Annotated in this window: 108 protein-coding genes, 1 tRNA gene and 1 riboswitch (2 of these 110 only partly in view); of the genes, 70 read left to right on the forward strand and 39 right to left on the reverse strand. The window is 68.1% G+C overall.

Annotated features, from left to right (window positions below; all coding sequences use genetic code 11):
- The 4 genes from ACWMMN_RS03720 to ACWMMN_RS03735 form a co-directional block, all read left to right on the forward strand.
- Positions 1-2,657 carry the 3' portion of an SDR family NAD(P)-dependent oxidoreductase gene (locus tag ACWMMN_RS03720; protein ID WP_486422985.1) on the forward strand. The gene continues 4,978 nt to the left of window position 1, outside the view, so 2,657 of the gene's 7,635 nt are visible here — the last part of the coding sequence; its start codon lies beyond the left edge, outside the window; the stop codon is at positions 2,655-2,657.
- Positions 2,654-3,571, forward strand: a complete 918-nt coding sequence (locus ACWMMN_RS03725) for a UDP-3-O-acyl N-acetylglycosamine deacetylase (protein ID WP_340623823.1) — start codon at positions 2,654-2,656, stop codon at positions 3,569-3,571. The genes ACWMMN_RS03720 and ACWMMN_RS03725 overlap by 4 nt, the downstream gene beginning before the upstream one ends.
- A gap of 64 nt (positions 3,572-3,635) precedes the next feature.
- A complete protein-coding gene (locus tag ACWMMN_RS03730; RefSeq protein WP_059235946.1) occupies positions 3,636-4,964 on the forward strand; it encodes an aminotransferase class I/II-fold pyridoxal phosphate-dependent enzyme in 1,329 nt (442 codons plus the stop codon).
- Positions 4,961-5,635, forward strand: a complete 675-nt coding sequence (locus ACWMMN_RS03735) for a GNAT family protein (RefSeq protein ID WP_059235944.1) — start codon at positions 4,961-4,963, stop codon at positions 5,633-5,635. The genes ACWMMN_RS03730 and ACWMMN_RS03735 overlap by 4 nt, the downstream gene beginning before the upstream one ends.
- Positions 5,636-5,659: 24 nt before the next feature.
- Here ACWMMN_RS03735 and ACWMMN_RS03740 read toward each other — a convergent pair whose 3' ends face one another.
- The gene (locus ACWMMN_RS03740; protein ID WP_059236892.1) at positions 5,660-6,493 is read right to left on the reverse strand and encodes a class II glutamine amidotransferase; all 834 of its coding nucleotides are present in this window, start codon (positions 6,491-6,493) and stop codon (positions 5,660-5,662) included.
- Positions 6,494-6,649: 156 nt separating this feature from the next.
- Positions 6,650-6,979, reverse strand: a complete 330-nt coding sequence (locus ACWMMN_RS03745; protein WP_043189451.1) for a carboxymuconolactone decarboxylase family protein — start codon at positions 6,977-6,979, stop codon at positions 6,650-6,652.
- A gap of 130 nt (positions 6,980-7,109) precedes the next feature.
- On the opposite strand from ACWMMN_RS03745, the gene ACWMMN_RS03750 reads away from it, so the two are divergent.
- From ACWMMN_RS03750 to ACWMMN_RS03795, 10 genes are all read left to right on the forward strand, one after another.
- Positions 7,110-8,057: a cupin domain-containing protein gene (locus ACWMMN_RS03750; RefSeq protein ID WP_059235942.1), complete on the forward strand. Its 948-nt coding sequence runs from the start codon at positions 7,110-7,112 to the stop codon at positions 8,055-8,057.
- A gap of 103 nt (positions 8,058-8,160) precedes the next feature.
- Positions 8,161-8,604 (forward strand): inner membrane protein YiaA, encoded by a 444-nt coding sequence (gene yiaA, locus ACWMMN_RS03755; protein ID WP_059235940.1) that lies wholly within the window; start codon positions 8,161-8,163, stop codon positions 8,602-8,604.
- 138 nt (positions 8,605-8,742) lie between these two features.
- Complete coding sequence (locus ACWMMN_RS03760; RefSeq protein ID WP_486422986.1) at positions 8,743-9,807, forward strand: glycosyltransferase family 2 protein; 1,065 nt, start codon at positions 8,743-8,745, stop codon at positions 9,805-9,807.
- Positions 9,808-9,873: 66 nt separating this feature from the next.
- On the forward strand, positions 9,874-10,890 hold the full coding sequence (locus ACWMMN_RS03765) for a hypothetical protein (protein ID WP_486422987.1): 1,017 nt from the start codon (positions 9,874-9,876) through the stop codon (positions 10,888-10,890).
- Positions 10,887-11,636 carry a ferritin-like domain-containing protein gene (locus tag ACWMMN_RS03770; RefSeq protein ID WP_226196939.1) on the forward strand — a complete coding sequence of 250 codons (750 nt, stop codon included), beginning with the start codon at positions 10,887-10,889 and terminating at the stop codon, positions 11,634-11,636. Before ACWMMN_RS03765 ends, ACWMMN_RS03770 begins: the two co-directional genes overlap by 4 nt.
- Positions 11,633-12,790, forward strand: a complete 1,158-nt coding sequence (locus tag ACWMMN_RS03775; RefSeq protein WP_486422988.1) for a glycosyltransferase family protein — start codon at positions 11,633-11,635, stop codon at positions 12,788-12,790. Before ACWMMN_RS03770 ends, ACWMMN_RS03775 begins: the two co-directional genes overlap by 4 nt.
- Before the next feature lie 44 nt (positions 12,791-12,834).
- Positions 12,835-13,404 (forward strand): phosphatase PAP2 family protein, encoded by a 570-nt coding sequence (locus ACWMMN_RS03780; RefSeq protein WP_486422989.1) that lies wholly within the window; start codon positions 12,835-12,837, stop codon positions 13,402-13,404.
- Entirely contained in the window at positions 13,401-14,348 is a 948-nt protein-coding gene (locus tag ACWMMN_RS03785) for a fatty acid desaturase family protein (protein ID WP_486422990.1), read from the forward strand. The genes ACWMMN_RS03780 and ACWMMN_RS03785 overlap by 4 nt, the downstream gene beginning before the upstream one ends.
- Before the next feature lie 43 nt (positions 14,349-14,391).
- Positions 14,392-15,546 carry a beta-propeller fold lactonase family protein gene (locus tag ACWMMN_RS03790; protein WP_174993242.1) on the forward strand — a complete coding sequence of 385 codons (1,155 nt, stop codon included), beginning with the start codon at positions 14,392-14,394 and terminating at the stop codon, positions 15,544-15,546.
- Between the two features lie 77 nt (positions 15,547-15,623).
- Positions 15,624-17,948 (forward strand): NHL repeat-containing protein, encoded by a 2,325-nt coding sequence (locus tag ACWMMN_RS03795; protein WP_486422991.1) that lies wholly within the window; start codon positions 15,624-15,626, stop codon positions 17,946-17,948.
- A gap of 208 nt (positions 17,949-18,156) precedes the next feature.
- Here ACWMMN_RS03795 and ACWMMN_RS03800 read toward each other — a convergent pair.
- The 9 genes from ACWMMN_RS03800 to ACWMMN_RS03840 form a co-directional block, all read right to left on the reverse strand.
- A tRNA-Lys gene (locus ACWMMN_RS03800) sits at positions 18,157-18,233 on the reverse strand.
- A 110-nt stretch (positions 18,234-18,343) separates the two neighbouring features.
- Positions 18,344-19,093, reverse strand: coding sequence for a tol-pal system protein YbgF (ybgF, locus tag ACWMMN_RS03805; RefSeq protein ID WP_059235926.1), 750 nt, complete (start codon positions 19,091-19,093; stop codon positions 18,344-18,346).
- A 19-nt stretch (positions 19,094-19,112) separates the two neighbouring features.
- Positions 19,113-19,625, reverse strand: coding sequence for a peptidoglycan-associated lipoprotein Pal (gene pal, locus ACWMMN_RS03810; protein ID WP_011351072.1), 513 nt, complete (start codon positions 19,623-19,625; stop codon positions 19,113-19,115).
- Between the two features lie 17 nt (positions 19,626-19,642).
- The gene (gene tolB / locus ACWMMN_RS03815) at positions 19,643-20,938 is read right to left on the reverse strand and encodes a Tol-Pal system beta propeller repeat protein TolB (RefSeq protein WP_059235924.1); all 1,296 of its coding nucleotides are present in this window, start codon (positions 20,936-20,938) and stop codon (positions 19,643-19,645) included.
- Between the two features lie 108 nt (positions 20,939-21,046).
- Positions 21,047-22,096 (reverse strand): cell envelope integrity protein TolA, encoded by a 1,050-nt coding sequence (gene tolA, locus ACWMMN_RS03820; protein WP_059235922.1) that lies wholly within the window; start codon positions 22,094-22,096, stop codon positions 21,047-21,049.
- A complete protein-coding gene (tolR, locus tag ACWMMN_RS03825) occupies positions 22,093-22,542 on the reverse strand; it encodes a protein TolR (protein WP_059235921.1) in 450 nt (149 codons plus the stop codon). Before tolR ends, tolA begins: the two co-directional genes overlap by 4 nt.
- Before the next feature lie 10 nt (positions 22,543-22,552).
- Positions 22,553-23,230: a protein TolQ gene (gene tolQ / locus ACWMMN_RS03830; protein ID WP_021157170.1), complete on the reverse strand. Its 678-nt coding sequence runs from the start codon at positions 23,228-23,230 to the stop codon at positions 22,553-22,555.
- A 130-nt stretch (positions 23,231-23,360) separates the two neighbouring features.
- The gene (ybgC, locus tag ACWMMN_RS03835) at positions 23,361-23,846 is read right to left on the reverse strand and encodes a tol-pal system-associated acyl-CoA thioesterase (RefSeq protein ID WP_059235919.1); all 486 of its coding nucleotides are present in this window, start codon (positions 23,844-23,846) and stop codon (positions 23,361-23,363) included.
- A 99-nt stretch (positions 23,847-23,945) separates the two neighbouring features.
- Positions 23,946-24,692: an SDR family NAD(P)-dependent oxidoreductase gene (locus tag ACWMMN_RS03840; RefSeq protein WP_256085612.1), complete on the reverse strand. Its 747-nt coding sequence runs from the start codon at positions 24,690-24,692 to the stop codon at positions 23,946-23,948.
- Positions 24,693-24,872: 180 nt separating this feature from the next.
- Positions 24,873-24,973: riboswitch (ZMP/ZTP riboswitch) on the forward strand.
- Positions 24,974-25,110: 137 nt separating this feature from the next.
- Between ACWMMN_RS03840 and glyA the strand changes: the two genes are divergently transcribed.
- From glyA to ACWMMN_RS03875, 7 genes are all read left to right on the forward strand, one after another.
- On the forward strand, positions 25,111-26,358 hold the full coding sequence (gene glyA / locus ACWMMN_RS03845) for a serine hydroxymethyltransferase (protein WP_059235915.1): 1,248 nt from the start codon (positions 25,111-25,113) through the stop codon (positions 26,356-26,358).
- Positions 26,359-26,364: 6 nt separating this feature from the next.
- Positions 26,365-26,844, forward strand: a complete 480-nt coding sequence (gene nrdR / locus ACWMMN_RS03850; protein WP_059235913.1) for a transcriptional regulator NrdR — start codon at positions 26,365-26,367, stop codon at positions 26,842-26,844.
- A 153-nt stretch (positions 26,845-26,997) separates the two neighbouring features.
- A complete protein-coding gene (locus ACWMMN_RS03855) occupies positions 26,998-27,561 on the forward strand; it encodes a GspH/FimT family pseudopilin (protein ID WP_059235911.1) in 564 nt (187 codons plus the stop codon).
- A gap of 5 nt (positions 27,562-27,566) precedes the next feature.
- A complete protein-coding gene (locus ACWMMN_RS03860; protein ID WP_081051914.1) occupies positions 27,567-27,968 on the forward strand; it encodes a hypothetical protein in 402 nt (133 codons plus the stop codon).
- Positions 27,958-28,791, forward strand: coding sequence for a PilW family protein (locus ACWMMN_RS03865; protein WP_340623831.1), 834 nt, complete (start codon positions 27,958-27,960; stop codon positions 28,789-28,791). Before ACWMMN_RS03860 ends, ACWMMN_RS03865 begins: the two co-directional genes overlap by 11 nt.
- 140 nt (positions 28,792-28,931) lie before the next feature.
- A complete protein-coding gene (locus ACWMMN_RS03870; RefSeq protein ID WP_081051873.1) occupies positions 28,932-29,459 on the forward strand; it encodes a pilus assembly protein in 528 nt (175 codons plus the stop codon).
- Positions 29,456-29,902: a type IV pilin protein gene (locus ACWMMN_RS03875; protein ID WP_342703684.1), complete on the forward strand. Its 447-nt coding sequence runs from the start codon at positions 29,456-29,458 to the stop codon at positions 29,900-29,902. The genes ACWMMN_RS03870 and ACWMMN_RS03875 overlap by 4 nt, the downstream gene beginning before the upstream one ends.
- 54 nt (positions 29,903-29,956) lie before the next feature.
- Here the strand turns inward: ACWMMN_RS03875 and ACWMMN_RS03880 are convergent, their stop codons facing one another.
- The 3 genes from ACWMMN_RS03880 to ACWMMN_RS03890 form a co-directional block, all read right to left on the reverse strand.
- A complete protein-coding gene (locus ACWMMN_RS03880) occupies positions 29,957-30,400 on the reverse strand; it encodes a DUF3318 domain-containing protein (protein ID WP_059235905.1) in 444 nt (147 codons plus the stop codon).
- 43 nt (positions 30,401-30,443) lie between these two features.
- Positions 30,444-30,833: a phage holin family protein gene (locus ACWMMN_RS03885; RefSeq protein WP_059235903.1), complete on the reverse strand. Its 390-nt coding sequence runs from the start codon at positions 30,831-30,833 to the stop codon at positions 30,444-30,446.
- A 122-nt stretch (positions 30,834-30,955) separates the two neighbouring features.
- Positions 30,956-31,258, reverse strand: coding sequence for an ElaB/YgaM/YqjD family protein (locus tag ACWMMN_RS03890; protein ID WP_006494044.1), 303 nt, complete (start codon positions 31,256-31,258; stop codon positions 30,956-30,958).
- A 318-nt stretch (positions 31,259-31,576) separates the two neighbouring features.
- Between ACWMMN_RS03890 and ACWMMN_RS03895 the strand changes: the two genes are divergently transcribed.
- A complete protein-coding gene (locus tag ACWMMN_RS03895) occupies positions 31,577-32,215 on the forward strand; it encodes a peroxiredoxin (protein WP_034187217.1) in 639 nt (212 codons plus the stop codon).
- Between the two features lie 122 nt (positions 32,216-32,337).
- On the opposite strand, the gene ACWMMN_RS03900 is transcribed toward ACWMMN_RS03895, so the two are convergent.
- Positions 32,338-33,525 (reverse strand): acyl-CoA dehydrogenase, encoded by a 1,188-nt coding sequence (locus ACWMMN_RS03900; RefSeq protein ID WP_059235901.1) that lies wholly within the window; start codon positions 33,523-33,525, stop codon positions 32,338-32,340.
- A gap of 115 nt (positions 33,526-33,640) precedes the next feature.
- Between ACWMMN_RS03900 and ACWMMN_RS03905 the strand changes: the two genes are divergently transcribed.
- Positions 33,641-34,432 (forward strand): IclR family transcriptional regulator, encoded by a 792-nt coding sequence (locus tag ACWMMN_RS03905; RefSeq protein ID WP_059235899.1) that lies wholly within the window; start codon positions 33,641-33,643, stop codon positions 34,430-34,432.
- 148 nt (positions 34,433-34,580) lie between these two features.
- Positions 34,581-34,991, forward strand: a complete 411-nt coding sequence (locus ACWMMN_RS03910; protein WP_256085617.1) for a GFA family protein — start codon at positions 34,581-34,583, stop codon at positions 34,989-34,991.
- Positions 34,992-35,123: 132 nt separating this feature from the next.
- Here the strand turns inward: ACWMMN_RS03910 and ACWMMN_RS03915 are convergent, their stop codons facing one another.
- Positions 35,124-35,927, reverse strand: coding sequence for an EAL domain-containing protein (locus tag ACWMMN_RS03915; protein ID WP_059235895.1), 804 nt, complete (start codon positions 35,925-35,927; stop codon positions 35,124-35,126).
- A gap of 352 nt (positions 35,928-36,279) precedes the next feature.
- Here ACWMMN_RS03915 and ACWMMN_RS03920 point away from each other — a divergent pair, with 352 nt between their 5' ends.
- Genes ACWMMN_RS03920 through fahA form a run of 5 tightly spaced genes read left to right on the forward strand, consistent with a single transcriptional unit; the run spans position 36,280 to position 42,208 of the window.
- Complete coding sequence (locus tag ACWMMN_RS03920) at positions 36,280-37,941, forward strand: FAD-dependent oxidoreductase (protein WP_256085618.1); 1,662 nt, start codon at positions 36,280-36,282, stop codon at positions 37,939-37,941.
- A 27-nt stretch (positions 37,942-37,968) separates the two neighbouring features.
- The gene (locus tag ACWMMN_RS03925) at positions 37,969-38,199 is read left to right on the forward strand and encodes a DUF2783 domain-containing protein (protein WP_486422992.1); all 231 of its coding nucleotides are present in this window, start codon (positions 37,969-37,971) and stop codon (positions 38,197-38,199) included.
- Positions 38,196-39,557: an MFS transporter gene (locus ACWMMN_RS03930; protein WP_340623834.1), complete on the forward strand. Its 1,362-nt coding sequence runs from the start codon at positions 38,196-38,198 to the stop codon at positions 39,555-39,557. Before ACWMMN_RS03925 ends, ACWMMN_RS03930 begins: the two co-directional genes overlap by 4 nt.
- 15 nt (positions 39,558-39,572) lie before the next feature.
- Positions 39,573-40,907 (forward strand): homogentisate 1,2-dioxygenase, encoded by a 1,335-nt coding sequence (hmgA, locus tag ACWMMN_RS03935; RefSeq protein ID WP_340623835.1) that lies wholly within the window; start codon positions 39,573-39,575, stop codon positions 40,905-40,907.
- Positions 40,904-42,208, forward strand: a complete 1,305-nt coding sequence (gene fahA / locus ACWMMN_RS03940) for a fumarylacetoacetase (RefSeq protein WP_486422993.1) — start codon at positions 40,904-40,906, stop codon at positions 42,206-42,208. Before hmgA ends, fahA begins: the two co-directional genes overlap by 4 nt.
- Before the next feature lie 95 nt (positions 42,209-42,303).
- Here fahA and ACWMMN_RS03945 read toward each other — a convergent pair whose 3' ends face one another.
- From ACWMMN_RS03945 to ACWMMN_RS03965, 5 genes are all read right to left on the reverse strand, one after another.
- Entirely contained in the window at positions 42,304-43,464 is a 1,161-nt protein-coding gene (locus ACWMMN_RS03945; RefSeq protein WP_059235881.1) for an MFS transporter, read from the reverse strand.
- A 93-nt stretch (positions 43,465-43,557) separates the two neighbouring features.
- A complete protein-coding gene (locus ACWMMN_RS03950; RefSeq protein ID WP_059235879.1) occupies positions 43,558-44,727 on the reverse strand; it encodes an MFS transporter in 1,170 nt (389 codons plus the stop codon).
- A gap of 242 nt (positions 44,728-44,969) precedes the next feature.
- Positions 44,970-45,719: a 5,6-dimethylbenzimidazole synthase gene (gene bluB / locus ACWMMN_RS03955; protein ID WP_059235877.1), complete on the reverse strand. Its 750-nt coding sequence runs from the start codon at positions 45,717-45,719 to the stop codon at positions 44,970-44,972.
- A 172-nt stretch (positions 45,720-45,891) separates the two neighbouring features.
- On the reverse strand, positions 45,892-46,890 hold the full coding sequence (locus ACWMMN_RS03960; RefSeq protein ID WP_059235876.1) for a 2-hydroxyacid dehydrogenase: 999 nt from the start codon (positions 46,888-46,890) through the stop codon (positions 45,892-45,894).
- Positions 46,891-46,920: 30 nt separating this feature from the next.
- Complete coding sequence (locus ACWMMN_RS03965; RefSeq protein WP_059235873.1) at positions 46,921-47,904, reverse strand: LysR family transcriptional regulator; 984 nt, start codon at positions 47,902-47,904, stop codon at positions 46,921-46,923.
- A 750-nt stretch (positions 47,905-48,654) separates the two neighbouring features.
- On the opposite strand from ACWMMN_RS03965, the gene ACWMMN_RS03970 reads away from it, so the two are divergent.
- Positions 48,655-49,866, forward strand: coding sequence for a pyridoxal-phosphate-dependent aminotransferase family protein (locus tag ACWMMN_RS03970; protein WP_059235871.1), 1,212 nt, complete (start codon positions 48,655-48,657; stop codon positions 49,864-49,866).
- 27 nt (positions 49,867-49,893) lie between these two features.
- On the opposite strand, the gene ACWMMN_RS03975 is transcribed toward ACWMMN_RS03970, so the two are convergent.
- Positions 49,894-50,829 carry an AraC family transcriptional regulator gene (locus tag ACWMMN_RS03975; RefSeq protein WP_256085622.1) on the reverse strand — a complete coding sequence of 312 codons (936 nt, stop codon included), beginning with the start codon at positions 50,827-50,829 and terminating at the stop codon, positions 49,894-49,896.
- A 134-nt stretch (positions 50,830-50,963) separates the two neighbouring features.
- On the opposite strand from ACWMMN_RS03975, the gene ACWMMN_RS03980 reads away from it, so the two are divergent.
- Positions 50,964-51,854, forward strand: coding sequence for a DMT family transporter (locus tag ACWMMN_RS03980; RefSeq protein ID WP_059235867.1), 891 nt, complete (start codon positions 50,964-50,966; stop codon positions 51,852-51,854).
- A 118-nt stretch (positions 51,855-51,972) separates the two neighbouring features.
- On the opposite strand, the gene ACWMMN_RS03985 is transcribed toward ACWMMN_RS03980, so the two are convergent.
- Positions 51,973-53,187: an MFS transporter gene (locus ACWMMN_RS03985; RefSeq protein ID WP_059235865.1), complete on the reverse strand. Its 1,215-nt coding sequence runs from the start codon at positions 53,185-53,187 to the stop codon at positions 51,973-51,975.
- A gap of 338 nt (positions 53,188-53,525) precedes the next feature.
- On the opposite strand from ACWMMN_RS03985, the gene xdhA reads away from it, so the two are divergent.
- The 4 genes from xdhA (at position 53,526) to ACWMMN_RS04005 (ending at position 58,563) form a co-directional block, all read left to right on the forward strand.
- Positions 53,526-55,070, forward strand: coding sequence for a xanthine dehydrogenase small subunit (xdhA, locus tag ACWMMN_RS03990; protein ID WP_486422994.1), 1,545 nt, complete (start codon positions 53,526-53,528; stop codon positions 55,068-55,070).
- Positions 55,071-55,088: 18 nt separating this feature from the next.
- Complete coding sequence (gene xdhB, locus ACWMMN_RS03995; protein ID WP_059235862.1) at positions 55,089-57,449, forward strand: xanthine dehydrogenase molybdopterin binding subunit; 2,361 nt, start codon at positions 55,089-55,091, stop codon at positions 57,447-57,449.
- A gap of 1 nt (position 57,450) precedes the next feature.
- Positions 57,451-58,068 carry a xanthine dehydrogenase accessory protein XdhC gene (gene xdhC / locus ACWMMN_RS04000; protein ID WP_486422995.1) on the forward strand — a complete coding sequence of 206 codons (618 nt, stop codon included), beginning with the start codon at positions 57,451-57,453 and terminating at the stop codon, positions 58,066-58,068.
- 93 nt (positions 58,069-58,161) lie between these two features.
- The gene (locus tag ACWMMN_RS04005; RefSeq protein WP_486422996.1) at positions 58,162-58,563 is read left to right on the forward strand and encodes a polyketide cyclase; all 402 of its coding nucleotides are present in this window, start codon (positions 58,162-58,164) and stop codon (positions 58,561-58,563) included.
- Between the two features lie 11 nt (positions 58,564-58,574).
- Here ACWMMN_RS04005 and ACWMMN_RS04010 read toward each other — a convergent pair whose 3' ends face one another.
- From ACWMMN_RS04010 to ACWMMN_RS04020, 3 genes are all read right to left on the reverse strand, one after another.
- On the reverse strand, positions 58,575-59,522 hold the full coding sequence (locus tag ACWMMN_RS04010; RefSeq protein WP_059235856.1) for a LysR family transcriptional regulator: 948 nt from the start codon (positions 59,520-59,522) through the stop codon (positions 58,575-58,577).
- Positions 59,523-59,591: 69 nt separating this feature from the next.
- Complete coding sequence (locus ACWMMN_RS04015; protein ID WP_059235855.1) at positions 59,592-60,230, reverse strand: DsbA family protein; 639 nt, start codon at positions 60,228-60,230, stop codon at positions 59,592-59,594.
- A 94-nt stretch (positions 60,231-60,324) separates the two neighbouring features.
- Complete coding sequence (locus ACWMMN_RS04020) at positions 60,325-61,770, reverse strand: TAXI family TRAP transporter solute-binding subunit (protein ID WP_256085625.1); 1,446 nt, start codon at positions 61,768-61,770, stop codon at positions 60,325-60,327.
- A gap of 440 nt (positions 61,771-62,210) precedes the next feature.
- Here ACWMMN_RS04020 and ACWMMN_RS04025 point away from each other — a divergent pair, with 440 nt between their 5' ends.
- The 5 genes from ACWMMN_RS04025 to ACWMMN_RS04045 all read left to right on the forward strand — a co-directional run bounded on the left by ACWMMN_RS04025 (position 62,211) and on the right by ACWMMN_RS04045 (position 68,512).
- Positions 62,211-62,576: a BON domain-containing protein gene (locus ACWMMN_RS04025; RefSeq protein WP_059235851.1), complete on the forward strand. Its 366-nt coding sequence runs from the start codon at positions 62,211-62,213 to the stop codon at positions 62,574-62,576.
- Between the two features lie 138 nt (positions 62,577-62,714).
- Complete coding sequence (locus tag ACWMMN_RS04030; protein WP_486422997.1) at positions 62,715-64,805, forward strand: D-(-)-3-hydroxybutyrate oligomer hydrolase; 2,091 nt, start codon at positions 62,715-62,717, stop codon at positions 64,803-64,805.
- A 615-nt stretch (positions 64,806-65,420) separates the two neighbouring features.
- A complete protein-coding gene (locus ACWMMN_RS04035) occupies positions 65,421-67,256 on the forward strand; it encodes a S10 family peptidase (protein ID WP_059235847.1) in 1,836 nt (611 codons plus the stop codon).
- Positions 67,257-67,517: 261 nt separating this feature from the next.
- Complete coding sequence (locus ACWMMN_RS04040) at positions 67,518-68,075, forward strand: nucleotidyltransferase domain-containing protein (protein WP_059236884.1); 558 nt, start codon at positions 67,518-67,520, stop codon at positions 68,073-68,075.
- On the forward strand, positions 68,075-68,512 hold the full coding sequence (locus tag ACWMMN_RS04045; protein ID WP_486422998.1) for a hypothetical protein: 438 nt from the start codon (positions 68,075-68,077) through the stop codon (positions 68,510-68,512). Before ACWMMN_RS04040 ends, ACWMMN_RS04045 begins: the two co-directional genes overlap by 1 nt.
- Positions 68,513-68,626: 114 nt before the next feature.
- Here ACWMMN_RS04045 and ACWMMN_RS04050 read toward each other — a convergent pair whose 3' ends face one another.
- The 5 genes from ACWMMN_RS04050 to ACWMMN_RS04070 form a co-directional block, all read right to left on the reverse strand.
- Positions 68,627-69,415 carry a sulfite exporter TauE/SafE family protein gene (locus ACWMMN_RS04050; RefSeq protein ID WP_059236882.1) on the reverse strand — a complete coding sequence of 263 codons (789 nt, stop codon included), beginning with the start codon at positions 69,413-69,415 and terminating at the stop codon, positions 68,627-68,629.
- Positions 69,416-69,717: 302 nt separating this feature from the next.
- Entirely contained in the window at positions 69,718-71,157 is a 1,440-nt protein-coding gene (locus ACWMMN_RS04055) for a DHA2 family efflux MFS transporter permease subunit (RefSeq protein ID WP_340623845.1), read from the reverse strand.
- 136 nt (positions 71,158-71,293) lie between these two features.
- The gene (locus ACWMMN_RS04060; protein WP_059235841.1) at positions 71,294-72,025 is read right to left on the reverse strand and encodes a DsbA family oxidoreductase; all 732 of its coding nucleotides are present in this window, start codon (positions 72,023-72,025) and stop codon (positions 71,294-71,296) included.
- A 182-nt stretch (positions 72,026-72,207) separates the two neighbouring features.
- Positions 72,208-73,002 (reverse strand): helix-turn-helix transcriptional regulator, encoded by a 795-nt coding sequence (locus tag ACWMMN_RS04065; protein WP_275054989.1) that lies wholly within the window; start codon positions 73,000-73,002, stop codon positions 72,208-72,210.
- Entirely contained in the window at positions 72,999-73,961 is a 963-nt protein-coding gene (locus ACWMMN_RS04070; protein ID WP_486422999.1) for an ornithine cyclodeaminase family protein, read from the reverse strand. Before ACWMMN_RS04070 ends, ACWMMN_RS04065 begins: the two co-directional genes overlap by 4 nt.
- Positions 73,962-74,340: 379 nt before the next feature.
- On the opposite strand from ACWMMN_RS04070, the gene ACWMMN_RS04075 reads away from it, so the two are divergent.
- The 10 genes from ACWMMN_RS04075 to ACWMMN_RS04120 all read left to right on the forward strand — a co-directional run bounded on the left by ACWMMN_RS04075 (position 74,341) and on the right by ACWMMN_RS04120 (position 83,562).
- A complete protein-coding gene (locus ACWMMN_RS04075) occupies positions 74,341-75,120 on the forward strand; it encodes an ABC transporter substrate-binding protein (RefSeq protein ID WP_486423000.1) in 780 nt (259 codons plus the stop codon).
- Positions 75,121-75,187: 67 nt separating this feature from the next.
- Complete coding sequence (locus tag ACWMMN_RS04080) at positions 75,188-76,432, forward strand: NAD(P)/FAD-dependent oxidoreductase (protein WP_059235833.1); 1,245 nt, start codon at positions 75,188-75,190, stop codon at positions 76,430-76,432.
- Entirely contained in the window at positions 76,429-76,671 is a 243-nt protein-coding gene (locus tag ACWMMN_RS04085) for a hypothetical protein (RefSeq protein ID WP_486423001.1), read from the forward strand. The genes ACWMMN_RS04080 and ACWMMN_RS04085 overlap by 4 nt, the downstream gene beginning before the upstream one ends.
- A gap of 286 nt (positions 76,672-76,957) precedes the next feature.
- Positions 76,958-79,951, forward strand: coding sequence for a beta strand repeat-containing protein (locus ACWMMN_RS04090; protein WP_486423002.1), 2,994 nt, complete (start codon positions 76,958-76,960; stop codon positions 79,949-79,951).
- A gap of 300 nt (positions 79,952-80,251) precedes the next feature.
- On the forward strand, positions 80,252-80,611 hold the full coding sequence (locus ACWMMN_RS04095) for a COG4315 family predicted lipoprotein (protein WP_256085630.1): 360 nt from the start codon (positions 80,252-80,254) through the stop codon (positions 80,609-80,611).
- Positions 80,612-80,638: 27 nt separating this feature from the next.
- Positions 80,639-81,154, forward strand: a complete 516-nt coding sequence (locus tag ACWMMN_RS04100) for a sigma-70 family RNA polymerase sigma factor (protein ID WP_486423003.1) — start codon at positions 80,639-80,641, stop codon at positions 81,152-81,154.
- Positions 81,151-81,933: an anti-sigma factor family protein gene (locus tag ACWMMN_RS04105; RefSeq protein WP_486423004.1), complete on the forward strand. Its 783-nt coding sequence runs from the start codon at positions 81,151-81,153 to the stop codon at positions 81,931-81,933. Before ACWMMN_RS04100 ends, ACWMMN_RS04105 begins: the two co-directional genes overlap by 4 nt.
- 26 nt (positions 81,934-81,959) lie before the next feature.
- Entirely contained in the window at positions 81,960-82,373 is a 414-nt protein-coding gene (locus ACWMMN_RS04110; protein ID WP_059236880.1) for a cupredoxin domain-containing protein, read from the forward strand.
- The gene (locus ACWMMN_RS04115; protein ID WP_486423005.1) at positions 82,370-83,002 is read left to right on the forward strand and encodes a LolA family protein; all 633 of its coding nucleotides are present in this window, start codon (positions 82,370-82,372) and stop codon (positions 83,000-83,002) included. Before ACWMMN_RS04110 ends, ACWMMN_RS04115 begins: the two co-directional genes overlap by 4 nt.
- 44 nt (positions 83,003-83,046) lie before the next feature.
- On the forward strand, positions 83,047-83,562 hold the full coding sequence (locus ACWMMN_RS04120) for an SRPBCC family protein (RefSeq protein WP_059235822.1): 516 nt from the start codon (positions 83,047-83,049) through the stop codon (positions 83,560-83,562).
- Between the two features lie 16 nt (positions 83,563-83,578).
- Here ACWMMN_RS04120 and ACWMMN_RS04125 read toward each other — a convergent pair whose 3' ends face one another.
- The 6 genes from ACWMMN_RS04125 to ACWMMN_RS04150 all read right to left on the reverse strand — a co-directional run bounded on the left by ACWMMN_RS04125 (position 83,579) and on the right by ACWMMN_RS04150 (position 91,351).
- A complete protein-coding gene (locus ACWMMN_RS04125; protein ID WP_486423006.1) occupies positions 83,579-84,628 on the reverse strand; it encodes an ABC transporter ATP-binding protein in 1,050 nt (349 codons plus the stop codon).
- Positions 84,629-84,656: 28 nt separating this feature from the next.
- Positions 84,657-86,255 carry an ABC transporter permease gene (locus ACWMMN_RS04130; protein WP_486423007.1) on the reverse strand — a complete coding sequence of 533 codons (1,599 nt, stop codon included), beginning with the start codon at positions 86,253-86,255 and terminating at the stop codon, positions 84,657-84,659.
- 2 nt (positions 86,256-86,257) lie between these two features.
- Positions 86,258-87,292, reverse strand: a complete 1,035-nt coding sequence (locus tag ACWMMN_RS04135) for an iron ABC transporter substrate-binding protein (protein WP_059235816.1) — start codon at positions 87,290-87,292, stop codon at positions 86,258-86,260.
- Between the two features lie 62 nt (positions 87,293-87,354).
- Entirely contained in the window at positions 87,355-88,662 is a 1,308-nt protein-coding gene (gene efeB, locus ACWMMN_RS04140; RefSeq protein WP_486423008.1) for an iron uptake transporter deferrochelatase/peroxidase subunit, read from the reverse strand.
- A gap of 11 nt (positions 88,663-88,673) precedes the next feature.
- Positions 88,674-89,807 (reverse strand): hypothetical protein, encoded by a 1,134-nt coding sequence (locus ACWMMN_RS04145; RefSeq protein WP_340623855.1) that lies wholly within the window; start codon positions 89,805-89,807, stop codon positions 88,674-88,676.
- Positions 89,804-91,351, reverse strand: coding sequence for a carbohydrate porin (locus ACWMMN_RS04150; RefSeq protein ID WP_486423009.1), 1,548 nt, complete (start codon positions 91,349-91,351; stop codon positions 89,804-89,806). Before ACWMMN_RS04150 ends, ACWMMN_RS04145 begins: the two co-directional genes overlap by 4 nt.
- 680 nt (positions 91,352-92,031) lie before the next feature.
- Between ACWMMN_RS04150 and ACWMMN_RS04155 the strand changes: the two genes are divergently transcribed.
- Complete coding sequence (locus tag ACWMMN_RS04155; protein WP_059235800.1) at positions 92,032-92,325, forward strand: co-chaperone GroES; 294 nt, start codon at positions 92,032-92,034, stop codon at positions 92,323-92,325.
- 46 nt (positions 92,326-92,371) lie between these two features.
- A complete protein-coding gene (gene groL / locus ACWMMN_RS04160; protein WP_011351137.1) occupies positions 92,372-94,012 on the forward strand; it encodes a chaperonin GroEL in 1,641 nt (546 codons plus the stop codon).
- 183 nt (positions 94,013-94,195) lie between these two features.
- Here the strand turns inward: groL and ACWMMN_RS04165 are convergent, their stop codons facing one another.
- Entirely contained in the window at positions 94,196-95,062 is an 867-nt protein-coding gene (locus tag ACWMMN_RS04165; protein WP_059235797.1) for a hydroxymethylpyrimidine/phosphomethylpyrimidine kinase, read from the reverse strand.
- 253 nt (positions 95,063-95,315) lie between these two features.
- Here ACWMMN_RS04165 and ACWMMN_RS04170 point away from each other — a divergent pair, with 253 nt between their 5' ends.
- The 8 genes from ACWMMN_RS04170 to ACWMMN_RS04205 all read left to right on the forward strand — a co-directional run bounded on the left by ACWMMN_RS04170 (position 95,316) and on the right by ACWMMN_RS04205 (position 101,919).
- Positions 95,316-95,486, forward strand: coding sequence for a rubredoxin (locus ACWMMN_RS04170; RefSeq protein ID WP_004186709.1), 171 nt, complete (start codon positions 95,316-95,318; stop codon positions 95,484-95,486).
- Positions 95,487-95,590: 104 nt separating this feature from the next.
- Positions 95,591-96,892: a hypothetical protein gene (locus ACWMMN_RS04175; RefSeq protein ID WP_059235796.1), complete on the forward strand. Its 1,302-nt coding sequence runs from the start codon at positions 95,591-95,593 to the stop codon at positions 96,890-96,892.
- 182 nt (positions 96,893-97,074) lie between these two features.
- On the forward strand, positions 97,075-97,653 hold the full coding sequence (locus ACWMMN_RS04180; protein WP_006491354.1) for a YqgE/AlgH family protein: 579 nt from the start codon (positions 97,075-97,077) through the stop codon (positions 97,651-97,653).
- The gene (ruvX, locus tag ACWMMN_RS04185; protein ID WP_011351144.1) at positions 97,650-98,099 is read left to right on the forward strand and encodes a Holliday junction resolvase RuvX; all 450 of its coding nucleotides are present in this window, start codon (positions 97,650-97,652) and stop codon (positions 98,097-98,099) included. The genes ACWMMN_RS04180 and ruvX overlap by 4 nt, the downstream gene beginning before the upstream one ends.
- The gene (gene pyrR / locus ACWMMN_RS04190; protein WP_486423010.1) at positions 98,086-98,598 is read left to right on the forward strand and encodes a bifunctional pyr operon transcriptional regulator/uracil phosphoribosyltransferase PyrR; all 513 of its coding nucleotides are present in this window, start codon (positions 98,086-98,088) and stop codon (positions 98,596-98,598) included. Before ruvX ends, pyrR begins: the two co-directional genes overlap by 14 nt.
- A gap of 73 nt (positions 98,599-98,671) precedes the next feature.
- Entirely contained in the window at positions 98,672-99,703 is a 1,032-nt protein-coding gene (locus tag ACWMMN_RS04195) for an aspartate carbamoyltransferase catalytic subunit (protein WP_006476735.1), read from the forward strand.
- A 52-nt stretch (positions 99,704-99,755) separates the two neighbouring features.
- Positions 99,756-101,042 carry a dihydroorotase gene (locus ACWMMN_RS04200; RefSeq protein ID WP_059235789.1) on the forward strand — a complete coding sequence of 429 codons (1,287 nt, stop codon included), beginning with the start codon at positions 99,756-99,758 and terminating at the stop codon, positions 101,040-101,042.
- Between the two features lie 19 nt (positions 101,043-101,061).
- Positions 101,062-101,919 carry a lysophospholipid acyltransferase family protein gene (locus ACWMMN_RS04205; RefSeq protein ID WP_059235787.1) on the forward strand — a complete coding sequence of 286 codons (858 nt, stop codon included), beginning with the start codon at positions 101,062-101,064 and terminating at the stop codon, positions 101,917-101,919.
- A gap of 32 nt (positions 101,920-101,951) precedes the next feature.
- On the opposite strand, the gene ACWMMN_RS04210 is transcribed toward ACWMMN_RS04205, so the two are convergent.
- Positions 101,952-102,791 carry a symmetrical bis(5'-nucleosyl)-tetraphosphatase gene (locus ACWMMN_RS04210; protein ID WP_059235785.1) on the reverse strand — a complete coding sequence of 280 codons (840 nt, stop codon included), beginning with the start codon at positions 102,789-102,791 and terminating at the stop codon, positions 101,952-101,954.
- 343 nt (positions 102,792-103,134) lie between these two features.
- Between ACWMMN_RS04210 and rfbB the strand changes: the two genes are divergently transcribed.
- The 10 genes from rfbB to ACWMMN_RS04260 form a co-directional block, all read left to right on the forward strand.
- Positions 103,135-104,196, forward strand: coding sequence for a dTDP-glucose 4,6-dehydratase (gene rfbB / locus ACWMMN_RS04215; RefSeq protein ID WP_059235783.1), 1,062 nt, complete (start codon positions 103,135-103,137; stop codon positions 104,194-104,196).
- 11 nt (positions 104,197-104,207) lie between these two features.
- Positions 104,208-105,101, forward strand: a complete 894-nt coding sequence (gene rfbA / locus ACWMMN_RS04220) for a glucose-1-phosphate thymidylyltransferase RfbA (protein ID WP_174994372.1) — start codon at positions 104,208-104,210, stop codon at positions 105,099-105,101.
- Positions 105,086-105,634: a dTDP-4-dehydrorhamnose 3,5-epimerase gene (rfbC, locus tag ACWMMN_RS04225; RefSeq protein WP_059235779.1), complete on the forward strand. Its 549-nt coding sequence runs from the start codon at positions 105,086-105,088 to the stop codon at positions 105,632-105,634. The genes rfbA and rfbC overlap by 16 nt, the downstream gene beginning before the upstream one ends.
- Complete coding sequence (rfbD, locus tag ACWMMN_RS04230; protein WP_059235777.1) at positions 105,631-106,527, forward strand: dTDP-4-dehydrorhamnose reductase; 897 nt, start codon at positions 105,631-105,633, stop codon at positions 106,525-106,527. The genes rfbC and rfbD overlap by 4 nt, the downstream gene beginning before the upstream one ends.
- A 76-nt stretch (positions 106,528-106,603) precedes the next feature.
- Complete coding sequence (locus tag ACWMMN_RS04235) at positions 106,604-107,410, forward strand: ABC transporter permease (protein WP_059235775.1); 807 nt, start codon at positions 106,604-106,606, stop codon at positions 107,408-107,410.
- Positions 107,400-108,713 (forward strand): ABC transporter ATP-binding protein, encoded by a 1,314-nt coding sequence (locus ACWMMN_RS04240; protein ID WP_059235773.1) that lies wholly within the window; start codon positions 107,400-107,402, stop codon positions 108,711-108,713. Before ACWMMN_RS04235 ends, ACWMMN_RS04240 begins: the two co-directional genes overlap by 11 nt.
- Before the next feature lie 77 nt (positions 108,714-108,790).
- Positions 108,791-109,936, forward strand: a complete 1,146-nt coding sequence (locus ACWMMN_RS04245) for a DegT/DnrJ/EryC1/StrS family aminotransferase (protein WP_059235771.1) — start codon at positions 108,791-108,793, stop codon at positions 109,934-109,936.
- Positions 109,872-111,227 carry a glycosyltransferase gene (locus ACWMMN_RS04250; protein ID WP_486423011.1) on the forward strand — a complete coding sequence of 452 codons (1,356 nt, stop codon included), beginning with the start codon at positions 109,872-109,874 and terminating at the stop codon, positions 111,225-111,227. Before ACWMMN_RS04245 ends, ACWMMN_RS04250 begins: the two co-directional genes overlap by 65 nt.
- A gap of 35 nt (positions 111,228-111,262) precedes the next feature.
- Positions 111,263-112,627 (forward strand): glycosyltransferase family 4 protein, encoded by a 1,365-nt coding sequence (locus ACWMMN_RS04255; RefSeq protein WP_059235767.1) that lies wholly within the window; start codon positions 111,263-111,265, stop codon positions 112,625-112,627.
- 55 nt (positions 112,628-112,682) lie between these two features.
- A protein-coding gene (locus ACWMMN_RS04260; RefSeq protein ID WP_486423012.1) for a glycosyltransferase family 2 protein crosses the window boundary here: on the forward strand, positions 112,683-112,797 show its beginning. It continues 1,790 nt past the right edge of the window; only the first 115 of its 1,905 coding nucleotides appear in the window; it begins with the start codon at positions 112,683-112,685; its stop codon lies beyond the right edge, outside the window.

Genomic DNA, 112,797 nt, shown 5'->3' on the forward strand with positions numbered 1-112,797 from the left:
ACCTGATGGCCGCGCTGCGTCATGGCGTGATCGCGCTGGCGGCGCTGGTCCGCGCGCTCGGCGCACAGCCGAACGCGGCCACGCGGCTGACCGTCGTCACGCGCGGCGGTGCGCCGTTCGCCGGGACCGCGAATGCGCACCCGGAGCACGCGACGCTGTGGGGCCTCGGTCGCGTGCTGGCGAACGAGCATCCCGAACTCGCGTGCCGCCTGATCGACGTCGAACGCGCGGCGGACGGGATTCCCGATACGCTGATTCGCGAGCTGACCGGCGCGGCGGTCGAGGAAGAAGTGATTCTGACCGCACACGGCCGCCTGGTGCCGCGCATGCTGACGGCCGCGCAGGCTGCGGCGCGCAACGACGGCGCGATCGCACGCGCGGCCGTGCTCGCGTTTGACGCACCGGGCTCGTTGCGCAACCTCGAATGGTTTGCGTTGCCGGACAGCGCGCTGGGCGAGGACGAGGTGGAAATCGAGCCGGTTGCCACCGGCCTGAATTTCCGCGACGTGATGTATGCGATGGGGCTCCTGTCCGATGAGGCGGTCGAGACCGGCTTCGCGGGCGCGACGATCGGCATGGAACTGTCGGGCCGCGTCGTGCGAACGGGGCGCGCGGTGACGGAATTCGCACCGGGCGATGCCGTCCTCGGCTTTGCGCCGGCGTCGTTCGCGTCGCGCGTCAGGACGCGCGCGCAGGCGATTGCGCCGAAACCCGAGCGCCTGTCGTTCGAGGAAGCGGCGACCGTGCCGACCACGTTCTTCACCGCGTACTACGCGCTCGTCGAACTCGCGCGGCTGCGCCGCGGCGAGCGCGTACTCGTGCATGGCGGCGCGGGCGGCGTCGGCATCGCCGCGATCCAGCTCGCGCGCCACTTCGGCGCGGAGGTGTTCGCGACGGCCGGCAGCGACGAGAAGCGCGAGTTCGTGCGCCTGCTCGGCGCCGATCACGTGCTCGATTCGCGCAGCCTGGCGTTCGCGGACGAGATCCGCGCGATGACGGGTGGCCAGGGCATCGACATCGTGCTGAATTCGCTCGCCGGCGAAGCGATGGTGCGCAGCATCGATACGCTGCGTCCGTTCGGCCGTTTCCTCGAACTCGGCAAGCGCGATTTCTACGAAAACAGCCATATCGGGCTGCGGCCGTTCCGCAACAACATCAGCTATTTCGGCATCGATGCCGACCAGTTGATGGGCGCATTGCCGGAGCTGACCGCGCGCCTGTTCGGCGAAGTGATGGCACTGTTCGCGGCAGGCGCGCTGCATCCGCTACCGTATCGCGCGTTCCCCGCCGAGCGTGCCGAGGATGCGTTCCGCTACATGCAGCAGGCGCGCCAGATCGGCAAGGTGCTCGTGACCTATCCGTCCGGCACGCCGGCGCCGACGCGCGGCGTCGCGCGCGCGGGTTCGCTCGCGCTCGATCCGCATGGCGTGTACCTGGTGGTCGGCGGCACGGGCGGCCTGGGCTTCGCGAGCGCGCGCTGGATGGTCGAGCACGGTGCACGCCGGCTGACGCTGGCGAGCCGCACAGGCGAGCTCGCCGCCGCCGCGCGCGAGGAAGTCGCGCACTGGCGCGACACGCTCGGCGTCACCGTCGACGTCGTGTCGTGCGACGTCACCGATGCCGCGGCGGTCGATGCGATGATTGCCGCGATCGTCCGGCGCGATCTTCCGCTGAAGGGCGTACTGCATTCAGCGATGTCGATCGACGACGGCCTCGTGCGCAATCTCGACGACGCGCGCATGGCCGCGGTGCTCGCGCCGAAGGTGGCCGGCGCGTGGAACCTGCATCGCGCGACGCGCGGGCTGCCGCTCGACCTGTTCGTCGTCTATTCGTCGGCGACGACCTATCTCGGCAATCCGGGGCAATCGAACTACGTCGCGGCCAACAGCTTCCTCGAGGCGCTGGTCGAACATCGCCGCGCGGCAGGATTGCCGGGCACGTTCATGGCCTGGGGGCCGCTCGAGGACGTCGGCTTCCTCGCGCGCCACGCCGATACGCGCGAAGCGTTGCAGTCGCGGATCGGCGGTGCATCGATCACGTCCGGCGAGGCGATGGCCGCGCTCGAGCGCGCGCTGGTCGCGGGTACGGCCGGCGAAGCCGTGGTGCGGCTCGACTGGCACGCGGTTGCGCGCGGGATGCCGGCCGCGAAGGCGCGCCGCTACTCGCTGCTGCAATCGCAAGCGAAGGGCGGCGATGCGCGCGACGGCGGCATGCAGTTGCGCGAAGAGGTGCTCGCGTTGCCGCGCGACGAAGCGATTGCGCTGGTTGCGCGCACGCTGCAGGCGCAGATCGCGCGGATTCTGCACATGACGCCGGATCGCATCGCGCTCGACAAGTCGGTGCTCGACATGGGCATGGATTCGCTGATGGGGATGGAGCTCGGCCTCGCGGTCGAGGAGGCGTTCGAGGTCAAGCTGTCGGTGATGGCGATCGCGGAAGGGGCGTCGGTGACGACGCTGGCCGGGCGCATCGTCGATTCGATCGGCGCGTCGGCCGATGCGGGCGCCGATGCCGCGCCGGCGACCGACGCCGCGCACGAGGCCGTCGCGGCGCTCGCCGCGAAGCATGCGATCGACGGTGAAGCGCGCGCGATGCTCGATACGCGGCCGGCGCCCGTCGCGGGCCACGCGACGCCGACGCTGGAGGTTGCCCGGTGAGCGCGCCGACCGGCTGGGCGACGCGTCAGGGCACGCTGGCACGCCCGCTGACGATCGACGGGCACGGGTTGCACACGGGGCGCCGGGTGAGCGTGCGGATCCTGCCCGCACGGCCGCAAGACGGCATGACGGGCATCGCGTTCCGTCGCATCGAGCACGGGCGCGCGCTCGCGACGCTGCCGGTCGATCCCGCGCTGCGGCGCGCGCAGCCGCTCTGCACGATGCTGCGCAATGCCGACGGCGTCGGCGTTCGCACGGTCGAGCATCTGCTCGCGTCGCTGCTCGCGTGCGAGATCGATCACGCGATCGTCGAGCTCGATGCGGAAGAAGTGCCGATTCTCGACGGCAGCGCAACGCCATGGGTGGACGCGATCCGCGCGTGCGGCCGCGTCGCGCTCGACGCGCCGAAACGTTTCATCCGCGTGCTGCGACCCGTCGTCGTCACGGACGGCGACGGCGACCAGCGGCGCGAAATGCGGATCGAGCCGGCGCCGCGCTACGAGCTGAGCGTGCGCAACGACCTGCGCGGCTTCGGCGACATGCACTGGGACGGCGCGCTGACGCCGGCCGCATTCGCGACCGAAATCGCGCCGTCGCGCTCGTACGGGCGCGTGAAGTGGGCCGTGCCGGCAATCGTCGCCGGCTATCTGCGCGGCGTGCCGATCCTGCGCGGCGCGCGGCCGTCATGCACCGCGTCCATCGTCGGCAATCGCGTGCTGGGCGGAATGCGGCTGCCGGAGGAGTTCGTCCGGCACCGCGTGCTCGACCTGGTCGGCGATCTCGCGCTGGCGGGGGCGCCGCTGCTGGCGCGCGTGAGCGCGCTGCGGCCGAGCCACGAGATGAATTTCCGGCTGGTCGATGCGCTGCTGGCCGCGCCCGATGCGTGGCAGTGGGCCGAGTTTTCCGACGCGTGACACCATGCTTTTTCAAAATGCGCGGCGTAACATAGCGTCTTTTCGAGATACAGCGAAGGAAGCAATGGCACTGGGAGAGCATCTTCGCCAGCAACTGGCGGCGAAAGCCCTGAAACGGCAACTGGAGCGCGCGACCGATGCCGCAGCGGCGCCCGGCGTGCCCGGCACGCCGGCATCACAGACCGTGTCCGCACGCAGCCGCTTCGAATCGATGCCGCAGTATCAGCAGGTCCGGATCATGCGCGAGATGGGCGAGAAACTGCGGGTCGACTCGCCGTTTTTCCGTGTGCACGACGGCGTTGCCGGTGCGACGACGCAGATCGGCGGACGCGAATACCTGAACTTCGCGAACTACAACTACCTCGGCCTCGCCGGCGACCCGGCGGTGTCCGCGCGTGCGAAGGCCGCGATCGACCGCTACGGCACGTCGGCATCGGCGAGCCGGATGGTCGCGGGCGAACGCCCGGTGCAGCGCGACCTCGAGCGCGCGCTGGCCGCGTTCTACGAAACCGACGACTGCGTCGCGTTCGTGAGCGGCCATGCGACGAACGTGACCGTGATCGGCGCGCTGTTCGGCCCGGGCGATCTGATCGTTCACGATGCGCTCGCGCACAACAGCATCGTGCAGGGTGCGCAACTGAGCGGCGCGAAGCGGCTGAGCTTCGCGCACAACGACTGGCAGGCGCTCGACGAGCTGCTGTCGCGCGTACGCCGCGAATACCGGCACGTGCTGATCGCGATCGAGGGGCTGTACAGCATGGACGGCGATTTCCCCGACCTGCAGCGCTTCGTCGACGTGAAGACGCGCCACGGCGCGTTCCTGCTGGTCGACGAGGCCCATTCGCTCGGCGTGCTCGGCGCGACCGGCAAGGGCATCCGCGAGCATTGCGGCGTCGCGCCCGACCAGGTCGACATGTGGATGGGCACGATGAGCAAGACGCTGGCCGGCTGCGGCGGTTTCATCGCCGGCTGCCAGCCGCTCGTCGACATGCTGCGCCACCTGGCGCCGGGTTTCCTGTACAGCGTCGGGCTCGCACCGACGCTCGCCGAAGCGTCGCTGGCCGCGCTCGAACGCCTGCAGGCCGAGCCGGCGCGCGTCGCGCAACTGCAGGCGCGCGGGCGGCAGTTCCTGACCGAGGCGCGGGCCGCCGGGCTGAATACGGGCACGAGTGCCGGGTATGCGGTCGTGCCGGTGATCACCGGGAGTTCGCTGAAAGCCGCGCAGTGGGCGAATGCGATGTTCGACGAAGGGATCAACGTGCAGCCGATCTTCTATCCGGCCGTCGAGGAAAAGGCCGCGCGCCTGCGCTTCTTCATCTGCTCGACGCACGAGCCGGAGCAGATCAGCCGGACCGTTGCCGTGTTGTCGCGGCTTGCGGGACGCGCCGCATGACGCAGGCCGCCGCGTTCGCACAAGCGGTCGCGCGCACCGGCGAACCCGCACGGTTTCGCGCGGCGGATGCGGATGATGCGGCCGCGTGCGGGCCGCTCGTGTTTGTGTCCGGCGTGGGCGAATTCGGCTTCTTTCTCGGCGAGAGCGATGCGCGCTGCATCGCTTTCCTGCAACAGGCGTTCCGTTCGCGCTACGGACGCTTTTCGTGGCGCCGGCATCGCGTCGCCGTTGCCGGCGACGGCGCCGTGCTCGCGGTGATGGCGATTCACGACGGGCAGCGGACGATGTTCGACGACCTGCATGTCGTGTGGGCGCTCGCGCGCTTCTTCGGCGTGCGCCGCACCATCGGCCAGTTGCTGCGCGGGCTGATCCTCGAAACGGAGCTCCCGGCGCCGAAGCGTTCGCAGATCCTCGTCGCGCATTGCGCGACGGACGAGCGCCTGCGCGGCACGGGCGTCTTCAGCGCGCTGTTTCGCGATGCGCTGGACACCGGCGCATTGCCGGCCGACGGCAGCCGCGACGTCGTGCTCGACGTGCTGACCCGCAACGTGCGCGCCCGCACGCTGTACGAACGCCTCGGGTTCGTCGCGCTGCCACGGCCGCGCGCCCGTTCGCGCCGGCTGCCCGCCGGGCTCGATTCGATCCGGATGCGCTTGTCGCGCCACGCCTGACGGCGCGCGCGGCGCCGGCCGCCGCTACTTGTGTCGCGGTGCGAACGGCTGCTGCTGCACGTCCGCGCCGTGCGCGACGATCGCCATCCCTTCCGGTACTTCCTCCCACGCGCCGCGCAGGTCGACGAGCGGTTCGGATACGACCATGAACGCGTCGTCGCCGGCCTCGGCGATGCGCGGGTTATGCGGATACAGCTCGTGCAGGTGCTTGAACGACGTGCTGTGGAACAGCGAGCGCGATTGCCGTTCGCTCGAATAGCGCACCGCGACGATCCGTTCGCCGTCGGTCGCGCAGATCGTCATGTTGAGCGGATCGGCGACGCGATGCCGCGCGGCGGTTTCCTCGACCACGCCGACCATCCGCTCGAGCGCCGGCAGCGGCGTCTGCTCGAGGCCGTACGTCAGGGCGAGGCGGAACATCAGCTCGGAGTCGGTCGAGCCTTCGAGTGTCGGGAACAGCGCGGGATCGACCTTCAGCGTCAGGTCGCGGCGCAGCTTGTGGAAGTCGCGGATCAGCCCGTTGTGCGCGAACAGCCAGCGGCCGTGGCGGAACGGATGGCAGTTGGTTTCCTGTACGGGCGTGTCGGTCGCCGCACGAATGTGCGCGATGAACATCCGCGAGCGGATCGCACGCGCGGCTTCGCGCAGGTTGCGGTCGTTCCATGCGGGATGCACGGAGCGGTAGCGGAACGGGAGTTCGTCGGGATGGCCGTACCAGCCGATGCCGAAGCCGTCGCCGTTGGTGGTCGTGGCGCCCAGCTCCGAATGCAGGCTCTGGTCGATCAGCGAATGCTTCGCACGGAACAGCACGGTTTCCAGATGGATCGGATTACCGGTATAGGCGAGCCAGCGGCACATGGAGCGCTCCTTCGCGACGGTTCGTTCGCGCATGGTAGCCGACTTCGCGGTGCAGGCGCGCCCGGGTGAGGTGGCCGCAATCGTCAGACATGGCGGCCGGTGCGCGCGATGCGCAACGCAGCGGCGCGGCGCGCAGGCCGTGCCGCTGCCGTCGGCTCAGTCGCCGAGCGCGTCCATCACGCGCGCCGAATAGACGAGCGCCGCGCCCGCATTCAGCGCAATCGCGACGCCGAGCGCCTCCGCCACTTCCTCCTTGGTCGCACCATGCTTGGCGGCTTCGGCCGTATGCACGGCAATACAGCCGTCGCAGCGCGTCGTGACGGCCACGGCAAGCGCGATCAGCTCGCGCGTCTTCGCATCGAGATGGCCGGTCTTGGCGCCGGCGCCGGACAGCGCCTTGTAGCCGGCCAGCGTATCGGGCGACAGCTTGGCGATTTCACCGATGCGCGTCGAGAGTTCCTTCCGGTATTCGTTCCAGTTCAGCATGATGCGTCCTTTTCGAGAAGAGGTGAGGAGGGCGGCGGGCGCCGCGATCTCGGGCGATGCAGACCTATTCTGATCGCTCGCGCTGAGGGTTTCGATACGCTAGAGTGTCAATTTTTAGCGCAATCGTCTCATGGACGCGTTGAGTCAACTGCTGTCGCTGGGCCGCAGCCACGTCGAGCTCGACGTGCGCTGCCTGCTCGACGGGCCGTTCGCGATGCCGCACGACCCGCTGCCGCCCGGCGAGGCGGCGTTTCACCTGGTGCTGACCGGCACGTGCCGGCTGCGCACCGCCGACGGGCGCACGCTGCAGCTCGCCGAAGGCGATTTCGTGCTGCTGCCAGCGGGCGTTGCGCACGACCTGCTCGACACCGGGAGCGGCCGGTCGCAGCCGGCCGCGCCGCTGCGCGATTCGGGCGCCGGCGACGGCGCGGTACTGCCGGTCAAGTCGAATCTCGATCCGGCCGGGCCGGGCGGCGCGAGCGTCGACCTGCTGTGCGGGCGGTTCGTCTATGCGCGCGGCGCCGGCGAACTGCTGATGCGCACGCTGCCTCAGGTGCTGCACGTCGGATTGCGCGAAGCGTCCGGGTTCGCGCCGCTGCAGCTGCTGACGAGCGTGCTGCGTATCGAGGCATCGAATGTGCAGCCGGGTGCCGGAGCAATCGTGAACGCGCTCGGGCAGGCGCTGCTCGCATACGCGCTGCGTGCGTATGGCCGAGGCGCGCGCGTGCCGTCCGGCTGGCTCGCGCTCGCGGCCGATGCGCGGCTCGGTCCGTCGGTCCAGGCCGTGCTGCAGGCGCCGGAACAGCCGTGGACGGTCGAATCGCTCGGCGCGGCGGCGGCGATGTCGCGTGCGACCTATGCGCGGCATTTCCGCGAGAAGGCCGGGATGAGCGTCGGCGCGTTCGTCGCGCAGATCCGGATGATGCATGCGTGTGCGCTGTTGCAGGACACGCAGCGCGGGCAGGCGGAAATCGGGCAGGCGGTCGGCTATCAGTCCGAAGCCGCATTCGGCAAGGCGTTTCGCGCGGTGCTCGGCACGACGCCGGGGCGCTGGCGGCGTGCGCGGCGCGAAGCGTAAGACTGCAAGCACGGCCGTCTTGGCGCGTGCCAAAGCTGCTACCATGCGCCAAACGCAGTTCAACGATAACGATTTCGAACAAGAAGAAAGAGAGGGCAAAGCAATGAACCAGACCACCATCCAGCAGCCGTCGTTCGCGTTCGTGGCCGCATCGTGGGCCGCGCTGCTCGCCGGTTTCGCCGCATTCCTGATCGGGCTCTGGAACGCCGGCATGCAGCTCAACGAGAAGGGTTACTACTTCACCGTGCTGGTGTTCGGCCTCTATGCGGCGATCTCGCTGCAGAAGAGCGTGCGCGACCGCGCGGAAGGCATTCCCGTCACCGGCATCTATTACGGCCTCAGCTGGATCGCGCTGCTGCTGTCGATCGCGCTGCTGGTCGTCGGCCTCTTCAACGCGACGCTGCAACTGAGCGAAAAGGGCTTTTACGCGATGTCGTTCGTGCTCGCGCTGTTCGGCTCGGTGGCCGTGCAGAAGAACACGCGCGATCTGCAGAACGCGAAGCCGCGCTTCACCGACGCCGATTCCGCGCCGTCCGTTCAGGAGTGACGGCACGCGCAACGGGCGCCCGCCGCGGCCGCCTGTTGCGCCATGACGCGTGCGGTGCCCCGCACTCGCCGGCGCGCCGCAGCCCACCGTCCTTTCGTTTCATCCATGCCGTCGCGCATGACGATGGAGATATTCCGGATGCCGAACTTCAATGAACCCGCACCGCGCACGCGCGCGGCCGCCCGCGCCGTGGCGGCGCATGCGGCGCTCGTGCTCGAGACGAACAACCTGCGCGGCGGCGCGGGCCTCGTGCAGGCCGTCGACAGCCTGAAGCGCCTCGTGTCGGCGCTGTCGAAGCAGACCGTGCCGCCGGCGGCGCTTGCGCAATGGATCATCACGCACGACGGGCTGCCGGCCGATGCCTGCGCGGACATCGCCGCACTGGCCGGCCGCCCGATCGACTTCGTCGAGATCGGCGCGAGCACCGGTTACTACGATGCGAAGAACGACGGCTTCGATCGCGTCGACGCTTCGCGCTGCGACGTCGTCGTATTCGGCGATGCCGATTGCCGGCCGGCCGACGACTGGCTCGAACACCTGCTGGCGCCGTTCGCACGCGACACGGGTGACGCGCCCGTCGCGGTGGCGGGGCGGACCAGTTATGCACCCAACGTGCTCGGCATCGCGCTGACGTCGATCGATTTCATGTACTTCCCGAGCCCGCTGCGCGACGGTGCCACGCGCAATTTCTACGCGAACAACGTCGCGTTCCGGCGCGACGTGTTTGCGCGATTCCGCTACGAGCCGCTCGACGGCGTCTATCGCGCGCATTGCCAGGTGATGGGGCTGCGGATGCAGGCGGCCGGCGTGGCCGTCGAGTTCGCGCCGACCGCGCACACCGAGCATCGGCTGCCGGACACGCATCGCGAATCGCTGAAGCTGCGCTGGATGCGCGGCGAAGACAGCGTCGGGCTGACTCCGTACCTCGTGAATGCTTATCTGCCGCGCCAATGGCAGTGGCTCGGCCGCAGCGGCCCGCTCGGCCCGTTCTGCGTGATGGCGATGCGGCTCGGCTACAGCCTGCGCGCGCTCAATCGCCAGCAGTTGCCGCAACTGGGCGCGATCCGCTATCTCGCGGCCGTCGGCGTCACGATCGCCGCATCCGCCGTCGATACGCTCGGCGCGCTGGCGCGCGGCTTCGGGCTCGCGGGACGTGCGTCGGCCCGGCGCGATCTCGACGCGTTGTCCTATCACCGCCACTGAAGCGACGCCGCCCCTCGCGGCGGCGCCACGCGACTTCGACATCCCGACTCCCTTCCGACGACGACCATGCCCTCACGCGCCACCCGTATCGCCAGCCTCGCCCTGTTTGCCGCCAGCGCCGGCGCCCATGCCGCGCCGGTCGATCATGCGGGGCGCGGGATCTACCACTTCGCGTCGCAGAGCGGCTGCCCGTTCGCGACCGCGGCCGCGGCGGACTGCAATCGCGTCGCGCTCGATGCGCCCGACGTTCACGCGAGCATCGATACCGGTGCGCACACGATCGTTTTCTCGAGCGATGCGGCGCGCCGCACGAAGGACGTGCTCGGCGACGTGCTGCTGCAAGGCACGGGTGTCGATGCCGACGGCCGGCGCGTGCCGTTGAGCGTGCACGTGCTGCTGCGTCGCGACGGCGCGAAATGGGACCGCGACGTGTACGTCCATGCGCCCGTGCACGGCAAGTTCACCGATGTACGGATCGATCCGTACCGCGTGCGCGTGAAGGACGGTGACGGCGAGCGCGACGTGCTCGCGCCGGACGAAACGCTTGCGCTGTTCGCGCATCCGTCGCTTGCGTCGCGGCTTGCGCGGCATCTCGTGAAGGTGAGCGCGACCGATCCGAAGCAGCCGTCCGCGAACGACATCACGATCGCACTCGGTGTCGGCGGCCTGACGAAGCCGGTCGCACGCGCGAGCTTCACGTCGAACGCGCCGCACGATGCCGACGTCGATCGCGCGCTCGCGTCCGGCACGTGGTCGGTCCGCTTCGATGCGCTGAGCAATCACATCCCGGTGTGGGTTGCGCAGCGCGAGCTGTTCCTGTTCGGCCTCGACGGCAGCGCACTCCTGAAGGACGTGCGCGAGCGCGGCTTCCGGAAGAACGACCGGATCGAATTCGGCGCGCGCGACGGCAACGGCTATCTGCGCGTGAATGGCCGAGAGGAAGCATTCGCGGGCGCGGCCGCCTCCGCGCATGCATTCATGCAGGAAAGCTTCGTCGGCCTGATCCTCGGCTGGCGTCGCGATCCGGCGGCCGCAGCGGCAGCCGCGGCGAAGTCTGCATCCGCGCGGAACGAGCCGGCATGACCGCGACAGGCGAATTGCCCGCAGCGTCGCAGGCGCCGCACGGCGAGCGCCTCGGCTGTCTCGACGCGCCGGTGCCGCGCGGCGCGGCGCGGGTGCGCGCGTATCTCGTCGATCGCATCAAGCGGGCGGCGATCCGGCAACTTCATCGCAGCACGCATGGCGAGCGCTGGATGCTGCGCATGTACCTGATCGGCGAAGAAGCGACTGAGTGCGCGTTGCACGACGACTGGACCGGACAGCCGCCGGACTGGCTCGCGCCACGCATCGAGCAGCATCTCGCGGACGAGCGCCGTCACGCGGCGGCGTTTGCCGATGCGCTGCGCCAACGCGGTGTCGAGGCTCCGGCCGGCCCGCACGAACCCGACTGGCTGAGCCGGCGCAAGATCATGCGATGGCGCCGGCTCGCGCAGCGCTACGCGCCGCATTTCGCGCAAGGTGTGCTCGTGCCGGCGTATGCGACCGGACTGTGCGCGGAACAGATGGCGATGCGCGTGCTCGCGCGCCACTGCGCGACGATCGGCGACGCGCATCCGCTGTATCCGTTGCTCGCGCGCGTACTCGCCGACGAGACGCGCCACGTCCGGCTCTGCTCGGACACGCTGCGCCGTCTCGTCGAGCCGTCCGAGGCCGCCTCGCTCGCCGCGTTGCTGGGCGAGATCCGCGCGATCGACGCCGGTTTCGGCGTGACGGGCGCGCTGGCGATGTATGCGGCCGGCTGGGCGCAGTCGCTGCGTCCGCGCACATGATGCCGCGCATCGTCTATCTCGCGACGGCCGACGCGCGCGGCCACCTGATGCGTGCGCAACTGCTCGTGCATGCGTTGCGTGCGGCCGGCGCGCAGGTCGACGTGCTGACGACGTCGGATGCCGGTCGGGCATTCCTGGCCGCGTTCGACCTTGACGCGGCCGTGCTGTCCCGGCACTACGCGGTGCAGTTCGACGAGCGGCAGAACATGCTGCGCGACGCGACCGATCGCAATGTCGCGCACTACGTGTTCAGGCCGACGCGCATGCTGCGCGACATCGTGCGGCTGCGTGCGATCGTGCGCGATGCGGATCTCGTGATCAACGACTCGTTTCATCCGGCGCTGCTGTTCATGGGCGCGGTGCCGGGCTGGCGGCGTCGCGTCGTCCACGTGTATGGCGGCAGCCTGCGCCGCGCGTTGACCGCGAATTTCGATGCTCGGCTGCCGCGCGTGCTGGCGCGCGCGTTCGCGCGAATCGTCGACTGGCAGATCGATTCGGCGCTGGGCTGTATCGAGCACGATTTCGCGTACGACGACGCCGACGATGCGCAGCGATCGCGTCTGCACTGCCGGTTGCCGACGCCGGTGCCGGTCGTCGCCGAGTTGCCGCTGCCGGAACCGGCTGCCGCGGCCGTTTATCTGAATCCGCACTTCCGTGACGTCGCGCTTGCCGATGCGTTGTCGGCCGGCATGCACGACGCGGGGCTCGCCGCGCACCGTGTGGGCGAGGGCTATGCAGGGCACGACGGCTGGACCGGCGTCGACGCCGACTGGCCGACGCGCGCCGCGCATGCGCCGCTGATCGTGTCGGCGCCCGGCATGGCCGCGCTGTCGATCGCGCGCGTGTATCGCCGGCCGATCCTGCTCGTGCAGACCGATCAACCCGAACAGGCGAGCAATGCCGCGCGTGCGGCGCAGCTGCAACTCGCGCATCGCGTCGTCACCTGGCGCGGCGATGCGGCGGCATTTCGGCAAGCGGTCGGACAGGCCGCAAGCGAGCTGATGCGCGATCCCGGTAGTCCGGCCGGCACGCTCGCGGGCCGCGAGCATGCGCGTGCGCGGGTGGATGCGTGGACGTCGCGCATCCTCGCGTTGCGTCCGCATGCGCGGGCGGCGGACGCGGGACCCCGATGCGAGGCGCCGGCGCCGCGATGAATACAGGGTTGCTTCGTGACGATCGCCGGCCCGATGTCCGGCAGATGCTGGCCACGATGGCCGGCATGGCAGCGGGCCTCGCGATCTTCTTTTTGCTGGAGCGCGGCGTCATGCCCCGCTATGTGCTGGCCACGGCGCTCGATGTGCGGATTCCGTTCATCGCGTGGTCGTGGTTCGTCTACGTCGCGTTCTTTCCGTTCGTGATCGTGCTTGCCGCGTATGCGCGCCCGTCTGCCTTCGCCGCGTTCAAGGAGGCCGTGCTGATCGCGTTCGTGCTCGGTGTCGTCTGCTTCCTGCTGGTGCCGGAAGCCGTGCCGCGGCCCGACGTCGCGGAGATCGGCAATGCGTTCGTGCGCCATCGCGTCGCGCGCATGTGGCAGCTCGATCTCGCGGCCAACGGGTTCCCGAGCCTGCATGTCGCGGTGACGTGTCTTGCGTGCCGGATGCTGACGGACCGGCGCCGGATCGTTGCGGCGTCGATCGGGCTGCTGATCTGCGTATCGACGCTGACGCTCAAGCAGCATACGGTGGCCGACGTGCTGGGCGGCGTCGCGCTCGCGATGATCAGCGCGCTGTGGGTCGGGCGGCGTGCGTGGCGCAGGAGGCTCGCATGACGGATACGCGTGTGCGCCCCGCCGGACCGGATACCGGGCTTGCGCGGTTCGTGCCCGATCCCGCGCTGTTTCGCGTGAACGCGTTGCGTGTCGGCGTGGCGCTGGCGGGCGACTGGCTGATGATTGCCGCTGCGTTCGCGGTTGCGATCGCGTTGCCGCATCCGTTCGTATACGCGTGCGCCGCGATCGTGATCGCGCGCAGCCAGCTAGCGCTCGCGGTCATGATGCATGAAGGCGCGCACGGGTTGCTCGCGCGGAACCCGCGCGTCAACGACGTGCTGGGGCAACTGGTTGCGGCCGGCCCGCTATGGCTGTCGCTGCGCACGTATCGAGCAGGTCATCTGAAGCATCATCGCGCGCCGATGCAGGCGGACGATCCCGTCGCGCTGCTGTTCGGCGTGCACGACTATCCGGTGACGCGCGTTCGGCTGATCGGCCGCCTGCTCGCGTATGCGTGCGGGATCGGTTACGTGACGAGCGTCGTGAAGCTCGCGCGCGGCGCATTCGCGCATGCGTTGCCGAAGGTCGAAAAATCACGCGCGTATGCGGCGTGGGAGATCGCTTCGATGCTGGCCGGCAACGGCGTGCTGTTCGGCGCGCTCGCGCTGGCCGGCCATCCGCTGCTGTACGTCGCGCTGTGGATCGTGCCGTCCGTCACGCTGTTGCCGCTCGCCGGGCAGGTGCGCGCGATCTTCGAGCACGCGGGGTTGCCGGCGTGCGCGGACCAGAGCCGCAACGCGCGCACGATCGTCCGGCGTTCGTGGCAGACGTTCCTGTTCGGCCCGCACGCGATTCATTTCCATATCGAACATCATCTGTTCACGCGGATGCCGTTCCACAACCTGCCGGTCGTGCACCGGCAGCTTGCGCAGCTGCAGTTGCTGCCCGACGGCAACCTGTACGCCGGGTACGGTGCGGTGCTGCGGGACGTGAGCGTGCGCTGACGCAGCGTTCGATGCCGCGTGACCATTTTCCGGGAGTAAAAGAGTGAGAGTCGATTTCAAGCTGCGAGTGCTGCACCGGGCCGTGCTTTCCGTGGCGCTTGCGATGCTGGCGGCCGGCGCGTGCGCGCAGACGGAGCTTGCCGCGACGACGTCCGCGACGCCCCCTGCGCCGGCCGTCATTGCGGTCGGTAACGGGCCGGCCGGCATGGCGTTCGGGCCGGACGGCAAGCGCCTGTACGTCACCAGTAACAGCGACAACACCGTCGCAGTGATCGATGTGGCGGTCGGGCAGCGCATGCGCGACCTCGGCGAGCGACCGGCCAAGGCGGTGAAGGATGGTTGCCCCGACAATTTCTGCCGCGGGATGGGGGCGACGGGCATCGCGATCGCGGCCGACGAGCGCCATGCATATGTCAGTTCGATGCGTCCCGATTCGCTCGCGAAGCTCGACCTCGACAGCGGGCATGTCGACGGCGTCGCGAAGGTGCAGCGCTTCCCGCAGGCGGTCGCGATATCGCCGGATGGCGCGCGCGCGTACGTGCTGAACGTGGTCGCCAACTCGGTATCCGTCGTCGATCTCGCGACGTTCCGCTCCCTCGGCAAGCCGATCGCGCTGAGCGGCGGGAACGCCGGCAACCAGCCGTTCGGACGGCCTGCCGCGCTCGCGCTGTCGGCGGACGGACGGCGCCTGTTCGTCACGAACGGCGTGGCGGGCGCCATCGACGCATTCGATACGCAGACGCGCGCGCAGGTCGGCACGATCGCCGATGCGGACGCGTTCGACGTGGCGGTCGAACCGGGTTCCGGCGACCTGGTCGCGCTGTTTCGCGACGGCATCGCGGCCTACGACGCGAACACGCTGAAGCCGCGCCAGGCCGCCCAGTATTGCCGCGCGCTGACGAGCTACCAATTCGCGTTCAGCCCGGACGGTCGCCTGATCGCGTTCAGCCTGCCGCAGGAGAACACGGTGCTGGTCGCCGATCGTGCCACGGGCATGTTGCGCGCCGCCTACCGCACCGGCGAATGGCCGCTTGCGCTGGCGTTCAATCCGGACGGCAGCCGGCTCGCAGTGCTCAATGCGAGCCAGGCCGGCAGCGTGTCGCTGTTCGATGTACGCGATCCGGGGCGGCTGGCCGACTATGTGGCCGCCAGCGGCGAGCTGTTCTGCCGGCCGGCCGCGCAGGCCGCGGCGCAATGAATGACAGGAACCGGCCGGCTTGCCCGCGCAATGCGCGGGCCGGCAGTCGGCGCGAATGGAATGGCAAGGAGACGAAGATGATCCGGAATGCAAACGGGTTCGGTGTGCGCATCGCGACCTGCGCGGCCGTGGCCGTGCTGCTGAGCGCGTGCAGCAACTTTCCGCTGGCAGGCGGGCCGTCGCTCGAGTGGGTGGCCGGCACGCCCGGCTCGGAAGGCAATCTCGACGGTGCCGGTACGGCGGCCCGCTTCGCCGGCGACCTGCGGCTGCATGCCGACCGGGACGGCGGCGTGCTCGTGGTGGACCGGTACGCGTCGACCGTGCGGCATATCGATGCGCAGGGCCATGTGACGACGCTGGCCGGCCGCAGCGGTGTGCGCGCGTATCTGGATGGCGCGTCTGCCGCCGCGCGGTTCGACCAGCCGGGCGATGCCGTGCGCGCGCCGGACGGCACCGTCTACGTGGCTGACGCCGGCAACGCGCTGGTGCGCGCGATCCGGCCGGACGGCACCGTTGCCACGATCGCCGGCGTGCCGGGCAAGCCGGGCGATGCCGACGGCCCGCGCGGGATCGGCCAGCTCGATCAACCGGACGCCATCGCGCTGGACGGGCAGGGCCGGCTCTGGACGCGCGAACGCTATTCGGGCCATGTGCGCATCGTCGGCGCCGACGGCTCGGTGACGACGTGGAAGCAGCCCGACGGCGATTGCACGCCGTCCGGGATCCGCGCGATTGCGGCGAGCCCGGACGGGGCGATCTGGGTCACCGACGGCAAGACGTTCGGCCGCGTGACGCCGAACGGCTACACGCCGTTGTCGTCGTGCAAGACGGCCGACGCGCCGGACGATGTCACGGCGGCGGCCGCGTCGGCGCGTGTGCCGCCGGAGCCGGGGCCGGTCGCGGCACTGGCCGGAAGCGTGCCGTTCATCGGCATGGCACCGGTGAGCGAGAATGACAAGCCGGCCGACGCAAGCGATGCGCGCGACGATCCCGGCTACATCGCGCTTGCGTTCGATGGCGCGGGACAGATGATTGCGGCCACGGCGCGGTCGATCGCGGTGATCGGTGCCGACGGCAAGCCGGGCGCGACCGTGCGCATCGCACAGCCGGCGTTGCAGCGCGGGCGCTCGGACGATCGCGACCTGATGTCGCTGGCAATCGACGGATCGGGCCGCAGGCTGGTGGCGACGGGCAGCGGCCAGGTCGTGCTGCAGGCGGCGCCGGACGGCCGCCTGCTTGCCTACGCGGGCGTGAGCAACCGCAGCGATGCGCGGCTGGTGACCGATGCGGCCGACGCGAAGATCGCGCGGTTGCCGGGATCGGTCGACGACGATTTCGCGGTGGCCGCCGATGGCACGATCTACTACGTCGACCGGCTGGACGATGCGATCTACCGGATCGCGCCGGACGGCAAGAGCGAGCTGTGGGCCGGTGCGCCGGACGACAAGGGGCGCAACGACGGGCCGCGCTTGAAGGCGCGTTTCCGCTATCCGTCCGGGCTCGCGCTGGACGCGTCGGGCAACCTCTATGTCGCCGACAGCGGCAACGCGCGGATCCGTCGTATCGACCCGCAGGGCAACGTGCAGACGGTGAGCGGCAAGGCCAGCGACGAGACGCGGGTCGACGGCCCGTTTGCGCAGGCGACGTTCTGGCGGCCGCGCTATCTGCGTTTCGATCGCGATGGCCGCCTGTACGTGCTGGACGACAGCCCGTACGTGGCGGGCCGCGGTGCGAGCATCCGCCGGCTCGATTTCTCGACGGGGACGGTCGCGACGGTCGCACGCGAGGCGCAGCAATACAAGATTCCGCGCGAGGACGTCGAACGCTTCGTCACGAGCAGGCGGATGCCGGGCAGCTACGAGGATCTGGCGGTCGGCCCGCAAGGACAACTCTACGTGTTGAGTCGCGACGTGATCTGGCAGATCGACCCGGCGACCGGCGCGCACCGCATCCATTTCCTGCCCGGACCGTGGCCGGCCGCGGAGCACGCGTACTACGGCGCGCTGGCGAACGCGAAGTCGCGCGACGAGGAAGACCGGCTGACGAACAACCTGATCAGTTGCGACTGGACGTGGTGCATGCCCGACCGGATCGCGGCCGATGCGAGCGGCAACGTGTATGTGAGCGACCGCGGAAACCATACCGTCCTGCGGATCGATGCGAAGGGCGATGCGGCGGTGATCGCCGGGCAGCTCGGGTTACGCGGCAATCGGCCGGGTACGTTGCCGGGGGCGCTGAATCGTCCGGCGGGGATGGTCACCACGCCGAACGGCGATCTGTTCGTCGAGGTCGGTGACGAGGGGATCGTGCGATTGCGCGCACCGGGTGCGGCAGCGGCGCAGGTGCCGGTTGCGGCGGCGACGCCGGAGAAGGCCGTGGAGGCGAGCGCGCGACAGCCGTGACGGACGAAGCAAGCGACGCCTGCAGGCAGCGGTTGCGCTGCGCCGGCGAGCGTCGCTGTCCTGGCAGACCGGCGCATGACGTCGAACGGTGCGCGGTGCGCTTTCAACGGAGCGCCCAACGCATTGAGGGAAGGGACGTGTTGTTCGGCAAGGCGACAGACGCAAAAAAGCCTCCGCGAGGGAGGCTTATTGCACTATCGAAGATAGTTGGTAGGGTGGGAGGGACTCGAACCCTCGACTCTCTGATTAAAAGTCAGATACTCTAACCAACTGAGTTACCACCCCACGTTCTTGAAACCTGTTTTGGTTCGTTGCTTCAACAACTTGGCAAGCGACCCAAAGAGCAAAAGATTATAGCGGCGGGTTGTGAGCCTGTCAACAACCCGTCACGATAATTATTTGATCGTCTCGAGCTTGCCCTGCGCCGTCTGTGCCGCGTTCGAACCGGCGTACTGCGACACGACCTGCTCGAACGTCTTCTTCGCGGCCGCCTTCTGGCCTTGTTCGAGCTGGTTCGTCCCGATCGCCACGAGGGCATCGGCCGCACGCGGGTGCTGCGGGAACTTGCTGACGATCCCCTGCCACGTCGCGGTCGACCCGCGGTAGTCGCGCAGCGCGTATTGCGCGTTGCCGTACCAGTACTGCGCGGTCGGCTGATAGGGGCTCTGCGGATACTTCGCGATGAACGCGCGGAACGAAGCCGCGGCCGCCTTGAAGTTGCCGTTGCGGAACTGCTGTTGCGCCGCATTGAGCGCATCCGTTTCACCCGGCTGCACGGTGCCTTCGACACCATCGATCGTCGCCTGCTGCGGCTCGAACTTCTTGAGCCGCGTGTCGAGATCCTGGTAGTACTCCTTCTGCTGCCGCTCGAGCGTCGTCAGCCGGTTCGTCAGATCCTCGTTCTCGCCGCGCAGCGTCGCGACCTGCTGGTTCAGCTGGTCGAGACGGCCGGATTGATCGAGGATCGTACGCTGGGCGGCGGACAACTGGCTCGACAGGTTGTCGGTTTTGCTGCGCAGATCGAGCACGGCGCGGCGCGCTTCGTTGTCGTCGAACACGCCGGCGTGCGCCGGCGCGGCCGACCACGCCGCGCCGGCGACGCAGAGAGCTGCGGCTGCACGCAGCCAGGTTACACGGTGCGTCATACGGCGATTCTTCCGTTACTTACTGTTGGTAGACGAGGTCGGCGCGACGGTTCTGCGCCCACGATGCTTCGTCGTGACCTGCTGCCTGCGGCTTTTCCTTGCCGAGGCTCACGGCTTCCATCTGCGAATCGTTCACGCCGAGCAGTGCCATCGCACGGCGCACGGCTTCCGCACGCTTCTGGCCCAGCGCGAGGTTGTACTCGCTCGTGCCGCGTTCGTCGGTGTTGCCCTGGATCAGCACGTGGCGCTGCGGGTGGCTCTTCAGGTACTGAGCGTGCTGCTGCATCAGCGGCTGGTACTCGTCCTTCACCGAATAGCTGTCGAAGTCGAAGTAGATGCTGCGCTTCGCGAGCGGGCTGTTCGGGTCGTTCAGCGGATCGACGTTCACTTGCGCGACGTTGTCGGCGCTCGGTTGCGTGCTGACTGCACCCGCGTTGTTCGCCTTGTCGTCGAGCTTCACGCCCGACTTACATGCGGCGAGCGCGCTGATCATCATCACGGCCAGGGCCAGACGAGCTTTATTCGACATCATGGTTACTCTCCTTGTGGTCATTGCATGAAGGGCCCCCACGACGGCTCGCGAACGGAACCGCCCTGGACGGACAGGATTTGCGGCGGCGCGCTGCCGTCGGAGGGCACTGCAGCCAGAACGTTGCGACCACCCGACTGGGTAGCGTACAGAAGATACTGGCCGTTTGCCGCGAAGCTCGGCGATTCGTCGCGATTGGTATTCGTGATGGCGTTCGCCGCGCCGGATTGCAGATCCTGAACGTACAGCTTGAAGCCCCCACCCGTGCGGGAGATGTAAGCGAGCAGCTTGCCGTCCGGGCTCACGCGCGGGCTCGTGTTGTAGCTGCCGGTGAACGTCACGCGTTGTGCCGCACCGGCGCTTTCACCCTGTGCGGGCATCCGGTAGATTTGCGGCGCACCGCCGCGATCGCTCGTGAAGTAGATCCAGCGGCCGTCCGGCGAGTAGTACGGCTCGGTATCGATCGAGCTGCTCTGCGTGAGACGACGCAGGCCGCCGCCGTTCGCGTTGACCGTATAGATTTGCGTATTGCCCGTCAGCGACAGCGCGACGGCGAGCGTGTTGCTGTCCGGCGACCAGGCCGGTGCGCTGTTGTTGCCCTTCTGGTCGGAGACCATGAAGCGGTGGCCGGTCGGCAGGTCATGGATGTAGACGATCGGCTTCTTGCGCTCGAACGACACATACGCGACCTTCGTTCCGTTCGGCGACCACGACGGCGAGATGATCGGTTCGGTGCTCGACAGCGCGATGCGCGCGTTCTGGCCGTCCGAATCCGAAATCTGCAGCTGGTAGCGGTTGCCGGTCTTGATCACGTACGACAGGCGCGTGGCGAACACGCCGCGCACGCCGAGCAGCTTCTGGTAGATGTAGTCGGCGATCTTGTGGCCGGCCGTGCGCAGCGTGCTGTCGGTGGCCGTCAGCGACAGGCCGCCGAGGCTTTGCTGCTTCACGGTGTCGTACAGGATGAAATTGACCTTGTACTGGCCGTTCGCCTCGCGGTTCACGCTGCCGGCGACGAACGCATTCGCGCCCTTGGCCTTCCATGCGCCGAGGTCGACCGAGGCGGTCTCGGGCACGGGCGTGCTGCCTGCGTCGATGTTGGTGAATTTGCCGCTGCGGGCGAGGTCGGCACGGACGATCGACGTGACCTGCTGCGGCAGGTTCGCCTCGTTCGTGAAATTCGCCGTGGCGATGGGGAACTGGGTCGACCCGACACCGGTGATCAGCACGTTGACCTGGGCGTTAGCGGCGCTGCCCGCCGTAATCAGACACGAGGCCACGAGTGCCCTGAAACCTAGTTTTGTCATCAAACTCATGCTTCTTGCTTCCCGTATGACTTGATCGCTGCGCAACCGCAGAGACAGTAAAAATACCCGATTCGTTCCCGTCTGACAGCGACGCCCGGAGTGTAAGCGCATTTCCTTTCACTCCGCCGCCTTGAAGGTAATCGTAATGTCCGACGGGGTACGACCGTTAGAATCGGGCGGCAACGGGACCGATGCGTGGATCGCATTGACCACGGCTTGATCCCACCCCGAATTCCCGCTGGAGCGGGAGACCGATGCGCTCAATACGTCACCGGACGGCGTGCACCGAATCTTGACGACGGTGGTCAGGCCTGCTCGCTCGCCGCCCCAAACGATGTTCGGTTTGACGCGGCGGCGCACCTTGTCGGCATAGCCGGGCGTCGCGGCATTGCCGCCGGAGCCCGTGCCGGTGCCGCTTTTCGCGAGGCCTTCGCCGCCGCCTTCACCGGCGCCGGACAGGCCCTGCATCTGTGCGAGACGCGCGTTGCGCTCGCGGTCGAGCTTCGCGTTCGCAGCCGCACTGGCCTTCGCGTGCGCGGCGGCGTCGGCCTTCGCCTTGGCCTGGGCTTCCGCCTTTGCCTTCGCGGCCGCGTCGGCCTTGGCCTTCGCCGCCTGCTGCGCTTCGAGCTGCGCCTGCTTCTGCTGCTGGAGTTTCTGCTGTTCGAGCTTTTGTTGCTCGGCGAGCTGCTGTTGCTTGAGCTTGTCGGCCTGCTTCTGCTTGTCGCGTTCCGCGGCTTTCTGCGCGGCGAGTGCGGCGGCCTGCTGTGCCGCGAGCTGCGCGCGCCGGGCTTCGTCTTCCTGCTGAGCTTTCAACTGTTGCGCGCGGCGCTGCTGATCGAGCAGCGCCTCGCGCGCGGCTGCTTCCTGCTGCCGCTTCTTCTGCTGCAGTGCGATGTCGGCCTGTTCGTCGCGCACCGGGGGAGGGGGCGGCGCGACCTTCGCGGGCGGCGTCACGACGGGCCGCGGCGCGGCGACGTCGGGCACCTCGGTCCACAGCTCGGCTTCTGCGCCGGCCGGCGTGCTGTTCTGCCACTGCACGCCATGATAGAGGAACAGGGCGAGCAGCACGTGCATCAGCGCGGCGAGCGCGAATGCGCGCCAGGTGCCGCGCTCGCGGGGAGGCTGAGGCGGGTAGGCGGAGCTGCGCGTGGATTGCTGCCGGTTCATTGCGATTTGACGAGGAGACCGACGCGCTTGACGCCACGCGCCTTCAGATCGGACATTACGGTCATGACGGCATCGTACTGCACGGTCTTGTCGGCTGCGATCACGACCGGCTGGTCAGGGTGATCGGCCTGACGGGCCGAGATGAAGCCGTCGAGCTCGGCCTTCGTCATCGTGTCTTCCTGGGTCGCGCCCGAGTCGCTCTTGTACTTGACGCTCATCGTGCGGTCGGCCTTGATGTTGACGACGACGGGCGGCGTCTGCTCCTGCGGCGCGGCATTGCCGACGGTCGGCAGGTTGATGATCGACGGGGCGACGAGCGGTGCGGTGACCATGAAGATCACGAGCAGCACCAGCATCACGTCGATGTACGGCACGACGTTGATGTCGGCCATTGCACGGCGCGAGCGGCCGCCGCGCATGCTGGATCGGATGGGGCTTCCTGCCATGGCGCGCTCCTTACTGGGCCTGACGCTGCAGGATGTTCGAGAACTCTTCGATGAAGGTCTCGAAGCGGATCGCGAGGCGGTCGATGTCGTGCGCGTAGCGGTTGTACGCGACCACCGCCGGAATCGCGGCGAACAGGCCGATCGCGGTGGCGACGAGCGCCTCGGCGATGCCCGGTGCGACGTTCGCGAGCGTGGCCTGCTGCACGTTCGCGAGGCCGCGGAACGAGTTCATGATCCCCCAGACCGTGCCGAACAGACCGATGTACGGGCTGACCGAGCCGACCGACGCGAGGAACGCGAGGTTCGCTTCGAGCACGTCCATTTCACGCTGGAACGACGCGCGCATCGCGCGGCGGGCACCGTCGAGCACGAGGCCCGGATCGCTGATGCGCTTTTCCTTCGCCTTCAGGAATTCGCGCATCCCCGATTCGAAGATCCGCTCGAGCGCGCCGATCGTGTGGCGGTTGTTGGCCGCGCTCTGGTACAGCGCCTGCAGGTCGCCGCCCGACCAGAAATCCTTCTCGAAGCGTTCGGTCTGCGCGCGCGCGCGGCGGATCGCGAACCACTTGCGGAAGATGAAGGTCCACGACATCAGCGACAGCAACAGCAGCAGTCCCATCACGGCCTGGGCCAGCACGCTCGCGTTGAGGACGAGGGAAATGATCGACAGGTCTTGAGAAGTGTTCATAGAGGTTTGAGTAACGGCCCTTCGGGGCGCCCGGTATGCGTGCGGCGCGGCGCGCCGGTCATGCCTGACGCCGAACCTTGCTTAGTATCGAATCAGAACGGCAAGTTCATAGGCTTTGTCTAAACGGCGCTCATGCGAGCTTCGTTGACAGTGAAGTGTGCCCGGCGTCGATGACGGGCCCGCGTTGCAGTGCGTCGAGCACGGCCGGCGGGATGGCCGCGGGCCGGATATCGTTACGGTCGACGCAGCCGAGGCGAATGTGTCCGGCCACGAGCAGCGTGTCGCCACACCAGGCTTCCTGCGTGAAATCCACCGAGGCGCGGCCGATGCGTCCGGGCCGGCTCGTGATCGTCAGCGTATCGTCGAGTCGCGCCGGCGCGCGGTAGTCGAGCGACGTACTGCGGACGATGAAGATCGCGCCGGTATCGTCGGCGAGCTGGCGCTGGTCGACGCCGCACGCGCGCAACCACTCGGTGCGGGCGCGCTCGAAGAACTTCAGGTAGTTGGCATAGAAGACGATGCCGCCTGCATCGGTATCCTCGTAGTACACGCGCACCGGCCAGGTGAAGCCGGACGGCGCGTCCGGGGAGCGGGTAGGCTGAGTCATGGCGCGCATTCTACCGGAAGGCAGGGGGCCGATTCGTAACCGATTCGTAACGGAATGTAGTACGCCGTAGCACACCGCGGGCCGGCCCGGGGCCGGGCCCGCGGGGCTTCAGCCGCGGTGGACGGTCGGGCCGCCGGGGGCTTGCGCGATCGGCATCAGCTCGATCGTGTTGACGTTGACGTGTGCCGGGCGCGTCGCGATCCAGTAGATCGTATCGGCGATGTCCTCGGGCATCAGCGGCTGGACGTTGTTGTAGACGTTTGCCGCCTTCTCGTCGTCGCCGCGATAGCGGACGTTCGAGAACTCGGTGCCGCCGCACAGGCCCGGCTCGACGTCGGTCACGCGCAGCGGCGTGCCGAGCAGGTCGGCGCGCAGGTTCAGGCTGAATTGTCGGACGAAAGCCTTGGTTGCGCCGTAGACGTTGCCGCCCGCATAAGGGTACGAACCCGCAACCGAGCCGAGATTGAAGATATGGCCGCGGCCGCGCTCGACCATGCCGGGCAGCAGCGCGTGCGTGACGGTGACGAGGCCCGTGCAGTTCGTGTCGATCATCGTGCGCCATTCATCGAGGCTGGCCTTGTGGGCCGGCTCGACGCCGAGCGCGAGGCCGGCGTTGTTGACGAGCACGTCGAGCGCCGCGAATTCGGTGGGAAGGGCGGCCGGCACGGCCTCGACGGCTGCGCGGTCGCGCACGTCGAGCTCGAACGGCAGAAGGGCGTCGCCGAGTTCGGCGGCGAGCGCGTCGAGACGATCCTTGCGGCGTGCGGTGGCGACGACGCGATGGCCTCCGTTGACGAAGGCACGGGCGATGGCGGCGCCGAAGCCGGCGGACGCGCCTGTGACGAACACGATCATTGCTGCTCCTGGTCGATGACAAAATAGCGGGCGATATCCCGCAAGCCTACTGAGAATGCCGCACCGCGGCAAGGCGGCAGAGCGTTTCAGCGCGGGCGCGTAGAGTCTGGCCCCAATTGCTTCGGGCACCCTTTCGTGCGGTTGCCTATTCATGACGCATCCAATACACTAACGCGCTCATCACCCCTGCGTGACTGGCGATAGAACCCTTCGGGTTCAAGGTGGAGCATCCCACCGTGAAGCGCGGGGCGCCGTTTTTGCCGTTCGCCTGGGCAGCCGTTGTGCGCCGTCGCGTGCATCGCCGGTGGCTGTCCTGCCTCGCGTCATACGGATTCTTCCGCCACGTCGAGCTGGTCCCGCCAGCAGCGCACCGTACTCGGCCACTCCGGTCAACCTGTACACACTTAACGGAAACCGTATGTTTGACAGAGCCCAAAGCACCATCGCGAACGTCGATCCCGAAATCTTTGCAGCGATCGAGCAGGAAAACCGCCGCCAGGAAGATCACATCGAGCTGATCGCGTCGGAAAACTACACGAGCCCGGCCGTGATGGCCGCACAGGGCTCGCAGCTCACGAACAAGTACGCGGAAGGGTATCCGGGCAAGCGCTACTACGGCGGCTGCGAGTACGTCGACGTCGTCGAGCAACTGGCGATCGACCGCGTGAAGCAGCTGTTCGGCGCGGAAGCGGCGAACGTGCAGCCGAACTCGGGTTCGCAGGCGAACCAGGGCGTGTTCTTCGCGATGCTGAAGCCGGGCGACACGATCATGGGGATGAGCCTCGCGCACGGTGGTCACCTGACGCACGGCTCGCCGGTGAACATGTCGGGCAAGTGGTTCAACGTGGTGAGCTACGGCCTGAACGAGAACGAAGACATCGATTACGACGCCGCCGAGCAGATGGCGCAGGAACACAAGCCGAAGCTGATCGTTGCGGGCGCGTCGGCGTTCTCGCTGAAGATCGATTTCGAGCGTCTGGCGAAGATCGCGAAGTCGGTGGGCGCGTACCTGATGGTGGACATGGCGCACTACGCGGGCCTGATCGCAGCGGGCGTGTACCCGAACCCGGTGCCGCACGCGGACTTCGTGACGACGACGACGCACAAGAGCCTGCGCGGCCCGCGCGGCGGCGTGATCCTGATGAAGGCGGAATACGAGAAGCCGATCAACTCGGCGATCTTCCCGGGGATCCAGGGCGGCCCGCTGATGCACGTGATCGCGGCGAAGGCGGTGGCGTTCAAGGAAGCGCTGTCGCCGGAGTTCAAGTCGTACCAGGAGAAGGTGGTCGAGAACGCACGCGTGCTGGCTGAAACGCTGGTGAAGCGCGGCCTGCGGATCGTGTCGGGCCGTACGGAAAGCCACGTGATGCTGGTGGACCTGCGTGCGAAGCACATCACGGGCAAGGCAGCGGAAGCGGCGCTGGGCGCGGCACACATCACGGTGAACAAGAACGCGATCCCGAACGATCCGGAAAAGCCGTTCGTGACGAGCGGCGTGCGCCTCGGTTCGCCGGCGATGACGACGCGTGGCTTCGGCCCGGCGGAAGCGGAACAGGTGGGTAACCTGATCGCCGACGTGCTGGACAACCCGGAAGATGCAGCGACGATCGAGCGCGTGCGCGCACAGGTCGCCGAGCTGACCAAGCGTTTCCCGGTCTATCGCTGATCGACGATGCGCTGCCCGTTCTGCCGGCATGACGACACGCAGGTCGTCGACTCGCGCGTGTCCGAAGATGGCGCCGCGATTCGCCGGCGCCGTCGCTGCTCGGCTTGCGACAAGCGCTTCACGACGTACGAGCGGGTCGAGCTGTCCCTGCCGTTCGTCGTGAAGAAGGACGGCAGCCGCACGGAATTCGACCGTCGCAAGATCGTCGCCAGCATGCAACTCGCGCTGCGCAAGCGGCCGGTTGCTGCCGACGCGATCGACGCGGCGGTCGCCCGCATCGAGTATCAACTGCTCGCGACAGGCGAGCGCGAAGTGCGTAGCGAGAAGCTCGGCGAACTCGTGATGAACGAGTTGCGCGGCCTCGATACGATTGCCTACGTCCGCTTCGCATCGGTGTATCGCCGGTTCGAGGACGTTTCCGAATTTGCCGACGTGATCGAAGAGTTCCGTCGCGCCTCTCCCGCCAAGCCCCCGCGTAAGCGCTGACGCGCTGCGTCCGTTCATCGTCATCTCCGTTGGTTCGATTCGCGCCGATTGTGTCGGTCGCGATCGCATGTCGCCAGTCGGCCGTTTGGCAAATGGCGCGCATCCGCATGCGTCGCTACAGTCGTCGCATCACCCTGGCGGAGGACGATTGCGATGGCGCTGCGCGCTCACCCCTTGAAAAATGTGGAGCAACGCACGAGCGGATTCACGCTCGTCGAGCTGATGGTCGCCGTCTCGCTGGCGGCGGGGCTCGCGCTTTATGCGGTACCCGCGTTCGACCAGTGGCACATGCGCGAACGCGTGGATGCGCGCTCGCGTACGTTGCTCGGTGCGCTGTCGTTTGCGCGCACCGAAGCGGCGCGTCTCGGCACGCGCGTCACGCTGTGCCGGGCCGGGAGCGGCGGCGCCTGTCTGCGCGCCGGTGAGCGGTGCGGGCCGGCCGAATGGTCGTGCGACTGGATCGTCAGCGGGCAGGTCGACGGGCGCTCGCGCGTGCTGCGACGCTATCCGCACGACGGCGAAGTGGCCGTCGCGGGTGCCGCGCACGATCTGGCGTTCGCGCCGCCGGTCGGTCAATCGATCGGCGGAATCCGGCGTTTCGAATTGCGTCCGCGGCGCAGCGTGACCGGCGCTGACGATGCGCGCGTGTCGCGTTGCGTGCGGATCGCGGCTGGCGGCCGCGCGCGCGTCGCCGCCGGCCGCTGCGACGCGGCGTGATCGCCATGCGCAAGGCCATGCGCGGCACGTCGCTGATCGAGGCGGCGCTCGCCATCGCGTTGCTCGCGACCGTGATGCTGGCAGTGGCAGGCAGCCAGCTTGCGATGGCACGCGCACAGCGCGCGACGATCTGGCGCGAGCGTGCGCTGTGGCTGGCCGATGCACGTATCGAGCGTCTGCATGCAGCCGCGGCGGCCGACGACGGCCTCGCAGCGCGGGCGGTTGCCGCGTTGCCGGGCGGTGCGATGACGCTCGATGGCGGGCCGGGCGGTGTGCGCTACGCCGTTGTCCGCTGGCGTGGCGGCAACGCGGCCGCGTCGCCGCGATGTGAAGCCGCAGGCGCGTCGGCGCAACTGCCGTCGTGCGTCCGAGTTCCATTTCGGGAGCGGGCGGCCGATGAACGCTGATCGTTACACCCGCGCCCATACGCTGCTCGAAGTGCTGATCGCGATGACCGTGGGTCTCCTCGTGCTCGCGGCGGCTGGCGCGCTGTACCACGCGCAGCGCATTGCACAGCATCGCGCGGACGACGGGTTCAGGATGCGCGACGCGGCCGGTACCGCGCTGATGCTGATCGGTCAGCAGATCCAGATGGCGGGATTCCGGCCGCTCGATGCCGGCGAGGTATCGGCGTTGCCGCCGGTGTTCGGCTGCTCGATGGCGCGCGTGCGGGGCAACGGCGCGCAGGTGCGATGCGAGCCTGCGCATACGGCGTCGGACGCGTTGCTGGTCCGGTATGTCGCCGACGCCGTGTCGACGTGGACGACGGTGAGCGGCCAGGCGTCGGATTGCCTCGGGCAGGGTGTCGGCGTGCCCGGCGAGCGTTCACCGGTGGAAAATCGCTTCGATGTGCATGTCAGCCCGTCGACGGGCGAGCCCGAGCTGTATTGCGAAGGAAGCGGCCGCCCGGGCACGCCGCAGCCCGTCGTGACGGGAATCGATCAACTGCGCGTGCGCTACGTGCGTCGCGGCGCCGCGCAGTTCGTCGACGCCGATGCGATGCGTGCCGACGACTGGCCCGAGATCGTGGCCGTGCATGTTTGCGTGCGGGCGCGCGGCGAGCCGATGCGCGTGCCGACGCGTCACGTCGACTGCGACGGTCGCGTCGCCGTTGCACCGGACGGCCATGCGCGTTTGACGCTCGATCGCATCGTCGCGTTGAGGAACACCGCGCTTGCATCCGGCGCTGCGTTACCCGATGCAACGCACGCAAGCGGGGTGGTGCGATGAGTGGAGCAGGGCGGTACGCGCGGGTTATCTCACCCTGCGTTGCGGCGGGCCACGTGTATGGGTGCATCGCCGCAAACGGTGACGAGCCTCAGCCGGTCGCGTGCACGAGAGGGCTGGCGGCGACCCCGTGCGAGCCGCGCATGGGCTTCCGGTCAGCCCGCCGCGCCTGGCGTCGCGACGCCGGCCTCGCATTGCCGGCAGTCGTTGCGATCGGTGCAGCGGTCGCGGCGCTGACCGGCACGTGGTTCGAAGCCGCGCTGACGGAGTCGCGCCGCACACGCGCGTTGTCGGATCGGCTGATTGCATTCCACGCAGCCGATGCCGCGCTCGCAGCGTGCACCGAGCGATTGCTCCGTGGCTCGGTGCCCTGCGCGAACGAAAGCGAATCGCACGCGGAGCCCGACGCATGGCGGCGCATGCCGCCGCTGGCGGCTGCTGAAGCGTTCGCGCCGTTCGCCGGCTGGCCGATGGCCGCGCAACCGCCGCGATGCCTGGTCGAAGCCTGGCGGCGCCCGACAGGGCCGTCCGGTGGCAGCACTTACCTCGTCACCGCGCGTGGCGTCGGCGCGCATGCATCGAGTGCCGTCTGGCTGCAACACCAGGTCGTAATACGCGATGGACGCATCGTCGCGCTGCGCTGGCGTCGTGTCGCCGGAGTGCTTCCATGAGCGGTCGCATCTGCATAAGCCGGCCGGCAGGATTTACGCTGATCGAGTTGATGATCGTGCTGGCAATCGTCGCGGTGCTGGCCGGATGGGGCATCCCGTCATATCGGGAGCATGTCGCGCGCGTTCATCGCGCGTCGGCGGTATCCGCGCTGTACCGTGCAGCCCAATTTCTCGAAGCGCTGGATGGTGCGCCGCCTTCGGCATTGCCGGACGCGCTGGCACAGGCACCATCGGACGGGCGTGCCGTCTATCGATTGACGCTGCTGCGGCCGGATGGCGGCGATGCGCCGGTGAGCTACGAACTGGAAGCAAGCCCGCTCGATACCGGCCCGATGCACGACGATGCATGCGGTACCTTCACGTTGCGTTCGGACGGGACGAAAGGCAATGCGCGGCGCGATGGCGCCGACGAATCGGGCGCCGTGTGCTGGGGTGTGCGTTGAGTGTGCAGGAAAGGCGCGCAGCGACGCATGGCCGTGCGCGCAGGATGCCGACGGTCAGTCGTCGTGTGCGTCGAGCCCGCGCTCGTCGCGGGACTGCTTCCAGATCCGGTAGACCTCCCATGCGGCGAAGCCGAGCGTGCCCCACTTCAATGCGGGGCCCGCACTCGCGCGCAGCAGCGAGCGAACGGGTTTCGCCAGCACGAGCGATGCGAGCGAACTCAGCATCGGATACTGGTTGACGAGATTGCCGAGGCTCGCGTTCAGGTTCTTCGCGGACTGGCCGAATTTGTGGGTGGAAAGGCCGGGGATGAACACCTTGAGCCAGCTGAAGCGCGTGACGGCCTGGCGCATTTCACCGGCGGCTTCCGCGAGTTCGAGCCGCTCGACTTCGGATCGCAGGATCAGCAATTCCTTGCGGAGCGCGCGATGCTGCGATGCGCTCCAGTTCGATCGCGACGAATGGGAGCGGGATGAATTGCCCGTAACGTTCTGGCTCATGGCGCGTCGGCGAAGTAGGTGGGAGGGGGGAGCGCGATTGTGCTCACGGCTTGCCGCGGAACAGTTCGCGGTCTTTCTCGAGTTCGGCGAGCGTCGCCTCGAACACGGTCGGCGCATCGCGCAGGCCCGAGCGCGCCTTCAGCGCGCAGGCGATGCCGCCCGCGGCATACACCGCGGTAATCGCGGCAAGCGACTGCCAGCGATAGGTATCCCAGAACGCGATCGCGACGAGCACGGTCAGGCTGATGAGCGCCATCGTCGCGAGCATCATCGCGGCGAGCCCGAGGAACAGCACGCCCATCAGGCGCTCCTTCTCCTCGGCAAGCTCGATGCCCACGAGTTCGAGGCGCGTCTGCAGAAGGCCGATCGCGGAGCCGACGAGGCGGCGCAGCGGTCCTTGGCCGGACGGCTGCGAGGGGGTATCTGTCGTCATGGATGAGGTGCGTGCGCGTGCAGTGAGCAGCTAGGACAAAGCCGCCGGCGGAGGCCGCCGGCCGGCTTCGACGCCCGCGGGCCGCATGACGCGGCCCGCGGGACGAAACGGCGCAGAGCGCGTTACTTGCGGTTGATCAGCAGGCCGATCAGCACGCCGACGCCGGCGGCCACGCCGATCGACGTCCACGGGTGCTCGTGCACATAATCGTCGGTCGCGCGTGCGGCCTTCTTGCCTTTCTCGACCACCACGACCTGGACGTCGGCTGCCTTTTCCTTGGCCTGCTTCAGGCGCGACATGGCCTTCTCGCGCAGTTCGGCCGCACGGTCGCCCGTGCTGCTCGCTGCTTGCTTGAGCAGGTCTTCGGCGTCCGACAGAACGGTTTTGATATCCGACATCAGTTTCTCCTTGTTGATTTCCGACATTGCAACTCCCTTCATGCTGTCATGCTGCAGGTTCACATCGTAGCGAAACCCCTGCCTGCTGGCGAGCCGGGAAGACACACGGCGGCAGTGCAAGACTGCATGGTAAACGACTTGTAATCATGAACAGAGCCGCAAACCGGGTGAAAAGTTTCCCGTGCGGCCGTCCGACCGGCCCCGACGCCGGGTAAAAATGACAAAAAAGTATGAATATCAAACGGAATAATCGTTCGCACCGCGCATTGCTTCCCGTAAGCTGATGGACTGTCCCGCGCTGTCCAGCGCGCGATTTCAACCAGCATCGTTCGAGGAGGGAACATCATGAGTCTGCGTCTTGGCGACATCGCACCGGATTTCGAGCAGGAATCGAGCCTGGGCACCATCAAGTTTCACGACTGGCTCGGCAACAGCTGGGGCGTCCTGTTTTCCCATCCGGCCGACTACACGCCGGTGTGCACGACCGAACTCGGGCTGACCTCGAAGCTGAAGGGGGAATTCGAGAAACGCAACGTGAAGGTGATCGCGCTGTCGGTCGACGGCGTCGAATCGCACAAGGGCTGGATCAACGACATCAACGAAACGCAGTCGACGGTCGTGGGCTTCCCGATCATCGCCGACGCGGACCGCAAGGTTTCGCAGCTGTACGACATGATCCACCCGAACGCGAACGAAACGCTGACGGTGCGCTCGCTGTTCGTGATCGACCCGAACAAGAAGGTGCGGCTCACGATTACCTATCCGGCCAGCACCGGGCGCAACTTCGACGAAGTGCTGCGCGTGATCGATTCGCTGCAGCTGACCGACAACTACAAGGTCGCGACGCCCGGCAACTGGAAGGACGGCGACGACGTCGTGATCGTGCCGTCGCTGCAGGATCCGGAAGAGCTGAAGAAGCGTTTCCCGAAGGGCTTCAACGCGGTGCGTCCGTATCTGCGCCTGACGCCGCAGCCGAACAAGTAAGCATCGGCTGCCCGGAACCGCGGTTCCGATGAAAAACGGCCCGCCCGGCAGCCATGCCGGGCGGGCCGTTTGCCTGGTGGCGCATGCGCGGCATCGCTGCCGCGTGCATCGCATCCGGATGCTCAGAAGAATGCCTGGATACCCGTCTGCGCGCGGCCGAGGATCAGCGCGTGAATGTCGTGCGTGCCTTCGTACGTGTTGACCACTTCGAGGTTCACGAGGTGGCGCGCGACGCCGAATTCGTCGGAGATGCCGTTGCCGCCGAGCATGTCGCGCGCGAGGCGGGCGATGTCGAGCGACTTGCCGCACGAATTGCGCTTCATGATCGACGTGATCTCGACGGCCGCCGTGCCTTCGTCCTTCATCCGGCCGAGGCGCAGCACGCCTTGCAGGCCGAGCGTGATTTCGGTCTGCATGTCGGCGAGCTTCTTCTGGATCAGCTGGTTCGCGGCGAGCGGCCGGCCGAACTGCTGGCGGTCGAGCACGTACTGGCGCGCGGTGTGCCAGCAGGACTCGGCGGCGCCGAGCGCACCCCACGCGATCCCGTAGCGTGCCGAGTTCAGGCACGTGAACGGGCCGCGCAGGCCGCTCACGTTCGGCATCAGGTTCTCTTCGGGCACGAACACCTCGTCGAGGACGATCTCGCCGGTGATCGACGCGCGCAGCCCGACCTTGCCGTGGATTGCGGGTGCCGACAGGCCCTTCCAGCCCTTCTCGAGGATGAAGCCGCGGATCGCGTCCTTGCCGTTCTCCTCGAGCTTCGCCCACACGACGAACACGTCGGCGATCGGCGAGTTCGTGATCCACATCTTCGCGCCGGACAGCGAGTAGCCGCCGGGCACCTTCTTCGCGCGCGTGACCATGCTGCCCGGATCGGAGCCGTGGTTCGGCTCGGTCAGGCCGAAGCAGCCGATCCATTCGCCGGTCGCGAGCTTCGGCAGGTATTTCTGCTTCTGCGCGTCCGAGCCGAATTCGTAGATCGGCACCATCACGAGCGACGACTGTACGGACATCATCGACCGGTAGCCCGAATCGACGCGCTCGACTTCGCGCGCGATCAGTCCGTAGCTCACGTAATTGAGGCCGGGGCCGCCGTATTCCTCGGGAATCGTCGGGCCGAGCAGGCCGACTTCGCCCATCTCGCGGAAGATGGCCGCGTCGGTGCGCTCGTGGCGGAACGCTTCGGTGACGCGCGGCGCGAGCTTGTCCTGTGCGTACGCCTGCGCGGCATCGCGCACCATCCGCTCTTCTTCGGTCAGTTGCTGGTCGAGCAGCAGCGGATCGTCCCAATGAAAAGTTGCAGCGGTCATCGTTTCATCTCCTGTTGGTCCGGTCTTCCAGCCGGGCCCCATGCCAAAAGTTCGCTTGACTGTAGTTCCGCTGTGCGGAACAATGTTTTGCAAATCGAACCCAGTGTAGCACCAGATGACACTTTCAACCATCGACGAAACCACGATCGACGAGCGCAAGTTCGTCGTCGCGCTCGCGCGCGGGCTCGACCTGTTGCGCGCATTCCGACCCGGCGAGACGATGCTCGGCAACCGCGACTTCGCGGAGCGCACGGGGCTGCCGAAGGCGACGGTGAACCGGCTCGCGTACACGCTGACCGTGCTCGGCTACCTGCGCTACGACGAGACGCTCGGAAAGTATGCGCTCGACGCCGGCGTGCTGTCGCTCGGCTACGCGCTGCTGTCGGGGGCGGGGACGCTCGACCTGGCGCGGCCGCACATGCAGGCGCTCGCGCGCGAGATCGGCGCGGCCGTGTCGCTCGGCTGCCGCGACGGGCTCGACATGATCTATCTGGAGACGATCCGCAGCGAGACCGCGCTGACGCTCGGGCTCGCGCCCGGTTCGCGGCTGTCGATGCTGACGAGCTCGATGGGGCGGGCGTACCTGGCCGTGCAGCCGGAGGACGTGCGCCGCGCGCTCTATGCGGAACTGCATCGCGCGGCCGGCGGCGCGGCCGACGCCGACGCGCTCGTCGCCGCCGCGCAGCACGCGGTGGCCGAGTTTTCGGCGGGCGGGTGCTGCTATTCGTTCCGCGCGTGGCACATGGACGTGAACGCGGCGGCCGTGCCGTTTCGCGAGCCGCGCGAGGGGCGCTGGCTGATCCTGAGTTGCAGCGGCCCCGCGTCGTCGATGGACGAAACGTACTTTCGCACGCAGGTCGGACCGAAGCTGAAGGCGCTCGCGCAGCGGCTCGGGCAGACGGTCTGAGCATGGCGGCGCGCGACGGTTGCCGTCGCGCCGCCATCGCTTCGCACGCGGTGTGCGTGGGCACGGGAGAGGGGGCTGCCGCCGTCTCTTGTGCGGTGGCCGAACCGCGCTCATCATCGGTCGCTAGTTCCCGACGACGAGGTTTGCGATGTCTCACCCGGAATCGATGGAGGGCGGATGCGCGTGCGGCGCGGTCCGCTACCGTATTGCCCACGTGCCGACCGATGCGGGCTTCTGCCACTGCCGGCTCTGCCAGCGTACGACTGGCGCGGCGGTCGTCGCATCGGCATCGGTGCCGATCGACGGTTTCGAATATCTGCAGGGCGAGCCGATCGTCTATGCGTCGAGCGCGTGGGGCGAACGGCGTTTCTGCGGCCGTTGCGGCGCGCAGCTCGAATACCGGCGCTCCGATGCGCCGCAGACGGTCGAGATCAATGCCGCGACGCTCGACGAGCCGTCGCGGCTGCGTCCGGCGTGGCATGTCTGGTATCGGGATCGTTTCCCGGGCGTCGAGATCGGCGACGAACTGCCGAAGTACGACGATGACGGAAGACCGTAAACGGTAACCGCCGGTACGGGCGGGCAGGCGCGGGGCAGCCGCGCGCGCCGGTAACACCCTCTTGCGGGCATCACGACATCCGGGCCTGCCTCCGGCGCGCCGCTCCCCGCGCGCGCCTTCCACGCCCGCGGCTCAGGCCGTCACGACCTTCGCGAATACAGGCCCCTGCATGAACCGCACGTCGTGCTGGCGCAGCAGCTCGCACTGCGTCTCGTCGACGACGCCGTCGAAGATCAGCGGAATCCGCACGCGTTGCGCATAGGCGACGAGCGCCTTGACCATCCCGTCGCGCAACGCGATGCCCGCATCCATCTTGATGTAGTCCGGGCGTGCCATGTCCGATTCGACCGCGAGGATGCGGCCCGGGTCGGGCAGCTTGTCCGCGACCTTGAAGCCGTGATGCTGGTAGCTGCGCGTCAGGTAGCCGAGGAACGTCTTGTGGGCGACCGCGACCGCCGGCAGCTCGATCACGATCCGCTCGGCTGGCAGCCCGAAGCGCTGCAGCACCGACGAGAAATGCTTGCCGTGGTCGTACTTCACGCTCTTGAGCAGCCGCTCGTGCACGCGCAGGAACAGCAGCCCGTGGCGCTGTGCGCCGAAGAAATTGATCGCGTGCAGCGCGCGCGACAGGCGGTCGATCGCGACGAGGGTCTGGTCTTCGACGGCCGAATCGACCGGATCGTGCGGCGCGCCCGTGACGAGCGTGACGGCCTGGAAACCGAGCTCGTCGCCGTAGCGCGCGATCGCATCGGCGAACGACGTCGATTGCGGCGAGCCGGGCATCGTCACGTCGTAGATCGGTTCGTAGGCGCTGGCGAGCGTGCGCTCGGGCAGATTCGCGCACGCGGTGCCGCCTTCGGCCAGCGCGAGGTGTTCCCGCAGATATGGCAGTTGCCCGGCACGGGCGACCAGCTCGGGGATGGTGGGCGGAATCATCGGCGTGAAAAGGAAAAATGGCGGCCGAAAGGGCCGCCTCTTCTCTCGATATTAGCAGCGCGCGCCGCGCTCGGCTTGGCGTTTCGCTCATATGGTTATCCCGTCCCGGGGGCAGTGCCTAGGGTTTACGTTGATTTCACTATTCGTAATTGGTTTTACTATTCGTAAATCCAAGATTTGTCGCCGATCAAGAAATGCGGCAGGCGGGCGCCGCGAGACGGCGCCGTTCGCGAATCAACAGGAAGCAAGGAGCGAGACGTGGCGGTTGACAGGACAGGCGGGCAGGCGCGCCGGCAGGAGACGGAAGGAACGACGGGCGCGCCGGTGCGCGCGCGGCAGGGTTGAGGAGCGGATGGCGACCATGAGCATCGATTACCAGACGCTGAAGTTCGAGTACCGCGCGCGCGCGCACGACGCGGCCATCCACCCGGTGATCGTCGTCGGCGCGGGCCCGGTGGGCCTCGCGGCCGCGATCGACCTCGCGCAGCAGGGCGTGCCCGTCGTGCTGCTCGACGACGACGACACGCTGTCGACCGGCTCGCGCGCGATCTGCTTCGCGAAGCGCACGCTCGAGATCTTCGACCGGCTCGGCTGCGGCGAGCGCTTCGTCGACAAGGGCGTGAGCTGGCACGTCGGCAAGGTGTTCCTGCAAGACGAGCAGCTGTACGCCTTCGACCTGCTGCCCGAGGAAGGGCATGCGCGCCCCGCGTTCATCAACCTGCAGCAGTACTACGTCGAAGGCTATCTGGCCGACCGCGCGTTCGAGCTGCCGAACATCGACATCCGCTGGAAGCACAAGGTGACGGGTATCGCGCAGTCGGCCGAACACGCGGTGCTGACGATCGAGACGCCGGACGGCGTCGCGACGCTGCACGCGCAGTACGTGATCGCGGCCGACGGCTCGCGCAGCCCGATGCGCGCGCTGATGGGCCTCGAAAGCCACGGCCGCACGTTCAAGGATCGCTTCCTGATCGCCGACGTGAAGATGAAGGCGGAGTTTCCGACCGAGCGCTGGTTCTGGTTCGATCCGCCGTTCCACCCGAACCAGTCGGTGCTGCTGCATCGCCAGCCGGACAACGTGTGGCGCATCGACTTCCAGCTTGGCTGGGACGCCGACCCCGTCGCCGAGAAGCAGCCGGAGCGCGTGATTCCGCGCGTGCGTGCGCTGCTCGGGCCGGACGTCGAGTTCGAACTCGAATGGGTGAGCGTCTATACGTTCCGCTGCCAGCGGATGGACACGTTCCGTCACGGCCGCGTGCTGTTCGCGGGCGACTCCGCGCACGGCGTGTCGCCGTTCGGCGCGCGTGGCGCGAACAGCGGCGTGCAGGACGCGGACAACCTTGCGTGGAAGCTGAAGCTCGTGCTCGACGGCGGCTCGGCAGACAGCCTGCTCGACACGTATGCGAGCGAGCGCGAGTTCGCGGCCGACGAGAACATCCGCAACTCGACACGCTCGACCGACTTCATCACGCCGAAGAGTGCGGTGTCGCGCGTGTTCCGCGATGCGACGCTGAAACTCGCGCGCGACTGCGAGTTCGCGCGCAAGCTCGTGAACAGCGGCCGCCTGTCGGTGCCGGCGGTGCTGGCCGATTCGCCGCTGAACACGCCCGATCGCGGCGCCGACACGTTTGCTGGTGCGATGCGGCCGGGCGCGGCGGCGGCCGATGCGCCGGTACGCGTGCAGGGTGCGTCGGGCTGGCTGCTGCAGCGTCTGCGCGGCGGCTTCACCGGCGTGCTGTTCGGGTTGCCGGGCGATGCGGCTGCGCTCGCCAGGGCCGTCGACGGCCTCGCGCTGCCGGTGCGTCCGGTACTCGTCGTGCCGGCCGGGCACGCGCAGCCGGTGGCCGGCGTCGACGTCGTGGAGGACGTCGACGGATTCGCCGCGCAACGCTACGACGCGCAGCCGGGCACGTTCTACCTGCTGCGCCCCGACCAGCATGTTTGCGCGCGCATGCGCACGCTCGATCGTCAGGCGATTGCCGACGCACTGGCGCGCGCGACCTGCGCACGCTGAATACGACAAAGACACCGGAGACCCGTCATGCCCTCACTCGACACCCGCCCGCGCCTGGCCGACCCCGACGCGTTCTACGAAGCGCTGATCGACATGCATCGCGACCTGTCCGACGCCGACAGCCAGCTCGTCAACGCGAAGCTGATCCTGCTGCTCGCGAACCAGATCGGCGATGCCGACGTGTTGCGCGAAGCGATGGCGCTCGCGCGCCAGGGCGTGACGCCGCCCGTGTACCTGGCCGCCGAGGTGGCGCAATGAGCGCGGCGCCGGCCGACGCGCGCGTGCTCGAAGTCGAGCGCGTGATCGACGAGACCCATCGCCCGGGCTTTCACTGGATGCTGCTCGTGCTGTGCGGGCTGTGCCTCGTGATCGACGGGTTCGATGCGCAGGCGATGGGCTACGTCGCGCCCAGCGTGATCGCCGAATGGGGCGTGCCGAAGCAGGCGCTCGGCCCCGTGTTCAGCGCGAGCCTGTTCGGGATGCTGCTCGGTGCGCTCGGGCTGTCGGTGCTCGCCGACCGGATCGGGCGGCGCCCGGTGCTGATCGGCTCGACGCTGTTCTTCGCGGTGACGATGCTCGCGACGCCGTTTGCGGGTTCGATCCCGGTGCTGATGGCGTTGCGCTTCGTCACGGGGCTCGGCCTCGGCTGCATCATGCCGAACGCGATGGCGCTGGTCGGCGAGTTCAGCCCGGCCGCGCATCGCGTGAAGCGGATGATGATCGTGTCGTGCGGCTTCACGCTCGGCGCGGCGATCGGCGGCTTCATCAGCGCCGCGCTGATTCCGGCATTCGGCTGGCGTTCGGTGTTTTTCGTCGGCGGCGCGGTGCCCCTCGTGCTGACCATCGCGATGGTCGCGCGGCTGCCCGAGTCGCTGCAGTTCCTGGTGCTGAAAGGGCGTGTCGCGCAGGCGCGCGACTGGCTCGCGCGATTCGCGCCGCAAGCCGGCATCGATGCGAACACGCGCATCGTCGTGCGCGAACGCGCGGCGAGCGGCGCACCGGTCGCCGAACTGTTCAGCCACGGCCGCCTGCCGGTCACGCTGCTGCTGTGGGCGATCAGCTTCATGAACCTGATCGATCTGTATTTCCTGTCGAACTGGCTGCCGACCGTGATGCGCGATGCCGGTTATTCGCCGGGCACGGCGGTGATCGTCGGCACGGTGCTGCAAACGGGTGGCGTGGTCGGCACGCTGTCGCTCGGCTGGTTCATCGAACGTTACGGCTTCGTGCGCGTGCTGTTCGTGTGCTTCGCGTGCGCGGCCGTGTCGGTGGGGCTGATCGGTTCGGTCGCGCATGCGCTGCCGTGGCTGCTGGTCGTCGTGTTCGCGGGCGGATTCTGCGTGGTCGGCGGGCAGCCGGCCGTGAACGCGCTCGCGGGCCAGTACTACCCGACGTCGCTGCGCTCGACGGGCATCGGCTGGAGCCTCGGCATCGGCCGGATCGGCTCGGTGCTCGGGCCGCTCGTCGGCGGGCAACTGATTGCGCTCAACTGGTCGAACGGCGCGCTGTTCCATGCGGCCGCGGTGCCCGTGCTGTGCTCGGCGCTGTTCGTCCTCGGGCTCGCCGGTGTGACGCGGCGCAACGGCGTGCAGGCGCCGAATGCCGCGATGAATTGAGGGAGAAAGGAAACGATGACGCTTGACCTGTCGAAACCGGCAACCGCCGGCTACCTGAGCGGTTTCGGGAACGAATTCGCCACCGAGGCACTGCCCGGTGCGTTGCCGCACGGCCGCAACTCGCCGCAGCGCGCGCCGTACGGACTGTACGCGGAGCAACTGTCGGGCACCGCGTTCACCGCGCCGCGCGGCCACAACCGTCGCTCGTGGCTGTACCGCATCCGTCCGGCCGCCGTGCACCGGCCGTTCGAGCCGTACGCGGGCCCGCAGCGGCTCGTGTCGGAATTCGGCGATTCGGCCGACGTGCCGCCGACGCCGCCGAACCAGCTGCGCTGGGATCCGCTGCCGATGCCGGCCGAGCCGACCGATTTCGTCGACGGGCTCGTGACGATGGCCGGTAACGGCTCGGCCGCCGCGATGAACGGCTGCGCGATCCACCTGTATGCGGCGAACCGCTCGATGCAGGAGCGCTTCTTCTACAGCGCGGACGGCGAACTGCTGATCGTGCCGCAGCAGGGGCGCCTGTTCATCGCGACCGAATTCGGCCGGGTCGACGTCGAGCCGTTCGAGATCGCGGTGATCCCGCGTGGCGTGCGGTTTGCCGTCACGTTGCCGGACGGCGACGCACGCGGCTACATCTGCGAGAACTTCGGCGCGCAATTGCGCCTGCCGGATCTCGGCCCGATCGGCTCGAACGGTCTCGCGAACCCGCGCGACTTCCTGACGCCGCAGGCCGCGTACGAAGACCGCGAAGGCGCGTTCGAGCTGATCGCGAAGCTGAACGGCCGCCTGTGGCGCGCGGATATCGGCCATTCGCCGCTCGACGTCGTCGCGTGGCACGGCAACTACGCGCCGTACAAATACGACCTGCGCCTGTTCAACACGATCGGCTCGATCAGCTTCGACCATCCCGATCCGTCGATCTTCCTCGTGCTGCAGTCGCAGAGCGACACGCCGGGCGTCGACACGATCGACTTCGTGATCTTCCCGCCGCGCTGGCTCGCGGCCGAGGATACGTTCCGCCCGCCGTGGTTCCACCGTAACGTCGCGAGCGAGTTCATGGGGCTCGTGCACGGCGCGTACGACGCGAAGGCCGAAGGCTTCGTGCCGGGCGGCGCGAGCCTGCACAACTGCATGTCGGGCCACGGGCCCGACGCGGACACGTTCGAGAAGGCGTCCGCGAGCGACACGACGAAGCCGCACAAGGTCGACGCGACGATGGCGTTCATGTTCGAGACCCGCACGCTGATCCGGCCGACGCGCTATGCGCTCGACACCGCGCAGCTGCAGGCCGACTACTTCGAATGCTGGCAAGGCATCAGGAAACACTTCAATCCGGAGCAACGATGAGCGATACCCAAGACTGGCGCGCGACGCTCGACCCGGCTCGCAAGAGCTGGGTCGACACCGCGAACGATCCCGCCTGCGATTTCCCGATCCAGAACCTGCCGTTCGGGATCTTCAGCGATGCGAAGCAGGCGGCGCGCCGTGCGGGCGTGGCGCTCGGCGACCAGATCGTCGATCTCGCCGCGCTCGCGCGCGCGGGCCTCGTGACGCTGCCGGCCGGCGCCGATGTGTTCGCCGCGCCGACACTGAACGCATTCATCGCGCTCGGCCGCGACGCATGGCGCAGCGTGCGCGTGCAACTGTCCGGCCTGTTCTCGCGCGACAACCCGATTCTGCGTGACGATGCGGCGCTGCGCGCGCAGGTGCTTGTCGCACGGCGCGACGCGACCCTGCATCTGCCGGTCGAGATTCCCGGCTACACCGATTTCTATTCGTCGAAGGAGCACGCGACCAACGTCGGCTCGATGTTCCGCGACCCGAAGAATGCGCTGCTGCCGAACTGGTCGGAGATGCCGATCGGCTACAACGGCCGTGCGTCGTCGGTGGTCGTGAGCGGCACGCCAGTGCGGCGCCCGAACGGCCAACTGAAGCTGCCCGACCAGGAGCGCCCGGTGTTCGGCACATGCCGCAAGCTCGACATCGAACTGGAGACGGGCTTCATCGTCGGGCAGGGCAACGCGCTCGGCGAGCCGATCGCGTGCGAGGACGCGGAAGCGCATATCTTCGGGATGGTGCTGCTGAACGACTGGAGCGCACGCGACATCCAGCAGTGGGAATACGTGCCGCTCGGGCCGTTCAACGCGAAGACCTTCGCGACGACGATCTCGCCGTGGATCGTCACGCTCGACGCGCTCGAACCGTTCCGCACCGCGCAGCCGGAACAGTCGCCGCAGCCGCTCGCGTATCTGCAGCACGCGGGCAGGCATGCATTCGACATCGCGCTCGAAGTGACGCTGCGCGCCGAAGGCGCGGCCGAAGCGACGTCGATCTGCCGGACGAACTTCAAGCACATGTACTGGACGATGGCGCAGCAGCTTGCACATCATACGGTCGCGGGCTGCAACACGCGCGTGGGCGACCTGATGGGTTCGGGCACGATCAGCGGGCCGACGAAGGATTCGTTCGGCAGCCTGCTCGAACTGACGTGGAACGGCAAGGAGCCGGTCGCGCTGAGCGGCGGCGGCAGCCGTGCGTTCATCGAGGACGGTGACGAGCTGACACTCGCCGGGTGGTGCCAGGGCGACGGCTATCGCGTCGGCTTCGGCACGTGTGCCGGCAAGATCCTGCCGGCGCAGAATGCGTAACGCGTCACGCGCGAGACGTCGCGCGTAGCGCACGGTGGCCCGGCAATGCAAAACGGCCCGCATCATGCGGGCCGTTGTCATTTCGTCGATCCGTATCAGACCGCGCGTTGCAACGCGGTGCGGCGTTCCCACAGCGCGGCCGCGACGAACGCCGCGACGCAGGCGACCAGCACGCCGACCAGCGCATTGCTGCCCAGTTGCTCCATCAGCGCGCCTGCGACCAACGGGCCACCGAAGCTCGCGGCGCTCCACGACGCCGACACGAGCGAACTCGCGGTGACGAGTGCCGCGCCACGGAAGCGTTCGCCGCACGCGACGAGCGACAGCGTGTAGATGCTGCCGGCCGCCGCGCCGAGCACGAACAGCAGCGGCCAGCACAGCCACGGATTCGCGATGACGAACGGCAGCAGCGGCAGGCCGGCCAGCACGATCCAGCCGGCGCCGAGATGCACGCGTTCGCGGCCGAGCTTGTCCGCGAGCCAGCCGATCGGGAACTGCATCGCGGTATCGCCGAACAGCATGATCGACGCGAGCAGCACGGCGGTCGCGCTCGCGACGCCGTGATCCATCGCGTAGAGCGGCAACAGCGACAGCGCGAGCGTATCGAACAGCGCGAAGAAGCCGGTGCCGATGATCAGCGCCGGCATGCGCGGCAGGATGTCCAGCCAGCGGCCGTGCGCTTCGTGATGCGCGTCGTCGCCGGCGAGCGGCGCGCGCCGGATCGTCGCAAGCGTCGGCAGCGCGAGCAGGAACAGCGCGCCGCACAGCGCGAAGCGGATGCCCGTCGCACCGGCGATCTGGCTTACGAGGACGGGGCCCGCCATCTGGAACAGCGTGAAATTGGTTGCGTAGATCGCGACGACGCGGCCGCGTGTCGAATCGTCGGCAAGCTGGTTGACCCACGCTTCCCCGATCGTGAACAACAGCATCAGCGCGGCGCCGCACAGCACGCGCAGCACGCCCCACAGGATCAGGTTCGACGTGAACTGCATCAACGCGGTGGCGGCCGCGAGCAGCACGACCGACACGACGATCGCGCGGCGCGAGCCGATGTGCCGCGCAAGCGCGGTGACGAACGGGACGATCGCGAGGCCGCCGAGTGCCTGCGCGGCCGTCAGCATGCCGACGACGTTGGTGCCGTGTCCGGCTTCGGTCAGTGCGAGTGCGGTGAGCGGCAGCGTGGCGCCGGTCCCGAGCCCGACGACCGCGACGCTCAGGATCAGCGCGAGAAAATCGCGATTAAGAATGGCTTTCATCGGCGGGGATGCTACACCGCAGTCCTTGAAAGGTCCATGAAGGCCATCAGGATCGCATGGAGTTGCGTACGCAACGATTGCAACGGGGTTGCATTACACGTACTCGGTCGGCACGGCCACCGGACGGCGTTCGAGCGACGCCGACCACAGCGTGAGCGCGAGCGCCGCGACGGCCATCGCGACGCCGACCCACGGCAGGTTCACGAGCGACACGCCGGAGCCGATCGCCATCCCGCCGAGCCACGCGCCGGTTGCATTGCCGAGGTTGAACGCGCCCTGGTTCAGCGTCGACGCGAGGTTCGGCGCATCGCTCGCGCGATCGACGATCATGATCTGCAGCGGCGGCACGATCGCAAACGCGAGGATGCCCCACACGAAGATCGTCGCGAGCGCGGCGAACGGCACGTGCATCGTGCCCGCGAACAGCGCGAGGACGATGCCGATCAGCGCGAGTGTCGCGATCAGCGACGGCATCCGGCGCCAGTCGGCGAGCTTGCCGCCGAGCGTGCCGCCGACCGTCAGGCCGAGACCGAACAGCAGCAGCACATAGGTGACCTGACGCGGCGAGAAGCCCGTCACGTCCTCGAGGATCGGCGTGATGTACGTGAACACGCTGAACAGGCTCGCGGACGCGAGCACGCTGATGCCGAGCACCATCAGCACCTGCGGGTGCTTCAGCACGCTGAATTCGCGCGTGATGCTGGTGTCGGGCATCGCGAGGTTCTTCGGCAGGCACACCGCGAGCGCGGCGGCCGCGGCGATGCCGATGCCGGTGACGGCCCAGAACGTCGCGCGCCAGCCGAACGCCTGGCCGAGCGCGGTGCCGAGCGGCACGCCGAGCACGTTCGCGAGCGTGAGGCCGGTGAACATCAGCGCGATCGCCTGCGCGCGGCGGTTCGGCGCGACGAGGTTGCTCGCGACGACCGAGCCGATCCCGAAGAACGCGCCGTGACAGAACGCGGTGACGACGCGCGCGGCCATCAGCACCGCGTAGCCCGGCGCGATCGCGCAGAACAGGTTGCCTGCGATGAACAGCCCGATCAGGCCCATCAGCGCGCGCTTGCGCGGCATCTTCGCGGTGACGATCGCGAGGATCGGCGCGCCGATCGTCACACCGAGCGCGTAGCCCGACACGAGCATCCCGGCGGCCGGAATCGACACGCCGAGATCGCGCGCGACATTGGGCAGCAGGCCCATGATCACGAATTCGGTGGTACCGATTCCAAATGCGGCGACGGCAAGGGCGAAAAGAGGTAAGGGCATCGCGGTAGGCTCGGGAAAGATGCCGCTCGAGCCAGGCGCAGGATGCGCGGGACGGGCGGTCGGGAAGGCGAACGACAGCCGCGATTCTACTTCAGTGAAAACCCCTATGCTTGGGGCCAAAACGGTTGTTGCCGCCGTGCGACGCGCCGGCCGGCGGGACGCTCACAGTGTGGGATCCGGCGGCGATTTTCCGCGTTCGACCGCGTTTGGGGGCGGAACGATGGCAGCGGCCGGGCCGTGCGTCAGGCGATGCGTTCGGGTGACCCGCCGGGCGTCGCGTTCGGCGTGTTGTCCGTTTCGGGATCCGTCGCCGTGTCGCCCGGCGTTGAAAGCGGTCCGGCGCCGTCGAGCGCGGCCGGATCGTCCCAGCCGTTTTCGAACAGGCACGCTTCGATCGGCATCCGCGCGGCCCAGCGTTCCGCTTCGAGCATCGGCTGCGTATAGAACGCGTCGACGTGCCCGACGCACAGCACGGCGATCGGCTTCGCGCCGTCGGGCATCCGCAGCAGCGTGCGCAGCGCATCGACGTCGAACAGCGACACCCAGCCCATCCCGAGCCCTTCCGCGCGCGCCGCGAGCCACATGTTCTGGATCGCGCACGCAGCGGACGCCAGATCCATCTCCGGCAGCGTGCGGCGGCCGAACACGTGGCGCTCGCGGCCGTCGGCGAGCGCGACGACCAGCAGTTCGCCACATTCGCGCACGCCTTCGACCTTCAACCGCATGAATTCGTCCTGGCGTTCGCCGAGCGCGTCGGCGGTCGCGCGGCGCTCGGCGTCGACCAGCGCGTGGATCGCGGCGCGCAGCGCGGGATCGGTGATGCGGATGAAGCGCCACGGCTGCATGAAGCCGACACTCGGTGCGTGGTGCGCCGCGCGCAGCAGGCGCGCGAGCACGGCCGGATCGACGGGCGCCGGCGTGAAGTGGCGCATGTCGCGCCGTTCGAAAATGGCGCGGTAGACGGCGGCGATGTCGGAATCGTCGAAACGCATGAGCGGCAAAGGCAGGGGAGGACGTCGGCGCAACGATATCAGACCGCGCGCCCGAAACGTTGCTTCAGCCGAAACAAAGCACGGAATTGTTGACGAAGGCGAGTGCGGTGCGCAGCAGCGGGCACAAGCAAACGATTGCGGGCGTGCTGCTGACCGTCAAACGTGCCGTTTCTCAGCGGTTTGCCGTCACGGTGTTCTGCGGCGCGCCCGCATGCCACGCCTCGATGTTCAGCAGCGTCGTGTGCGCGATCTCGGCCAGCGCCTCGCGCGTGAAGAACGCCTGGTGCGACGTGACGATCACGTTCGGGAACGTCAGCAGGCGCGCGAGCACGTCGTCCTGCAGCGGCAGGTCGGAGTGATCCTCGAAGAACAGCCCGCTTTCCTCCTCGTACACGTCGAGCCCGAGATGGCCGAGCTGGCCGCTCTTGAGCGCGTCGACCAGCGCTTGCGCATCGACGAGGCCGCCGCGGCCGGTATTGATCAGCATCGCGCCATGCTTCATCCGCGCGAGGGTCCGTTCGTTGATCAGGTGGTGGGTCGACGGCAGCAGCGGGCAGTGCAGGCTGACGATGTCGGCGTGATGCAGCAGCTCGTCGAGTTCGACGTAGCGGGCGCCGAACGCGATCAGTTCGTCGTTGTACGGCGGCACCGAGTGTGCGAGCACGTGCATCCCGAAACCCATCACGATCTTCGCGAACACGCTGCCGATGATGCCGGTGCCGATCACGCCGACGGTCTTGCCGTGCAGGTCGAAGCCGAGCAGGCCGTTCAGCGAGAAGTCGCCTTCGCGGGTGCGGGCGACGGCTCGCGGCAGGCGGCGGTTGAGCGCGAGGATCAGTGCAACGGCGTGCTCGGCGACCGCATGCGGCGAATAGGCGGGCACGCGCACGACCGCGATGCCGAGCCGCTCGGCGGCCGCCAGGTCGACATGGTTGAAGCCGGCCGAGCGCAGCGCGATCAGGCGCGTGCCGCCGTCGGCAAGCCGTTCGAGCACGGCTGCGTCGACGGTGTCGTTGACGAACGGGCAGACGACGTCATAGCCGTGCGCGAGGATCGCGGTTTCCGCGTCGAGGTGCGACGGCTGGAAGTGCAGCCGATAGCCGAACTGCCGGTTGGCGGCTGCAAACGAATCGTCGTCGTACTGCCGGCTGCTGAACAGGATCACGCGCACGCTGCACCTCCGAAGGCTGACGCGCGCAGTTTACTGCAGCCCCGTGACGATGTCGGCACGTTCAGGCCCGCGCGCCGGCCGCAGGAAGCCGTAATCCGTCCGGTCGCGGGCGGTTTGCGCGCTGAAGTGGTCGAGTGCGTGCGCGACGAAACTGCGCGTGCGGGCCGGCACGTACTGGCGGTTCGGATAGACGAGCGACAACTGCGTGTCCGGATCGTCGATCCGGTAGCCGGCCATCAGCCGCACGAGCGTGCCGTTGTTGAGCGCGTCGGCCACGCATGGCTCGGGCAGCACCGCGATGCCGGCGCCGGCCACGGCCGCCGCCTGGACGAGCGCGAGCTGGTTGACCGTGCAGGCCGGTCGTACCGTGACCGAATGCGCGACGCCGTCGTGGCCGACCAGTTGCCACGTGGGCGCGTGCTGGTGCGCCGCGAGCGTGACCCAGTCGTGGCCCGGCAGGTCGTCGGGCTGACGCGGCTCGCCGCGGCGGTCGAGATAGGCGGGTGCCGCGCACGCGACGAACGGGTTCGGCGCGAGTGCATGGCCGATCAGCGTCGGATTGCCGTCGAGCCGGTTGCCGGTGACGATGCCGACGTCGTAGCCGGAATCGAGCACGTCGAGCGGCTCCTCGGCAACGGTCAACTGCACGCGCAGCTCGGGGTAGCGGTGCCGGAAGCTGCTGACAAGCGGCGTCAGCGCCAGCGGCGACAGCAGGCCCGATGCGACGACGCGCAGCGTGCCGGCCGGTTCGCGCACGGCATGTGCGACGGACGATTCGAGGTGGTCGAATTCCTCTAGCAGCGCACGGCAACCTTCGAGGTAGCGCACGCCGGCCTCGGTGAGCGACAGGTTACGCGTGGTGCGGTGGATCAGCCGGGTGTTCAGGTGGCCCTCGAGCATCGCGATCGAACGCGTGACGAGTGCATTGGACACGCCGAGATGGTGCGCCGCGCGCCGGAAGCTTTGCTGCTCGGCGACGCAGACGAATACACGCATGGTCTGAATCTGGTTCATGGCTTGCGTATTTCTGGCCCGGTTGATTGATTTTGATTGTGATTTTCCGCCGCGCAACCTCGAAAGCGCATCGCGCGGCCCCCAGTTCTCCTTCGTATCGAAAAATCCATTTCCGATTCCGCAGACAATTGTTAAATACCGGACCGATATCCGTCAACCTGCGAAAACGGGCGGGTTGCGGAAAATTAAAATCGGGGGTACCGGTTTAACGTTGCGACGCAGCAACGACTCGTCTGGAAAAACCGTCGCGCTATTGGAATATGCGTCGAGATGGCGAATATTTCTTATGTTAATCAATCGGTTGGGGTCGATTTGAGCCGGGTTTTCAGAGTAATTAAGGAGTCGATCCCCTAAATACATGCCGCAATAGTGGATGTTTTTTCTACGCCGGATTTTGTGTATCGCATTCCCCTCTGTAATTTTTATCAGGTGGCAGGTCGATTGCGCTCGATGGCTGAATCGGGTTGAACCGGCGGCTTCGACGACTCTTCGTGATATTGACCGAGAAAATCGTGTGTGCAGAACCCGAATGGAACCGTTTCACAACCGGCATGCCGCCTTTTTTCATTCGGAAAGCGCATTGCGCGACGGGTGCGCGGCCGGCTGGCCCGGTCCGGCGACCGGGCCACCGTCGTGCCGTCCGGACGTGCGTGCCTCTTGCGCGAGGCCGCGGAACGCGGAATGATCGATGAGTTCGCTGCGCAGTGCCGCGGGCGTCCGTGCACTTCCTTTCCTCACCTTTTTCCAGCCATGTCCATCGATTACTCGCCGATTCCCTGTCCCGTCGTCGTGCCGCTCGACGCGATCCTGCCCGAAGAACCGCTGCTGATGATGGGGGCCGGCCCGGTTCCGATCCCGGCCGCCGTCGCCAAGGCGAACACGATCGTGATCAACCACCTCGGCGCGACGATGGCGAAGATCATCGAGCAGGTGAAGGAGATGGCGCGCTACGTGTTCCAGACCCGCACGAAATGGGTGCTCGGCGTCGCGGGTCCCGGCTCGGCCGCGATGGAGATGGCGATCTCGAACCTCGCGTGGCGCGGCACGCGCGTGCTGTCGATCCGCAACGGCTTCTTCAGCGCGCGGATGGCCGAGATGGCCACACGCGTCGGCGCCGACGTCGCGACGCTCGAAGTGGCCGACCGTGCGGTCGCGAGCCTCGACGAGATCGCGGACGCGATCGCGCGCGAGCGGCCCGAGATCGTCACGATCGTGCAGGGCGAGACGTCGAACACCGTATGGAACCGCGACCTGCGCGACATCGCGGCGCTCGCGAAGGCGGCCGGCGCACTGGTCGTCGTCGACGCGGTGTGCACGCTGTCGACGATGCCGCTCGAAATGGACGCGTGGGGCATCGACGCGGTGATCACCGGCGGCCAGAAGGGGCTGTCGTCGATCCCGGGCGTGTCGCTGATCGCCTTCTCCGACGCAGCGTGGGAGCGCATGAAGCATCGCACCGAGCCAAACGCGCACTGGTGCCTCGACATGGCGCTCGCGGAGAACTTCTGGCACAACGCCGGTTATCACTACACGGCGCCCGTGTCGGGCGTGCTCGCGCTGCACGAGGCGCTGCGGCTCGTCTGCGCGGAGACGCTCGAAAGCCGCTTCGCGCGCCATCTGCGTTGCTCGCTCGCGCTGCAGGCGGGCGTCGAGTCGATGGGGCTCAAGCTGTACGCGCCGAAGGACTGCCGGCTCAATTCGGTGGTCGGGATCGAGACGCCCGAGGGGCTCACGCCCGGAATGGTCTGCGGCCACATCTCGAAGCAGTACCAGGTCGAGATCTCGGGCTCGTTCGGGTTGCCGATCGTGCGGATCGGGCAGATGGGCGAGCAGTGCCGCGAACACAACCTGTTCCGCACGCTGCATGCGTTCGGCCGCACGATGGTCGACCTGAAGGTGCCGGTCGACCTGCCGGCCGGTGTCGCGGCGCTCGAACAGGAACTGTCCCGGCGCGGCGCGTAAGCGGGAAAGCGAGGAAAGGGGCCGCGCTCAGCGGCCCTGCATCGCGCGCCGGTAGGTATTCGGCGTCGTGCCGTGCGCATCGCGAAAGCGATGGCTGAAGTGGCCGGCGTTCGCGTAGCCGCAGTCGGCCGCGACCTGCGCGAGCGGCAGCGCCGTCGTGCGCAGCAGCTCGCGCGCCCGGGCGAGGCGCTGCTCGGCCACCCAGGCATGCGGCGCGCGGCCGAACGACAGCCGGAACATCCGCGAGAAATGGTATTCGGACAGCGCGGCGACCTCGGCCAGTTCGCCGAGCGTCAGCGGCTGCGTGAGATACGTATCGATATAGTCGCGCACGCGGCGGCGCACGGCCGGCGCGAGCCCGCCGCGGAACGTCGTGTCGGTGCGCGTCGTGCTCTGCCCGCGCAGCAGCAGGCTCAGTACCTCGTGCGCGGTCTCGTTCACGCGCAGCCGCTCGTCGGCATCGTCCCAGCCGTCCAGCGCGAGCGAGCGCAGCAGCGTGGCGACGCGCGCATCCTCGAAATAGGTGCGATCGGCGAGCTTCAGCTCGCGCGGCTCGCGATCGAGTTCGCGGATCGCGCGCTGCGTGAAGTGCTCGGGCAGGAAATACAGGTGGATGAAGTGCATCTCGCCGCGCACCCACCAGCGCGATTCATGGTCGCCCGGCAGCGCGCACAGCAGGCTCGGCGCACCGTAGCGCGGCACGCGCTGGCGCTCGGTCCGGTAGCCGCCGTCGAGGTAGCACGACAGCGTGTGGTGGCCGGGCTGCTCGTAGACCGTCTCGCTTTCGTCGGTGATCCGCGTCCATTCGGCGATCGCCAGATGGTCGCCGAGCCATGCGAAGCGCTCGAGCGTCGCGTTCGCGTCGGCGAGCGTGCGGCAGACCGACTGCAGGCCGAACGGCAGATCGCCGCCGGCCAGGGCGGCGGCGTGGTCGACGGGCGGGGCGGAGAGGGAGAAGCTCATGATGCGCCGAGTATAAGCGGGGACGCGGCAGCGCGTGCGGCGTCCCCCAAAAGACCGCAATTCCGGACAATCGGCCCGCGCCGCGCGGCGGCATAGTCGGGATCCCGATTCACCCGATTTTCCGGATTGCCGCCATGAACCTGTCGCTTTATTTCGTCACCGTGCTGATCTGGGGCACCACCTGGATCGCGATCAAGTGGCAGCTCGGCTCGGTGCCGCCGCCCGTGTCGATCGCGTGGCGCTTCTGGCTCGCGGCCGTCGTGCTGTTCGCGCTGCTGCGCGTGATGCGCCGGCCGGTGCGCCCGCCGCGCGAAGCGTGGCGTTTTCTCGTCGCGCAGGGCTTCGCGCTGTTCTGCCTGAACTTCCTGTGCTTCTACTATGCGGAGCAGGTCGTGCCGAGCGGGCTCGTCGCGGTGATCTTCTCGACCGCGCCGTTGTTGAACTCGATCAACGGCAGGCTGTTCATGGGGCGCCCGCTGCGGCCGTCGGCGATCGCCGGCGCGCTGCTCGGGCTGACCGGCATCGCGTGCCTGTTCTGGCAGCAAATGGCCGGCCATCTCGACGACCATGCGACCTGGATGGGGCTTGCGATCGCGTTCGCGGGCACGATGTGCTTCTCGATCGGCAACCTGCTGTCGAGCCGGATGCAGTCGATGGGGCTGCACCCGCTCGTGACCAACGGCTGGGCGATGCTGATCGGCGCGGCGATCCTGACCGTCGGCAGCGTGGCGGCCGGGATGCCGTTCACGCTCGACACGAGCCCGCGCTATCTCGGCGCGCTCGTGTATCTGGCCGTGCCGGGTTCGGTGATCGGTTTCACCGCGTACCTGACGCTCGTCGGCCGGATCGGGCCGGAGCGCGCCGCGTACTGCACGGTGCTGTTCCCGATCGTCGCGCTGGCCGTGTCGACGGTGTTCGAGGGCTACCAGTGGTCGCCGCTCGCGGTGGTCGGGCTGCTGCTCGTGGTGGCCGGCAACCTCGTCGCGTTCGACCTGACGCGCCGGCTGTTTCTGCGGACGGCCTGATTGACGCTCGCGGCTGCCGGACCGGCCAACGGATAAAAAAACGCCCGCGCGATGCGGGCGTTTTTTTGGGGGGGCGGCGCGATGTGCGCGACCGGCTGCGATGCGACGCGCAGCGTGGTCAGGCCGCCGCGCCCGTCCCGGCCACGCGCGCCTGCCGCTGGTACAGCACCATCGACAATGCGACGCCCGCGGCGGCGGCCACCGCCGCGAACAGGAACACCTGCGGATAGCCGAACGCGCCCGCGACATAGCCGGCGAGCGGGCCGGTGATGCCGAGCGACAGGTCGAGGAACACCGAATACGCGGACAGCGCCGCGCCGCGGCTCGCGGGCGGCACGAGCGCGACGGCCTCGACGCCGAGCGCCGGGAAGATCAGCGCGAAGCCGAAGCCCGTCAGTGCGGCGCCGACGAGCGCGATGTGCGGCACCGGCGCGAGCCACAGCAGGAGCAGGCCCGAACATTCGAATGCGAACGACACGATCGCGACGCGGAAGCCGCCGTAGGTCTTGATCGTGTTCGCGAACAGCAGGCGCGCGCCGATGAACAGCGTGCCGAACACGGTCAGCGACAGTGCGGCGTTCGGCCAGTGGCGCGCCGCGTAGTACAGCGTGACGAAGGTCGCGATCGAGCCGAAACCGGCCGAACCGAGCGCGAGGCCGAGGCCGTGCGGCAGCACGCGCGTGAACACGCTCGCGTATGACATCCGTTCGCCGTGCACGAGCGGCACCGAAGCGATCAGCCGTGCAAGGTAGAAGCCGAGCGCGGCCAGCGCGATCACGATCACGCCGATCAGCGCCGGGTTCAGCGTATTCGCGATCGCGACGCCGACCGGTGCGCCGAGCGCGAGCGCGCCGTAGGTCGCGATGCCGTTCCACGAGATCACCTTCGCGTTGTGTGCGACGCCGACGCGGCCGATGCCCCACAGGATCGCGCCGGTACCGCACAGGCTTTCGCCGACGCCGAGCACGAGACGGCTCGCGACCAGCAGCACGAGGCTCGCGGCCGGCCAGTGCGCGAGCAGCAGCGCGACGAGCAGCAGCACCCCCGACGCGCCGCAGCCGATCAGCCCGCGCAGCACCGTCTGCTTCGGGCCGAGCGTATCGGCGAGGCGCCCGGCGAGCGGCCGCGACGCGAGCGTCGCGAAGTACTGGACGCTGATCGCGCCGCCCGCGACGATCGCGGAAAAGCCCAGGTCGTCATGGACGAAGCCCGGCAGCACCGCGAGCGGCAGGCCGATGGTCAGGTAGCAGATGAACGTGAAGCAGACGACGGACACGATTTGCAGCGTGACCGCGAACCCGCTGCGCGGCGGTGTGGCGGAATCGGTGGACATGGGGTCGGAACGAATGAACGAAACGGACGGAAGACGGCGAAAAAGGGAATCGGGATTTTCCCATGGAACCGGTTTTCACGCAGGTACCATTTAGTTAATCGCGACCTTTTTTCGAGGATGGCGGACGGCGGCGGGTGCGTCGGGAACGGCCGCAGCGCACCGTGTGGAAAGGGCGCCGGGCGGGCCCGGCGCTCATATCGCGGCAGTTATATGGGCCCCATGCGTGATGGGCTATGGGTTGCGGAATTTGATGGTGATAGCGTGCAAACTGTCAGAAAAACGTCGGTCAGGCGCTCCGCGCAGGCCGCCTTGCCCCCCATTTGAAGAATCATCGAGACATGAGTGAGCCGATCCGCTTCTACCATCGTCACGCGATCCACGAAGTCAGCGGCGCGGACGTTACCCGCACCGTGCTGCAATACCTGCGCGAGGACGCGCATTGCACCGGCACCAAGGAAGGCTGCGCGGAAGGCGACTGCGGCGCATGCACGGTCGTCGTCGGCGAGCTGACCGACACCGGCGCGGTCGAGTTCAAGGCCGTCAACGCGTGCATCCAGTTCCTGCCGACGCTCGACGGCAAGGCGCTGCTCACGGTCGAGGACCTGCGCCAGCCGGACGGCGCGCTGCACCCGGTGCAGCAGGCGATGGTCGATTGCCACGGTTCGCAATGCGGGTTCTGCACGCCCGGCTTCGTGATGTCGATGTGGGCGCTGTACGAGAAGCACGGCCACGAAGGCTGCGCCGCCACGTGCACGAAGGCGAAGGACGTGCCGACGCGCACCGAGATCGCCGATGCGCTGACCGGCAACCTGTGCCGCTGCACCGGCTATCGCCCGATCGTCGAGGCGGCCGTGCAGATGTTCGATGCGCCGGCGCCGTCGGCGCCGGTCGACACGGCCGCGCTGGCCCGCACGCTCGCGTCGCTCAAGCGCGACGACACGTTCGACTACACGACGGTCAACGGCGCGCGCTTCGCGGCGCCGCGCACGCTCGACGCGCTGGCCGCGCTGAAGGCCGAGCGTCCCGACGCGCGGATTCTCGCGGGCAGCACCGACATCGGCCTGTGGGTGACCAAGCAGATGCGCCGGCTCGACGACCTGATCTACGTCGGCCAGATCGCCGAGCTGCAACGCCTCGTGGAACGCGACGACTGGATCGAGATCGGCGCGGGCGTAACGGTCGAGAAGGCTTATGCGGCGCTGGCCGTCACGTATCCGGAACTGACCGAGATGTGGAAGCGCTTCGCGTCGCTGCCGATCCGCAACGCGGGCACGATCGGCGGCAACGTCGCGAACGGCTCGCCGATCGGCGATTCGATGCCGGGCCTGATCGCCCTCGGCGCGCGCGTCGTGCTGCGCGGCGGCGACACGGTGCGCGAGCTGCCGCTCGAGGCGCTGTACACGGGCTACCAGCAGAAGGACATGGCGCCGCACGAATTCGTCGTCGGCCTGAAGGTGCCGACCCGCACCGGCGCGCGCGCGAAGCTGCAGTTCCGCACGTACAAGCTGTCGAAGCGGTTCGACTCGGACATCTCGGCCGTGTGCGCGGCGTTCGCGTTCATCGCGGACGGCGACACGATCCGCGAGCCGCGCATCGCATTCGGCGGGATGGCCGCGACGCCGAAGCGCGGGACCCACACCGAAGCCGTGCTCGATGGCGCGCAGTGGCACGAAGCCACCGCGCAGGCCGCGATGCAGGCGCTCGAGCGCGACTACCAGCCGCTGTCGGACATGCGTGCGACGAGCACGTACCGCCTCGATACCGCGAAGAACCTGATGTACCGATTCTGGCTGGAGACGCGTCCGCACGACCCGCTGCCGCCGCAAGCCCTGAATGTGCGTGAAGTGGCCGCCGAAGCCGGCGCCGGCGCGGCGCGCGTCTGAAGACGGAGAACACCGAACATGAACCAGCAAGCAGAACCGTTCCTGAGCACCCTCGACCCGCAGGCCGACGCCGCGCAGGTCCACGTGTCGCGCGCGCACGAATCCGCGCACCTGCACGTCAGCGGGCGTGCGACCTACACCGACGACATTCCGGTCGTCGCGGGCACGCTGCACGCCGCGCTCGGCCTGTCGGCGAAGCCGCACGCGAAGATCGTGTCGATGAACTTCGACGCGGTGCGCGCGACGCCGGGCGTAGTCGCCGTGTTCACGGCCGACGACATCCCGGGCGTCAACGATTGCGGCCCGATCATCCACGACGACCCGGTGCTCGCGAAGGGCATCGTGCAGTTCGTCGGCCAGCCGATGTTCATCGTCGTCGCGACGTCGCATGAAACCGCGCGGCTCGCCGCGCGCCGCGCGCAGGTCGACTACGAGGAACTGCCGGCGATCCTGACCGCGCAGGAAGCGCGCGCAGCCGAAACCTATGTGATCCCGCCGCTGAAGCTCGCGCGCGGCGACGCGGCCGCGCGGCTTGCCGTCGCGCCGCACCGCGAGTCGGGCGAGATGCTGCTCGGCGGCCAGGAGCAGTTCTACCTGGAAGGGCAGATCGCTTACGCGGTGCCGAAGGACGACGACGGGATGCACGTGTACTGCTCGACGCAGCACCCGAGCGAAATGCAGCACCTCGTCGCGCACGTGCTCGGCGTCGCGTCGCACAACGTGCTCGTCGAGTGCCGCCGGATGGGCGGCGGGTTCGGCGGCAAGGAATCGCAGTCGGGCCTGTTCGCGTGCTGCGCGGCGCTTGCCGCGTGGAAGCTGCTGTGCCCGGTGAAGCTGCGTCCGGACCGCGACGACGACATGATGATCACCGGCAAGCGGCACGATTTCCATTACCGCTTCGACGTCGGCTACGACGACGACGGCCGCATCGACGGCGTGGCGCTTGACATGACGTCGCGCTGCGGCTTCTCGGCCGATCTGTCGGGCCCGGTGATGACGCGTGCGGTGTGCCACTTCGACAACGCGTACTGGCTCGGCGACGTCGACATTGCCGGCTATTGCGGCAAGACCAACACGCAGTCGAACACCGCGTTCCGCGGCTTCGGCGGCCCGCAGGGCGCGTTCGCGATCGAGTACATCCTCGACGACGTCGCACGTTCGCTGGACCGCGATCCGCTCGACGTCCGCTACGCGAACCTGTACGGAAAGACCGAACGCAACGTGACGCCGTACGGGCAGACCGTCGAGGACAACGTGCTGCAGGAATTGCTCGGCGAACTCGAGGCGACGAGCGACTACCGCGCCCGGCGCGCGGGCGTGCGCGAATTCAACGCACGCAACACGGTGCTGAAGAAGGGCATCGCGATCACGCCGGTGAAGTTCGGCATTGCGTTCAACGTCACGCACTTCAACCAGGCCGGCGCGCTGGTGCACATCTACACCGACGGTTCGGTGCTCGTGAACCACGGCGGCACCGAGATGGGGCAGGGGCTCAACACGAAGGTCGCGCAGGTCGTCGCGCACGAGCTCGGCATCCGCTTCGGCCGGATCCGCGTGACGGCGACCGACACGAGCAAGGTCGCGAACACGTCCGCGACGGCGGCGTCGACGGGTTCGGACCTGAACGGCAAGGCCGCGCAGGATGCGGCGCGCCAGTTGCGCGAGCGGCTCGCGGTGTTCGCGGCGAAGCAGTTCGGCGACGGCAAGGTCGATGCGGCCGATGTGAAGTTCGGCAACGACTTCGTGTCGGTCGCCGGCCACAACGTGCCGTTCGGCGAAGTGATCGCGAAGGCGTACCTCGCGCGTGTGCAGCTGTGGTCCGACGGTTTCTACGCGACGCCGAAGCTGTACTGGGATCAGTCGAAGCTGCAGGGCCGGCCGTTCTACTACTACTCGTACGGCGCGGCCGTGTCGGAAGTCGTGATCGACACGCTGACGGGCGAGATGCGCACGCTGCGCGTCGATGCGCTGCACGACGTGGGCGCGTCGCTGAACCCGGCGCTCGACGTCGGCCAGGTCGAAGGCGCGTTCATCCAGGGGATGGGCTGGCTGACGACCGAGGAGCTGTGGTGGAACAAGGGCGGCAAGCTGATGACGCACGCGCCGTCGACGTACAAGATCCCGACGGTGAACGACACGCCGCCCGAGTTCAACGTGCTGCTGTTCAAGAACCGCAACGTCGAGGACAGCATCCACCGTTCGAAGGCCGTCGGCGAGCCGCCGCTGCTGCTGCCGTTCTCGGTGTTCTTCGCGGTGCGCGACGCGGTGGCCGCGGTCGGCGACTACCAGGTGAACCCGCCGCTCGACGCGCCGGCCACCGGCGAGTCGATCCTGCGCGCGATCAGCGCGGTGCGCGCAGCACGCGCAACGGCAGGCTGAGATGAACGGCCCCGCACGCTCGCTTCGCACTGCGCCGATCCCCGCGTTCGCGCAGGGCACCGGCCAGCGCAACCGCGCGACCGGTGCGCGCGCGCCGATGCACATCGTGCTGTTCGGCGCCGGGCACGTCGGTCACGCGCTCGTCACGCTGCTCGGCGCGCTGCCGTGCGTCGTGCAGTGGGTCGATACGCGCGACGAGCTGTTCCCGGACGAATGTCCGCCGAACGTGCAGCCGGAGCCGACCGACACGCCGGAGGCGGTCGTCGACGCGGCGCCGCCCGGCGCGTACTTCCTCGTGATGACGCACAACCACGCGCTCGACTTCTCGCTCGCCGCGCAGATCATGCGGCGGCGCGATTACGCGTATTTCGGGATGATCGGCTCGCGCACCAAGCGCGTGAAGTTCGAGCGCCGGCTCGCCGCGCGCGGCGTCGATCCGGCGCGGCTCGTGGAGATGGTGTGCCCGATCGGCGTCGCGGGCATCGTCGACAAGGCGCCGGGCGCGATCGCGGTGGCCGTGTGCGCAGAGCTGCTGCAGGCGCGCTCGGGCATGCCGGTGGCCGATGCGAAGGCGGTGGCGGCCGGGCGCGCACGCGACGAGGTGTCCTGCTCGCGGTAACGCCGCGCGGCCGGCGCACGGCCACGCGATTTTGCATACACTGCACGACAACGCGCGGCATCGGGCCGCGCGTCACCTCACCGTGCACGCACCATGTCCGATCACCCGATCTATCTCGACGCGCTCGATGCGAGCCTCGTCGCCATCGAGCGCTGGCTGTCCGGCGTCGATGCCGCGCCCGCGGCACTCGACGCGCTGCTCGCCGCGTTTTCCCCTGGTTTCACGATGATCCTGACCGACGGCCGCGCGGTCGACCGTGACGGCACGCGCGCGTTGTTCGCGAAGCTCGCCGGCGCGAAGCCGGGGCTGCGCATCACGCTGTCGGAGATCCGCGTGCTCGCGGCCGACGCATCGCATGCGGTGATCACCTATCTCGAAGCGCAGCACGCGACTTCGGGCGAACTGCCCGCGCGCCGTGCGACGGCCGTGTTCGAGCGCGACGCGGCGGGCGTCGTGCGCTGGACCCATCTGCAGGAAACCTTCTGCACGGCCTGAGCGGCCGCGTCTCAGCGCTTGCGCGTGCGGGCGACCGTCAGCTCGTCGGACACGCTTTGCATCAGCGCGCACAGCCACGCGATGTCGGTCGGCCGGTCGGGTTGCGGGTGCGTGAGCAGGTAGCTCTTGATGCGCGGGAACGGCACGGGCGGCGTGACGACGACGAGCGGCAGCAGTTGCGCATAGTGCGTCGCGAAGCGGCGCGTGGTCGTGAAGATCAGGTCCGACTGCAGCAGCACCTGCGGCACGATCCCGAAGTACGGCAGCGTCGTCACGATGCGCCGCGTGAGGCGCGCGCGTGCGAGGCCGATCTCGATCGCGTTGCGCTTGTCGCCGGTGTACGGCGTCGGCGCGACGTGCGCGGCCGACGCATAGGCTTCGCGCGTGAGCGGCACGCGCGCGAGCGGATGCGCGTCGCGCATCAGGCACACGATCGTGTCGGAGAACAGGTCCTGGCGCGCGAACTGCGGGTCGGGCTTCGGCCAGTTGCCGATCACGAGATCGAGCGCGCCCGATTCGAGCGCGCCCGCGTGGTCGAGCGCGGGATTCAGCGAATCGATTTCCAGGTGCGCATGCGGCGCCGCGTCGCGAAAGCGCTCGATCAGCGTCGGCATGAAGAAATCGTTCAGGTAGTCGGGTGCCGCGACGCGAAACGTACGCCGCGCGGACGACGGATCGAAGTCGCCGTGCGGCGTCGCGATGAAGTCCACCTCGCGCAGCGCGCGCGCCGCGGCCTCGAGCAGCGATGCGCCGTATTCGGTCGGCACCATGCCGGATTTGCCGCGCACGAGGATCGGGTCGTTCAGCGTCTCGCGCAGCTTGCGCAGCGCGGTGCTGATCGCGGGCTGGGTCTGGTTCAGTCGCAGCGCGGCCTGCGTGACGCTGCGCTCGAGCAGCAGCGTGCGCAATACGCGCACGAGCCAGATATCGAGCGAGGCGGTACGGTCGTCGTCTTCCATCGGTTGGGGGGTGTTCAGGTGACGCGTAACCTTACCGCAGCCGCGCGTTGCCGTGCGTGATACCGGCCATCACGCACGCCCCTTCGGCAGCGCGCTGATCCGCTTGACCTCGCGCGATTCGAGCCAGTTCGGCGTGCGCGCGCAGTACAGCACCATCGGCAGCGCGTCTTCGCCCCAGAACAGCTGCTGGTTCATCCAGAACGTCGGCACGCCGAATACGCCGAGCGCGATCGCGTCGGCGTTGTTGCGGACCAGTTGCGCGGTGGTTTCCTCGAATTCGATCAGTTCGTCGCCGTGGCCGACGCCGACGCGCTCGCACAGTGCCGCGAAGCCTTCCGGTGTCGACGGATCGTTGCCGTCGCGCCAGATGAAGCGGAACATTTCCAGCACGGTCGCGATGTCGGCGCGCAGCGCGATCGCGAGGCGCAGCAGCTTGTCGGAATCGAACGGGTGCGCGGGCGGCATCTTGAAGCGGATGCCGAGCTGTTCCGCGCGGAACAGCGCGTGACGGTACGTGAACACGCGTTTGGCCGGCACGTCGGCGCTCGGGCGCTGCCCCCAGTGGCGCTGCAGGTCGAGCAGCGAGACGGCGACCGGTTCGAACGGCACGTCCGGCCATTTGCCATGTTGTTCGAGCAGCAGATACGAGAACGGCGACACGAAGTCGAAGAACCAGGCGGGCTGGGCGGTATCGAGGCCGGTTGTCATGTCGTTCTCCAGAGGGTGGGGCGTGCGGCGCCTGGCGGCGGCCTCCATGTTACGCGGCGGCGCGCGCATGCAGCAATGATCGCGGATCGTCCGCTCACGCGGAACCGGGAGTCGCCCGGGGGCCTTCGCCGGCCGGCGGCGGCGCGGTCTCGGCGCGTGCCTGCGGCGGCCCGCTGGCGCCGGGCGGGCCTGCCGGCGCGTCGTGGTCGTGCGCGGTGAGCCGTTCGCGCACGAAGCCGATGTGCTCGCGCAGCACGTAGAACTGCCCGGCGTACGCCAGCGGCATCTTCATCCGGTTCACGGCTTCCTCGATGTCGTCGAGCTCGTCGAGCAGCTGAACGCGCTCCTCGGCCGTGTGCTCGCCGAGCGCGCTGCGCTCGAGCGCGATCAGCGCGCCGTACCAGCGGTAGATGCGCGAGCGCACGCGCCAGCCGTACAGCGACGGCACGAGCCGCAGCCCGGGGATCAGGACGACGACCAGCGGCACGACCACCACCAGCAGCCGGTCGACGAGGCTCGCGACCCAGAACGGCAGCCGCCGGTACAGGAAGGTCTTGCCCGACTTGTAGTAGCGCGCCGCGTCGTCGGACAGCTGGAACCCGCGCGTGACGGGGGACGGGAATTCGCCCGCGTGCTGCAGGATCGTCGCGTGGCCGTGCACCTCGCGCGCGGCCTCGATCAGCAGGTCGGACAGCGCGGGGTGCAGCGAGTCGCGTGCGACGAGTTCGATCGTCGGCGCGACCGTGTGGATGTCGGCGGGCGGCAGGTTGTGGCCGAGATCGTAGACGCCCATCGGCAGCGTGATCGCGGTCAGGTACGGAAAGCGCCGCGCGTAGGCCTCGGCCTGCGTGAACGAATACACGTGCACGCCCGGCGCGCGGAACAGTTTCGCCATCACCGGGATCTGCGTCGAGTCGCCGGACAGGAAGGCCGCGTCGATCTTGCCGTCGAGCAGCGCGGTCGCGGCGTCTTCGCCGGCCGTCGGCAGCAGCTCGGTCGAGCCGCCCGGCACGATGCCGTTCATCTTCAGCAGCGCGAGGCTCAGCTCGCGCGCGCCGCTGCCTTCCACGCCGAGCGCGAGCCGCTTGCCCTTGAAGTCGGACAGGCGCGCGACGACCGGGCCGCGGTACATGATCGCGAGCGGCACGTAGCCGATGCTGCCGAGCGAGACGAGGTGCTCGTCGCGCTCCTTCGGGCCGATGCCGCTCTGCACGAAGCCGACGTCGACCGGCGCGTTCGGGTTCGCCAGCCGCGCGAGGTTCTGCGCGGACCCTTCCGACGACTGGACGTCGAGCGTGACGCCGTTCTTCGCGAGGATCGCCTTGTATTTCTGCGCGGCGTTCCAGTAGGTGCTGCCGGGCGGCCCGGACGAAATCACCAGCGTGGACGGCGGTGCCGGCTGGATCAGCTTGACCGCGAGCCAGACGGCGGCGCCGGCGAGCAGCACGGTCGGGCCGATCGACAGCGCGAGGTCGCGCCACGACACCGCGACGAAGCGGGCGAGGATGCGGCGGGGCGGGCGAGGGCGGGCAGGCTTCATGGGGTCGGCGGATGACGCTGGCGTGACGCATCGATGACGGTCGGGCGGTTGTCACGGGCGATGCGGATTCTCGCGGCGATGGTACCCGGTTTCACCGCACGTGCGCGAGTCGGGCGGCCCGCCGCGGCGCGGCGGCGACAGCGGCGGGCGGCCCCGCGTCAAAAGCTTTGCGCTTCCGCGGGCGCTGGATTACATTGTGCGACGCAGCCGCGCCCGATTCGCGCGCGACCCGGCACGCAATGAGACCGGGCGCGTCCGGCCGGCGGCTGTCCGGCCCGGCCGGCCCGCTTGTCAGCGTGCGCCGACCGCCGGCCCGTGCCGCCTCTCTCGTATCGCCGTGGAAAACACCGGCTGTCCCGCCCGTTCGCGCGCGGGCCGGCTGTTTTTGGGGGTATCCGGCCGTACTGTGCACGGCCGTTCCGGAGTGATAAGGAGATAGCATGAAGTCGATCGTGTTGAGAGCGTTGGGCGTCGCCGCCGTGGCGGCCTGTCTGTCGGGCAGCGTGTATGCGCAGTCGAGCGACGCGGCGGCAACGGAAGCGCCGGCGGCCGCGACGAGCGCGCCGAAGGCTGCCGCGAAAACCGCGAAGAAGGCGAACCGCAAGCTCGGCTACGCGGTGCGCAAGGCGATTTCGAAGGAATCGGGCGTGAATGTGTCGAACCTCGTCGTACGCTCGAAGGGTGGCGCGATCACGCTGGAAGGCACGATGCCGGCCCAGGACCAGATCGACAAGGCCGAAGCTGCGGCCAAGGGCGTGAAGGGCGTGACGTCGGTCACGAACAAGCTGACGGTTCAGCAGCAGTGATGCCGGGCGGCGGCGCGCAAGCGCCGCAGGCGCCCGTTTCCAGGCGGGCCCCGGCATGCCGGGGCCCGTTTGCGCTTCAGAGGCCGACAGCCGCGCGCGACGCGGCGGCGGACCGATAACGATATCGAGAGGGCGGCGATGACGAGGCTCGGGTGGGGCAGGCGGATGGTGTGGGGCGCGGCGCTGGCCGCGGTCGCGATGCTCGGCGCCTGCAACGGCGACGATTCGGCCGAGCGCAACCGGTTGCCCGGCTTCGTGTCCGGCAGCGTGCGCACGACGGCCTACGACGGCGCGAGCGACGACCTGCTGACGGCCGGCCTCGGCAAGACGGGCCTCGGCGCGGCTACCGCGCCCGGCTTCGCGAACGCGTCGCGGCCGACGAGCGCCGAGCTGCGCCGTCTCGCGATCTGGTCGAATTACCGTGCGCTCGTCGACATGAGCGCGAACGGCGGCTACGGCCGTTTCTGGGGGCCGAACGTCGACCTCGACGGCAACACCACCCTCGGCGAAGGCAAGATCCCCGGCACCGAATACCTCGCGTACTCCGACGACGGCAGCGGCAGCAAAAACGTGACGCTGCTCGTGCAGGTGCCCGCCAGCTTCAATCCTGCGCAGCCGTGCATCGTCACCGCGACGTCGTCGGGCTCGCGCGGCGTGTACGGCGCGATTTCCGCGGCCGGCGAGTGGGCGCTCAAGCGCGGCTGCGCGGTGGCCTACAACGACAAGGGCGGCGGCAACGGCGCGCACGAGCTGGGCTCCGACACCGTCACGCTGATCGACGGCACGCTCGCCAACGCGGTGCTGGCCGGCACCGCGAGTCTGTTCACCGCGAACGTGACGAGCGGCGATCTCGCCGCATTCAACAACCGCTTCCCGAACCGCTATGCGTTCAAGCACGCGCATTCGCAGCAGAATCCCGAGCAGGACTGGGGGCGCGTGACGCTGCAGTCGGTCGAGTTCGCGTACTGGGCGCTGAACGAGCAGTTCGGACCGCTGATCGACGGCTCGCATCATGGCGTGCGCTATCGCCCGGGCGACGTCACGACGATCGCCGCATCGGTCAGCAACGGCGGTGGCGCGTCGCTCGCGGCGGCCGAGCAGGACAGTCGCGGCTGGATCACCGCGGTCGTGGTCGGCGAGCCGCAGATCAACGTGCGGATGGCGTCGAATGCGCTCGTGCGCACGGGCGGCCAGCCGGTGCCGTCGTTCGGCCGGCCGCTGGCCGATTACGCGACGCTTGCGAACCTGCTGCAGCCGTGCGCGGCCGCATCGGCGTCGCTCGCTGCCGCGCCGTACCTGAGCGCGCTGCCGGCCGCGACCACCCAGTCGATCCGCACGCAACGCTGTGCGACGCTCGCCGCAGCCGGGCTCGTGTCGGGCGCCGATACGCAGAGCCAGGCCGCGGACGCGCTCGCGCAGCTCCATGCGGCCGGCTATCTGGCCGATTCCGACCTGCTGCAGGCGCCGATGTGGGATTCGCAGGCGATTCCGGCGATCGCGGTCACCTATGCGAACGCGTATACGCGCTCGCGCGTCACCGACAACCTGTGCAACTTCAGCTTCGCGACGACGAACCCGGCGACGGGCGCGGTCGCGGCGCCCGCCGCCTCGCCGATGCCGGCCGTGTTCGGCGTCGGCAACGGCGTGCCGCCGACGGCCGGCATCGACCTCGTGTTCAACAACGGCGCGGGCGTCGACCACCGGCTCGCGACGCCCGATGCGAGCTTCGCGGGCGCGCTGTGCCTGCGCCAGCTGTGGACGAACGGGATGCTCGGGATGCCCGCGAACGTCGACGCGGTGCGCGTGAACGCGAACCTGCAAGGCAAGCCGGCGATCATCGTGCAGGGCCGCAGCGATGCGCTCGTGCCGGTGAACCACGCATCGCGCGCGTATGTCGCGCAGAACGGCATCAGCGAAGGCGGACGCAGCCAGCTCGTGTTCTACGAGGTGACGAACGGCCAGCACTTCGACGCGTTCCTGCCGGTCCCGGGCTTCGACACGCGCTTCGTTCCCGTCCACTACTACAACCTGCAGGCGCTGAACCTGATGTGGCAGCACCTGAAGAACGGCGCGCCGCTGCCGCCGTCGCAGGTGATCCGCACGGTGCCGCGCGGCGGCACGCCGGGCGCCGCCCCTGCACTGACGAGTGCGAACCTCCCGTCGATCTCGGCCGCGCCGGGCGCGAACGCGATCACGACCGGCGCCGGCACGATCGACGTGCCGCTCTGACGGCGCCCGCCGCGCCGCCCCGACCAAGCCGGACCGCCGTCCGGCTTTTTTCCTTTCGTCGTCTGGAATCGGTCCCGCACTGCCTTTTATCGGAATGGCGAGCGCCGTAACAAATTATTACTTTACGGCGGTAAATCCGGAACCTATTATGCGCCGGTATTTTCACTTAATTTAATAAATTCCAGATACGAGAATATTCCTTTCCGTTTAGTTAATCGATCCTTTCGATTTTATTAAATCGGCTCGAGCTGCGATTGATCGGTATTTCGTGATTAATCGGCATCTCGCCGAGGGGGATTGTTCGTCTGTTCGAAGTGAAGGCGCCTTGATGGGCGGGCTTTGCGGGGCATCCTTTGGCCGTCGATTTTGTACAAGTGCGAATGCGCGGAATGAATTCGCATTGCTGCGGATTATTGAATTGTCGTTTGCAATGGAATTGATTCCATTGTGCGGTTGCAAAAAAACATGGGTGGGGTAAATCATGCCGGTCGGTATTTGCCGATTCGGTAAAAAACTCGGAGTGCGTCGCATAACGAATGCATTCCCGGTGCGGAGCGCCGGCGCAAATGATCCTTTGCGACCGGCGGTATTTATCGTTCTGTTCGAGAGGCAATAATGACGACACGGAAGTCCTTGAAAGACGGTTTCGCGCTATTCGGAACGACTTTGAGCATGCCGCTCGCCGCAGCCGCGGCCGCAGCGCTGCTCGTCACGGGGTGCGGCGGCGACGACGGGCCGAGCCCGACCGCGTCGGCCGCCGCCGCGGCCGCGACGTCCAGCGGCAGCACGTCGGCCAACACCAACGCAACGGCCGCCGCTGCAGCCGACCAGCCTTACGTCGACACCGACGTGTACGGCACCGGGCCGAACGACGCGGTCACGGATTCGACCGAAGGCGCGGCGGTCGTGCACCGCCAGGTCACGATCGGCGGCAAGACGATCAAGTACACGGCGACCACGGGCCACCTGACGACGATCGATCCGGTCACGTCGGCGCCGAACGCGAAGATGTTCTACGTCGCGTACACGCAGGACAACCCGGACCCGTCGAAGCCGCGCCCGGTCACGTTCTTCTACAACGGCGGCCCCGGCTCGTCGTCGGTCTACCTGCTGCTCGGCTCGTACGGCCCGAAACGCCTGCAGTCGTCGTTCCCGAACTTCACGCCGCCCGCGCCGTACAAGCTGCTCGACAACCCGGACAGCCTGCTCGACCGCACCGACCTCGTGTTCATCAACCCGGTCGGCACCGGTTACTCGGCGGCGATCGCCCCGGCGAAGAACAAGGACTTCTGGGGCACCGACCAGGACGCGCGCTCGATCGACCGCTTCATCCAGCGCTACCTGACCAAGTACTCGCGCTGGAATTCGCCGAAGTTCCTGTACGGCGAGTCGTACGGCACCGCGCGCAGCGCGGTCGTGTCGTGGGTGCTGCATGAGGACGGTATCGACCTGAACGGGATCACGCTGCAGTCGTCGATCCTCGACTACGCGAACGCGCTGTCCGCGCCGGGCACGTTCCCGACGCTCGCGGCCGATGCGTTCTACTGGAAGAAGACGACGCTCAACCCGACGCCGACCGATCTCGACGCGTACATGGTCCAGGCCCGCAACTATGCGGACAACACGCTCGCGCCGCTTGCGCAGAAGCCGAACCCGCAGGACGGCGGCTTCGTGAACGTGCGGCTGAACCTGAACCTGCAGACCGCGCAGCAGATGGGCTCGTACATCGGCACGGACCCGACGTCGCTGATCCAGACGTTCGGCAACCCGGCCGCGCTCGGCAACGTGCCGTCGTCGAACGACAACCCGCCTTACACGTTCTTCCTGACGCTCGTGCCGGGCACGCAGATCGGCCAGTACGACGGTCGCGCGAACTTCACGGGCAAGGGCATCGCGCCGTACATCCTGCCGAACTCGGGCAGCAACGATCCGTCGATCACGAACGTTGGCGGCGCGTACACGGTGCTGTGGAACAGCTACATCAACACCGACCTCAAGTACACATCGACGTCGTCGTTCGTGGACCTGAACGACCAGGTCTTCAACAACTGGGACTTCAGCCACACGGACCCGACCGGCGCGAACAAGGGCGGCGGCAATACGCTGTACACGGCCGGCGACCTGGCGTCGACGATGAGCGTGAACCCGGATCTGAAGGTGCTGTCGGCGAACGGCTATTTCGACGCCGTCACGCCGTTCCACCAGACGGAGCTGACGCTCGCGCAGATGCCGCTCGATCCGACGCTCAAGGCGCAGAACCTGACGATCAAGAACTACCCGTCGGGCCACATGATCTACCTGAACGACGCGTCGCGGACCGCGCTGAAGGGCGATCTCGCCAGCTTCTACGACGGCATCCTCGCGAACCGTACTGCACTGCAGCGCGTGCTGAAACTGCAGGCGCGCACGCAGCAGCTCAAGCAGCAGAAACTGCAGCAGCAGGGGCAGTAAGCGCCGCGGGCGGCTCGTCGCCCGAAGCGACATGCAGAACACCGCCTCGTCACGCGCCCTGGTTCCTCACGTGGCGTGTGTCGATGGCGGTGCCGTCATTCTCCAGGATGCCCCGTGAGTCACGGACTCTCGGGGCATCGTCGTGTCTGGAGGTAGACGCGTCGATGTGTGATCCTCAAAAGAGGGATGAATAGCCCTCTATTGAGGATTTGATGGAAAATCCTCATAATGAGGACAATTGTCCCTGCATTGAGGATTGATGTGAGTCTCGCCGACTTTCTCTTCACACCGGGCATGCAGCGGGTGCTGGGTGCGACGCTGCTGCAACCTGACCGCAGCTTTACGTTACAGGAACTGCTGCGCCTGGCAGACAGTGGGCGCGGTAGCGCCCAAAAGCAGGTGGATCGGTTGGTCGAGGTCGGCGTATTGATGGAAGACGCCCGACGAGGCAGACAACGGAGCATTCGCGCGAATACGGAATTCATCCTTTATCCGGAACTGGTCAGCATCGCGCGCAAGACGTTTGCCGTCGCGGAGCCGTTGAAGGAGGCCTTGTCGCCGTTTGCCGCGCAGATCACCACGGCGTTCGTGTTCGGCTCGGTGGCCAAGCGTTCCGACAGCGGCCGTAGTGACATCGACCTGATCGTCATCGGGAACGTCCGGCTTCTCGAGCTATCTGAAGCCCTGCACGTGGTCGAGCAAAGCCTGCTGCGCCCCGTCAATTTCTCTTTGTACGAGCCTGAGGAATGGGCTGCGCTGGTCGACGCGGACCCCGTCATGGCACAGATCGCCCAAGGCCCAATGCTGAGGATACTGTGATGCCGCGCCCAGCTGAATACGAAAACTTCATCAGGACGAAAGCCTTCGATCCGGTTGCGCCGACGCCCGGGGCAATCGCGGGCTTCCTGCGCAATGCCGCGGACTACAAGGCCACTGCCGATGAACTGGATCACGCCCGGCATCTGCAGGTGTTGACGTTGGCCTACGAAGGCTATTTTCAGGTGGTACAGGCGATCCTGGAGTTTTATGAGGTGCGAACCAAGGATGCCGGCCGTAACCTAGCCATCCAGCGCGTGTCGACCTCGCTGGGCGTGAGTCCGCAGGAATTTGCGTTCATCACGAAGGCACACGAGCGCCGCAACGGCACGTCGTACGTTTCCCCGTTTCCCCCGGTTTCGAAGGCAGAGGCCGCTACCATGCTGAGCATCCTGGCCAAATACCTGCCCGTTGCACATGCGCTGACAGGTACGCCGTGAGACTCGCCCGGGCGTTCATCAAGACATGAGGTGAAGGCCAGTCGCCAACAGGGACGGTGCTTTTCGTTGGCGAAGGGAGTGTGTCGATGCGCGCGGGTCGTCGTGCCGGGCCGCTTACGCGAGCACGAGCCGCACGCCGACCGCGACGAGCGTCGCGGCGAGCAGGTTGCGCAGCAGCCGCTCGGGCGCGCGCGCCGACAGCAGGCTGCCGAGCACGATGCCGGGCAGCGAGCCGAGCAGCAGCGACAGCAGCATCGACCAGTCGACCGAGCCGAGCAGCCAGTGGCCCATGCCGGCGACCAGCGTGAGCGGCACTGCGTGCGCGATGTCGGAGCCGACGATGCGGGTCGTCGCGAGCGCAGGGTACAGCAGCAGGAGCACCGTCACGCCGATCGCGCCGGCGCCGACCGACGTCATCGACACGAGCACGCCGAGCACGGCACCCGTCAGCACGGTCGACCACAGCGTGCGCGCGGGGCTCGGCGCGAGCGGGTTGCGCGCGGCGAATGCGGTGAGCTGCGGCCGGAAGATCAGCGCGAGCGACGTGAGCAGCAGCGCGACGCCGAGCACGAGCTGGATCATCCGCGCGGTGCCCGGCGTATTCATCCCGTGCGTATGGAGCCACCACAGCGTGACGGCCGCGGCCGGCACGCTGCCCGCCGCGAGCCGGCCCGTGATGCGCCAGTCGATCGAGCCCTTCAGGCCGTGGACGAGCGTGCCGGTGGCCTTGGTCGCGGCCGCGTACAGCAGGTCGGTGCCGACCGCTGTCGCGGGATGCACGCCGAACAGCAGCACGAGGATCGGCGTCATCAACGAACCGCCGCCGACGCCCGTCAGGCCGACGAGAATGCCGACGAACAGGCCGGACAGGGAGTACAGCAGATCGATATGGGGAAGCGACATCGGAAGCAGGCGGTTATGCGGCGTTCGGCGGCGGCGCGCGCGTCAAAGTCCGCCATTGTCGCAAAAGTGGCGCATCAATGTACGACTGCGTTAAAAATCGGCCGCGAAGGCCCGTGCGGCAGGCGGCCGGGCAAACGTGAAACGGGCGTTCGAGCCGGCGGAGGGCCGATGGCGGTCGTCGGCCCGCACAAGTATGACGAATCGGGCGCATGTGTCGCGTCGCGCATCCGGCGCGCGTAAAAAAGGGCGCGACACTGCGCGCCCGGGTTCGATGCCGGTTGCCCGCCCTGGCGAGTCGCCGGTCAGTGCATCGCGGAGCCGGCGCCTTCGACGGCGCGTTGCGGCCGGATGCGCAGCGCGAGGCCGATCAGCGCGGCCACCGCGGCGAACGTCGCCCCGAACGCGAATGCGGCGTGGTAGCCGCCGTTCAGCGCGTCGAGCGGCGTGGCCTGCGCGGCGGCGAGCGCGTCGGTGCGGGCGCCCGCGAGACTCGCGAGGACGGCGAGCCCGAGCGCGCCGCCCATCATGAACGCGGTGTTGACGATCCCCGACGCGAGCCCGGAATCGGCCGGGTCGACGTCGTTCATCGCCGCGAGCAGCATCGGGTTGAACGCGACGCCCGCGCCGATGCCGAGCAGCGTCATGCCGGGCAGCACATGCCACACGAAACCGCCGTCGACCGGCGCGCGCGAGAACAGCGCGAGGCCGCAGGCCGCGATCAGCAGGCCGGCCGCGATCGGGCCGCGGATGCCGAAGCGCATCACGATCCGCGCCGACAGCCCGAGCGAGAACGCGGCCATGATCAGGTTCGCCGGCAGGAACGCGAGGCCGACCTGCAGCGGCCCGTAGCCGAGCACGCGCTGCATGTACAGCGCGGACAGGAAGAACCACGCGAACATCGCGGCCGCCCACAGCACGGCGATCACGTTCGCGAGCGCGACGTTGCGCGCGGCGAACAGCGTCAGCGGCATCAGCGGATGCGCGGCGCGCGATTCGATCGCGATGAACAGCGCGAGCAGCACGACGGCCGCGCCGATCAGCGCGACGGTCTGCGTCGACAGCCAGCCGGCCTCGTTGCCGCCGACGATCCCGTACACGGCCAGCATCAGCGATGCGGTCACGGTGATCGCGCCCGCGACGTCGAGCCGGGCGGTGCCGGCCGGCGCACGCATGCGCGGCAGCAGCGCGGCGCTCATCGCATAGACCGCGACGCCGATCGGCAGGTTGACGAGGAAGATCCAGTGCCACGACAGCGAGCTCGTCAGCAGCCCGCCGAGCAGCACGCCGATGCTGCCGCCGCCCGCGCACACGAAGCCGTAGACGCCCATCGCGCGCGCGCGTTCGCCGGGCTCGGTGAAGAGATTCATGATCAGCGACAGCGAGACGGCCGACACGACCGCGCCGCCGAGCCCCTGCACCGCGCGCGCGGCGATCAGCATCGCCTGCGATTGCGCGAGGCCGCAGGCGAGCGACGCGAGCGTGAACGCGACGAGGCCGGCGAGGAACATGCGCCGCTGGCCGTACAGGTCGCCGAGCCGGCCGCCGAGCAGCAGGCAGCCGCCGAACGTCAGCAGGTACGCGTTGACGACCCACACGAGGGCCGTTTCGGTGAAATGGAGGTCGGTGCTGATCGACGGCAGCGCAACGTTCACGATCGTGCTGTCGAGCACGATCATCAGCACGCCGAGACAGAGGACGATCAGCGCGTACCAGCGCTTCTCGCCGTGGATCCCGTGGGTCATGGGCTTGCAGCCTTCTGATAGTTATTTGAAAGGATGCATTGTAGACGCCATCGGCGCGGGCTTCCTGCCGGTTTGTGGCAGGAGCGTCGCGTAGTCGCGCGCGGGGCCGCGCGCGACTGACAAAGGGAGCAGGGCGTTACGAGCGCGCCGGCAGTTCGCAGCCGTCGGGGCCGCAGGCGGCCGCATCGCTGCCGTCGAGTTCGACGATGCCGTCGCGCCACGCCTGTTCGAGCGCCTGCGCGAACGCGTCGGCCGGCTGCGCGCCCGACACCGCGTAGCGGCCGCCGAGCACGAACAACGGTACGCCGCGCCCGCCGATCTGCGCGGCGCGTGCGATGTCGGCTTCGACTTCGTCGCGGTATGCGTCGCTGCGCAGCACGGCTTCGACGGCCGAGCGTTCGAGCCCGGCTTCGACCGCGAATTCGGTCAACTCGGCATGATCGAACAGCGAGCCGTGCTCGCAGAAATACGCGCGGTACAGGCGCTCGGTCAGCGCGTGCGCGCGGCCGGTCGCTTCCGCGAGCTTCACGAGCCGGTGGCCGTCGAGCGTATCGCCGACCAGCGTGCCGGGCAGGTCGTAGCGCAGCCCGACGCTCGCGGCCGCATCGGTGACCTGGCGCAGCATCTGGTCGACCTGCGCGGGCGACATCCGGTATTTGCCGGCCAGCATCGCCTCGACCGGCTCGACAGGCTGGCCGGGCATCAGCCGGTACGCGCGCAGCGCGACGTCGACCCGATCGGCATGCGCGAACGCGGCGAGCGCCTCGTCGAAACGGCGCTTGCCGATCCAGCACCACGGGCAGATCAGGTCGGACCAGATTTCGACGGTCAGGGTCGGGCGGGCAGTCGGGGCGGGGGCGGTCGTCATGGGCGGTCCAGGGCGGCAAAAAAGTGTAACCGGGACTATATCACTTTATGCTTCGACGCCAGGGCGCGCGCAGACCCGTGCGGAACGGGGCCGTACCCGGCGTATCACGAAGCATAGACAGGGAAATGGCTTCCCGGTAGCGATGACCGATGCGGGCCGTCGTTGCGCCCGCCGCGCAGCGCTTACGCGTCGCCTTGCGTTTCCTTCAGGTGCTTGAGGTGCTTGTAGACCGTTGCGCGCCCCATCCCGAGCACGTTCGCGACGTAGTTCGCCGCGCTCTTGCCGCGGAACGCGCCTTCCGCGTAGAGCGCCTCGACGAGCTCGCGCCGGTGCTCGCGCGTGAGCCCGTTCAGCCCGACCTGCCGCTCGCGCAGCCAGCCGTGCAGGAACGTGTTGATGCGCTCCTGCCAGTCGTCGCGGAACAGCTCGTCGGGCTGGGCGACGACGCCCGCGCCCTTGATGAACAGGTCGAGCGTCGCGCGCACCTCGTCGAACACCGCAATGTTGAAGTTGATGCACATCATCCCGGCCGGGCGGCCGTCGTCGTCGAACAGCACGTTGCTGACGCAGCGCATCCGCCGGCCGTCCCAGTTCAGCTTCTCGTATGGGCCGATCACGCGTTCGCGCGCGGAATGATCGATCTCCTCGAGCGCGGAATCGTCGCCGACCTCGCGCTTCGACAGGTTGTTCGCGAGATACAGCACGGTCTGGTCGTGCAGGTCGTGGATCACGACTTCCGCGTACGGGAAGAACAGCGCGGCGATACCGTCGGCGATCGGCGCATAGCGGGTGAGCAGCAGGTCTTTGACGGGGGATTTCTTCTTGCGCATCGGTGTCGCCATCTCGGGTGGGCGGGAGCCGGGCAGCGCGTCGGGCCGGCGTGCCGGCGCGCCGGTGGCCGGCATGCCCGTGCGCCCGCGCGCGGCCGCCGCGGCGGTTGCGCCATTGTATCGGCCCCGCGTGCGCGTGCCGCTCATGCGCGCGTCAGCTGCGTATACAGTGCGTGCGCGATCGCGATGTCCTCGAGCCCGAGGCCGATCGAGCGGAAGAACGCGTGACGCGTGCGCGACGGCGCTGCGCAGGCGCCGACGACGAGCGCGGGCAGGTCGCCGACGATCCGCCCGGCCTCCCAGCCGTGATCGGCCGCCGCGATCTGCATCTCGCCGGCGCTTGCCGGGGTCGTGTGCCGGTAGTCGCAGTACACGTCCATGTCGGGCAGCCACGCGGGCGGGATTTCGTGCGCGCGCGCGACGTTCGTGCTGATCGACGTGACGAGCGCGGGGCGCGTGAGCATCCCGTCGCCGAGCACGGGCGTGCCCGACGACGTGCACAGCATCACGACGTCCGCGTCGCGCACGCAGGCTTCGACACTCGCAGCCGCACGTGCGCGCGAGTCGAGTTCGGCGAGCGTTGCCTGCTGCGCGGCATCGCCGGCGAGCGCGGGCGAGTACACGCGGATCGTCTCCCAGTCGCGCAGTGCCGCCGTGTGCCGCAGGTGCGCAAGGCCGACCGCGCCTGCGCCGACGATCGCCAGATGGCGTGCGTCGCGCGCCGCGAGGCAGTCGACCGCGAGCGCCGTCGTGCCGGCCGTGCGTTCGACGGTCAGCAGCCCCGCGTCGCACCACATCAGCGGCTGGCCGGTCTGCATCGACATCAGCGCGGTCCACGCGGTGACGATCGGCCTGCCGCCCGTCACCACGTACGGCGACAGCTTCGCGCCGAAGACCTGCGCATCGGCGAGCGCGCCGAGATACGTGATGAAGTCGCCGGCCTGGTCGGGAAACAGCGTGAGCGTCTGCGGCGGCTGCACCGCGCGCGCCGCGGCGAGCGACGCGAACATGCGGCGCAGCGTGCCGAGCACGTCGAGCGATGGCAGCGCCGCACGCACGGCGGCTTCGTCGACGGTCAGCGGCAGGGTCGGGACGGTTTGCGTCATGGGGACATCTCCGGTCGGTGCCGGACAGACCGTCTCGAAAGGCGGTGTCCGGTGGTGTTCGTGATGGACGAAAAGTCTAATATAGACAAACAAATTCTGGAGGATTTTTCTTTTCGAGACGTTGTGTCGTTGCCTGGATGATGAAAAAGACCATGAAATCAAGGATCTTTTGACGAGGTGTCGAAATCCGGGCGGGGTGCGGCAGGACGAGACTCTCGTATCCCCTATAGTCTATAGTAGACTTTGAGTCTATATTTCGCGTGCAGGACAGGATGCGCCGCCACGCGGCGGCCGCCTGCATCGAATGCCGATCCGGCGCCCGGCCGAGGGCGTCGTGCAACCGATCTCCATCGCCTCAATCCAGAACGGAAGGACCGTCATGAACTGGAAGCTTTCCCTTTGCGCCGCTGCGGCGCTCGCGTGCGCGGCCGTCACGGCCCATGCGGAACAGACCACGTTGCGCTTCGGGATCGAAGCGGCCTATCCGCCGTTCGAGAGCAAGACGCCGGCCGGTCAGCTGCAGGGCTTCGACGTCGACATCGGCAATGCGGTGTGCGCGAAGCTGAACATGAAATGCGTGTGGGTCGAGAATGCGTTCGACGGCCTGATCCCGGCGCTGCAGGCGCGCAAGTTCGACGCGATCAATTCGGCGATGAACATCACCGCGAAGCGCAAGCAGAGCATCGACTTCACGCCGGCGATCTACGTGGTGCCGATCGTGATGGTGGCCAGGCGCGGTTCGCCGCTGCGGCCTGACGTCGCGAGCCTGCGCGGCAAGCATGTCGGCGTGCTGCAGGGCTCGTCGCAGGAGGATTTCCTGAAGGCGCACTGGGCCAACGCGGGCGTGGCCGTCGTGTCGTACCAGGATCAGGACCAGATCTACGCCGATCTCGTCGCGGGGCGGCTCGATGCGGCCGTGCAGGAAGCGCAGACCGCGCAGGACGGCTTCCTCGACAAGCCGGCCGGCCGCGATTACCAGATCGTCGGCGACGCGCTGAAGGATCCGGCGACGCTCGGCGAGGGCACGGGCTTCGGGATGCGCAAGAACGACAAGGCGCTGCAGGCGAAGATCGTCGGCGCGCTCGACGCGCTGAAGAAGGACGGCACGCTGAGCGCGATGTCGCAGAAGTACTTCAAGCGCGACATCATCGCGAAGTAAGCATCGCCGCGCGCCGGCCGCGATGCCGGTGCGCCGCCCATCGAATCTCGACACGGTACAGGGAACCATGGATTTCGACGTCATCGTTCTGGGAGCCGGCATCGTCGGCGTGTCGTCGGCGCTGCATCTGCAGGATCGCGGGCTGCGCGTCGCGCTCGTCGACCGGCGCGCGCCCGGCGAGGAAACGAGCCACGGTAATGCCGGGCTGATCGAGCGCTCGTCGGTCGTGCCGTACGCGTTTCCGCGCCGGCTCGGCACGTTGCTGCGCTATGCACGCAACCGCTCGGTCGATCTCTACTGGGACTACCGCGCGCTGCCCGCGTATGCGGGCTGGCTCGCGCGCTTCTGGCGCGAATCGTCGCCGCAACGGCTCGCGGCCGCCGCGCGCGACCTGCTGCCGCTCGTCGCGGCGAGCGTCGTCGAGCACGATGCGCTGCTCGCGCGGACCGATGCGCAGCCGCTCGTACACGACGGCGGGTGGATCGAGGCGTTCCGTTCGCCCGCGTTGTTCGACGCGGAGGCGCGCGCGCAGCAGCGCGTGGCCGACGCGCACGGGTTGCGGATGAGCGTGCTCGATGCGCATGCGCTGCGCGCGCGCGAGCCGGGTATCGGCGACGCATTCTGCGGCGCTTTCCACTGGCAGGACCCGAAGACGGTGTCGAGCCCGGGCGGGCTGACCAAGGCCTACGCGCGGCTGTTCGAGCGCGACGGCGGCACGTTCGTGCTCGGCGATGCGAAGACGCTCGTGCAGGTGGACGGTGGCTGGCAGGTCGGGACCGAACACGGGCCGATTGCCGCGCGCTCGGCCGTGGTCGCGCTCGGGCCGTGGTCCGATCACGTGTTCGCGCCGCTCGGCTACCGGATTCCGCTGCGCGCCAAGCGTGGCTATCACATGCACTACCGGCCGACGCGCACGCCGTTGAACGTGCCCGTGTGCGACACCGAGGAAGGCTTCGTCGTCGCGCCGATGGAGGGCGGCCGCCTGCGGCTCACGACGGGCGTCGAGATCGCGCTGCGCGGTGCGCCGCCGACCGGCGTGCAGCTTGCGCGGGCCGAACCGCTGGCGCGCGACGCGTTCGGCATCGGCGAACGGCTCGATCCGGAACCGTGGCTCGGGATGCGGCCCTGCACGCCGGACATGCGTCCGGTGATCGGGCCCGCGCCGCGCCACCGTCATTTGTGGTTCGCGTTCGGCCATTGCCACCACGGGCTCACGCTCGGCCCCGCGACAGGGCGTCTGCTCGCCGAAATGATGACGGGCGCGCCGACCTATATCGATCCCCATCCGTACCGGCCCGCGCGCTTCGGTTGAACCTGTCGCGCGGCAGGGCGGCTCCGGCCGCCGGCGCGCGCTGCCCCGCTCATGCCGGCGGCCATGCGCGCGTTTCACAGTTTTTCATTCGGCTATCCGAATTATCGAAAGCCACGCAATCGGAAATGATCTGCGTAATCGGCAAGAAAGAAAATCGCGAGATAAATAAAATCAGAAAATTCGCGATTTATCAATGCATTTTCATATTGCTGAAATGCGCAACCGGCGGCGGTCGCTGACGGTATAGGGCGCTATCGCGGCCGGGTGTTCCGGCGTTACGCGGGATGTACCGGAACACGTTACCACGGGGCTCGCAAACGTTACGTTACATCCGCGTCCCGGCAGCGTCTATCGTCAGACGATTTGGGATTGGAAGCCCGTGTATTTCGTCTGAAATCGATTAAAAAAGCGTTATTGACCACTAATGGCCAGACGAATCAATCCGCTTTTTTGAATTGGCACGCTTCGTGCAAGCCGTCCCCATGCTTTATCAACGTGGTGCCAACCGAGATGGGGAAAATAACGATGGGACACAATCTTAAATTGACGGGTGTGGCGCTGTCGGTCGCGACGGTGTTCGGGGTGCTGGCTTCGGGTTCCGCGATGGCGGGGGCCCTCGATTCGCTGCCGATCCCGCAAGTGATCGTCAATCCGCCGACGAACAGCGTGACGGTCGGGCTGGTCGCGACGGGCACGTCGCCGCTGGGCTCGGTTACCGTTGCGGCGGGCGGGTCGGGTGCGATCCAGACGTCGCTCGGCGATCCCGGTCAAGCGCTGTCGGGCGCCGTGGGGGCGGTGACGGGCGCACTCGGTGGCGGTGGCGGTACGGTGCAGCCGCTCGCGCCGGTACAAGGCGTGTTGAACCAGGTGACGGGGGCACTGAATGGCGGCAACCCCGCAGGCGCATTGACGGGTGCGCTGAGCACGGCGACGGGGACGCTGAGCAATGCGGTTGGCACGGTAACGGGTGCACTGGGCAATGTCGGCGGCGGCGCAAACCCGCTGGCGCCGGTGCAGGGTGTGGTGAATCAAGTGACGGGTGCGCTTGGTGGCGGTAATCCGGCTGGTGCACTGACCGGCGCGCTGGGCCAGGTGACGGGCGCGCTGGGCGGTATCGGCGGCGGCGCGAATCCGCTGGCGCCGGTGCAAGGCGTGGTGAATCAGGTTACGGGTGCGCTCGGTGGCGGCAACCCGGCCGGTGCGCTGACCGGCGCGCTGGGCCAGGTGACGGGAGCGCTGGGCGGTATCGGCGGCGGCGCGAATCCGCTGGCGCCGGTGCAAGGCGTCGTGAATCAAGTCACGGGCGCGCTCGGTGGCGGTAATCCGGCTGGTGCACTAACCGGCGCGCTGGGCCAGGTGACGGGAGCGCTGGGCGGTATCGGCGGCGGCGCGAATCCGCTGGCGCCGGTGCAAGGCGTCGTGAATCAAGTCACGGGCGCGCTCGGTGGCGGTAACCCGGCTGGAGCACTGACCGGCGCGCTGAATACGGCGACTGGCACGCTGAGTAACGCGCTCGGCACGGCGACGGGTGCGCTGGGTGGTATCGGTGGCGGCGCGAATCCGCTGGCGCCGGTGCAAGGCGTGGTGAATCAGGTCACGGGTGCGCTCGGTGGCGGCAACCCGGCCGGTGCGTTGACCGGCGCACTCGGCAGTGTGACGGGCGCACTGGGTGGCATCGGTGGCGGCTCGAACCCGCTCGCGCCGGTCCAGGGCGTCGTGAACGGGCTTATTGGCTCCATCGGCGGCGGCGATCCGGCCGGCGCACTGACCGGTGTCGTCGGCACGGTGACGGGCGCGCTGGGCAACCTCGGCAGCGGCTCGAACCCGCTCGCGCCGGTTCAAGGCGTGGTGAACGGTGTCGCGGGCGCACTTGGCAGCGGCAACCCGGCAGGTGCACTGACGGGGGCTCTCGGCACGGTAACGGGGGCACTGGGTGGTATCGGCGGTGGCGCGAACCCGCTGGCGCCGGTTCAGGGCGTAGTGAATCAGGTGACGGGTGCACTTGGCAGCGGCAACCCGGCAGGCGCACTGACGGGGGCACTCGGCACGGTAACGGGCGCACTGGGTGGCATCGGCGGGGGCTCGAACCCGTTGGCGCCGGTCCAGGGCGTCGTGAACCAGGTCACGGGCGCGCTCGGCGGCGGCAACCCGGCCGGCGCACTGACCGGCGCACTCGGTACGGTGACGGGGGCATTGGGCGGTCTCGGCGGCGGCAACCCGGCCGGCGCATTGACCGGCGCACTCGGTACGGTGACGGGTGCGCTGGGCGGCCTCGGCGGCGGCGCGAACCCGATCACGCCGATCCAGAACGTCGTGAACCAGGTCACGGGCACGCTCGGCAGCGGTAACCCGGCCGGCGCCCTGAGCAACGCGGTCAACACGATCACGGGCGCACTCGGCAACGTCGGCGGTGCAGGGAGCCCGCTCGCACCGGTGCAAGGCGTCGTCACGCAGCTCGCCGGCACGCTCGGCAACGGCGATCCTGCCGGTGCGCTGACGAACGCGCTGAACTCCGTGACGGGCGCGCTCGGCGGGGCGAACCCGCTGGCGCCGGTGCAGGGCGTCGTGAACCAGGTCGTCGGCACGCTGTCGGGTGCAGGCGGCGGCAGCCCGATCACGCCGATCACGAACCTCGTCAACGGTCTGCAGAACGCGCTGCCGGGCGGCAATCCGGCCGGCGCGCTGACCGGCGCACTCGGTTCGGTGACGGGGGCGCTCGGCAACCTCGGCGGCTCGAACCCGCTGGCGCCGGTGCAAGGCGTCGTGAACCAGGTCGTCGGCGCGCTCGGCGGCAGCAACCCGGCCGGCACGCTGAGCAATGCGGTCGGTACGGCCACGGGCGCACTCGGCAACGCGGTCGGCTCGGTTGCAGGCGCGCTCGGCGCACTGGGCGGCACGAGCCCGCTGGCGCCGGTGCAGGGGGTCGTGAACCAGGTCGTCGGTACGCTCGGCAGCGGCAATCCGGCCGGTGCACTGACGGGCGCGCTGAACTCGGTGACGGGCGCCCTCGGCAATCTCGGCGGCTCCAACCCGCTGGCGCCGGTGCAGGGCGTCGTGAACCAGGTGGTCGGCACGTTGTCGGGCGCGGCGGGCAACAGCCCGATCGCACCGATCACGAACCTCGTGAATGGCCTGACGGGCGGCGGCAATCCGGCCGGCGCACTGACCGGCGCACTCGGTTCGGTGACGGGCGCACTCGGGAACGGGCCGGCGGCACTCGGCCAGGCGGCCGGCGCGCTGTCGGGCGCAGCCGGTTCGACGGCAGCGGCAGGCGGCAGCCTGCTCGGCGCGGGCGCGGGCGCGGCCGGCGGCACGGCGGGCGCGGTCGGCTCGCTGCTGACGACGGGCGCCAACTCGACGGCGACGGTCGTCAATGCGGTCGGCACGTCGGTAGGGACGGCGCTCGGTTCCGCGCCGAGCCTGTCGGTGACGCCGCATTCGGGCAACAGCTCGCCGAACAACCCGCTCGCACCGGTGACGACGCTGCTCCAGTCGCTGACGGGCGCACTGCCGAAGTAACCGGCGGGAACGCACGGCGGCGCCGCATCGGCCGCCGTGCGAGAGGGTCGTGCAACACGGGTCGCGCAACGCGGCATGACATCGCTGTCATGCCGCGTTGTCTTTTTCGGGCTTCAGGCTTTCTTTCGTCCCATGAATGACCGCTGCCGATCGCCGCGGCGCAGCATGGAATAACCGGTCCCCGCCGTCCGTTTACATACCGAGTTCCGGCTCGGCCGGCCGGCGGGATAATGACCGCAACGCAGCCGATCGCACCGTCCGGCCCCGCCGTGCCGTAACACCACGCCAAGGAGAACGGGAATGAAACGGATGCTATTCGCCGTCGCACTGACGGCGGCGATCGTGCGGCCGGCGGCCGCGGAACCGCCCCAGGCCGCCGACGGGAAACTGGTCGACGAAGCGCACATGACGCTGTACGTATTCGATCGCGACGCGCCCGGCAAGAGCGCGTGCGACAGCGCGTGCACGGCCAACTGGCCGCCTGCGCTCGCCGATGCATACGACAAGGCGTCGGGCGCGCTGAGCCTCGTCGCGCGCGACGATGGCAAGAAGCAATGGGCGTATCGCGGGCGTCCGCTGTATCGCTGGAAGATGGACCGCAAGGCCGGCGACGCGGGCGGCGACGGGATCGGCGGCATGTGGCACGTCGCGCGTCCGTGATCGCGCGGCGATGCGCGAGGCATCCCGATGAGCTACGAATCGGATCTGCTGGTGTGGCTGCCGCATCTCACGCGCTATGCGCGTGCGCTGACGGGCGAGCGCGCCTGGGCGGACGATCTCGTGCAGGACACGCTCGAGCGTGCGCTGAACCGGCCGCCGCGCGACGCCGGCAACCTGCGTGCCTGGCTGCTGACGCTGCTGCGGCACCGCTTCATCGACCAGTTGCGGGCACGGCACGAGATCGCGGTCGACGATGCGACGGCGCCGTGGCAGACGATGGCCGCGCCGGCCGGCGAGATCGGCGGGCTGGTGCTGCGCGACGTGCAGCGCGCGCTGTACCGGCTGCCGGTCGAACAGCGCGAGGTGCTGTTGCTCGTTGCGCTTGAAGAGTTGAGCTATCGCGATGCCGCGCAGGTGCTCGGCGTGCCGGTGGGCACGGTGATGTCGCGGCTCGCGCGCGCGCGGGCCCAAATGCGCGCACTGCTGTCGGACGAGCCGTCGGCGCACGGCACGGCCGCGTTACGATTGATCGGGAAGCCATGATGGACGATTCGCACCAAGCTTCGAACCCGCGGGACGACGATGCGTCGGCTCAGCTGCTGTCCGCGTTGCTGGACGGCGAGCTGTCCGGGCGCGAGCAGCGCGAGATGCTGGAGCGCCTGCAGTCCGATCCGGAGGAGGCCGAACGATTCGCGCATTACCGCGCGCAGCGCGACGCGCTGCAAGCGCTGTTCCCGCTGCCGGGCGCGGCGCCCGCGTTGTTCGTGCAGCGTCGCGCGCCGCGCTGGCGCGCGTTCGCCTATGCATGCTCGGGGCTGGCGGCCGGGCTGCTGATCGGTGTCGCGCTGCATGCGGGCTGGGAGGCGTTCGGCAGCGCCCCGGCGTTCGCCGCGCGCGCGGATCTCGCGTATGCCGTGTACGCCGCCGATCGCGAGCATCCGGTCGAGGTCGGCGCGGGCGATCCCCGGCGTCTTGCCGCATGGCTGTCGGCGCGCGTGGGGCACCCGGTGCGCGCGCCTTCGCTTGAAGAATACGGTTATGCGCTGCTGGGCGGCCGGTTGCTCCCCGGCGAGCACGGGCCGGCTGCGCAGCTCATGTACCAGCGCGCGGACGGCGAGCGCGTGACGTTGTACGTGACGGCGTACGACGCACGGCATCTCGCGCCGCAGGCAATGTCGGCCGATGGCCGCTACACGTATTTCTGGTCGGATCGCGGAATGGGCTACGCGTTGTCGGGCCGAGGCGATGAGCGGCGCCTGCGCGAGCTCGCGATCGAAGCATGCGGCGCGCTCGGCGGCTCGACCGACGCGTGGAAGGGCTGACGCGCGACGCCGGCAGGGAGCAGGCGATGAAGATGACGAAGGGGCTCGTGCTGGCGGCACTCGCGGCGAGTGCGACCCTCGCGCGGGCGGACGGCGATGCGCCGGTGCGCGTGCCGGTCGGCGCCGACGGCGTGCAGCGGGTGGCGATCGTCGGCGGCAGCTATTTCTTCCGCCCGAACCACGTGATCGTGCGCGCGCACGTGCCGGTCGAGCTGACCGTGTCGTCCGAGCCCGGCGTGGTGCCGCACAGCTTCGAGATCGACGCGCCGCAGGCCGGTATTGCGGTGCACACCGAACTCGGCACGACGCCGAAGACGTTTCGTTTCACGCCGGCGCAGCCGGGCCGGTTCGCCTACTATTGCACGCATCGGCTGCTGTTTTTCAGGAGCCATCGCGAGCGCGGGATGGAAGGCGTGCTCGATGTCGAGGCGGCGCCGTGATCGCCGCGTTGCTGGCCGCGAGCCTGATAGGAGCGAGCATGACAGCCGACCCCGTGACCGTCGCCCAGGCGCATTTCGACCATGTCCACTCGTACCGCGCGACGATCCGCTCGTCGGCGCGCGGCGGCGAGCACACCGAAATCCGCTACGCCTACCTGAAACCGGGCTTCGTCCGGATGGATTTCGTGTCGCCGCATCACGGTGCCGTGCTGGCATACGATCCCGGCGACGGCAGGGTGCGGCTGCGCCCGTTCGGCGTGCACGCGCCGCCCGCGCTGACGCTGTCGCCGTCCAATCCGCTCGTGCGCGACCGCAGCGGCCACCGGGTCGACCGGTCGGACGTCGGCGAACTGCTGCGCAACGTTCATGCGCTGCAGCAGGGCGGCGCGACGGTGATCGAAGGCGAGGAGGCCGTCGGCGGCCGGAATGCGCTGCGCGTATCGGTCACCGGCGCGCCTGCGCACGTGGTCGATGGCGTGCATCGCTACCGGCTGTGGCTGGACGCCGAGGACGGCTTTCCGCTGAAGGTCGTCAGCTTCGCCGACGATGACGACGTACCGCTCGAAACCGTGACGCTCGACGACGTGGAGATCGACGTCGCATTTCCCGAGCGTTTCTTCGCGCCCTGACCGACACGCGGGTCTGTTCTCCTGACGTACTTGCCGGAGGCTGCATGGCGGAATACCGGTTCTCGACGACCTGGCACGTGGACGCCCCGCTCGCGGCGGTCTGGGACGCGATCTACCAGGTCGACCGCTGGCCCGACTGGTGGAAGGGGGCCGTGCGCACCGTCGAGCTCGAGCAGGGCGATGCGCGCGGCGTCGATGCGCTGCACCGGTATACGTGGAAGGGCGCACTGCCGTACCGGCTGACCTTCGACATGCGCGTGCGGCGCGTCGAGCGGCCGCATGCACTCGAAGGCCGCGCGAGCGGTGCGATCGAAGGCGACGGACGCTGGTCGTTCGCTGCCGACGGCCCGCGCACGGTCGTGCGCTACGACTGGCACATCCGCACGCACGTGCGCTGGATGAACTGGCTCGAGCCGCTCGCGCGGCCGCTGTTCCGGTGGAATCACGACGTCGTGATGCGCGAAGGCGCGAAGGGGCTTGCGCGGCGGCTGGGCGCGACCGTCGAGACGGATGGGCGGACCTTCCGGCCGCTGTCGGACGCGGGCTGCGCCGACGCGTGACGACGATGCGCGCCGCTCAGCGCGCGTACGCCATCACCGCACCGTCGACGACGAGCGTGACGCGTTCGCCGACAGCCGGGCACCGGTGTCCCGGCACGCGGATGCGCACGAGCACGTCGCGATCGGCATCGAGGCGCGCGAGCACGTCGGCGTCCTGGCCTGCGAATTGCGCGGCTTCGACGCGCGCTGCATGACCGCGTGCGGCGTCGGCCTGGGTGACCGGCACGAGGCCGATCTGCTCGGGACGCAGCATCGCGTCGGCCGGCCCGTCGGGCAGCGGCGCGACGAGCGGTAACTCGCCGAGCGCACAGGCGATGCGCGCATCGCGCACGCGGCCCGCGAGCAGCACGGCCTGCCCGACGAACGACGCGACGTCGCGCGTGACGGGCTGCCGGTACAGCGTCTGCGGCGCGGTCGTCTGCACGAGCCTGCCTTGCCACATCACCGCCACTTCGTCGCCGAGCGTCATCGCCTCGGGCTGGTCGTGCGTGACGAGCACCGACGTTGCACCGGCTGCGGCGAGCGCGTCCGCCACCGCGCTGCGGGTTTCGTGCCGCAGCGACGTGTCGAGCGCGGAGAACGGCTCGTCGAGGATCACGAGCGACGGCTCGGGCGCCAGCGCCCGCGCGAGGGCGACGCGCTGCTGCTGGCCGCCGGACAGCTGCTGCGGCGCACGGCTCGCGTACGACGCGGGCAATCCGACCATCTCGAGCAGTTCGTCGACGCGGTGATGGCGCCGCCGCGCCGCGCGCGGCAGCCCGAACGCGATGTTGTCGGCCACCGACAGGTGCGGAAACAGCGCGCCTTCCTGCGGCACGTAGCCGATCCGGCGCTGTTCGGGCGGCAGGTGCACGTCGGGCGCGGCGACGCGACGTCCGTCGATCTCGACGGTGCCGCGCTCGGCGCGCTCGAAGCCGCACAGCACGCGCAGCAGCGTCGTCTTGCCGCTGCCGGACGGGCCGAGCAGCGCGAGGCGCGTGCCGCGCCGCACCGTGAGGTCGATGTCGTGCAGGACGGTATGCGATCCGAACGATTTGGACAGGCCGTGGATGCGTAGTTCGCTCATGGGCGGTTCCGGAGAAAAAGAGCGGTGCTCAGTTGCGCACCGACGCGCGGCCGAGCAGCAGGAACAGCAATCCCGACGCGCCGAGCGACAGCGCGACGAGCAGCGCCGCATAAGGCGCCGCGGCCGCGAACGCGAGCGTCGCCGTATCGCTCCACACCTGCGTCGCGAGCGTGCGCGTGCCGATCGGCGAGAGCAGCAGCGTCGCATTGAGTTCCGTGACGACCGAGATGAACACCATCGTCGCGGCCGCGCCGAGACCGGGCGCCGCGAGCGGCAGCACCACGCGCGTGAGCGTCGCGCGCCAGCCAAGGCCGAGCGCGCGCGCGGTTTCCTCGAGCCGGACCTGCACGTGCGACAGCGCCGCCCGCACGCTGACGACCGCGAGCGGCAAGAACAGGATCGCGTATGCGGCGACGAGCGCCGGCGCGCTCTGGTAGAGCGGCTGCAGCAGCCGCACCGTGATCGACACGATCGCAAGCGCGACGACGATGCCGGGCACGCCCTGCACGGTCATCGCGGTGCGTTCGAGGAACGTCGCGACGCGGCCCGGATGACGGACCAGCAGGAACGCGAGCGGCAGCGCGAGCAGCGTCGTGACGGCCGCGGCCGCGAGGCCGTAGCCGGACGAGGCGAGGGTGGCCTGCCACAGCAGCTCGGGCGAGACGTCGGCCGGCGTGACGGCGGCAGCACCTTGTTGCGTGAGCCAGTAGCCGATCATCGCGAGCGGCACGCCGAGCGTCGCGGCCGCGAGCGCAGCGAACGCGCCGGTGACGGGACCGCGCAGCGTGCCGAGCGGATAACGCATCGCGACGCGGCGCGCGGCGCGATGCGTATGGCCGTAGCGCGCATGGCCGCGTGCCCGTGCCTCGATCGCGAGACACAGCAGGCACAGCGCGATCAGCACGCAGCCGAGCAGCGACGCGCCGCCGCCGTCGAACGCGGTGCGGTATTCCGCGTAGATCTCGGTCGTGAACGTGCGAAAGCGCAGCAACTGGAACGCGCCGAATTCGGACAGCACGCCGAGCGCGACGAGCAGCATCCCGCCGCATAGCGCGGGGCGCAATTGCGGCAGCACGACGCGGAAGAACGTCTGCCACGGCGAGCAGCCGAGCGTGCGCGCGCTTTCCTCGAGTGCCGGGTCGAGCTCGCGAAGCGCCGCGGCCACCGGCAAATAGACGAGCGGGAAATACGCGGAAGTCAGCACGACCAGCGCGCCGAGGAAGTCCTGCAGGTCGAGGCTCAGCGACACCCACGCATAGCTCGTGATGAACGGCGGCACCGCGAGCGGGGCGGCGGCGAGCGCGGTCCACAGCGGCCGCGCGGGCAGGTCGGTGCGCTCGATGAACCAGGCGACCGCGGTGCCGAGCAGCGTGCACGCGAGCGTCGCGGCGAGCGTGATCGACAGCGTGTTGACGAGCAGTTCGCCGACGAGCGGGCGCCACAGCAACTCGATCGCGTCGTCGATGCCGAAGGTGGCCGCACGGTACAGCGTGAAGCCGAGCGGCAGCAGGATCGCGAGCGGCCCGCACGCGGCCGCGGCGACGAGCGCGCGCGACGGGCGGCGCCGCGTCGCGGTGCGCTCGCCGTCGCGCGCGGTGCGGGCCGTGCGGGACACGGCGTCGCTCATCGTCAGAGCAGGCCGGCCTGGCGCAGCAGCTTGCCGGCCTGGCTGTCGTCGCCGAGCTGTTCGAACGTCAGCGCCGGCGGGCTCAGTTCGTTGAACGGCTTCAGGATCGGATCGGGGGCGACGCCCGGATGCAGCGGATACTCGAAACTGATGTGGCCGTTCGCCATCAGTTTCTGCGCGCGCTCGCTGACGAGATACGCGACGAACTTCTGCGCTTCGGGCTGGTGCTTCGACGCCTTCAGCACCGCGGCACCCGACACGTTCACGGCGGCCCCGACGTCGTGGTTGCCGAAGTGGTGGATCGCGCTGCGGGTCGACTTGTCGCCGAGTTCGGCGTGCAGGCGGTCCCAGTAGTAGTTGTTGATGATGCCGGTCAGCACGCCGCCGCGGTTGACGGCCGCGGTCACGCCTTCGTCGTCGTCGAACACTTGCGCGTTGGCCTTCAGGCCCTTCAGCCATTGCAGCGTCGCGGCTTCGCCGTGCAGCGCGAGCACCGCGCTCACGAGCGGCAGGAAGTCCGCATCGCTCGGCGCGACGCCGACCTTGCCTTTCCATTCCGGCTTCGCGAGATCGAGCAGCGACGCGGGCAGTTGCTGCGGCTGGAGCTTCGCGGTGTTGTAGACGAGCACGTTCTCGCGCGCGAGCACGCCGACCCAGTTGCCGTCGGCCGGGTTGAAGCGCGCGGGCACCGCCTGCAGCGCGGCGCCGTCGGTCTTCGCGAGCAGGCCCTTGCGGTCGAGCAGCACGAGCTCCGGCGAATTCTCGGTGAAGTACACGTCGGCCGGCGTGCGGTCGCCTTCCGCGACGATCTGCGCGGCGAGCGCGGGGCCTTCGCCCGAGCGCACCTTCACGGTGATGCCGCTTTGCGCTTCGAAGTCCTTGACGAGCTGGTTGACGACCTGCTCGTGTTGCGCGTTGTACAGCGTGAGCGTCGCGGCATGCGCGCGCGTGGCGTGCAGCGCGCCGGTCAGCATCAGCGCGGCGGCAGCCGCGGCGATCAGGTGCCGCAGCGGGCGGCTAACGGGAAAAGTGTTCATGTCGTCGTCGTGAGTTGCATCCGGACGGGCCGGAGAAAAAGGGGCGTGGCGTCGCGACGCCGTTACGCTTCGAACAGCGCGGCGCCGATGTACGAACCGGGTTGCGCGCCCGGCGGACACGCGAAGATCGCGCTGCCGACGTGCGTGGTGAACTGGTTCATGATGTCCAGCTTCGCGAGCTTCTCGTTGATCGGGATGAAGCCGCGGCGCGGGTCGCGCTGGTGCGCGACGAACATCAGCCCCGCGTCGTACTCGGTCTGCTGGCGCCACGGCGGCCAGCGCTCGATGTAGAAGTTCGCGCTGTCGTTGTACGAGTACGCGCGGCGCAGGATCTGCGCGCCGTCGTTCACCTGCGGCGATGCGAGACGCGCGTGCGCGTTGTCGGGGATCACCGAATTGCCGTCCTTGTCGACCGCGTCGAGGTCGAGCGCTTCGAATTCCTGCTTGCCGCCGATCGGCGCGCCGCTGTACTTCTTGCGGCCGAACACCTGCTCCTGGAAACCGAGCTCGGTGTTGTCCCAGTGTTCGAGCGTGATGCGGATGCGGCGCACGACCGTGTAGGTGCCGCCGTTCATCCATGCCGGACCTTCGTTGCCGGCCCACACGAATTCGTTCATCGCGGCCGGATCGTCGCGCGACGGGTTCATCGTGCCGTCCTTGAAGCCCATCAGGTTGCGCGGCGTCTCGCCCGGCTTGCCGGACGTGAAGCCGGCCTGGCCCCAGCGCATCTGCACGGCGTTGCCGCCGAGGCGCACGAGCTGGCGCACCGCGTGGAACGCCACTTGCGCGTCGTTCGCGCACGCCTGGATGAACAGGTCGCCGCCCGTCTTCTCCGGAATCAGCTGGTCGCCGTTGAAGCGCGGCAGGTCGACGAGTGCGGCCGGGCGCTGCTTCGCGAGGCCGTAGCGGTCCTTGCCCGCGACCGCGAACAGGCCGGGCCCGAAGCCGAACGTGATCGTCAGCCGCGACGCGCCGATACCGAGCGCGTCGCCCGAGTCGGCCGGCGCGATGTCGTCGCCGCCGGTCGCCGGCAGCGGCTGCGCGGTGTCGCCGCGCGTGAGGCGTGCGGCGGCGTCGGTCCAGGTCTTCAGCAGCGCGATCACGTCCGCGCGCCGGGTTGTCGCGAGGTCGAGTGCCGCGAAATACGCGTTGCGCTGCTGCGGCGTCGTGATGCCGCCCTGGTGCTTGCCGTAGAACGGTTCGATGTCGTCGTCGTGCGCGTGCGCACCCGGCGCGACGGCGGGCGCCGCATCGGCCGCGCGGGCGGCCGGCATCGTGCCCGCCGCGAGACCTGCGGCGACGGCTGCGCCGCCGGCCTTCAGGAAGCCGCGGCGCGCGGGGCGCGGCGGCGGGTTCAGATCGTCTGCCATGGTCGGTTCCGTTACTTCGCGAGCATCAGCGTGTTGACGTCGTCCTGGACGTAATAGAAGCCGTCGCCGGCCGGCGTCATCGCGATCCCGAACAGGTCGCCGTTACCGGGCGGCGACTGCGCCTTGTCGGTGTCGATCCAGCGCGCATAGAGCTGCTTGCCGGCGACCGGGTCGATCTCGACGACCTGGCCGTTCAGCGCGTTGGTCGCGAGCAGATGGCCGTTCGGCGCGGTCGCGAGCGCGAGCGGGCGGCGCAGGAAGCCGTCGGCGGTGACCTGGCGGCCGACCCCCGCGCTCGTGTCGCGCGTGAGCGGATCGTCGATCTCGACGATCCGGTTGCCGATCGCATCGGATACGTACAGCTTCTTCTGGTCGCCCGACAGCGCGAGGCCGGTCGGGCCGACCAGGAACACGCCCTTGTCGGCCTGCGCGCCGAGACCGCTCGCGACGACCGTTTCCTGCTTGATGACGGGCGGCTTGCCGGCCGGCACGTCGAGGTCGACGCGCAGCACGGTCGCCTGCTTGTAGACGGGCGGGTTGCCGTCCGCGCCGCCGACGCCGAAGCCGGCCATGCTGACGAACAGCGTCGCGCTGTCGCCGCGGTCGACCACGGCCATGTTGCCCCACGGGTCGTTGATGTTCGCGCTCGACCAGGTCGACGCGATCTTGCCTTGCGGATCGAGCACGATCAGGCAGCCGGCGCCTTTCGTCGACGTCGTGCCGTCGTTGCTCGGCGTGCTGCCGACGATCACCCAGCCCGACTTCAGCATCGTCATCGCGGTCGACAGGCCGACGCCGCCCGGGCACGCCTTCAGGTCGCGCGGAATCGTCGCGAACAGGCTCATCTGCTTGGTCGACGGGCGATAGTTGACGATCGTGCTGCCGGTGCCCTGCAGGTTTGCCGCGTTGTTGAAGTTGTCGACGAGCACGTCGCCTGCCTGGATCGTGCCGGCCGATACCGGCGCGACCGCGATCGCGTACGGGTTCTGGTCGCCGTTGTCGGGCACCGTGTTGACGAGCAGCGTGTGACGATGCAGCGTCTCGAGGAAGCCTTGCGGCTCGGCGAACGCGCCGGCGGCGGCCGTCAGCGCGACGGCGGCCAGTGCGCCCGTCGCGAGGCGGCGAAGCGGGGCGGATTGAATCATCTGGATCTCCTGGGGGGCGCGCCGCGCCGGCGGCGCGCGAAAACGGGGGATGTGGGCGGGTGGCGTGCGCGCGGCGCCCAGAACGTGATCGTCGTGCGTGCGCCGAGCACGAACGTGTTGCGCAGCGGCTGCGTCGCGTCGCTCGGGTTCTGGCCCGCGCCGGCGTTGAACGTGTACTGCGCATCGGCCGCGATCACCCACCACGGGTTGACCTGGTACTGGTAGGTCGCCTCGACGGTCGTCTCGCGGGTGCGCACGCCGTACGGGCCGGCGGCAAAGGTCCGTGCGGCCTGGTCGAGGTCGGTCACGTGGCTGCCGACCTGGATGTACGTGACGGCGAGGCCGACGCTGTCGTTGTCGCGGCCGTCGAACGGCGCCTTCAGCACGATGCCCGCGTTGGCCGCGAAGCTCACCAGGTTGCGGTCGCCCGGCGCGCCCATCACGCGCGCGAACACGCCGAGGCTTTTCGCGCCGGTCGGGTCGGGGCGCCAGATCATCTGGTCGGCCACCGCGTAGAAGCTGTAGTCGCCGTGATGCTGTTGCGCGTTGCCGTTCGATGCGGGATCGGCGAGCGACAGCCCGTCGGTGCCGGTGCCCTGGTCCGCGAAGCGGCCGTTGTGATACCAGACGCCGATCTTGTAGGTGCCCGGCAGCCCGTTCGAGTGGCCGGTATCCATTTCGCCGTCGGACGGCTGGTTCAGCGCGTACTGCAGCTCGCCGATGTAGAGCGTGCCGTTGTGCAGGTTGAAGTTCGTGCCGCTCAGGTTGTTCGGGTTGTTGCCGAGCGGATCGCCGTCGAACACGCCCGCGAGCGCGGTGAGCTTCGGCGTGATCTGCGCGCGCACGCGCACGCCGAGGCCCGCGAGCGGATACGCGGGGCCGCCGTTCGGCAGGTCGTACGACGGCAGGGCGGGCCAGCCGAACATCGTGTTGACGAACGTGTTCGCATACGTGCTGACCATGAATTCCTGGTCCAGGCTCTGCTGGCCGATCTTCACGTCGACGCGCTTGTCGAGGAACGACTGCTGGTACCAGAGCTCCCACAGGCGCGTCGTGTCCTGCGCCTCGATGCCGCTTGCGGTGTTGAGCGTGCCGAGATTCCGCGCGCTGAGGTTGCTGCCGTGGATCTGCAGTGCGCTGACGTTGAAGGTGCCGCCGGGCAGGCCGATCGCCTTTTGCGTATCGACCGTCAGCGTCGCCGTCGTCAGCCCGTCGTACGTGCCGCCGCGGTTCAGGCCGCCGCGCAGGTTCGCGAGGTATTCGCTGGTTTCGGTGATCTGCAGCGTCGCGCCGTACTTGCCGAGCCACGGGCGGATGCCGCCCATGTCGCCGAGCAGGCTCTGGCGTGTCCAGATGCCGGTCCACATGTCGGTCGGCTTCGCCTGGATCGCGAGATCGGCCTCGGGCGCTTCGGGTTGCGCGTCGACCGGCGCGGCGGCGAATGCGGCGCTGCTCGTGAACGATGCGCACGCGATCGCGGCCGCACAGGCGGCGGGGCGCATCCGGGCGCGGATGCGGTCTCCATGGAACGATGCAACCTTCATATCAAATCCCGGGTTCTAATTGATTTGGAGTCCTGCTTGTTGGTCGCTGTCCCGACGCTCGGCACCGATCGGCCCGGGCATGAAGAAGAGCGCAACGCGGCGCATCGTAGGAGTGTCAAATGGGAAAGTCAATGTAAACGAGAATGATTCGCATCTAAATTACTGAATGTAATGGGCGGGCTTACGGGTGGGGTCCGACGGGGGTTTTTCAAGAGGAAAAACGTAAATATCGGCGTAATGAAAATGAATGCTTCGGTGCGGAGCGATGGAACGCCGGGCAAGGGGGCGCGACGGTCGCCGGGCGGGGGAGCGGACGCGTTGCGGCGGACGGAATCGGCGCCTGCGCAGGTTTTTTGACGTGATGCCGGCGGGGGCAGGAACTCCGTGCTTACCCGGTGTCCAAACGGGGCTGGATGAGATTCGCGGGCTGCGCGGGCCCGTCTTCCGGGCCGGGTAGCGTAGGTAAGGGTTTTGTTGTGAAAGGGTTTTTTGTAATTTTCGCGTGTTTTCCCCGCTGCCGCGCCGCGTTGAAAATTCGTCCGGCTCCCCTTCTTGAATTTGTCAAAACCCGTCCATATAATTAGCACTCGCTGCACGAGAGTGCTAACAATTCTCTGCCGGGCGATTTGCCGGGCAGATTCCCTAAGCGTTCTTCAATCTCAGTCAAGAGAGGAGTGAATATGAACCTTCGTCCTTTGCACGATCGCGTGATCGTCAAGCGCCTGGATCAGGAAACCAAGACCGCCTCGGGCATCGTCATCCCCGACGCCGCTGCTGAAAAGCCGGACCAGGGCGAAGTCCTGGCCATCGGCCCGGGCAAGCGTGACGACAAGGGCGCCCCGATCGCACTCGACGTGAAGGTCGGCGATCGCGTCCTGTTCGGCAAGTACGCAGGCCAGACCGTCAAGGTCGACGGCAACGAACTGCTGGTCATGCGCGAAGAAGACATCATGGCCGTGGTCAACGCCAAGTAAGCGTCCTCCGACGGTACATATTCCCAAGAATTCAAGGAGTTAGAAGATGGCAGCTAAAGACGTCGTATTCGGCGATTCCGCCCGTTCGAAGATGGTCGAAGGCGTGAACATTCTCGCCAACGCAGTCAAGGTCACGCTGGGTCCGAAGGGCCGCAACGTGGTGCTCGAGCGCAGCTTCGGCGGCCCGACGGTCACCAAGGACGGTGTGTCGGTCGCGAAGGAAATCGAGCTGAAGGACAAGCTCCAGAACATGGGCGCGCAAATGGTCAAGGAAGTGGCTTCCAAGACCAGCGACAACGCAGGCGACGGCACGACGACGGCAACCGTCCTCGCGCAATCGATCGTTCGCGAAGGCATGAAGTACGTCGCATCGGGCATGAACCCGATGGACCTGAAGCGCGGCATCGACAAGGCAGTCGCAGCGGCTGTCGAAGAGCTGAAGAAGATCAGCAAGCCGTGCACGACGAACAAGGAAATCGCACAGGTCGGCTCGATCTCGGCGAACAGCGACACGTCGATCGGCGATCGCATCGCTGAAGCGATGGACAAGGTCGGCAAGGAAGGCGTCATCACCGTCGAAGACGGCAAGTCGCTGGCCGACGAACTCGACGTCGTCGAAGGCATGCAATTCGACCGCGGCTACCTGTCGCCGTACTTCATCAACAACCCGGAAAAGCAAGTCGCCGTTCTCGACAACCCGTTCGTGCTGCTGCACGACAAGAAGGTGTCGAACATCCGCGATCTGCTGCCGGTGCTCGAGCAAGTCGCGAAGGCTGGCCGTCCGCTGCTGATCATCGCTGAAGACATCGAAGGCGAAGCGCTCGCGACGCTGGTCGTGAACAACATCCGCGGCATCCTGAAGACCGTTGCGGTCAAGGCGCCTGGCTTCGGGGATCGTCGCAAGGCGATGCTGGAAGACATCGCGATCCTGACGGGCGGCCAAGTGATCGCCGAAGAAACCGGCCTGACGCTCGAGAAGGCAACGCTGGCAGAACTGGGCCAGGCGAAGCGCATCGAAGTGGGCAAGGAAAACACGACGATCATCGACGGCGCAGGCGAAGCCGTGAACATCGAAGCACGTGTGAAGCAAGTGCGCGCGCAAATCGAAGAAGCGACGTCGGACTACGACCGTGAAAAGCTGCAAGAGCGCGTGGCCAAGCTGGCCGGCGGCGTTGCAGTGATCAAGGTCGGTGCTGCGACCGAAGTCGAAATGAAGGAAAAGAAGGCACGTGTCGAAGACGCACTGCACGCAACGCGCGCAGCTGTGGAAGAAGGCATCGTGGCAGGTGGCGGCGTTGCGCTGATCCGCGCTCGCACCGCGATCGCGGCCCTGACCGGCGCGAACGCCGACCAGAATGCCGGCATCAAGATCGTGCTGCGTGCAATGGAAGAGCCGCTGCGCCAGATCGTCACGAACGGCGGCGAAGAAGCCAGCGTCGTGGTGGCGGCAGTTGCTGCAGGTACGGGCAACTACGGCTACAACGCGGCAACGGGCGAGTACGTCGACATGGTTGAAGCCGGCGTCGTCGACCCGACCAAGGTCACGCGCACCGCACTGCAGAACGCAGCGTCGGTTGCAGGCCTGCTGCTGACGACGGACGCAGCTGTCGCAGAACTGCCGAAGGAAGACGCACCGATGCCGGGCGGCATGCCGGGCGGCATGGGCGGCATGGGCATGGACATGTAATCGACTTCGGTCGAGGTGTCCGGAGCGCGCAGCGATGCGCGTTCCAGCCAAAAGAAAAGACCCGCAGCGATGCGGGTCTTTTTTATTTGGCGCGAGGAGTTTGATGCGCGCGGGGCGGCCGGAACGTTGCGCCCGAAGCGGCGCGGCGTGTGCGGCGGCGGGACCGGTCCGCCGCATCGCGCGTCAATGCCGGTGCGACGTCCTCAGTACCGGGTCGGCCTTCACGGCCGGCGGCGTGTCCGAATCGTCGTTGCTGCGCGCCCAGAAGAACCGGTCGGGCAGGTAGGCGCCCATGCCGGGCCGGAACGCGTCGCGCACCGCCTGGTACAGGTATTCCTGCGCCTCGCGGACAGCTTCGGGCGGCTCCTGGCCGTTCGCGAGCAGTGCCGCGATGGCCGCGCCGAGCGTGTCGGTGATGCCCATCAACCGGTGCGGCGAGCGATCCCACATGTCTTCGCGAAGCTGGCCTTCCTCGCCGTACAGCGTGTTGACGAGCCGGTGCGAGCCCGTTTCCGACGACAGGATGTATTCGCAGCCCTGCGACAGCAGGTGCGACACGGCCGCGTCGAGATTCGGCGCCTCGGCATCGCCGTCCGGTTGCGCGAGCGCGATCAGCGTCGCGTGGTCGGCGACCAGCAGCGTGGTTTGCGGCGCCAGCAGGTCGGCGATCGATTCGCGCAGGTCGTCGGCCGCGAGCACGTGCTCGTCGTCGAGCGTGAAATCCGGCGCGAGCACGAGCGGCACGCCGTCGTAGTCGGCGACGACTTCGGCGATCGCGCTCACGACTTCCGCGCGCGTGGCCGCACCGATCTTGAACGCGGCAACCGGCATGTCTTCGAGCAGCATGCGCGCCTGCGCGGCGACGACGTCGGGGTCGAGGCCGGTCACTTCTTCGCAGGCGGCCGAGTCGCGCACGGTATAGCCCGTCAGGACGGACACGCCGTGACAGCCCATGCTCGCCAGGGTCATCAGATCGGCTTGGAGGCCGGAGCCGCCGGTGGGATCGGACAGGCCGAAGGTGAGGACGATCGGAGGGGCGTTGCTGGACATGTAAAAATGGGGCAAGAGAAAAACGGGAAAGCGACGGAGATGCGGACGGCGAGGCGCGTGGCCGTTTTCGGCCCTGTGTTGCCCGGCAGGCCGCACTTTTCAACCATTATGCGGTGGAATCCGGCCTGCACGATGGATTTTTTAGCGCAGCGCAACGTAGTCGCTGTCCTCCAGCGCGATTGCTAGGCAGTCCGGCCCCGACACGGTACCATCATGGCTCCCGAATTTACCGACTTTTCCCGACGCGGCTAAGATGGAATACAAGAGCTGGATGTGCCTGATTTGTGGCTGGATTTACGACGAAGAAGCCGGGCTGCCGGAAGAGGGCATTGCCCCGGGCACGCGCTGGGAAGACGTCCCGATCAACTGGACGTGCCCTGAATGCGGCGCCCGCAAGGAAGACTTCGAGATGGTCCAGATCTGACCGGACCCCTGGCCCACGGACACCCCGCTCAGGCCTCGCACCGGCCCGGCGCTCGCGCGCCGCGGTTCGCGCGAGCGACTTGACGATGACAGGCGCGCGTGTCCATGACGTCCGATCCGGCGAACGTTCCCCACCCTGACGCTCTGCCCAACCCGCGTGGCGGGGCCGTGCGTGCGGCCGACGCATGGCTTGCGGCGGCCGCCGACGCATTCGAGCGGCACGACGATGCGGCTGCGCCGCTTTCCGCGGCCGCGGCCGTGCTGGCGGAGGCCGGCTGGCTGCCGGCCGCGCGTTTCGCCGGGCAACTGGCGGCCGCCGTGCCGCTCGTCGCCGCCGAGCCGACGCCGGCCGGCTGGCGTGCCGCGCTGCGCGATTTCCGCGCGGCCCTCGGGCGCCACAACCTGCGCGAGCTCGCGTGCTCGCCCGTTCTCTTCGAGCATTTCCGTGCATTGCGCGCGCAAAGCGCCGCCGACCTGCGTGCGAGCGCGCCGCTCGATGCGCTCGCGCTCGTCGGCCGCGCGGTGCCGCCGGCCACGCTGCGCGCGTTGCCCGACGCGATGGCGGCCCGGATCCGCGCCCGCTACGAGCAGGCGCTGCTCGGCGTGCTGCGCGCGGAGCACGGTGCGCCCGACGCTGCGCTGGACGAGCTCGACGCGATGCAGGTCGCGCTCACCGACGACGGCCCCTACGATTTCTGGCGGCTCGCGGTCGCCTGCCTGCGCGCGCTGCGCGCAAGCGGCGCGCCCGAGCTGAAGCGCTTTCTCGCGCGGACCAATCTGCTGCTCGGCGAGCACGCGCAGGGCCGGCGCAGCGCGCCGCCCGCGCTCGTGCGCGAGACGGTGGCGCTGCTGTGGCGCGATTTCGCGCTGTTCGGCGCTGCGGCAGAGGACGTCGCGCTCGTCGACGTGCTGCACGACTACGGGCTGACGGTCGACTGGCACGTGGCCGGCACGCCCGCGTCCGAAGCGTTGTGGGAGGCCGATGCGGCGCGGGCCGAGCACGATGCGCTCGCCGTCGCGCCGACCCGCGCGCTCGGCGTCGTGACCGTCAACGCGCATGCCTATGAGGATTTCCTGCAGACGGCCGATGCGTCGATGGCCGATCTCGCGGCCGATCCGGCCCGGGCCGATGCAGGCGCGGCCTGGCACGCGTCCGGCGCCGCCTACCGGGTCGGCACGGCCGCGTGCGCGCTCGGGCTCGGCCATGCGGCACTGCTGGCCGACACGCTCGGCCTTGCGTGGCGCCGTGCCGCCCACGGCGTGCCGCTCGCCGACGGCGGCGTCGACGCGCACGGCCACGCGTCCGACATGCTGCGCGCGGCGCTGCTGAAGATCGCGGCCGGCGTCGCGCCGCCGGACCTTACCGCGGCGTCCGAAGCGCTCGGCACGGCGCTCGGCCGGACCTGACGAACAAGGGGACGGGCACATGGCGGCGCCCCTTGTCGCGCGGGCCTGCAACACGCTGCCGACAGCGCCCGCGCGCGTGTTAGAGTGCCGTGTGATCCGCGCGCGCCGTTGCCAGCGTGGCGCGGCGTTGCTTGTTGATCGCGGCCCGGTCAGGTCGCGGCGTCTTTGCTAAAATTCAAACCATGTCAAAGCCTTCCGATCGCATCAATCTCACCAACCAGTTCCTGATCGCCATGCCCAACATGGCCGATCCGACGTTCTCGGGAACGGTGGTCTATCTTTGCGATCACAGCGAGCGCGGTGCGCTCGGCCTCGTCATCAATCGTCCTACCGATATCGATCTCGAATCGCTGTTCAACCGCATCGACCTGAAGCTCGACATCGAGCCGCTGCTGCACATTCCCGTGTACTTCGGCGGCCCGGTCCAGACCGAGCGCGGCTTCGTGCTGCACGAGCCAGTGGAAGGCGCGAGCTACAACTCGTCGATGTCCGTCGACGGCGGGCTGGAGATGACGACGTCGAAGGACGTGCTCGAGGCGGTCGCGACGGGCACCGGCCCGAAGCGCTTCCTGCTGACGCTCGGCCATGCCGGGTGGGGCGCAGGGCAGCTCGAGGAAGAAATTTCCCGCAACGGCTGGCTCACCGTGGCCGCCGATCCGCGCATCGTGTTCGACACGCCGGCCGAAGAGCGTTTCGAAGCCGCACTCGGCCTGCTCGGCGTCAGCTCGTCGATGCTGTCCGGCGAAGCAGGGCACGCATGAGTGGCGCGAGCGCGCGCGATGCGACGCTCCTGGCGTTCGACTACGGCGAAAAACGGATCGGCGTCGCGGTCGGCAACGCGTTGACGCGCTCGGCCCGTGCGCTCGTCGTGATCCAGAACCTCAACCGCGAACACCGCTTCAAGGCGGTCGGCGACCTGCTGGCCGAATGGCGGCCGGACGCGCTCGTCGTCGGCCTGCCGATGCATCCTGATGGCACGCCGCACGACATGACGCAGCAGGCGAAGCGCTTCGGCAACCAGCTGAACGGCCGCTTCGGGCTGCCCGTCACGTGGGTCGACGAGCGCTATTCGTCGGTCGAGGCCGAGGCCGGGCTGCGCGAGCGCAACGTGCGCGGCCGTGCCCGCGCGGAGATGCTCGATGCCGAGGCCGCACGCGTCATCCTTCAACAGTATCTCGATCAATTGTCCGACCATGAGCACCATTGATGCCGAGGCGCTTTACCGCGTCCTGCTCGACCAGATTCGCGCCGCGTACGGCACGGCGTTCGCCGAACCGGGCGGCCCGCGCCTCGCCGGCATTCACAGCGGCGGCGCATGGCTGGCCGAGCGTCTCGCGCGCGATCTTGGCGCACCGGCGTTCGGCGTCGTGAACGTCGCGCTGCACCGCGACGACTACGCGAAGAAGGGGTTGCACAGCCAGGCCAGCCCGACGTCGCTGTCGTTCGACGTCGACGGCGCGCGCATCGTGCTCGTCGACGACGTGCTGTACACCGGGCGCACCGTGCGCGCGGCGCTCAACGAACTGTTCGACTACGGCCGTCCGGCCGCGGTCGAACTCGCGGTGCTCGCCGATCGCGGCGGCCGCGAACTGCCGGTCGCCGCCCGCTTCGCGGGCGGTACGCTCGACGTGCCGGCCGGCACGACGCTCGTGCTCGCGCGCGACGACGCGCAGTTCACGCTGAGCGTCGATCCGCACGGCGCCTGAACGACACGCGAACCGTATCCCGGGCCGCTGGTTTGCACCGCGGCCCGTTTGCATAGTTGGAATCACGCATACCATGACCACCGACACCACTGGCCGCACCGGCAATCCCGCTGCGGCCGCGAGCCCCGACCGGTTCCGCTACGGTTTCCTGAAGGGCAACCCGCAGCTCACGAAAAACGGCGAGCTGAAGCACCTGCTGTCGATCGAGGGCCTGCCGCGCTCGATCGTCAATCACATCCTCGATACGGCCGAGCAGTTCGTCAGCGTGACGGACCGTGAAGTGAAGAAAGTGCCGCTGCTGCGCGGCAAGTCCGTGTTCAACCTGTTCTTCGAGAACTCGACGCGCACGCGCACGACCTTCGAGATCGCCGCGACGCGCCTGTCGGCCGACGTGCTGAACCTGAACATCAACGCGTCGTCGACGAGCAAGGGCGAATCGCTGCTCGACACGATCAACAACCTGTCGGCGATGCATGCCGACCTGTTCGTCGTGCGCCACGCATCGAGCGGCGCGCCGTACCTGATCGCCGAGCACTGCGCGCCGCACGTGCACGTGATCAACGCCGGCGACGGCCGCCATGCGCACCCGACGCAGGGCCTGCTCGACATGTACACGATCCGTCACTACAAGCGCGACTTCACGAAGCTGCGCGTGGCGATCGTCGGCGACATCCTGCATTCGCGCGTCGCGCGTTCCGACATCCACGCGCTCACCACGCTCGGCGTGCCGGAAGTGCGCGCGATCGGCCCGCGCACGCTGCTGCCGGGCGGGCTCGAGCAGATGGGCGTGAAGGTGTTCCACAACCTCGACGAAGGGCTGAAGGGCGTCGACGTGATCATCATGCTGCGCCTGCAGAACGAGCGGATGAGCGGCGCGCTGCTGCCGTCCGCGCAGGAATACTTCAAGACGTGGGGCCTGACGCCCGAGCGCCTCGCGCTCGCCGCGCCCGACGCGATCGTGATGCACCCGGGCCCGATGAACCGCGGCGTCGAGATCGATTCGCAGGTCGCCGACGGCCCGCAGTCGGTGATCCTCAACCAGGTCACGTTCGGCATCGCCGTGCGGATGGCGGTGATGGGCATCGTCGCCGGCAACAGCGACTGAGCCCGCTTTCGCGCATCCTTATTCACGCAAACAACGCATTCACTGACAGCGCATGAAGATTCATATCAAAGGCGGCACGCTGATCGATCCGGTCGCCGGCACCGAGCGGCAGGCCGACGTATTCGTCGCGGCCGGCAAGATCGTCTCGATCGCCGAGGACCGCAAGGCGCCGGCCGATTTCAACGCCGCGAAGACCATCGACGCAACGGGCCTGATCGTCGCGCCCGGCCTCGTCGACCTGTGCGCGCGGCTGCGCGAGCCCGGCTACGAACACAAGGCGACGCTCGCGTCCGAGATGGCCGCGGCCGTCGCGGGCGGCGTCACGACGCTCGTGTGTCCGCCGGATACCGACCCCGTGCTCGACGAGCCGGGCCTCGTCGAGATGCTCAAGTTCCGTGCGCGCAACCTGCACCAGGCGAACGTGCACCCGCTGGGCGCACTGACGGTCGGCCTCAAGGGTGAAGTGATCACCGAGATGGTCGCGCTGACCGAGTCCGGCTGCGTCGGCTTCACGCATGCGAACGTGCCGGTGCGCGACACGCAGGTGCTGCTGCGCGCGCTGCAGTACGCGAGTACCTACGGCTACACGACGTGGCTGCGTCCGCTCGACGCGTTCATCGGCCGCGGCGGTGTCGCCGCGAGCGGGGCGCTCGCGTCGCGGCTCGGTCTGTCCGGCGTGCCGGTCGCGGCCGAGACGATCGCGCTGCACACGATCTTCGAACTGATGCGCGTGACCGGCGCGCGGGTGCACCTCGCGCGTCTGTCGTCCGCGGCCGGCCTCGCGCTTGTGCGCGAGGCGAAGGCCGAAGGGCTGCCGGTGACCTGCGACGTCGGCGTGAACCATCTGCATCTGATCGACGTCGACATCGGCTACTTCGATTCGCAGTTCCGGCTCGATCCGCCGCTGCGCAGCGAGCGCGATCGCGAAGCGATCCGCGTGGCGCTCGCCGACGGCACGATCGATGCGATCTGCTCCGATCACACGCCGGTCGACGACGACGAGAAACTGCTGCCGTTCGGCGAAGCGACGCCCGGCGCGACGGGGCTCGAGCTGCTGCTGTCGCTGACGCTGAAGTGGGCGGACGAGACGCGTACGCCGCTCGCGCAGGCGCTGCGCCGCATCACGTCCGCGCCGGCCGATGTGCTGCAGTTGCCGGCAGGCCGCCTCGCCGAGGGCGGCGCGGCCGATCTGTGCGTGTTCGACCCGCGCGCACACTGGCGCGTCGAGCCGCGTGCGCTGAAGAGCCAGGGCCACAACTCGCCGTTCCTCGGTTACGAACTGCCGGCTACCGTGCGCGCGACGCTCGTGGCCGGGCAGGTCGCGTTCGAGCGCCACTGAACCACGCCGGACCTTCGCCATGACCGCCATTCGCAAGCTGCGTCTCGTCATTCACCTGTTGCGCGGCATGGCGACCGTCGCGCTGCGTTTTTCGCACGTCACGCCCGCGCGCCGCGCCGAGATGACGCGCCGCTGGTCGCTCAAGATGCTGCGGATCTGCGGGATGCGCCTCGTCGTCCACAACGACGGCGCGCGGCTCGACGCGAGCGCGCTCGTGGTCGGCAATCACGTGTCGTGGCTCGACATCTATGCGGTCAACGCGTGGCGGCCGACGCCGTTCGTGTCGAAGGCCGAGGTGCGGCAGTGGCCGGTGGTCGGCTGGCTCGCCGAGAAGCTCGACACCGTGTTCCTGCAGCGCGAGAAGCGCACCGAGGCGATGCGGATCATGCACGAGATGGCCGAGCGCCTGCGCAACGGCGGGCTGATGTGCGTGTTTCCGGAAGGGACGACGTCCGACGGCCAGGCGCTGCTGCCGTTCCACGCGAACCTGTTCCAGGCCGCGGTATCGGCCGGCTGCGCGGTGCAGCCGATCTGCCTGATGTACGAGGACGCGCAGCGGCGGCAGTCGGTCGCGCCGGCCTACACGGGCGAGCTGTCGCTCGGCAAGTCGCTCGACATGGTGCTGCGCGGCGGCCCGCTCGTCGCGCACCTGTACGTGTGCGAGCCGATCGCGCCGGGCGGCGACCGGCGGACCACGTCCGCGGCGGCGCGCGACGCGATCGCGGCGGCGCTCGCGACGCTGCAGGAGAGGGTCGGCAAGCCGTCGGCCGAGTCGCTCGCGGAGCTGCAGAAGCATGCGTATCCGGCAACCGAGCTTGGTGCCGGCGGGGCAGGCGAGGCGGCAGCCGACGAGCCCGTGCCGGGGCGCGAGGGCTGACGCGCCGCCGGTTCACGCGAACCGGCGTGCCGTCACTCGCCGCCCGGCGAGCGGCATGCTTCGCATTGCACCTGCGTGACCGTGCGCTGCGCCGGATCGGCCGTTAGCCGTACGGCCGACAACTGGTTTCCCCATACGCATCCCGAATCGAGCGCGACCAGGTTCTCGCGCAGCATCAGGCCGAGTGCGGCCCAGTGTCCGAACACGACCGTCACGTCCTCCGTGCGGCGCCCCGGCACGTCGAACCACGGCAGGTAGCCGGGCGGCGCGCTGTCGGGGCCGCCGTTCGCCTTGAATTCCATTGCGCCGTCGGGCGTGCAGAAGCGCACGCGTGTGAACGCGTTGAATGCGACGCGCATCCGGTCGCGCTTCTTGAGATCGGGGCTCCATTGATTGGGCTCGTTGCCGTACAGCTTCTGCAGCGTGTCGCGCCAGTCGGGCGCGCGCAGCGCGCGCTGCAGCTCGTCCGCGAGTTCGAGCGCGAGCGTGGTATCCCATTGCGGCAACACGCCCGCGTGCACGAGCAGCATCCCGTGCTCCGCATGCACGAACGGGCGGTGGCGGACCCAGTCGAGCAGCGCGTCGGCGTCCGGCGCGTCGAGGATTTCGCCGATGGTGTCGCCCGGGCGCTCGGTGCGCAGGCCGGCCGAAACCGCGAGCAGGTGGAGGTCGTGATTGCCGAGCACGACGGTTGCACGCGGGCCGAGGTCGACGAGCGCGCGCAGCGCGGCGAGCGAGCCCGGCCCGCGGTTGACGACGTCGCCGGCGAACCACAGGGGCGTACCGGCGGGCGCCGAAAGCTTTTCGTACAGCGCCTGGAAAGCGGAATGACAGCCCTGGAGGTCGCCGATGGCGATGGGGGTCGGAAGCATGAGGGTCGGATCGTGACGAATCGGGATGAACTGAGAAAAAAATCGCATAAACACACGCGCGACGCAACAGTCGTTCCCCGTCGGAGCACGTGCGGGGCATGCGATTTTTCGTGACGCAAAGGGCCGGGGCGCTGTATCAAGTTGTTAGCAGCATGGAGTTGGCGCCGACTGGATTCCTATAATTGTCATTTTCGCTCCGAAATTAACATCTCGTGGCTTTGCCGGTCATGGCGACCGGTTAAAATGCCGGGCCTGATCGGCCGAGACTTGGCCACTGTGACATGACAGGGAGTGCGATGCGCGTCTGCCAGGCGCGCCGCACATTATTACTAGAGGAAGTTTCATGATCCTGGTTACCGGCGGCGCGGGTTTTATCGGTGCCAATTTCGTACTCGACTGGGTGGCGGCTTCCGGTGAGGCCGTGCTCAATGTCGACAAGCTGACCTATGCGGGCAACCTGCGTACGCTGGCGCCGCTGGACGGGAATCCGGATCATGTGTTCGCCCGGGTCGACATCTGCGATCGCGCGGCACTCGATGCGCTGTTCGCCGCGCACAAGCCGCGCGCCGTGATCCACTTCGCCGCCGAAAGCCACGTCGACCGCTCGATCCACGGGCCGGCCGATTTCGTGCAGACCAACGTCGTCGGAACGTTCACGCTGCTCGAGGCGGCACGCATGCACTGGAACGGCCTGAACGAGACGGACAAGGCGGCCTTCCGCTTCCTGCACGTGTCGACCGACGAGGTGTTCGGGTCGCTGTCCGCGACCGATCCGCAATTCTCGGAGACGACCGCGTACGCGCCGAACAGCCCCTATTCGGCGACGAAGGCCGGCTCCGATCACCTGGTGCGTGCGTATCACCATACGTACGGCCTGCCGACGCTCACGACGAACTGCTCGAACAATTACGGCCCGTACCAGTTCCCGGAGAAGCTGATTCCGCTGATGATCGCGAATGCGCTCGCAGGCAAGCCGCTGCCGGTCTACGGCGATGGCCAGAACGTGCGCGACTGGCTGTACGTCGGCGACCACTGCAGTGCGATCCGCGAAGTGCTCGCGCGCGGCGTGCCGGGCGAGACGTACAACATCGGCGGCTGGAACGAGAAGAAGAACCTCGACGTCGTGCATACGCTGTGCGATCTGCTCGACGCGGCGCGGCCGAAGGCGGCGGGTTCGTATCGCGAGCAGATCACCTACGTGACGGACCGTCCGGGCCACGACCGCCGTTACGCGATCGATGCGCGCAAGCTCGAGCGCGAGCTCGGCTGGAAGCCTGCAGAGACGTTCGAGACGGGGCTCGCGAAGACCGTGCGCTGGTACCTCGACAACCAGGCATGGGTGGACGACGTCGCATCGGGCGATTACCGCAAGTGGGTCGAAACCAACTACGCGCAACGCACGTGAGGGTCTGATCGATGGCACGTAAAGGCATTATCCTCGCCGGCGGCTCGGGCACGCGGCTCTATCCGATTACCTACTCGGTGTCGAAGCAGCTGCTCCCGGTGTACGACAAGCCGATGATTTACTACCCGCTTTCGACGTTGATGCTCGCGGGCATTCGCGACGTGCTGATCATTTCGACGCCGGCGGATACGCCGCGCTTCCAGGCGTTGCTGGGCGACGGCTCGAAGTGGGGGATGAACCTGCAGTACGCGGTCCAGCCGTCGCCGGACGGGCTCGCGCAGGCGTTCATCATCGGGCGTGACTTCATCGGCAACGATCCGAGCGCGCTCGTGCTCGGCGACAACATCTTCCACGGCAACGATCTCGCCAAGCAGCTGCTAGCGGCCAACGCGCGCACCGAAAGCGCGACCGTGTTCGCCTATCACGTGCAGGATCCGGAGCGCTACGGCATCGTCGAATTCGACGACCAGATGCGCGCGCTGTCGATCGAGGAGAAGCCGCTCCAGCCGCGCTCGCGCTACGCCGTGACCGGCCTCTATTTCTACGACAACGACGTGTGCGACATTGCGGCCGACATCAAGCCGTCGGCGCGCGGCGAACTGGAAATTACCGACGTCAATTCCCGTTATCTCGCGGCCGGCAAGCTGCAGGTGGAGATCATGGGGCGCGGCTATGCGTGGCTCGATACGGGCACGCACGATTCGCTGATGGAGGCCGCGGCTTTCATCGCGACCTTGCAGAAACGTCAGGGCCTCGTGGTCGCGTGTCCGGAGGAAATTGCATACCGACTGGGCTGGATCGATGCCGAGCGCCTGCTGGAGCTTGCTGCGCCGCTCGCCAAGAACGGGTACGGGCAATATCTGAAGAACCTACTGACGGAAAAGATCCTATGGCAATCACGGTAACTTCCACGGCAATTCCAGACGTCAAGCTGATCGAACCCAGGGTCTTCGGCGACGCTCGCGGGTACTTCTTCGAGAGCTTCAATCAGCGGGAATTCCGTGAGCAGGTTGCGGATGTCGAGTTCGTTCAGGACAACGAGTCGCGCTCGGGCAAATCGGTGCTGCGCGGCATGCACTATCAGATCAGCCATGCGCAGGGCAAGCTGGTCCGCGTCGTCGAAGGCGACGTGTTCGACGTCGCCGTCGATCTGCGCCGTTCGTCGCCGACCTTCGGCAAATGGGTCGGCAGCGTGCTGTCGGCGGAAAACCACCTGCAGATGTGGGTGCCCGCCGGATTTGCGCACGGCTTCCTGGTGATGTCCGAGACGGCGACGTTCCAGTACAAGACGACCGATTTTTGGTATCCCGAATTCGAGCGCGTGCTGCTGTGGAACGATGCGCAGGTCGGCATCGACTGGCCGCTCGACGGCGATCCGGTGGTCGCGCCGAAGGATCTCGCCGGCACCGTGCTGGCGGATCTGGAGACCTACGCATGAAGATTCTCGTGACGGGGGCGAACGGGCAGGTCGGGTGGGAGCTCGTCCGCGCGCTGCAGCCGCTGGGTGAGGTGGTCGCCGCGACGCGTCACGCCGTCGATCTCGGCGACGCGGCTGCCGTCGGCGCGTATGTCGACGCGCTCGCGCCCGATCTCGTGGTCAACGCGGCCGCCTATACGGCGGTGGATCGCGCCGAGGACGAGCCCGACGCTGCGTTCGCGATCAATCGCGACGCGGTGGCCGCGCTCGCGCAGGCCGCCCGCAAGCGCGGCGCATTGCTGATCCATTTCTCGACCGACTATGTGTTCGACGGAAGCAAGCGGACGCCGTATGCCGAAAGCGACGCCGTGTGCCCGCTGAACGTCTACGGCGCGAGCAAGCTGGCCGGGGAACAGGCGATCGCCGCAGCCGGCGGCGACTGGCTCGTGTTCCGCACGTCGTGGGTGTATGCGTCGCGCGGGCAGAATTTCCTGCGCACGATGCTCCGGCTCGGCGCGAGTCGCGAGACGCTGTCCGTCGTCAGCGACCAGTTCGGCGCGCCGACGAGCGCGCGCATGATTGCCGACCTGACCGCGCACGCGGCGGCGAAAGCGCTTGCCGAGCGGCGGGCGGGATCGTTCGCGAGCGGCCTGTATCACATGACGGCGCAGGGCGAGACGACGTGGCACGCGTTTGCCGAAGCCATTTTCGCCGGCGCCAGACGCCTGTCCCCGCAGGTCGACCTGTCGATCCGCGAGGTGACGCCGATCCCCGCGGCCGACTATCCGGCGAAGACCGCGCGTCCGGCCTTTTCGGTGCTCGACAACACGCGGTTCGACGAGCGTTTCGGATTGCATCGGCCGCAGTGGTCGGACGGGCTTGCGCTTGTCCTCGCGGAACTGTTCGATGCCTGATGCCGCCCGGCCCGGGCGGCGCACATCCCAATTCATGCCGCGTCGTGCGTGCGGCATGACCTAGCTAGAGATTGTCATGCGGGAACTCATTCAACCATCACTCCCCATCTGGCGGCATCGCCGCCTGATCCTCCAAATGGCGCGCCGCGAAGTGGTCGGCCGCTATCGCGGCTCGGTGCTCGGCCTGCTGTGGTCGTTCTTCAACCCGCTGCTGCTGCTGACCGTCTACACGTTCGTGTTCAGCGTGATCTTCAAGGCGCGCTGGAACACCGGATCCGATTCGAAGACCGAATTCGCCGTCGTGCTGTTCGTCGGGATGATCATGTTCCAGGTGTTCTCGGAAGCCGTGAACCGTGCGCCGTCGCTCATCATCAGTAACGCGAACTACGTGAAGAAGGTCGTGTTCCCGCTCGAGGTGCTGCCGGTCGTCGCGTTGCTCGTCGCGTTGTTCCATGCCGGGATCAGCTTCTGCGTGCTGGTGCTCGCGATGCTCGTGCTGGGTTTCCCCGTGCACGCGACGATCGTGTATTTCCCGCTGATCGTGTTGCCGTTCATCCTGTTTACCCTCGGCGTCTGCTGGTTCCTGGCGTCGCTGGGCGTGTTCATCCAGGACATCGGCCAGTCGATCGGGCTCGTAACGACGGTGCTGATGTTCCTGACGCCGGTGTTCTACCCGGTGAGCTCGTTGCCGGCCCATTACCAGCGTATCGTCGGGATGAATCCGCTCGCGTTCGTCATCGAGCAAAGCCGCAACGTCGTCATCTTTGGGACCGTGCCGAGCTGGACCGGTGTGTTGTTGATGATGGTCGTCAGTGTCGTCGTCGCGGCGCTGGGCTACCAATGGTTTAATCGCACGAGGAAAGGATTCGCAGATGTCCTCTGATCTCGCAGTCAGCGTGAAGGACCTGAGCAAGGTCTTTCATATTTACGATAGCCCGCGCGCGCGCCTGTTGCAGATGCTGTTCGGCGCCCGCAAGCAGTACTACCGGGAATTCTGGGCGCTGCGCGACATCTCGTTCGACATCGCACGTGGCGAGACGATCGGGATCGTCGGTCACAACGGCTCCGGAAAATCCACGCTGCTGCAGGTGATCTCGGGGACGCTCTCGCCGAGCGCCGGCCACGTCGAAACGAACGGCAAGGTCGCCGCGCTGCTCGAACTCGGGTCGGGCTTCAACCCCGAATTCACCGGCCGCGAGAACGTGATGCTGTACGGCCAGATTCTCGGGATGAGCGAAGAGGAGCTGGAAGAGAAGTATCCGGCGATCGTCGAATTCTCCGAGATCGGCGATTTCGTCAACCAGCCGTTGAAGACCTATTCGTCGGGCATGTACGTGCGCCTGGCATTCTCGGTCGCGATCCACGTCAATCCGGACATCCTGATCGTCGATGAAGCACTGTCGGTCGGCGACGCGTTGTTCCAGGCAAAGTGCATGGCCGTGATGAAGAAGCTGATGGATCGCGGCACGACGCTGCTGTTCGTCAGCCACGATCCGGGCTCGGTGAAGGCGCTGTGCAACCGCGCGATCCTGCTCGATCACGGCAACATGCTGGCCGTCGGCTCGACGGACCATGTGATCGAATCGTATTACTCGTCCTACGTCCGCAAGAAGCAGCACGTGATCGAGGACGCCGATGCGCCGGCGGCGCAGATCGCCGAACTCGACGCCGGCCTCAACGACGGTGCGGACGAGTTCCAGAAGCAGGCGGCGTTCCAGCGGATCCGCAACGGCCGCGCGAGCTTCGTCAACGTGCAGTTGCTGAACGAACAGGGCCGCGCGACGCGCCAGGTCACGTACGGCGACACCGTGACGCTGCGCATGGTCGTGAGCATCGAGGAAGATCTGCCGCTGCTCGCGTTCGGCTATCACCTGCGCGACAAGAACGGCTTCGATATCGCGTACTCGGACACCGGTCTCGAGCATGCGCATTTGTACGACCTGCACGCGGGCGAAGTTCACGTGGTCGACTGGACGTTCAAGGTGTCGCTGCGCGGCGGCGATTACAGCATCAGCGCGGCGACGTCGGTGCCGACGGACCTGAGCATCGGCCAGGTCGACACGTGCGATCATGTGCCGATCGCCGTGCAGTTCAACGTCTCGCGCGGCACCTACCTGCCGCTGTATGGCGCCGTGCATTTCGACAACAAGGTCCAGACGCGGCTGTTGTCGAAGACGGTGGCCTGACGCAGCGTTGGCCGGCAGTGGATCCGGCGCCGGGGCCGGCGTGCGGATCCGCACGAGGAATCAATCAGGAGCGCCCTATGAGACAAAAGCCGGATGGTTTCGCCAATCCGATCTATGTGACGAGACCGATGTTGCCGCCGCTCGGCGAGTTCACGTCGCAGCTGGAAGACATCTGGGACAGCGCGTGGCTGACGAACGGCGGGGCGAAGCACGTCGCGCTGGAAGCCGCGCTCGCGAAGCGGCTCGGCGCCCGGCATTTCTCGCTGTTCAACAACGGGACGAGCGCGCTGCTCGTCGCCTGCCAGGCGCTGCGGCTCGCCGGTGAAGTCATCACGACGCCGTTCACGTTTCCCGCGACGCCGCATGTGCTGCACTGGAACAACGTGACGCCGGTGTTCTGCGACATCGACGAGGACACGCTGACCATCGATCCGGCCGTGGCCGAAGCGCTGATCACGCCGCGCACGACGGGCGTGCTCGGCGTGCACGTCTACGGGATGCCGTGCGACGTGAAGGCGTTCGAGCGCATTCGCGAGCAGTACGGCGTCAAGGTGCTCTACGACGGCGCGCACGCGTTCGGCACGGAAATCGACGGCAAGCCGGTGGCCGAGTTCGGCGACGCGACGATGTACAGCTTCCATGCGACGAAGCTGTTTCATTCGGCCGAGGGCGGCGGGCTGGCGATGGCGGACGAAGCGATGAAGCGGCGTGTCGATCTGCTGAAGAATTTCGGCATCTTGAACGAAACCGAAGTCATCATGCCGGGCACCAACGGCAAGATGAACGAAGTGCAGGCGGCACTGGGCCTCGTCAATCTCGCCCATTACGATGCGGAGCATGCCGCGCGGCAACGCGTGGCGCAGGTTTACCTGAGCCGCCTGGACGAGATTCCCGGCATCACGTGCTTCCGGCTGCCGCCGAACGTCGGCCACAGCATGCAGTATTTCATCGTGCGCGTGAACCCGCAGGCATGCGGCGTGTCGCGCGACCAGTTGTACGACACGCTGAAGCAGTTCAACGTGTTTTCGCGGCGCTATTTCTACCCGCTTTGCAGCGAGCACAATTGCTACCGCGCGCTGCCGAGCGCTGATCCGGGCCGCCTGCCGGTTGCGACGCGCGTGTCCCGCGAAGTGCTGGCGTTGCCGTTATACGGCGAGCTTGGGGAAGACGGGGCGAATCGCATCGTCGACATCATTCAATACATCTGCAATGGCAAACAATAATTATTCGACCGGGGAATCGCGGCCGCGTGTCAGCGTTCTCACGACGTCTTACAACTACGGCAGATTCATCGGGGAGACGATTCGGTCGGTGCTGTCCCAGACGTACGCGTCATGGGAACTGATCATTGTCGACGACTGTTCGACCGACGATTCCTGGGAGGTCATCCAGCAGTTCGACGACCCGCGGATTCGCGCGGTGCGCCAGGAGCGGAACCAGGGCGCGTGCGCGGCGTACAACACGGCGCTGCGTCTCGCGTCCGGCGAATTCATCGCGAGCCTGGATTCCGACGACGTGTTCGTGCCCGAAAAGCTGGCGGCGCAGGTGGCGTTCCTGGATGCACATCCGGACGTCGACATCTGCGGCAGCTTCATGGCGGAGATCGATGCATCGAGCCAGCCGGTCGATGCCGACAAGTGCTTTTATGCGCCGTGGTTCAATCAGGATCTCGACCTGAATGCACCCGACAGCTGGGTGTGGGAGAACCACCTGTGCCATTCGACCGTGCTGGTCAGGAAGTCCACGCACGACCGTATCGGCTTGTTCCGGGAGGATCTGACTTACTCGCCGGACTGGGATTTCTGGCTGCGTTCGCTCGCCGGCGGCGCGCGGTTCCATGTGATGAAGGACGCGCTCCTGCTGTATCGTGCGCACGGCGGCAACATCACGCATCGCAATCGCGATGCGCTGATGTGGGAGTATGCGGACATCTCCGGCGGTGTCGTGCATCCGTACCTCGAGCGGATCGGGCGCTTCGACCTGCTCCGCAAGAGCATGGAGTCGTTCGTCGGCCGCTTCTTCGAAATCGACGGCGACTGGCGGCGGTTTCTCGAGCTGATCGAGATGCTGCGCGTGTACGACCGTCACGAGGACACGTTCAGGATTCCGCCGCATCTGTTCTTCAATGCCGAACTGACCGCGTTCGTGACGAGACTCGCATCCGGCTGGTCGCCGCAGACGTTTGCCGCGGTTCGCGAGCGGCTGTCGAGGCCGGAGGGCGAGTACGCGGGTTCGGCGCCCGCGGTGGACGCGCAGGCGTCCGGCGACGCCGCGACGTTTCAACTGCTGATTCGCGTCGAACGCGACCGCGCGCTTGCCGAACTGGATCAGGCGCGTACCGAGCGCGAGCGCATCGCCGCGGAACTCGAACACGCGAGGGCCGAGTTGCGCGCCGCGGCCGAGCGGGAAGGGCGGCTTGCCGCCAGCCTGGCCGACGCGCAGACGGAACTCGATCGTGTCAGGGGCACCATCTGGGGCAAGGCGGATAATCTGTACCGGCGCCTGAGCCGATAGCCCGTGCACCAGCGAATGATTCAAGATATCTAACCATGCCGCGATACCAGCATCTTCTGTACTTTGCCCAACGCGTCTACCATCGCCTGCCGGTGAGCCAGGAGGCGAAGTGGCGCGTTCGCAAGGCCATTTCGCCGGTTATCACGTCGTTGCGTCAGGGCAAGTCGATTCGTCAGGCGTTGCGCTCGGCGGTCCGGCGCGAAAAGTTGCTCGACCATGCGCGCGAGTCGCGCCTGCAGCACCTGCTGCTCGATCTCGCGCAGCGGGGCGTGCGTAACGTCAGCCATGTCATTGCAGTGCCGTTCCTCGGAACGGGCGGCGCGGAGAACGTCGCGCTCAATTTCTCGAAAGCGTTGCGCGAGATCCATCCCGATCGGCAGATCCTGATCGTCGTCGCCGATCGCGACCTGGTCGACGAGCGCGTCGCGCGGATCGAAGGCGTGCATGTGGTCGTCCTGCGCGATTTCACGGGCGACGATTCGTACGCGCTGAAGCAGGCGCTCCTGTACGACATGCTGCTGGCGATCCGGCCCGCCGTGTTCCACAACATCAACAGCGAAGTCGCGTGGAACGCGGTCATCTCGCAGGGGGGCCGGCTCAAGGAAGTCACGCGCCTGTTCGCCAGCATTTTTGCGTTCCAGTTCGCGGAGGACGGCAAGAGCAAGATTGGCTACGCGGCCTATTTCCTGCAGCCGGGGCTGCCGGCGCTGACCGCGCTGCTGTCCGACAACCAGCGCTTCGTGACCGATGCGCGCGCCGAATACAACCTCGGGCAGCAGGGCGACAAGCTGCATGCGGTGTACAACCCCAGCCGGATGGCGACCGACGGATGGAAGGCCCGGGCGCTCGCGCGTATCGCGAGCCGCGGGCAGGATCTGGCGGGGCAGCGCCCGGCATTTCTGTGGGCCGGGCGGCTCGACAAGGAGAAGCGTGTCGACCTGCTGCTGGCGCTCGTGCAGGCATGCCCGCACATCGACTTCTACGTCTATGGCCAGGCGGTCGTGAACGTCAGCGAGCAGCTGCCCGATCTCGCGAATCTGCATCTGATGGGGCCGTTCACGTCCCCGGAAGAACTCGTGCGCGAACGTGCGTACACGGGCTTCATCTTCACGTCGAAGTGGGAAGGCATGCCGAACATCCTGCTCGAGATCGGGACGCTGGGTGTGCCGGTCATCGCGCCGACGGTGGGCGGTGTGGGCGAGCTGATATCGGATTCGACCGGATATCCGCTGTCCGAGAAGCCGGAGGTTGCGGATTATCGCGCGGCGATGGAGTCCGTCATTTCGAATTCGCAGGAAGCCGAAGCGCGCGCCCGCGCGCTCGTCGAGCTGATCGACGGGCGCCATACGTGGCAGCGGTTCGTCGAGCATGTCAAGGAGTTGGAAGGTTATGGGAGCTGACCGGAAAGAGTCGGGCGTTGACGACTCGCGTGATCCGTCGTTGCCGCTCGTATCGGTGGTAATCCCCTGTTTCAATCAGGCGCAGTATCTGAACGAGTCGATTTCGTCGGTCCTCGACGCGTATCGCGGGCCGCTGGAAATCATCGTCGTCGACGACGGCAGCACGGCAC

Source organism: Burkholderia cepacia complex sp. TUM26381, from assembly GCF_057439935.1.

Coding starts and splice junctions, on each gene's coding strand:
- ybgC (WP_059235919.1), bottom strand. CDS start 23,846: ATGCGCGCCATGACTCAGCCTACCCGCTCCCCGGACGCGCCGTCCGGC.
- ACWMMN_RS04005 (WP_486422996.1), top strand. CDS start 58,162: ATGTCCGATCACCCGATCTATCTCGACGCGCTCGATGCGAGCCTCGTC.
- ACWMMN_RS03915 (WP_059235895.1), bottom strand. CDS start 35,927: ATGATTCCGCCCACCATCCCCGAGCTGGTCGCCCGTGCCGGGCAACTG.
- rfbD (WP_059235777.1), top strand. CDS start 105,631: ATGAAGATTCTCGTGACGGGGGCGAACGGGCAGGTCGGGTGGGAGCTC.
- nrdR (WP_059235913.1), top strand. CDS start 26,365: ATGCGCTGCCCGTTCTGCCGGCATGACGACACGCAGGTCGTCGACTCG.
- ACWMMN_RS03860 (WP_081051914.1), top strand. CDS start 27,567: ATGCGCAAGGCCATGCGCGGCACGTCGCTGATCGAGGCGGCGCTCGCC.
- tolQ (WP_021157170.1), bottom strand. CDS start 23,230: ATGAACACTTCTCAAGACCTGTCGATCATTTCCCTCGTCCTCAACGCG.
- glyA (WP_059235915.1), top strand. CDS start 25,111: ATGTTTGACAGAGCCCAAAGCACCATCGCGAACGTCGATCCCGAAATC.
- rfbB (WP_059235783.1), top strand. CDS start 103,135: ATGATCCTGGTTACCGGCGGCGCGGGTTTTATCGGTGCCAATTTCGTA.
- tolA (WP_059235922.1), bottom strand. CDS start 22,096: ATGAACCGGCAGCAATCCACGCGCAGCTCCGCCTACCCGCCTCAGCCT.
- ACWMMN_RS04050 (WP_059236882.1), bottom strand. CDS start 69,415: ATGTCGCTTCCCCATATCGATCTGCTGTACTCCCTGTCCGGCCTGTTC.
- ACWMMN_RS04145 (WP_340623855.1), bottom strand. CDS start 89,807: ATGATTCAATCCGCCCCGCTTCGCCGCCTCGCGACGGGCGCACTGGCC.
- groL (WP_011351137.1), top strand. CDS start 92,372: ATGGCAGCTAAAGACGTCGTATTCGGCGATTCCGCCCGTTCGAAGATG.
- ACWMMN_RS04105 (WP_486423004.1), top strand. CDS start 81,151: ATGATGGACGATTCGCACCAAGCTTCGAACCCGCGGGACGACGATGCG.
- ACWMMN_RS04195 (WP_006476735.1), top strand. CDS start 98,672: ATGACCACCGACACCACTGGCCGCACCGGCAATCCCGCTGCGGCCGCG.
- ACWMMN_RS04155 (WP_059235800.1), top strand. CDS start 92,032: ATGAACCTTCGTCCTTTGCACGATCGCGTGATCGTCAAGCGCCTGGAT.
- ACWMMN_RS03775 (WP_486422988.1), top strand. CDS start 11,633: ATGATGCCGCGCATCGTCTATCTCGCGACGGCCGACGCGCGCGGCCAC.
- ACWMMN_RS03900 (WP_059235901.1), bottom strand. CDS start 33,525: ATGACCGCTGCAACTTTTCATTGGGACGATCCGCTGCTGCTCGACCAG.
- ACWMMN_RS04070 (WP_486422999.1), bottom strand. CDS start 73,961: ATGACGCAAACCGTCCCGACCCTGCCGCTGACCGTCGACGAAGCCGCC.
- ACWMMN_RS03875 (WP_342703684.1), top strand. CDS start 29,456: ATGAGCGGTCGCATCTGCATAAGCCGGCCGGCAGGATTTACGCTGATC.
- ACWMMN_RS03925 (WP_486422992.1), top strand. CDS start 37,969: ATGCCCTCACTCGACACCCGCCCGCGCCTGGCCGACCCCGACGCGTTC.
- ybgF (WP_059235926.1), bottom strand. CDS start 19,093: ATGACGCACCGTGTAACCTGGCTGCGTGCAGCCGCAGCTCTCTGCGTC.
- ACWMMN_RS04035 (WP_059235847.1), top strand. CDS start 65,421: ATGACGACACGGAAGTCCTTGAAAGACGGTTTCGCGCTATTCGGAACG.
- ACWMMN_RS04030 (WP_486422997.1), top strand. CDS start 62,715: ATGACGAGGCTCGGGTGGGGCAGGCGGATGGTGTGGGGCGCGGCGCTG.
- ACWMMN_RS03740 (WP_059236892.1), bottom strand. CDS start 6,493: ATGTGCCGCTGGCTCGCCTATACCGGTAATCCGATCCATCTGGAAACC.
- hmgA (WP_340623835.1), top strand. CDS start 39,573: ATGACGCTTGACCTGTCGAAACCGGCAACCGCCGGCTACCTGAGCGGT.
- ACWMMN_RS03980 (WP_059235867.1), top strand. CDS start 50,964: ATGAACCTGTCGCTTTATTTCGTCACCGTGCTGATCTGGGGCACCACC.
- ACWMMN_RS04010 (WP_059235856.1), bottom strand. CDS start 59,522: ATGGAAGACGACGACCGTACCGCCTCGCTCGATATCTGGCTCGTGCGC.
- tolB (WP_059235924.1), bottom strand. CDS start 20,938: ATGAGTTTGATGACAAAACTAGGTTTCAGGGCACTCGTGGCCTCGTGT.
- ACWMMN_RS04120 (WP_059235822.1), top strand. CDS start 83,047: ATGGCGGAATACCGGTTCTCGACGACCTGGCACGTGGACGCCCCGCTC.
- ACWMMN_RS04075 (WP_486423000.1), top strand. CDS start 74,341: ATGAACTGGAAGCTTTCCCTTTGCGCCGCTGCGGCGCTCGCGTGCGCG.
- yiaA (WP_059235940.1), top strand. CDS start 8,161: ATGAACCAGACCACCATCCAGCAGCCGTCGTTCGCGTTCGTGGCCGCA.
- ACWMMN_RS03945 (WP_059235881.1), bottom strand. CDS start 43,464: ATGAAAGCCATTCTTAATCGCGATTTTCTCGCGCTGATCCTGAGCGTC.
- ACWMMN_RS04165 (WP_059235797.1), bottom strand. CDS start 95,062: ATGTCCAGCAACGCCCCTCCGATCGTCCTCACCTTCGGCCTGTCCGAT.
- efeB (WP_486423008.1), bottom strand. CDS start 88,662: ATGGCAGACGATCTGAACCCGCCGCCGCGCCCCGCGCGCCGCGGCTTC.
- ACWMMN_RS04180 (WP_006491354.1), top strand. CDS start 97,075: ATGTCAAAGCCTTCCGATCGCATCAATCTCACCAACCAGTTCCTGATC.
- fahA (WP_486422993.1), top strand. CDS start 40,904: ATGAGCGATACCCAAGACTGGCGCGCGACGCTCGACCCGGCTCGCAAG.
- ACWMMN_RS03770 (WP_226196939.1), top strand. CDS start 10,887: ATGACCGCGACAGGCGAATTGCCCGCAGCGTCGCAGGCGCCGCACGGC.
- ACWMMN_RS03750 (WP_059235942.1), top strand. CDS start 7,110: ATGGACGCGTTGAGTCAACTGCTGTCGCTGGGCCGCAGCCACGTCGAG.
- ACWMMN_RS04210 (WP_059235785.1), bottom strand. CDS start 102,791: ATGCTTCCGACCCCCATCGCCATCGGCGACCTCCAGGGCTGTCATTCC.
- ACWMMN_RS04245 (WP_059235771.1), top strand. CDS start 108,791: ATGAGACAAAAGCCGGATGGTTTCGCCAATCCGATCTATGTGACGAGA.
- ACWMMN_RS04045 (WP_486422998.1), top strand. CDS start 68,075: ATGCCGCGCCCAGCTGAATACGAAAACTTCATCAGGACGAAAGCCTTC.
- ACWMMN_RS04065 (WP_275054989.1), bottom strand. CDS start 73,002: ATGAGCGGCACGCGCACGCGGGGCCGATACAATGGCGCAACCGCCGCG.
- ACWMMN_RS04125 (WP_486423006.1), bottom strand. CDS start 84,628: ATGAGCGAACTACGCATCCACGGCCTGTCCAAATCGTTCGGATCGCAT.
- ACWMMN_RS03760 (WP_486422986.1), top strand. CDS start 8,743: ATGCCGAACTTCAATGAACCCGCACCGCGCACGCGCGCGGCCGCCCGC.
- tolR (WP_059235921.1), bottom strand. CDS start 22,542: ATGGCAGGAAGCCCCATCCGATCCAGCATGCGCGGCGGCCGCTCGCGC.
- ACWMMN_RS03795 (WP_486422991.1), top strand. CDS start 15,624: ATGATCCGGAATGCAAACGGGTTCGGTGTGCGCATCGCGACCTGCGCG.
- ACWMMN_RS04255 (WP_059235767.1), top strand. CDS start 111,263: ATGCCGCGATACCAGCATCTTCTGTACTTTGCCCAACGCGTCTACCAT.
- ACWMMN_RS03975 (WP_256085622.1), bottom strand. CDS start 50,829: ATGAGCTTCTCCCTCTCCGCCCCGCCCGTCGACCACGCCGCCGCCCTG.
- ACWMMN_RS04090 (WP_486423002.1), top strand. CDS start 76,958: ATGGGACACAATCTTAAATTGACGGGTGTGGCGCTGTCGGTCGCGACG.
- xdhC (WP_486422995.1), top strand. CDS start 57,451: ATGAACGGCCCCGCACGCTCGCTTCGCACTGCGCCGATCCCCGCGTTC.
- ACWMMN_RS03840 (WP_256085612.1), bottom strand. CDS start 24,692: ATGATCGTGTTCGTCACAGGCGCGTCCGCCGGCTTCGGCGCCGCCATC.
- ACWMMN_RS03765 (WP_486422987.1), top strand. CDS start 9,874: ATGCCCTCACGCGCCACCCGTATCGCCAGCCTCGCCCTGTTTGCCGCC.
- ACWMMN_RS03730 (WP_059235946.1), top strand. CDS start 3,636: ATGGCACTGGGAGAGCATCTTCGCCAGCAACTGGCGGCGAAAGCCCTG.
- ACWMMN_RS04175 (WP_059235796.1), top strand. CDS start 95,591: ATGACGTCCGATCCGGCGAACGTTCCCCACCCTGACGCTCTGCCCAAC.
- ACWMMN_RS03865 (WP_340623831.1), top strand. CDS start 27,958: ATGAACGCTGATCGTTACACCCGCGCCCATACGCTGCTCGAAGTGCTG.
- ACWMMN_RS04150 (WP_486423009.1), bottom strand. CDS start 91,351: ATGAAGGTTGCATCGTTCCATGGAGACCGCATCCGCGCCCGGATGCGC.
- rfbC (WP_059235779.1), top strand. CDS start 105,086: ATGGCAATCACGGTAACTTCCACGGCAATTCCAGACGTCAAGCTGATC.
- ACWMMN_RS03910 (WP_256085617.1), top strand. CDS start 34,581: ATGTCTCACCCGGAATCGATGGAGGGCGGATGCGCGTGCGGCGCGGTC.
- ACWMMN_RS04130 (WP_486423007.1), bottom strand. CDS start 86,255: ATGAGCGACGCCGTGTCCCGCACGGCCCGCACCGCGCGCGACGGCGAG.
- ACWMMN_RS04235 (WP_059235775.1), top strand. CDS start 106,604: ATGCGGGAACTCATTCAACCATCACTCCCCATCTGGCGGCATCGCCGC.
- ACWMMN_RS03970 (WP_059235871.1), top strand. CDS start 48,655: ATGTCCATCGATTACTCGCCGATTCCCTGTCCCGTCGTCGTGCCGCTC.
- ACWMMN_RS04110 (WP_059236880.1), top strand. CDS start 81,960: ATGAAGATGACGAAGGGGCTCGTGCTGGCGGCACTCGCGGCGAGTGCG.
- ACWMMN_RS04200 (WP_059235789.1), top strand. CDS start 99,756: ATGAAGATTCATATCAAAGGCGGCACGCTGATCGATCCGGTCGCCGGC.
- ACWMMN_RS03780 (WP_486422989.1), top strand. CDS start 12,835: ATGCTGGCCACGATGGCCGGCATGGCAGCGGGCCTCGCGATCTTCTTT.
- ACWMMN_RS03870 (WP_081051873.1), top strand. CDS start 28,932: ATGGGCTTCCGGTCAGCCCGCCGCGCCTGGCGTCGCGACGCCGGCCTC.
- ACWMMN_RS04060 (WP_059235841.1), bottom strand. CDS start 72,025: ATGACGACCGCCCCCGCCCCGACTGCCCGCCCGACCCTGACCGTCGAA.
- ACWMMN_RS03950 (WP_059235879.1), bottom strand. CDS start 44,727: ATGCCCTTACCTCTTTTCGCCCTTGCCGTCGCCGCATTTGGAATCGGT.
- ACWMMN_RS03855 (WP_059235911.1), top strand. CDS start 26,998: ATGGCGCTGCGCGCTCACCCCTTGAAAAATGTGGAGCAACGCACGAGC.
- ACWMMN_RS04020 (WP_256085625.1), bottom strand. CDS start 61,770: ATGAAGCCTGCCCGCCCTCGCCCGCCCCGCCGCATCCTCGCCCGCTTC.
- ACWMMN_RS04135 (WP_059235816.1), bottom strand. CDS start 87,292: ATGAACACTTTTCCCGTTAGCCGCCCGCTGCGGCACCTGATCGCCGCG.
- ACWMMN_RS04170 (WP_004186709.1), top strand. CDS start 95,316: ATGGAATACAAGAGCTGGATGTGCCTGATTTGTGGCTGGATTTACGAC.
- ACWMMN_RS03985 (WP_059235865.1), bottom strand. CDS start 53,187: ATGTCCACCGATTCCGCCACACCGCCGCGCAGCGGGTTCGCGGTCACG.
- ACWMMN_RS03920 (WP_256085618.1), top strand. CDS start 36,280: ATGGCGACCATGAGCATCGATTACCAGACGCTGAAGTTCGAGTACCGC.
- ACWMMN_RS04240 (WP_059235773.1), top strand. CDS start 107,400: ATGTCCTCTGATCTCGCAGTCAGCGTGAAGGACCTGAGCAAGGTCTTT.
- ruvX (WP_011351144.1), top strand. CDS start 97,650: ATGAGTGGCGCGAGCGCGCGCGATGCGACGCTCCTGGCGTTCGACTAC.
- ACWMMN_RS04205 (WP_059235787.1), top strand. CDS start 101,062: ATGACCGCCATTCGCAAGCTGCGTCTCGTCATTCACCTGTTGCGCGGC.
- xdhA (WP_486422994.1), top strand. CDS start 53,526: ATGAGTGAGCCGATCCGCTTCTACCATCGTCACGCGATCCACGAAGTC.
- ACWMMN_RS04015 (WP_059235855.1), bottom strand. CDS start 60,230: ATGACAACCGGCCTCGATACCGCCCAGCCCGCCTGGTTCTTCGACTTC.
- ACWMMN_RS03880 (WP_059235905.1), bottom strand. CDS start 30,400: ATGAGCCAGAACGTTACGGGCAATTCATCCCGCTCCCATTCGTCGCGA.
- ACWMMN_RS03965 (WP_059235873.1), bottom strand. CDS start 47,904: ATGAACCAGATTCAGACCATGCGTGTATTCGTCTGCGTCGCCGAGCAG.
- xdhB (WP_059235862.1), top strand. CDS start 55,089: ATGAACCAGCAAGCAGAACCGTTCCTGAGCACCCTCGACCCGCAGGCC.
- bluB (WP_059235877.1), bottom strand. CDS start 45,719: ATGCGTTTCGACGATTCCGACATCGCCGCCGTCTACCGCGCCATTTTC.
- rfbA (WP_174994372.1), top strand. CDS start 104,208: ATGGCACGTAAAGGCATTATCCTCGCCGGCGGCTCGGGCACGCGGCTC.
- ACWMMN_RS04025 (WP_059235851.1), top strand. CDS start 62,211: ATGAAGTCGATCGTGTTGAGAGCGTTGGGCGTCGCCGCCGTGGCGGCC.
- pyrR (WP_486423010.1), top strand. CDS start 98,086: ATGAGCACCATTGATGCCGAGGCGCTTTACCGCGTCCTGCTCGACCAG.
- ACWMMN_RS04095 (WP_256085630.1), top strand. CDS start 80,252: ATGAAACGGATGCTATTCGCCGTCGCACTGACGGCGGCGATCGTGCGG.
- ACWMMN_RS04055 (WP_340623845.1), bottom strand. CDS start 71,157: ATGACCCACGGGATCCACGGCGAGAAGCGCTGGTACGCGCTGATCGTC.
- ACWMMN_RS03905 (WP_059235899.1), top strand. CDS start 33,641: ATGACACTTTCAACCATCGACGAAACCACGATCGACGAGCGCAAGTTC.
- ACWMMN_RS04100 (WP_486423003.1), top strand. CDS start 80,639: ATGAGCTACGAATCGGATCTGCTGGTGTGGCTGCCGCATCTCACGCGC.
- ACWMMN_RS03930 (WP_340623834.1), top strand. CDS start 38,196: ATGAGCGCGGCGCCGGCCGACGCGCGCGTGCTCGAAGTCGAGCGCGTG.
- ACWMMN_RS03890 (WP_006494044.1), bottom strand. CDS start 31,258: ATGTCGGAAATCAACAAGGAGAAACTGATGTCGGATATCAAAACCGTT.
- ACWMMN_RS04080 (WP_059235833.1), top strand. CDS start 75,188: ATGGATTTCGACGTCATCGTTCTGGGAGCCGGCATCGTCGGCGTGTCG.
- ACWMMN_RS03785 (WP_486422990.1), top strand. CDS start 13,401: ATGACGGATACGCGTGTGCGCCCCGCCGGACCGGATACCGGGCTTGCG.
- ACWMMN_RS03735 (WP_059235944.1), top strand. CDS start 4,961: ATGACGCAGGCCGCCGCGTTCGCACAAGCGGTCGCGCGCACCGGCGAA.
- ACWMMN_RS03745 (WP_043189451.1), bottom strand. CDS start 6,979: ATGCTGAACTGGAACGAATACCGGAAGGAACTCTCGACGCGCATCGGT.
- pal (WP_011351072.1), bottom strand. CDS start 19,625: ATGATGTCGAATAAAGCTCGTCTGGCCCTGGCCGTGATGATGATCAGC.
- ACWMMN_RS03885 (WP_059235903.1), bottom strand. CDS start 30,833: ATGACGACAGATACCCCCTCGCAGCCGTCCGGCCAAGGACCGCTGCGC.
- ACWMMN_RS03895 (WP_034187217.1), top strand. CDS start 31,577: ATGAGTCTGCGTCTTGGCGACATCGCACCGGATTTCGAGCAGGAATCG.